This is a genomic window from Enterococcus sp. AAFC-DPL-5182, from assembly GCF_058216605.1.
In genome coordinates this window covers 173,015-288,357 of sequence record NZ_CM177101.1, presented here as the reverse complement: position 1 = coordinate 288,357, position 115,343 = coordinate 173,015, and the positions used below count along the sequence as shown (strand labels likewise).

The window sequence follows — 115,343 nt, the reverse complement described above, 5'->3', positions numbered from 1 at the left end:
TAAAATAGTTTTTATACTAGTTAAAATTAGGAATTCGACTACTTAAATCCATTCTTGTTTTTTTGTAAAACAAGAAAAACAAAGCATCCTGCTTATTTTACAGAGCCTAAACACCTTGTTGACGGCGTAGTTCGACGGCGGAAAAAAATAAAAAAAGCTGCCCTGATCAAATAGAACAGGGCCGCTTCTAAAACGATAAAAAAACGTACGTTATAAAAAAACAAAAAAAAACTTCTCCTTATATCGAATGAAATTAAAAATCAATAAGAATTATTATATTAATGCTAATTTATCTATTGCTAATCGCTGTTCTTCTAAGAATGAGTTTGTATACGTATCCAAAGTCATTTTGATTGATGAATGTCCTAATAACGAGCTGATTGCAGCGATATTAACCCCTAACTCAACACAACGAGTGGCAAAAGTATGACGTAGGGCATGAAAAGAGACATAATTTAACCCGAGCTTTCTCTTGATTCTCTCAAAGCGGTAGCTGACTGTTCTAGGTTCAACTGATTGTTCAGCATTCGTTATAACATAACTAGAGGTTGCTTGTTTTTTCCATTTCAGTAAGGCTTTTTTAATCTTTGCAGAAAGTGGAATAACTCGATTAGCGTTAATAGTCTTTGGTTCTGTTTCAACGATTTTCGTCCGTTGGCCTGTTGAATTAGGGAAAGTAATTCGTTGCTTGGTTCGTTGAACTCTTAAAACAGATGAATCAAAATCAATATCTTCCCATTTTAATGCGCAAATTTCACCAATACGCATCCCCGTTTCCAAAGCTAATAAAATAGGTAACCCTTTCACTGTCTTCATACTTTCAGTTTCCACTGCTTTTTGTTGTATACGCGTCAATGCTTTAACTTTCTTTTTATCAATTTTTGGTAGAATCGTCCGTTCACAAGGATTTAAGTAGATATATCCGCGCTCTTTAGCCGCTTCTAGACAGCTTTTTACAATTCGAAAAATAATATGAATAGAACTTGCTGCTAAATTTTCAGATAATCGTTTTACTAACTTATTAATATCATTAGCAGTAATTTTTTTCAGAGAGCACCGTTCTAAACTAGGGAAAACATATAATTGGAGCTTGTTGCTGTAACTAGCATGAGTACTTTCTTTTAAGGTAGGCGCCATGATATCTGTTAGCCAGATATTCGCCCAATCTCCAAAGGTTCCATAAAATTCTTTGATTGCTCCTGTATAAATGCTTGTTTTTTGTCCTTTTTTTTCAATTAATTGTTCTTTAACTGCTCGATATGAACGGGCGTAAATATAACCATAATGAATACTTCCATCTATTTTTCTTGCTTTGGGGTATCTACCTTCCCAACGTCCATCTTTTCGTTTATAAATATTCTCACCTTTAGCCAAAATAATCAAATCCTTCCTATATTATTGACGGCGAATATGACGGCGGTCAAAAACAACCGAACTGTCATTCAATCACTAATTTCATCTCAATTAAGTAAACTATTTCTTCAAAATTCTCATTTTTTTTAGTTTTTACCTTAAAAATTGAAAATTTTTATCGTTTTTTTCTTGTTTTTACTATTGATTTATCTTTTATAAACCCATAGAATAAATAGAGATATAGAATCATTAAGAATTCACCTACAAACATTTCTTGTTTTACAAAAAAACAAGAAATGTTTTTTATATCAATAACATATTTATAACTACTGAAATTTTATCAGTTTTATATTATTTTTGATACATAACTAGATAATCACTCCGATATATTCCATTAAAAAAACTTTTATGCCGACTATAAACTATTTATTGAGTCCATTTCTCTTTAGCGATTAAGAATTTTTTCAAAAAAAGGAACCTTTATAATTGTTAGTTTTCCGCTAACAATTATAAAGGTTCCTTTTTTAGTAGGTTCCATTTAATTTTATGATTTCTTGCTTATGTAACTCTTTTAATTTATCTGGTGCTATCACTTTCACACCATTGCCAAACATCATTAAAAAAGGCAAAATCGTTTTTTGCTGATTAGAATAAATTGTAACATCAACATGTGTGTCAGTCACTTGGATTTCATTTTCAGTATAGTAATCATAAAGTTTCCCTAAATCCTCCTTCCTAAATCGTAATTGAATCACCTCACCTTTCGGTTCAATGAGCCTTTGATTGGAGTATTTAGACCATTCAAATGTAGATTGTTGTATCGTGAGATCACGTATTCTGGTGATTTTGAAATAACGAAATGAAGATCGCTTCTCACAAAAAGAATAGATATACCAGCTACCATTCATCAGCATCATTTCATATGGATGAATCATTCGCTTGGTATGTTCACCTTTGTTGTCTACATAGTCGATTAATAATTTTTTGTTGTTTTTCAAGGCAAGATTAATGTGATTGATTTTCCCCTTAGTTTCTGCTTCTATTTCAGGTCGATGCATCGTTGGTGATTCAAATGAAAAATGAGTTTTTACTTGTTTTTCTTTGTTCTCTTTTCCTTGCATCAATTCAATTTTTTCTTTGATGGTATTTTGTTGATCAGCCATCCCAAACAACCCTTCTTTGATGTTGAGAGCAGTGAGGATAGCTTGCTTTTCTGCGCCACTATAAGTATGTGTTCGCAATTTGAAAGAACTGATTAAGGAAAAACCGCCATTACGACCTGAATGAGAAATAATTGGAAAGCCAGCTAATTCAATTGTTTCAATATCACGAAAAATCGTTCTTTTAGTCACTTCAAATCGTTGAGCTAATTGAGCAGTTGAAACAATTTCATTATCTAGAAGCAGAACAATGATAGCGAGTATTCGTTCGATTTTTTTCATACGTATCCCCCGTGTAGTTATTTCTATATGTTTATCAACAATTAAAAAAAGTGGTCAAGGCATAACTCTATGAGTCACATCCCAGCCACAAGGAATCCGAATAAATGGTGGTAGCAGAAGTAACTACTACATTACACTTCGATTACATTGTTGTAAATCACGAAAATTCTATGCTAAACAGTACAAGGTGTCTGGACGACACCTTGCTTCCCTTAACTTCTCAGTACTATAAAAAAACTAATCTCGATATCTAATTGCCAATCCTTTTAGGAAATTTCTTGCATAGCGATCGCCACATTCTTTGTAGTTTCGGTGACCTTCTTTTCTTAAAATGGCACTTAATTCACTATCTGAAGCGTAAACGCCCGCAAGTCTTAACACATCCAACATGTCATCACTTGTTAGGGTTAAAGCAATTTTTACTTTTTTAAGCAATACATTATTGACATTGCTTTGGCTAGTAATCAAAAATGTCGGCTTAGGTGTTACACCATTTTTCACAGGTGGTTTCCCTCTTTTATACGTAATCAAACCATTTAAAAAAGCTTCTAATGTACGATTATCGCAAACCGCATCCCGTGGTAGTTCATCTTCTTCATTTTGTTTTGTTAATAATACTCGTAACTCATCTCTTGTAATCTCTAAGTCGCCTAATTTAAATATTTTGATCATATCTGTATCTTTAATATCCAACGCATAGCGTAAGCGAATCAGTATATCATTATTATTCATCTTTCTCCTCCAGAAAACATATCATCATTTCTTTAGTATAAAGCTTTCTTTCTGAGAATGCATCAATTTGTTGTGATTTACTAGAATATTTAAACGGTGAGCTTCACTTAAGCGCCATGGTAAACCGCTTCAATATTGTACCCATCTGGATCAAGAATAAAGGCCGCATAATAATGAGCACCGTAATCTGGTCTAATTCCAGGTTTACCGTTGTCCGTTCCGCCAGCTTTTAGTGCAGCATTGTAGAAAGCTTCTACTTCTTCTTTTGATGCAGCACTAAAAGCAAAATGAATCAGTTGCGGCTCTCCTTCATTTATCCAAAAACTCCCAGCAGGATCTCCACTGATGATTTCCTTAGGGCCAAAGCTAACAGTAGTACCAAAGTCTAACTTCATTTCACTTCCTAATGGTGCTAAAACTTCTGTATAGAACTGTTTACTTCTTTCAATATCCCTTACATTTACTGAAAAATGATCCATCATACTTCTTCACCTTACCTTTTTTTATTTTTACTTTCTATAACTAATATACAAACGTACGTTCCCTTTGTCAATACGAACATAAAAAAAATGTTGAAAAGTAGCATTTTGCTCACTTCTCAACATTTCTCTATTTTTTATAGCGATTTATTTTACTGACACATTCTTATAGTAAGGAGCCCCAATTGCGCGGTAAACTAACCCTTCTACACGATCATTCACTAAGAATGCTTCTGACGCTTGGTACAATGGTGTCACTGGTGAGTTATCCATCAATACTTTTTGTGCGTCTAATAATGTATTCCAACGTTTTTCGTTTTCAGTCGCATACGTTGTTGCAGATTCTGTTAATAATTTATCGAATTCTTCATTGCTGAATTTACCGTAATTTTGTTCTCCACCTGTTCTAAACAGTTGTAAGAAGTCATATGGATCAGCATACGTTGCTGCCCAACCAGCTAAAACAACGTCAAAATCGCCTTTGCTCATTTGATCTAAACGGTTTTTAAATGGTACGCTTGAAATCGTTACTTTTAAGCCACTTAAATTTTCTGTCAACAGACCTTGAACATACTCAGATAACTTCTTCGCTGAATCGGTATCCGATGTTAACAACGTAATTGATGCTGAATCAACACCTAATTCTTTCTTGGCATCTTCCCAGAGTTTTTTTCCACCTTCGATATCAGTCTTCATCAAAACGCCTGCTTCTTCAGCGAAATCTTTCCCAGTTTCTTGGTTCGCAATTCCTTTAGGTACAAATGCTTCAATTGCCATTGAGCCATCTTTTAGAATATTTTTTGCGATTTGATCTGAATTGATCAATTTTGTGATTGCATTTCTTGCATTTTTATTCGCAAAGACTTTATTTTCCGTGTTGTATTGTAAATAAGATGTTGATGGATAAATACGCGTTACTAGTTCTGGATTTTCTTTTTCTTGATCAACATATTCACCTTTGATTGGCGCAATATCTGTTTCGCCAGCCTTAAACAAGTTGACATTTGTGCCGATTTCCTTACTTACTTGAACATTGACCTCGTCCAATTTAACTTTGTCGGCCGCTCTATATTTATCATTCTTCATATAATTCCATGTGATGCTAGTTCCATCCCAATCAGCAAGAGTAAAGGGACCATTATAGATCATGTTATCACTGTTTGTACCATAATCTTTGCCTTTTTCTTCAACAAATTTTTCATTCAATGGATAGAATGTTGGTTTTGCTAAAAGAGAAGATAAATATGGAATCGGGTATTCTAAATTGATTTCTAAAGTATGTTCATCCACTGCTTTGACGCCTAGATCAGCCGCTGGTTTTTCCCCTTTAGAAATAGCTTTGTAGTTTTCAAACCCATCAAACAAATACGCATATTCTGAACCCGTTTTTGGATCTACTGTACGTTTCCATGAATAAACAAAATCATTTGCCGTTACTGGATCCCCATTGCTCCATTTAGCATCATCACGTAATTCGATTGTGTATTTTTTCCCGTCATTCGTTGGTGCCACAACTTCTTTGGCAATCGCTGGTGCGGAAGTACTGTCATCCGCAAACTCATATAAGCCTTCCATTACTTGGCTGATTGCTGAGAAACTAACCACATCTGTTGCTTGTGAGATATCCATTGTCGGCAATTCTGCACTTTCCAATACTTTTAAAACTTGTTTTTTATCTCCAGATGCTTCTTCTTTTTTGCTTCCTGTACTACACGCAGCCAATGATACAACTAATGCACTTGCAGCGATTGTCGTTAACGCCCACTTTTTCATGTTCATTTTTGTGATTCCCCCAATTTCTTTTTTTTTATTAAAACCTTTCGATTGCAGCTTCCGTTAAATCATTAACGATAGCAACAGCTAATTGCCGTGCAGCTTGATAGTCCTCATAAGCAACATAACCATAATGGGTATGTGCATAACGAACTGGCACGCCAATCACAATGGCAGGTACCCCTTTATTCGTCAAGTTAATGATTGCGCCATTAGTTCCTCCGCCTTTTCTGACAGAACTTTGCATCGGTAACCCATATTTTTCGGCAGTTTCTTTAGCAAAACGTTGAAAGCGAGGATTAGTAATCATTGAAACATCAAAATTTCTCAGCATTGGTCCTCGTTTTAATCCTGACTGGATCATATATTCTTCTGAAAATGTATCATCCGCTGGACAGCCTTCAAACACAATTGCCAAATCTGGTTTAACGTTATTCATGGCCACTGTCGCGCCTCGCTCACCGACTTCTTCTTGAGCTGTCATTGTACCGATTAAATTGAATTCTGTCTCTTTTTCAGCCAATTCTTTGAGCGTTTCAAGTAAACATGCGCAGCCAATACGGCAGTCAAATGCTTTGCCCAACATCACGTCTGTTGCTTCTAGATACTCAAATGAAACATCTGGAATGACTGGGTCACCGATGGCAATATTTAATTTATCAATTACTTCTTCAGCACTCGTACACCCCACATCAATTACCATATCATCAATGGTTTGAACTTCTTTACGTTCGGCATCTGTCATAAAGTGTGGTGGTTTACTTGCAATGATCCCTGGAACTTCTTCACCCGTTTCAGTTTTGATACGTACACGATGAGCTGGAATTGTATTGGGTACCCAACCGCCCAACGGTAAAAAACGCAACGTTCCGTTTGGTTTGATTGCTTGAACGATAAAACCCACTTCATCACTGTGTGCATCAAATAAAATCGTTGGCTGCTCCGCTTTATGCTCGCCAACTTTCATATAAACATTACGAATATGGTCTTCCGTAACCTGAGCAAATGGTGCTGAAAATTCTTTGGCTATTGCCACAACATCGTCTTCAAAACCAGAAACACCCGATGCATTGGATAAACGTTCAATTAAATGTAAAGATTCTTTTTTGGTCATACCTATGATTGTCCTCCTGATAATTTTAGCTACTATAAGACAGATTGAACTGAAGAATACGTTAAGTCCAAATCAGTTGCAACCGCAGGATTCGTCATTGCACCGTTCAATGTATTAACACCTGCAAGTAATGCTGGATTTTGCTCTACAGCTTGTTCAAAGCCTTTGTTTGCCAGTTCCACTACGTATTGTAACGTCGCATTAGCTAAAGCAAATGTGGCTGTTTGCGGTACTGCTCCTGGCATATTGGCTACAGCGTAATGAACCACCCCATGTTTAACATACGTTGGATGTTGATGGGTAGTCACTTCATCGATGGTTTCAAAAATCCCACCCTGATCGATCGCAATATCAATGATCACCGAATGCTCAGGCATTGAAGCAACCATTTCTTCTGTTACTAAAACAGGAGCCTTACGTCCTGGAATCAAAACGGCACCTATCACAAGATCTGCATCTTTAACTGCTTCTTGAATATTGAAGTGATTTGAAACAAGCGTTTTAACAGCGCTGTTGAACTGATTATCGATTTCTTGGAGTTTCTTGATGTTTACATCTAGAATCGTAACATCTGCCCCCAGACCAAGTGCGATTTTCGCCGCGTTACAACCCGAAATCCCACCACCAATAATGGTTACTTTACCCTTTCTCACGCCTGGAACGCCGCCTAATAAAATACCTTTTCCTTCTGGGACTTTTTCTAAAAACTGAGCACCGATTTGTGCTGCTAAGCGTCCTGCAATTTCACTCATTGGTGCTAATAGCGGTAATTCTCCAGTTGCTAGTTGGACACTTTCATACGCAATCGTTTTCGTTTTTCTTTTCATTAACTCCTCAGCTAGTGGTTTATTGGCCGCTAAATGAAGATATGTGAATAAAACCAAATCTTCTCTTAAGTATTGATACTCTTCTTTTAATGGTTCTTTTACTTTTAACACTAATTCTTGCGCCCAAGCTTCTTCGGCTGTTTTAACGATCGTAGCACCAACCGCTACGTATTCTTCATCATGGATCGAAGCTCCTAGTCCGGCATTTGTTTCAACAAAAACTGTGTGACCATGTTTAATGAGATCCAAAACCCCTGAAGCAGGTAATGCTACTCGATTTTCGCCATTTTTGATTTCTTTTGGAATACCAATTTTCATTATTCAGGATCCTCTCTAACTCATTACTTATCATTTTATTTTATAAGCTACTTACTAGATTATAGTTTAATGAAAGTTCATCTGCAATACATAGAAAAAAATTTAATTTTCTCTTTCGTTTTTAATCCTTCTTTTACATAAAACGTCTGAAATAAATCAATTCAAGATTTATTTCAGACGTTATTTACTATTAGCCAACCTCAACTTTTGACCGCCAAGAGGTGCCGCAACGATCAACGATTTCATTCAACGTTTCAATATTTTCTTTTCCTTGTGTAGCAAACCAGTCACGCCCTGCCGCTTCACCTTTAGCAGCAAATGGCTTCACTCCTTCACGCCACGTTGCACGTCCGCATAAGACTCCACTAAATTTAGAGCCCGCTTCTTTCGCAAATTCTAATGTTTCTTGGAAGAGTTTTGTCGAAACACCCGCACTAAGAAAAATAAACGGCAGTTCTGTCAATTCACTTTGTTTTTTAAAATAACCTAAAGCTTCTTTTCTACTATAAACAACTTCATTTTCCGCAAAGCCTTCCACATAATTCATATTAACTGGTACTTCCATTTTTAAGACATCGATATGATATTGTGGTTTAGAAAATTCGATCATCGATTCCAAAACCTTGTGGGGTTTTACTCTGGCAAAAGAGGCCGAACTGGAGTCAGTAATCTCAGTGTCATAAGTCACGATTTCCACAAAGAGCGGAATATCTTCACCTAAACATTCGCTACCTAGCCGCTCAACAAAGACATGCTTTAAATGATTGATTGCTGCTGGTTCATCTGGATCATAGTACAATAAAAACTTAATTGCATCTGCTCCAGCTGCTTTTAAACGAGCTACTGACCAGTCTTCTAATAAATCCGGCATTCTACCTGGTGTTGAAGTGTCATAGCCAGTTTTTTCATAAGCTAATAATAATCCGCAATTTTTGTCTCGTACCTTTGTTGCTGGCAATCCGTATTCTGGATCAAGTAAAATTGCTGAAGCGTATGGTGTGAGTTCTTGTGAAGCAACTTTTTTAAAATCAACAATTTCTTCACCAGTGGCCATCGTACTAGCAGCTGCAATCATTTTTTTTAAAGAACCTCGTTGATCGATCGCTAATGCTTCGATCAACCCTTTTTCATTGGATAAACGATTTAGTGCATCCATTTTTGCTTGACTGATTTTGATCATGTTAATGGCTCCTTTGCTCTTTTTTGAGGAAAACCTCTCTTACTTTTGAGTATACTCGCTGGTATTTAGAAAGACAAAGAAGATGGTCTTTTAAAAGATAAAATAAAAGCAGGCTAAGAAAGTAAACCGCCTCCAGATAACCTAACTTTTTAGGGTCACTACAGCTAACATACTCAATTGCTTCCCTGAAATGAAGCAGTCCGATATCGATCGAATCGAAAAAGAAATCATCATCCAACGCTTATAGCAAAATAAAATAGACCGCACCTCTTGACCTGATACGCGTTTCATACTTTATAGTTGAAAAAAAGACAGGAGGAATCAATTTATGAGGAATGGGATGCTTGAATTGACAGATCGTTTGGGCTTAGATTATTACTTTGTTTCTTTATCAACTGAGAAAGACTCACTTGTCATCAGAAGCTTGAATAACTATTGCAAACCAATTGATAAAGCAGTAAAATTGGCTGAAATAGAAGAATTGACCTTTGGAGCAGAAGGTGAACTTGATTTTATCTGTTTTGATTATGAAGAAGAGCATTATCACTTTATCGATTATGGTAATCACTTGATGCCTTTTTTACGTGATATTTTGCGCCCATTAAGTGTTGGTTACTAGGTTTGAAAGGAGTCGCTTATGGCAAACATCCGTGACATTGCCAAATTATCTGGCTATTCTGTGGCGACGGTTTCCCGTGTGCTGAATGATCATCCTTATGTTTCTGAGGAAAAACGAACGAAAATTCTTAAAATCATGCATGAGCTTGATTATATACCAAATGCAAAAGCCAGAGAGTTGAGTCGCGGGAGATCCAAACATATTGCCGTTATGATTCCTTACGCTGACCATCCCTATTCTGATAAAATCGTCAGCGGTATCTTGAAAGCGGCTTTTAACGATGGTTACAAAGTAACATTACTGCCGACCAACTATGACCCTGAAGTTGAAAAGCATTATTTAGACGAGTTAGCTGCAAAAGCTTGGGATGGCATGATCATTACATCAAAAAAAGTTTCTTTTGAAGTTATTATGAGCTATCTGAAATATGCACCGATTGTTTGTTGTGAAGACACTGGCAATTTTCCGATTTCCTGTGTTTCGATCAAGCGTGAAGAATCTTATATTGATTTGTTTACTAAATTAAAAAAACAAGGCTATCATAACATCGGATTAACCGTTGGACGAACTGAAAAAGAGAGTGCCAGCACCGCTTTAGTTTTACAAACCTATAGCACGATCATTGGCTGTTTGGATGAATCACTGATCGTTAGAAACTGCCGCTCATACGAAGATGGTATAAAAGCAGGTAGTCATTTTGCAACATTGTCCGAGCTTGATGTGATCGTCACCAACGGAGATGATGTCGCTGCTGGAATTTTACAAATTATCTCCCAAGATCAAGTAATGGTGATCGGGGAAGAGAATCTGCTTTCCAGCAGACTGCTCCACTTTTCTACGATCGATCATCATATAGATCAATGTGGGGAAGCAGCTTTTCATCTACTTTTAGAGGAAAAAATTAGCACAAAAACAATTCCATACACGTTTATTGAACGAAACTAAATAAGGGTTATGCCACACAATTGATAAAATGTTGTGTGGCATAGCCCTTATTTTAATAGCCTATTACCTTTTTTTATGATAAGTTAGTGCTCTCTCAATACAAAACGCTAACTCATTGACTGGTAAATCTTTTTCAGGATCCAGCACAATCGCTCGATTTTTCGAAAACTCGAAAACATCACTAAACAACGCTCTAAATTCCTCCACTAATGTCGTTTGACAATGAAAGAACAGTGCTATGTTTTCAGAACCAAAACGATCGATACGAATCGGACTTCCTGATTTTGTTACTTTCGTTGCATAAGAAGGTTGATTCCATTTTAAGCTTTCTTCCAACTCACCTACTATTGCGATTTCGGAAGCTGTAGTAAAAATCAATTCTCTAAGTGCTAATAGTGGTTTGCGAAATCGTTCAGGATAATGCTCAAAAATAGCAGCCACATTTGTATCCGAAAATTCTTTCATTTTCCCCCTCTTTTATTGTCTTTTTCTCACTGATAGGAATCCATAATTCGCACTTATAGTTATCCGCTTCCATGTCACCCAATGGATACAACTCAATTCTTGGAATTCCAATATTTTCACACATTGCCTCATCTGCCCACGGCGAAAGTGTGCTGTGTTTTAATTGCATCAAAACATTCGGTTCAAACGGTTGATGTTCCTCAAGTGCTTTGACACCTGCTGAAATTGCGCCAATACATTCAATGATTGCCCATTTTGAAGCTGGAAAGTGGATCTCGGCTAAATCATTCAAAATAGCCTTATCCTGACTTGTCTTTGTACCGATCATGTAATTGAACTGCTGTTGGCTGTTATTACTATCAGAAACACCTAGTAATCCTTGAATCGTTCCATCTGTTACCGACATTAATCGATTGATTTTTTCTTCGGTCAAGCTCGACCAAAAACGTGATATTTCATAATAATTTTCGTCTTGCTCTATCTTGGTCATCTCTTGTTTGTGACCTGTGACGGTAAAGGCTTCTTTTTGTTCTACTTTATAATTCATAGAATCATCTCCATTCATGTGATGACTATAAATTACCATACAAATGATGACAACAATCTGTCATCATTTGTAACAATTTTCTATATTAACGACTCACATATCCCCTGAAGTGAAAACCTCAGACACATCATCGTCTTCCTCAAGCTTATCGATCAAAATCTGCAGTTGTTCTTGTTGATCCACGTCTAACTCGACTAATGTTTGAGGAATCATAGTTAATTCGGCTTGAGCTAAAGTGTAACCATCTTTTTCCAGTATATCTCGGACAGTGGTAAAGTCTTCTGGCGCCGTATAAATTTCAAATACGTCCTCTGATGTTTCTAGATCCTCCGCACCAGCTTCTAGTACATTTTCAAACATCGTATCTTCATCAACAGACAGACCTGCACGTTCAATTGCGATATAGCCTTTACGGTCGAACATATAACTAACGGAACCTGTTTCACCTAAAGAACCACCATTTCTAGTAAATGCAACTCTCACATTGGTTGCTGTCCGATTTCGGTTATCCGTTAATGCATAGACTAAAATTGCAACACCAGCAGGGCCGTATCCTTCATAAGTAATCTCATCGTAATGTTCATTTTCACCTGCGCTGCTAGCCTTTTTGATTGCTCGATCGATGTTGTCATTAGGCATATTAGCCGCTTTTGCTTTATCCATTACAAGTCTTAAAGCCGCATTTGTGGCTGGGTCTGCGCCCCCTGCTTTAGCTGCCATATAAATTTCTCTTGATAATTTCTGGAAAATCTTCCCTCGTTTTGCATCCTGCGCATTTTTTCGCCCTTGAATATTTTTCCACTTACTGTGACCTGCCATTGTTTATTCCTCCCCGTGTAATAACGTTTTACGAACCTGTCAATTAAGTTCAGTTACCTTCTATTTTACTATGCTTCTTAATAGTTGCAACCTTTACTCTTATTCTCGCTATTTGCTATACTGAACAAAACGAAAGTACTTCATTGAAAAGAGGGAAAAATAGTGAGCGTATTTTTAAAGAAACTGCAAAAACATCAAGATCAACTAAGTCGTTTAGAGCAGCAGGTTCTAGCCTATATTATTGAAAATCCAGAAGTAATTGCCCAAAGCCGCATTGATGAAGTGGCAAAAAAAGTCTATGTGTCAACTGCAACAATCAGCCGAACAAGTAAGGCACTCGGTTATTCTGGGTTTCAAGAGTTGAAATATACTTTGATCCATCATTTAGAAGAAGAGCAACGCCCGATTTACCAACCTTCTGCGAACTTCACTCAATTGGCTGAACGTGTTCAAAATGAGATCAGTGAAACATTACAGTTAGTGAAGCAAGAAAATCTAGAGTTGGGAGCAAAGTTGCTTGCAGAGAGTCAACGTGTAGAATTTTTTGGTGTCGGAAGCTCTTATTCCTGCTGTTTTGAAGCAGCACGAAAATTGACTTTCGCTGGCAGAATTGCGAATGCACGCGAAGATTGGGACGAATTACGGATCGTTGCCGAACATTTAACTGCATCTGACACAGCGATTCTTGTCAGTTACAGCGGTGAAACCATTCTTCCCCTTGAATATGTAGCTATTTTAAAAGAAAAAAAAGTGCCTATCATTGCAATCGTTGGTTCTAAAAATAGTCAACTTGAAGAATTAGCGACATTGGTCTTTCATGTCAAAGTGACGAATGGCTATTATGGGGAAATCGACATGAGTTCACGAATTCCTATGCATCTTGTATTAGAACTCTTGATCCTTCATTATATTGAAACCTATGTAGAAAAATGAAACCTCGTACATTTTTTGAAAGTCCTTCCAGCATTTATGAAAGCGCTTGTTTTCGTGTGTTTCCCCACGTAAACTAAAGCTATTGATAAAGAACTATCTAGCTTTTCTTATTCAAAGGAGGAATTACAGCGTGAAAAAGAAATTTAGTTTTTGGGAGTTTTTTCAAGGAATCGGGAAAACATTTATGTTGCCTGTAGCATTACTGGCTTTTATGGGGCTGATTTTAGGAATCGGCAGTTCATTTTCTAGTCCTTCAACCATCGAGATACTTCCTTTTTTAGATCAGCCTTGGCTGCAAGTTATTTTTCGATTTATGTCCACGGTTGGTGGTTTTGCTTTTACTTATTTACCATTATTATTTGCAATGGCGATCCCATTAGGCTTAGCTCGCAACGAAAAAGGAGTCGCAGCGTTTTCTGGTTTCGTCGGTTATGTTGTCATGAACTTATCTATTCATTTTTATTTGACTGAAACGGGTAAATTGGCTGATCCAGAGCACTTGCGTGAAGCGGGACAAGGAATGGTTTTAGGGATGCAGTCGATAGAAATGGGGGTACTTGGCGGAATTATTGTTGGAATCATTGTGTATTTATTACATAGTAAATTCTATACAATCCAGTTGCCGGATGCCTTTGCATTTTTTGGCGGTGCTCGATTTATTCCAATCATCACGTCTCTTGTTATGGCGATCATTGGTATCATAATCCCAGTTATTTGGCCATTGTTCGCACTAGGAATCAACAGTGTGGGGTTTGCGATTCAAAAATCAGGAATTTTCGGTCCCTTTTTATTCGGTGCGGGTGAGCGTTTATTACTCCCATTTGGTTTACATCATATCTTGGTTTCAATGATTCGTTTTACCGAAGCTGGCGGTACACAAATCGTAGACGGGCACAGCGTATCTGGAGCATTGAATATTTTTTATGCCCAACTACAAAGTGGTTCTCCTATCAGTCCGGCGGCCACGGCCTTTCTATCCCAAGGGAAAATGCCTACTTTCATGTTTGGACTTCCTGCAGCAGCTTTAGCGATGTATCGAACAGCATTACCTCAGAATCGCCATAAAATCAAAGGCCTTTTGATTTCTGGAGTCATTGCTACTTTTGTTACCGGCATTACGGAACCAATTGAATTCTTATTCTTGTTTATCGCCCCTGTTTTGTATGGCTTCCATGTCATCATGACAGGTTTAGGATTTATGCTCATGGCGTTACTTCAAGTAGTTATCGGCAATACTGACGGCGGTGTTCTGGACTTTTTAATTTTTGGTATTTTACAAGGAACCTATACAAAATGGTACTTCGTCTTGCTCGTTGGAGCGCTATGGTTCGTAGTCTATTATGTTGTTTTCAAGTTTGCGATTCAAAAATTCAACTTGAAAACACCTGGCCGAGAGTTAGTAACAGAAGATGTCTCTGAAAAAGAGCGAACTTATAAGAAAAAAGGCAATTACAATGGACCTTTGATCCTAGACGCATTAGGAGGACCTAAAAATATTGTTTCATTAGATAATTGTATTACCCGTCTACGCTTAGTTGTAGATGATATGACGATTGTAAGTGAACAGGAATTGAAAAATCAAGGTGCTATCGGTGTTATAAAATTAGATGCAAACAACCTTCAAGTCATTATTGGAACTCAAGTCGCCACAGTAAAAAATGAGCTTGAAAGTTTGATGGAATAGGAAGGAAATAAATGAAAGAAAAAATAGATTTTGATAAAATCGTGGAACGAACAGGGACTTTTTGTACCCAATGGGATTATATTGCCGATCGTTTTGGTCAAGCAGATTTACTACCGTTTACGGTCTCTGATACTGATTTTGCTGTTCCAAAAGAGATCCTAGAGACACTTCAAGAGCGAATCAGTCATCCTGTTTTTGGTTATACTCGTTGGAATCATAGTTCGTTTAAAGAAAGTATTCAAAAATGGTATCGCACAAGATTTGACTATCTGTTCAATCCTGAATGGATCATTTATAGTCCATCCGTTATTTATTCGATTTCAAAATTAATTGAACTAAAATCAGAGATTGGTGACCATATCGTAATTCAAACACCTGCCTACGACGCTTTTTTTAAGATGATTGAAGCGCACAATCGAACCTTAGTCGAAACAAACCTTTTGTATCAAAATAATCAATATACCATGGATTTCAATGATTTAGAACTCAAGCTGAAACATCCAGACTGCAAAATCTTTTTACTTTGTAGTCCTCATAACCCCACTGGTCGTGTTTGGACAAAGGAAGAATTAGCACAAATTATTTTTCTCTGCGAAAAATATAATGTTTTTCTAGTTTCTGATGAGATCCATATGGATATTTTACGTAATGGGCAGCAACATACACCTATTTTAAAAGATGCCAAAGATCCAAATAATCTAGCTTTGTGCACTTCAGCTAGTAAAACGTTCAATACTCCTGGACTAGTTGCTTCTTATTTGATGATTCCAGACTTTGAATTACGAGAAAAATTTTTGATGCTACTGAAAAATCGTGATGGCCTTTCTTCTACAAGCATCTTTGGTATGCTAAGTACGATCACAGCCTATAATCAATGCGGCGCTTGGCTGGATCAATTAAATGATTATGTAGATCAAAATGTTCAGCTGACAGAAACGTTCATTCAGGCATTTTTACCAGAATTAACAGTTGTTTCTTCACAAGCAACTTATTTACTTTGGATCGACTGTTCTCAATTACCTTTTTCAATGGAAGAAATCCAAAAAGCTCTCGTTTATCATGGAAAAGTAGCTATTATGTCTGGCGCAACTTATGGTCAATCCGGCACGTCATTTTTACGTTTAAATATTGGTTGCTCTAAGGATAAACTGCTTGAAGGGTTGAACCGTTTAAGGAAAAGTATTCTATTTTTAAAGACTAAATAAACAAAGCAGGTAAAACAACTGTAAAATAGGTTGTTTTACCTGCTTTGTTTGGATCACTCAATAATTTCTAGACGAATTTCAACGCCGCGCAATATCACCGTTTCACCCGTTTTAAAAGGGATCGTAGACTCTTCTTGATCTCCACTCAACAATTGTATATTGATGCATTCCGTGTCTGGAAAAATACGATACGCTAACATCCCCAAACCAGTAATCGTTGTAGTATCTCTTGTGTTATTTCTATTGATAGTCATAATTTCCATGATGAATCACTCCTTACTATAAGTATAGACGGCATTCTTTTAAATTTAGCTATCTTCTACATAAGAAATTTTTCATCTAACTAGAATAATGGCACTATATTATCTGGTAAATCACCTTTATCGATTTCTTCCCAATTCATAACGTTCTGACCTTTTACTGTTAATCTAAGAAATTTATCTGGTTTTAACTTTTTTCCAAATGAAATGTATTCTAGTTTTCGTTTTTCTCCTTTATCCGTATAACAAGTTTGAACATAGGCAAAATTTTCTATTTTGCTAACTGCATCTGGATAGGTATAATCATAGTTTTCAGTTGTTTTAGTATAAAGAGTTGCGGTTTTGACTAATGGATTAAAGTAATCGATCATCGCTGCAGCAGTAGATGTATTATTATAAGTATAAATTCTAAGTCCGATGATGCTGATTACTATAATAAACAGTATCATCAGTACTGATTTGCAGAAATGTTTCATTAGATGCCGCACACTCCTTCCTGGCTCATTTCGTCCTTCCTTATTATATTAGATTTTTTTATTCTGATTTTCATCCAGCTTGAGACTGATTTTTTGAATTAAATTATAAAAATAAATAGCAAAAGGTTCAGAGTAATCTCACCTTTTGCCATTTATTATAATTATCAACTTTTGTAGCGAAAAATTGAATGAACTTCGTTTTGTCGTTCTGTCTAATTTATTTTTTCCTCAATTTTTTGATGCCGATCACAAGTAAGCAAAGAAAAACTGCAGTAAGTGCCCCTATAGAATCTAGCATGACATCTTGAAATAGCGGAGTTCGCCCACCTGTCAACATTTGATGGTATTCATCCAAACCAGCATATCCTGTTGCTGTAAGCCACGCTACAACACCTATCAAAAGCGGTTGCTTGACTTTCATGTTCAACCCGATGAACCAACTACCGCCTAATAAAAAATAGGTGCCAAAATGAGCGCCTTTACGAATAAAGAATTCCACAAATTTTGCATATCCCTTCGCTTGGATACTTACCTCACTTCCAGCATAGCTAAATGAAATTCCTTTGAGTTGCTCTTCAAATGGATGGTTGCTCAATAGTTTATCTAGTAATCCAACCTGTGATTGTTGTTCATAGGTTTGAGAAGAACTATAAAATAAAATAGCCATAATCAAAAATGCCATAAATATATAAAAATTACTGTTTTTTAACTGCTTTTTCAATTCGTCACCTCATTCCATTTACTATAGTAGCCTTTTTCGGCGAAATAAACAATCGCTCAAACTTTTTTTCTTATGATATACTAGAAGAAATAGATTTAAGAAAGAAGGTATCGTACATGACTTATTCACTCGTTTGGGACTTAGATAGCATTTTCCCAGGAGGCAGTCACTCCGCAAAATTGGAACAACGATTAACAAAATTAAAAGATCAAAGCCGTGATTATCACCAATTGATCGAACAGTGGGCACCAGAAAATGATGCTGAATATCAAGAGTTACAAAAAATTATATCTTTGCAAGGAAACATCTCAAACGGATTTTCTCAATGTAGTAGCTTTATCACAGCACTATCATCTGCCGATACAAAAGATAAAAAAGCAAAAATTTTATCAGGTGACCTTTTCTCATTACTACCAGCGATCCAATTAGCAGAAACTATTTTCACAAAAAAATTGACAGAAATTTCCGACGAGCATTGGCAAACCTTAACAACTTTACCAGCATTTGAATCCATCGCTTTTCGTTTAAATGAAATCCGTCGTGACGGTATGCAACTATTATCTGAGCAAGAAGAAAATATCATCAATACATTGTCCTTGGACGGTCTTAACGCTTGGAGCAGTCACTATGATACGATTGTTGCTAGCATCACAATTCCATTTAAAGAAGGAGATCAAACAACAGATCTTTCAGCTGGACAAGCATTTAACCGAATGATGAGCGATCCTAGCTCAGATGTTCGTGCACAACTATTCAAAGAATGGGAAAAAGCTTGGAGTGAGAAAGCACCCTTGCTAGCGGATACTTTAAATCACTTGGACGGATTCCGCTTAAGTGACTATAAGCTTCATGGTGTCTCTGATTTCTTAGAAAAACCATTGAACTATAACCGTATGCAAAAAGAAACACTAGATGTTATGTGGGCAACGATCCAAAAGAACAAACAACCTTTTATTGATTTCTTGACACGTAAAGCTCAATTATTTGGAAAAGAGAAAATGGACTGGCAAGATCAAGATGCGCCGATCATTTTAGGCGATTTAAAGGAAAAATCTTACAGCTTTGACGAAGCAGCTGAATTTATTTTAGAAAACTTTGAAAAATTCAGTCCTAAAATGGCTACATTTGCTAAAGAAGCATTTGAAAAAAGCTGGATTGAAGCAGAAGATCGTCCAGATAAACGCCCAGGTGGATACTGCACAGAACTTCCTGAAACGGAAGAATCTAGAATTTTTATGACTTTTGGCAATTCAATCAATGAAGTAGCAACACTAGCTCACGAATTAGGCCATGCATTCCATAGTAGCGTGATGTGGGATCTTCCAGCACTTGATCGGGAATACGCGATGAACGTCGCAGAAACAGCTAGTACATTTGCAGAATTGATTGTCGCAGATGCAACCTTGAAAAAAGCAGAAACACCAGAGGAAAAAATTAATTTACTAGACACTAAAATGCAAAATGCCATTGCGATGTTTATGAATATCCATTCTCGTTTCATTTTTGAAAATAGCTTTTATGAAGCTCGTCAAAAAGGATTGCTTAGTGAAGACGAAATAACCGAGTTGATGCTTAACGCTCAAAAAGAAAGTTATCAAGATAGTTTAGGGACTTATCATCCTCATTTTTGGGCAAGTAAACTGCATTTCTTTATTGATGATGTGCCTTTTTATAATTTCCCTTACACATTTGGCTACTTGTTCAGTATGGGGATTTATGCCTATGCGAATAAACAAGGCAGTGATTTTGAAGATCAATACATTGCCTTACTTCGTGACACTGCATCAATGACTTCAGAAGACTTAGCTAAGAAACATCTTGATGTCGATTTAACCAAACCTGACTTCTGGCAAGCTGGGATCGATCAAGTCATCAAAGATGTAAATGAGTTTATGGAATTGACAGAAGAATATATTAAGTAACAATTTGAAGTTTCAACGAGAGATCCGTTGAAACTTCTTTTTTTGGTATATTTAACAAAAAAAAGAACCAGACAACTGTCTGATTCTTAAATTATTAGGTTAAATTTGATTACATACGTACAGCGAAGCTTGGTGTAAATGAACCAACGTTGCTGTATTCAACGCCTGTACTTTCATTACCAGCGTGGATATAACCGCCGCCACCTGTAGCAATCGCTACGTGGTAAGAAGCACCTGGGCTACCCCAGAAGTATAAGTCTCCAGCTTGAGCTTCCGCTACAGAAATACGTGTACCAGCACTTTCTTGTGCAACTGTATATCCACCGACATTACGGCCAGTTGAGTTCATAAATGCGTAGTAAACTAAACCTGAACAGTCAAAGCTGTTTGGACCTTTAGAACCCCAAACATATGGTTTACCAACTTGTGCCGCTGCGATAGAGATTGCAGATCCGCCAGTTGATGGTGGTAAAGATCCGCCACCGCCGCCACCTGGTGCAGGTGGTGTTACATTGTTACCTCCGCCATTATCTGGTGCAGGTGGTGTTACATCGTTACCTCCGCCATTATCTGGTGTAGGTGGTGTTACATCGTTACCTCCGCCAGTTTCTACTGAATTACCTGTTGTTGCTTCTTCAGTAGATGAAGTAGTTGTAGTGCTTGGTTTTGTAGCTTTAGCAGCTGCAGCTTCTTCAGCTGCTTTTTTAGCATTAGCAGCTACTACTTTTTCTTGTTCAGCAATACGAGCTTGTTCTGCGATCGCTGCTTCTTTTTCTTTCACTAATCCAGCTTTTTGATCTTCAGCAGTTGCTCTTTCAGCAGCTAATGATGTTTGTAATACATTCAAGTCTGCCTCTGCTTTTACAAGTTCGCCTTTTTGTGCTTCAAGTTCTACTTGGTTATCTTGTAATTCTTTTAATTTATCTTCGTTTTCAGTTTTCTTAGTTTCAACTGCTTTTTTATCTTCTTGTTGTTGTTTTACTAAATCATTGTTTGCATTAACAATCGTAGACATTGCAGTTACACGAGTAATGGCATCAGAAACTGATTTTGCATTCAATAATGCATCCATGTAGCTTGTGCTGTTACCGTTCACTTGAACGTCACGTGCTTGATTTTGGATAGCTACTTCACGTTTGTCGATACGTTTTGTTAATTGTTTGATTTCTTTTTCTAAGCTAGTAGAAGTTTTTCTTAATTTGCCTTGTTCAGCTAATAATGTATCTGCTTTTTCGTTGATAGAAGCTACTTGGCTTTGTACAGCAGCCACTTGGCTTTGAGCATCAGCTTCTTGAGATTTTAATCCTGAAATTGTTTGGTCTTTTTGTTGAATTTTCGAGTCCACTTCATCTGCTGATGAAATCAATGGCATTGCTACAGATGTAAGGGTTAATGAGCAAATCATTAGTAATGGTAATATACTTTTTTTCAAAATTCATTCCTCCGACTTTTTGCTTATAATAAATTCGTTCATTGTTTGAGTAATTTTCATTCTTATATTGACAACGAAATCATTGTATCATAATCACATGTCATACATATAAAATTAATGTTACAGGAGTATTTCATTTTTGATTGTTAAAAATGACAACTTAAAAATTTTTTTAAGCTCGTAACACTCCTATGAAATCAAGCTTTTCACCTTGTTTTCTATACTATGCTATTTGATTATAAAATGAGAAAAAACACAAACGCAGCACCAACTCTCTCACCATACGTCAATAAACGATAAATTACAAATAATCCCTACCCACAAAATCCAGTTGATTTCATGAGTAGGGATTTGATTATTCGCTTAAATTATCCTGGAAAGCGCCATACAACAGCTCTAAAGTTTGCTGCATATGGACTTGGTGTCCAACCTGTAGTTGTTGACACATAACCAGAACCTGCTGGATTATTTGACTCAACAATCTGAACAGAGCTACCGTTGACACCAACGACTAAGACAGTATGAACCCCATCTAACCAAGCATCAGGGCTAAGAGAATTTTCGTATTGTACGACATCTCCCACTTGAACATCAGACCAAGAGACTTGAACTGCTCCTGATTGTGTGTAGCCACTATGAGGACCTCCTGGTGAGAATCTAATACCTGCTGCATTTAACCAATTTTGTACAGCTACAATACACTCACCGCTTTGACCCCAACCTGTCGGGTTTGTTTGGCCGACAGCATTTAAAGCGATTTGTGCTGCTTTTTTCTTCGCTTCTGATACGCCGCCAGTACCGATACTGCTGCCACCACCAGTATTACCACTAGGTTTTTCAACTGGTTTTGGTGCTTCTGGTGTTGTATTAGTTGTACCATTTTCTTCTACAAGATTCGTTTGAACAAGTCCTGGGTTTGCAGCTTGTGCTTCTGCAAGTTTCTTAGCAGCTTCTGCTTCTGCTTTTCTTTGTGCTGCGGCTTGTTTCGCTTGCTTAGCTTGCTCTTCTTCTAATTTCTTTTGAGCTGCGGCTTTTTGTTCAACATACTCAGATTTTTTATTTTCTTCTGTTGAGCGCTGTGCTTCTAAATCATTTTTAGCAATTTCTAGTTCTAGCTTCAAAGTATCTAAAGACGCTTTTTTAGCATTCAGCTCTTTTGTAGATGTTTCTAAAACTGAGATTTGTGATTCTACAGTCTTTGTCTTTTTTTCTACATCTTTTTTATCAGACGTCTGTTGCTCTAATAAGTCATTGTTTGCATTTACTAATGTCGTGATCCCTTGAACTCTGCTGATTGCATCAGAGATAGATTCAGAATTGATGATCACGTCTAAATAGCTAGTACTTGTTCCACTTACTTGAACATCACGCGCTTGATTCCGCATTTGGACTTCTCTTTTTTGGATACGGACATTCAGATCAGAAATTTCGCCATATAACTTTGTGATTTCATCTTTAAGTGTTTTTTTCTTCGCTGTTAATTCATCGATTTTAGTTGCTGTAGCTAACATGTCTGACTCGATTGCTGATAATTTAGTAGCAGCTTCTGATTCTTTTGTTTTTAGTCCATTGATGATCTCATCTTGTTGTTCAATCTTGGTATCATAGTCATCTGCAACTGCAGCCGCAGGTAAAGCAACTGAGGTAAGCGTAATTGAACAAACCATCAATGCTGATAATATACTTTTTTTCACTCGTTTATTCCTCCGACATTTACGTTATGTATTTTATAAGTTCTAAGTATTGTTTCGTCTTCATTAAATTGGCAACGTGCTAATTGTAACATAGCAGTATGACATACAGATAAAAGAGATATTACAAAATTGTTTCATAAAACAGAATTAAATAACACCTAAAATCAATCAAAAGCCTAATTCCGCAGGCTTTTAAATAATATCAATTGTAATATTTCGTTCATTAGCCACATAAAAAGAGACTATTCATTAGCGAATAGTCTTTTTAATGGATAAGAAAAAATAACGAATATCAACATATTAAAAAGCAATGTTGGTCCTAAAACTTTCGTGATAAATAATAATGGTGCCACATTTGATATGTGAAAAATGATTTGCAGCCCCATCGCAATCAGCTCATATGTCGTCACAAAAATAATCATTCCAAAAAAAGCTGTGATTAAGTTTGTGTGAACCACTCGCTGGAAACGATACATCATCATAACAGTCGCTACTAATGCCACCGTATAAATCCCTATGATCCCAATATAATAACTATCGCTAACCATCCCTAAAACAAGTGCTGTGATCAGCAAATAACGTTTAGAGAGATTAGGAACTGCCATTAAAAATGCCAGTAATAAAAAATGAGCATTCGCAAAATAGATATTGTCCGTTATATTCCGCGCAGCTTGGGTCAGTTGACCATCGATCAGCATCAGTAAAAAGAAAACTACAGGCGCATAATATTTAACATTTTCTTTTCGGATCATGTGCATCTTACTCCCCCGCTCCAGCTAATCGCTTGATGATTGTCACGACGGGTATGTTATACATTTCAGCGTAAGGTTTGATATAAACTTCGCGATCTAAGCCATAACTATCTGGTTTAACTTTTTGAACCACACCGACCGGTAGATTCGCTGGAGAATTTTGGCCTAATCCAGATGTTTGAACAATATCGCCTTCTTTGATATCCATATCTCCTACCAATTGGCTGACGATCAATGTATTTTCTTTATCATCGTATTTTTTCAACAATCCATATGAATCACCTTTTTCAGAGTTGATTTGAACTGGAAAATGATTAGAATTTTGGTTCTTCGATGTTAATAGTTCGACTTTAGACGATGTTGCGTTCACCTCTACAACACGACCAATCAACCCTTTTTGAGCTAGAACTGCCATGTTGGGTTCGATACCGTCATTTGAGCCTCGATCAACAACTAGTAAATCTTGCCACATGTCAGGAGATCGAGTAACAACTGTTGCTGTCACTTTTTCATAATTGCCTAGTGTCTCATTCAGTGCTAGTTCTTTCTTCAATGCTTCATTTTCTTTTTTTAAGTTATCATTTTGGATAGAAAGTTCGCCATATCCATCGATTCTTTCTTTTAATCGTGCATTTTCATCGTAAGTGTTAAAAAGTGTGCTGATTGATGATACTCCGTTACTGATTGCTCTTCCCGGAAATGAAATAACTTTGTCAACAAAACCAACGCTATCATTGACTGCTGATTGACCAAGATTGGTTTTCCCGTTGTTTGCTCTATGAGCAGCGGTCAAACTAATGATCGTAACCACGATGATCACTATGATCAGCGTGATAATTATATTTTTATTTGGATTAAATTTTTTCACATCGACACCCCGACTAATCTTTAGACTGATAGCAATAATTTTACCACTAATTAGAGGTAAACAAAAGAGCTGTGGTGCGTCTTTACAATTTTTTATTAAATATCGTCATTTTAATGATCCTCCTTCTGCAAATAATCCTTTCGTCTATAGCTATATGGCCCTACAATTCAAAATAATACTATTCTGTATAGTAATGCTCCCAGAATTTAGTAATAATTGTTGACTAACTCCTTTTCCCATTATCCATTAGTAACGCTTTCGTTATGAACTTCATCTTGCATTCGTTGGAAAAATGAAGGTACATCATGCGATAAAATAAAACTAAAAACAGTATCAGTGAGCTAGTCTCACCGATACTGTTTCCAGAACTGTACATTCTCTAATTGAAATAGCTGTATACTTAATAGCCATTCAAAAAACTAGAACAGGCCTTTGAATTTTTGTGCAATAAATACAGCTAGTTTTTGTTAGTTATTGGCAATTTGATTAGTTAGTTTACTCCTTACTATCAAGGCTTTACTATCCGAAGCTAATAAGATAGTGAAGCGCTTTTTTTATTTCAAATTTACTTGTCTTGCCAAAAGAATAAATTATCTTTCATGTTTAATTTTTCTACAAGAATATTTTTACAAACTATGTTCATTAGCATAATTGATAAGTCGAGGGAGCATTGTACAAAATTTTCATTCTCTTCATATTTTTTTAAAGAAATATCTTGTCCATCATAGCCCAGTTGTCCTCCTCTCATTTCTTTTACGTTATCTATAGTTCTCCAATTAGCATCTGTTTCATAACTAACTTTATAACAAGAAATAAAGCTAATTTTCCAATAAGTTTTCTCATTATTTTCTATAAAAATATATACCTCATCTCCAAAATACCGTGTTTGAACATCTAATATTGACATATCCCAATACTCAGTATTATCAATCTCATTTTGTAATAATTCAATATCCATCATATACCTCCAAAATTATTTATTAGTCCAAGGAATATGTCCATCAGGGCTTTTTTTATCAACAATATTCCCTTTTATATCCAATGGTTTTTTATTCTCATCAAAAATATGCATATGTTCATAATTAGTGACTTTATCAGGTGGATCAATACGAACTCTAAAATTACCGTTTGCATCTTTTATATGAACTCGCCCATTATTTTCAAAAAATTGCCACTCTTTCGGTATACTATTTCTTAACTCATCTAATGACATATTATTAATTTCATTAGGCTTTAATTTATTAAGATTAGCCCCACCAACATTCTTATTCTCAAGCGTCTTCGTACCTTTATTCGTCGCCAATCGATAAGATGCAAAGTTAAACCCTAACATCTGTAACGCTTGCCCCAGCTCGTCTTCCGTCATAAATTTATAACCATCTTCAAGATACTGACCGGATGCCACTAACGCTCCTAAAACTGGATTGTACTTGTTCCCTATCTGTAAATCTTTCCCATTTCGAAAGGCTGCTTTTACCTTATCATCCCAATCCTGCTGAGAAATAAATTCAAACAAGTCCGACGGTATTTCTTTGCCATTCGCATTTAAATACTGGTAGATTTTTGGATTTTTAACACCTGCTCCATCTTTCGTTACTTTCCAAATGACCTTAGGTTTATCATCTTTATCATTATAAATCACCGCATAGATTTGATACTCTTCTAACTGTTTTTCCATCAATCGTTTGTCTCGGGTTGCCCAGCTGTTCTTGATCGTATTCGCCCAATCCATATTTTTTCCGCTTGGAATCGTAAATCGTCCTGTACTCGCATTCCACGATTTATTTGCTTGGGCTATTCCTTGCTCGATTGTTGCCTTTAAACCGGTGATCTCTGAAAAAATCGTTGGCGAACTGGCATGGAAAGCTTGTAATTTCTGGAGCTTCTTCTCTAATTCCTGTTTGGCTTCTAGATCTCGAGTCAAAGATTGCTGATTTTGATTCATCAATATTTGTTTGACTAGGCTAGGGACTGGAAAATGGCGCAATTCCCGCTGTAAGCTTTGAACCCGAGTAATGTTATTTCCCAGTTCTTCGATTTCCTTTTCCAATTCCTCAGATTTTAGGTCACCGCTGTCAACGTCTGTTGTATATTGTTCTGGAAATTTTTTACACGCCTCTTCTACCGCATCTGTTAACAGTATCCCACCTTGAGCTAAAGGAATCAAGACAGCTGAGTAAAAAGCTTTCGCTGAATCGCAGGAATACCTCATCATAGATTTGTTAAGGAACGAATATGGTAAAATAAAACGAAAAACAGCATCAGCAAGCAAATCTCACTAATACTGTTTCATTTATTGGCAACTTGATTATCGAGTGCATTCTTACTAGTCAAGGCTTTACTATCCGACGCCAATCAGATAGTGAAGTACCTTTTTATTTCATTGATTATTCAGGGTCTTGTTCTGTTGTTTTTTTCATGTAATCATGGTAAGGGTCTTCTATATTATCCCCTACCTCTTCAATGGTATCTTCTATTTCTTCAAGTATTTCTGAAGATATATTGGTATTGTCTTTAATAGATTCTTTCATTTTATTATAAGTCTTTTTCAATCCTAAATTTATTAGTAATGATGTTATTATATCTACATCATCATAATTTTCAGTATTCCATAAGCTACACAAAACATTATCTAGTTCACTTCTTAAAGGTTCTTTTAAATTTTCGTAAGTATCTCCTTGTCTCATCATCAATTCGTCTAAAATATCAAAAAATTCTTTCTTGGTTAATTTTTTATTTTTAAAATCTACGATAACTTGTTCAAATAATAAATACAATTTATCTGCAGACATCCATGGCATTTCAGAATAATCTTCTTTTTTCATGACTTTTTCCATTCTATTACCTCCCTTGAACTGGAACATGAACTTCATTTAAGTTTTGTTTTTTTGTCCATAGTCCCTCAACAGTTACTTGTTTATTTCCTATCTTAATTTGAGCAGTCCATCTTGAACCTGATGCTGAATTTGGAAACTTGGCTGCTGCAACAGGATCTGGCTCATGCCATCTAATAATAGCTTTCTGACCATCAGATAATTGAAATTCATATTTCGCACCATTTTTCATAGTATCTGTAGGCTTAAATGTATTTGAAGTTCCTTTTGGAACCATGTTTTGTAAATCTTTTAAGCTTATTTCTCCATTATCTAAAAGATTTTCAACTACTATTCTAGTTTGGTCTCTATTTAAAGTTTCTACAGAATGTTTCCCAATCTCTGTTCCAGCCCCACCAACATTCCTATTCTCAACCGTCTTCGTCCCTTTAGCTGTCGCTATCCGATAAGAAGCAAAGTTAAACCCTAACATCTGCAACGCCTGTCCTAACTCATCTTCTGTTAGAAATTTATAAGCATCTTCAATATATTGCCCTGATGCCACCAACGCTCCTAAAGCAGGATGGTACTTGTCACCGATTTGTAAATCTTTTCCTTTGCGAAAGGCGGCCTTTACCTTATCATCCCAATCATGCTGAGACATAAATTCAAACAAGTCTGATGCTAAGTCTTTGCCATTCGCATTTAAATACTGGTAGATTTTTGGATTTTTAACACCTGCTCCATCTTTCGTTACTTTCCAAATGACCTTAGGGTTGCCATCTTTATCATTATAAATCACCGCATAGATTTGATACTCTTTTAGCTGTTTTTCCATCAATCGTTTGTCTCGGGTTGCCCAACTGTTTTTGATTGTATTTGCCCAATCCATATTTTTTCCACTTGGAATCGTAAATTGTCCTGTACTCGCATTCCACGATTGATTCGCTTGGGCTATTCCTTGGTCGATTGTTGCTTTTAAACCGCTGATCTCTGAAAAAATCGTAGGTGAACTGGCGTGAAAAGCTTGTAATTTTTGGAGCTTCTTTTCTAATTTCCGTTTGGCTTCTAGGTCCCGATTCACAGATTGCTGATTTTGATGCATCAATAGTTGTTTGACTGGGCTAGGGACTGGAAAATGGCGTAATTCCCGCTGTAAGTTTTGAACCCGAGTAATATTATTTTCTAGCTCTTCGATTTCCTTTTCCAATTCCTCAGATTTCAGGTCACCGCTATCAACGTCTGTTGTATATTGTTCTGGAAATTTTTTACATGCCTCTTCCACTGCATCTGTTAATAGTATCCCACCTTGAGCTAAGGGAATCAAGACGGCTGAGTAAAAAGCTTTCGCTGAATCGTAGGAATCACTTTTCAAGACTGAATCTCCAACGAATTGTTGTAGAGCTTTTTCTAGCTGATTATAACCATTATGATGCTTGTTACTTAACGCACTGACACCTATCGCTTGGGAATTAGCTGACGAGAGGTACATATCAATACTGCTCATTGTTGATTGCCTCCTCGTCCACTTTATTTAATAATTGCTGCCGTCTATATTGTTCTTCTGACAGCTGATCATCCAACGCTTGGTTTTCTCGCTTCAACTCTTCCAACTTTTCTTCTAACTGATCGAATAATTGGCGCCGTTCATGATAAATTTCATCCTGCATTTGTTGGAACACTGGAGCGAAATCGTTGCGGTAAAAGGTGGCGTTGATTCCACTGTAAAGGGCATCGGAACGTTGAAAATGCTCATGATATAGTTCCATCGCTTGCTCCATACCGCGTTGTTGATTTTCATTTTCTTGTTGGCTTTCTTCTAATTGACGCATATTTCTAGTGGGCATTTCTAATTCTATTTCAATCATTTACTTCCCTCCGAAAGGGCCATCGGTAAATGGTAATGTTGGTTTTGAACCTCGATTTTTATCGGCACCAGCAATCATTGACGACTGTATTATTTTCCGAATCGCTGCATCTGCCGCTTCAAATTCATTCGCTACACTCTTCAAATTGTTGGATGCTAGCCCTACTGCATCGGCGATATCTGCAGCCGCGTTTTTCGCCAGCTGAATGGCTTCTTTTGCATTTGTATTACCAGCAACGGTTGTTTGATGATCTTCTTGAACCGCACTTGCATCTTTCAGTAAATCCATAGATAAAAAAATATCCGTCGCATACTGGTACGCAACCTGTTTATTACTACTGACTTCTCCAGAACCTTTCCCCATAAAACACCTCACTACATTTGTTTGATAATATAATCATAACAAATAGGCTAGTTCTTTTCTATAAAATTCAGAATAAATAGATCATTTGGATAACATTACTTTCTTTTAGACATAAAAAAACAAGTGCTTTTCAAATTTTTTTATGTTATTTTTTCTTATATATAGGGGGAGTTGTTTTTGATGTTATTTAATCGAGGTATGTAAGAATTCTCATTGCGAACGAACGTTTCTTTAGGTATAATAAATGCTATAGGATAGAAATAATTAACATCAAAATAAATAATAAATTGGCACTTTCTGGTACGGCTACCAACCGAACCAGTAAAGTATTGATTAAGCATCACAACCTGTTTAATTAGTTTGCCAATAGTGTAAGACGCTCTCTTATTTTTAGATTTTTTCGTATACCAGAAGTCTACTAACCTTCACATTCAAGAACGGAAAAAGGAAAAATAATGTTTCTTTGTCTTGCCTATTGTAGACGATTACAGGTAGATACTGTAGTCGTCTTTTTTATTGTTATCCTATAGAATTTGAGAAAAAGAATAAAAAAAATAGGCACTTCATACACTGGCACCAACCTGTGAATGAAGCCCTGAATAGACAGCACAACCTATCTATCCAAGTTGCCCAATTACTAGTACCGTAGCACTAGCTTCTTTATTGTACCTAATTTTTGTAAGAATTTCTAGACAGTTTTTGAAATTTTTCTAAATAGGAGAAAGAATCCTGCTACAGACTTGTGACCAGAGCCACGATAGAGACGGCAATCTCTATCGTTTTTCTTTTTCTCATTTAACGATCAACAGACAAAATACTATAAAAAAGGAGAAATTATTCATGAAAAATTCCGCACATTGTATCAAAGCCGTTCCTTATCAAGAAATCATCGATCTTCGTGACACATTAGAGCGATTAGCTTCTTGGCAAGAACCATTAACAACATTGGAAAACTATTTTAAGAATCCAACTACACCGATCAATAAAAAGCAAGTCGTCAAACAATATTATGCCTGTTCAAAGCTCTTTCAGACCTTTAACAAAGAGTTCGAGCTTTTACTGACCACTGCTGAAAAACAACTAAACGAGGTCAGTTGGAATCAAACGGCAGCTATTTCTACAAAAGTAACTTCCCCTAACTGATTTTCTACTCAGAACAAAAAAAAGCAGAGTAGGTGAAACACCTTGCTCTGCCTTATTTACGCTATAATTATTTTTCTTTGTTTTCTTCCGTCAATAAAGCCTTACGTGAAACATTTACACGACCTTGTTTGTCGATTTCAGTAACTTTTACAAGCACTTCATCGCCAAGTTTCACAACATCTTCAACGTTGTTTACACGTTCATTTGCTAATTGAGAAATATGAACAAGTCCGTCTTTACCTTTGATCAAGTTAACGAAAGCACCGAATTTTTCGATACGAACAACTTTACCAAGGTAAACTTGTCCAACTTCCACTTCTTTGGTTAATTCTTCGATGATCTTGATGGCTTTTTTGATCATATCTGCATCTGCTGAGGCAATACTTACATTACCTTCTTGATCGATATCGATTTTAACACCCGTTTCATCAATGATTCCATTGATCGTTTCTCCGCCTTTACCAATAACATCTTTGATTTTAGCTGGAGCGATTTGGATCATTTCGATCTTAGGTGCATATTTGCTTAACTCTGGACGAGGTTCAGCTAATGTTGAGGTTAATTCTGCAAGAATTTCCATACGCGCTTTTTTCGCTTGAGTTAATGCTTCTGTTAAGATTTGTTCTGTGATCCCTTGGATTTTGATATCCATTTGTAAAGCTGTAATTCCGTCTTTTGTACCAGCAACTTTAAAGTCCATGTCGCCTAAGTGATCTTCTAATCCTTGGATATCTGTTAAAATCGTATAGTTTTCGCCATCGCTGACAAGTCCCATCGCGATTCCGGCAACTGGTGATTTGATTGGCACACCAGCATCCATCAAGGCTAAGATACCCGCACAAATACTTGCTTGTGAAGAAGAACCATTTGATTCTAAAACTTCTGATACCACACGGATCATGTAAGGGAAATCAGCTTCACTTGGAATAACTTGTGCCATCGCACGTTCACCTAAAGCACCATGACCGATTTCACGACGACCTGGAGATCCTGCACGTCCTGTTGAACCAACAGAGAATTGCGGGAAGTTATAATGGTGGATGAAACGTTTGCTGTCTTCTACGCCTAAACCATCAATGATTTGGTGTTCACCCAGCGGTGCCAACGTTACTACAGATAAAGCTTGCGTTTGTCCACGAGTGAATAATCCTGAACCATGAACACGCGGTAAAATACCAACTTCTGAAGCTAATGGACGAATCTCATCCAATTTACGGCCGTCAGGGCGGATTTTATCGATTGTAATTAGTTCACGAACTACGTCTTTTTCTAAATCTTCAGCGATTTGTTTTACTTCTTTCGCTAATTGCGCTTCCTCTTCATGACCAGCAAATTTTTCAGCATACGCTTCTTTTACTTGATCTTTGATTGCATCAATATTGACTTCACGCGCTAATTTTTCTTCTGTCATAACGGCTTCTTTCATTGAAGCGTAGTATGCATCGAAGATTTCTTTTTTCAAATCAGCATCGACTTGCAATAATTTGATTTCCATTTTTTCTTTACCAACAGCGGCAACGATTTCTTCTTGGAACGCCACTAATTCTTTGATTGCGTCAAAACCGAATAGCAACGCACCAAGCATATCTTCTTCAGATACTTCTTTAGCACCACTTTCAACCATGTTGATGGCTTTTTTCGTTCCAGCAACAGTTAATTCGATATCTGTTTTTTCAGATTGTTCAACTGTTGGGTTTAGCACGTATTCGCCATCCACACGACCAACATCAACACCTGCGATTGGTCCATCAAATGGAATATCTGAAATTGCTAATGCTAAAGACGAGCCGAACATTGCCGCCATTTCTGGTGTACAATCTTGTTCAACGCTCATCACTGTATTTGTGATTTGAACTTCATTACGGAAACCTTCCGCAAACATTGGACGGATCGGACGGTCAATTAAACGAGCTGTTAACGTAGCGCGTTCACTTGGACGACCTTCGCGTTTGATAAATCCACCTGGGATTTTACCAACTGCATACATTTTTTCTTCATAGTTGACTGTTAATGGAAAGAAATCAAAATCTCTCGCATCTTTTGAAGCAACTGCTGCACTTAAGACAACTGTCTCTCCATAACGAACTAATACTGCGCCGTTTGCTTGTTTCGCTAATTGGCCGATTTCAACTTGTAAAGGACGTCCGCCCCAAGTTGTTTTGAACACTTGTTTTTCTGACATATTTCTCTTCTCCTTTGATTCTTCGGAAAAGTGAGACTACTACTAAACAAATGAAAAGATTCAAAAGAATTGAGTCCTTTTATTTGGTTAGTAGATTCATTCAAACTTTCCAAAGATGATAATTTTTTAGTATTTTAAGGATACTTGACCTTCGCTTTTAAATAAGCTAAAAAGCGAGGTTCATTTAAGAATCTCGCTTTTCATTGTTTGATTAACGACGTAATCCTAAACGTTGGATCAATTCGCGGTAACGTTGGATGTCAGTTTTACGTAAGTAAGCTAACAAGTTACGACGGTGTCCAATTTTTTTCATTAGTCCACGGTAAGAATGGTGATCTTTTTTGTGAACGCGAGCGTGTTCGTTCAAGTGGTTGATATCAGCAGTTAATACAGCGATCTGTACTTCTGGTGAACCAGTATCTCCTTCATGACGAGCGTATTCGCTAATGATTTCGTTTTTCTTTTCTTTTGACATTGCCATGTTTTTCACCTCTTCTTTAATAGTCATCTTCTTACTGAGTAATGCGTTGGTGATTCGCACAACCAAGTAAAAGACGGTATGTTTCCATACAGGTACACTTTACAGGAAAGTTCGTAAAAATGCAAGACCAAGCTGACTCACTCTCGTGTTTTTTGAACAATTTATCCCCATTTCTACTGGTTTTATGATAAACTGTATAGACGAATAAATACATTCATGAAAAGATCTCGTTTCTTACTGAAACTTATCAGACTTTTACATAATTAAAGGAGGAATTATCCCATGATCACCATGGAGGATATTATCCGTGAAGGAAACCCAACACTTAGAGAAGTAGCAAAAGAAGTTGCTGTGCCGCTCTCTGATGAAGATATTAAATTAGGCGTAGAAATGATGGAGTTCTTGCATAACAGCCAAGATCCTGTCAAAGCAGAAGAATTAGGACTACGAGGCGGTGTTGGTTTAGCCGCACCCCAATTAGATATTTCTAAACGTATCATCGCAGTCCATGTGCCAAGTGGTGATTTGGAAAATCCTGAGCCGACATTGAGCGCTGTGATGTATAATCCTAAAATTTTAAGTCATTCCGTTCAAGATGCTTGTCTTGGCGAGGGCGAAGGATGTTTATCCGTTGACCGTGAAGTGCCCGGTTATGTGGTACGTCATAATAAAATCACACTTTCTTATGTTGACGCCGCAGGTGAGAAGCAAAAAATCCGTTTAAAAAATTATGAAGCGATCGTCGTTCAACATGAGGTCGATCATTTAAATGGTGTAATGTTCTACGATCATATCAATGCAGAAAACCCATATGCGTTGAAAGACGGCGTTTTAGTGATCGAATAAAAAAAGTGATCTGCACAAGCTTAACGGCTTCGTTCAGATCACTTTTTTAGACTTAAATCGCCTTTAATTCTTTCAACGCTTTCCAGATACCATCATTATCATTGGTGTCTGTCACGATTTTTGCTTCTTTTTGAATATGAGGTAAGGCATTGCCCATCGCCACACCGATCCCAGCTTCTCTTAACATTTCACGATCGTTTTCACCATCTCCAAATGTAATGATATCTTCACGCGCAATTCCAACACGATCCGCTAAATTCAGCAAAGTTGCTGCTTTAGACCCATTATTAGGGACGATATCCACACTTTCAGAATGCCAACGGATAAAGCGGAATTTAGAGAACTCACGATCAAACATACCATCAGCCGATTCATCGTAGAATGCTAAAGCTTGATACACATCATTCTCTTTTTGGAAATTCAAATCATATTCTGGCGCTTCAAAATCAATAGAACCCATCGCTTCAACCATTTGCTTTCTGCGATGATGATTATTTTTCTTCACGTCATCCAAACCAACATAGGCTAGACCGATTTCTCTTTTTTCTACTTCTGAAGCAAAGCGATGCAATTCATTTTCATCCAATAAATTTTGATAGTATTGTTCATGATCTAAAAATGCTGCTGCTCCGTTACAGAGAACGTAATTAGAAAAATCTAAGTCCAAAATAATATCTTGTGCCATAAAGCGACTGCGGCCTGTTGCAATTGTTACAAGATGTCCTTGTTGTCTTAACATCTTTAATGCTTCTCGTGTGCTTTCCAACGGTTGTCTGTCGGTTCCAAGCAATGTTCCATCAATATCAAATGCAAAAAGTTTTCTTCTCATGGCGTAATAACTCGCTCGCTTTCTATGATTTTGGCAAATACTTACTGCCTTCTCTAACTGCTAATGGGCTTAATTCGGTCGTCTTGATCAAGGTTTGAACCCAATCTGGATCTGTTTTACTATATTGACGCAAGGACCAGCCAATTGCTTTTTGAATAAAGAACTCATCTGTAGTTTTATCATAAATAATGGCTTTTTTCAATAACGCAGTGTTTGTTTTTTCTTTATATAACAATTGCAAATTGAGTGCAATTCGTCTATGCCAGAAGTCCTCTTCTCCAAAAAACGCTTCAAATAACTGAGGCATTTCGTCTAGATGCTGGTGCCCCCAAAGCCCAAAAAACTTGCGCCAAGCATCGACACTATCCCACCAAGCTTTATTGATCACGAAAGGTTTGAAGCTTAGCATCTCTTCAAAAGAGAAGCGTTTTACATTAACTGTTGCCAAATCAATCGCCAAATACTGATATTCTCGCTCGGATTTATGATAGTAAAAATCAACTAACTCAAACAGCTCATCAAACGGTAGTTTTTTGCTGATTTTTAACAACTCTTTCTCGATCACTGCCCGTTCTGGTGCGGAAACCCCTGCAAAAGGAAATAAATTTTTCATGTAGGCTGCCATCTGTTCAGCTTTTTCTTTATTTTTCGGAAAAACAACTTCATTCATTCTCTTGCTCCTTTTCTCTTATTCTCTTCTATCTTACTTCAATAAACTATAGACAGCAAAAAAAGCTGAAACGGTCATTCCGCCTCAGCCTCTAAATTGATTAATCTACATAAGTTGTATCTGCATTATTCAGCCAAGCATAACCCAAACCAATCACTAAGCCACCACCGATAAAATTGCCGATAAGTGCAAAGAATAGATTGTGTGCTACGCTACTGACTGTCATTGCCGCCATTGTTCCGTGAGAAGCAAAGTAGGCTAAGCTAAAGGCAGGGAAGTTAGCGATAACGTGCTCGTAGCCTAAGAAAGCAAAGATAAAGATGATAAAAATAATTGCTGCAACCTTACCAGCATCATCTTTCATACGCATACTTACTAATACCGCCGTGTTTACTACGATATTGGCAAAAATACCTTCTACTAAAATTTGTGTTGTCGTTTTATTTAATTTTCCAGCGATCGAAGTGAAGAAGAAACTATCTGACGCTAAATCTTGATAAGGAACGGTCAAAGAAATCAAGTATCCGAAAAGAACACCACCGACTAAATTAAAGAAAATACATGCAAATAAAATTTTTGCCGCAAATGATAAGTTGATTTTTTTACGATAAACGCCGACCGTCATGTACAACATGTTTGATGTCCCTAACTCAGCATTCATATACAGAATCATAACAAGTGACCAGCTAAACATAAACGCATAAAGCATTTTGCCTAACCCATGTACAATGTCTTCACCTTTCATTGCAATTGCAAACGCAACGGCTGTTCCTAATGTTAAAAACATACAAGCCAGCATAGCACGAAAAGCATAACGCATAAAACTACTTTGGAATAAGTTCATTTTTTTACTGATTGATTTGTCGATCTGCTCAAATAATGGCGATACAGGTTTCATTGTGTTTCTCCTTTTCAATTTGTTTTCATCTAATATTTTCAAAAAACATCCTTTACCATTCTAAAGACCTGTAAGGGTTTTGTCTAGTGCTTTTTCACACAAAGTCACACTTTTTTTCACAGCATAACAAATGAACCCCCTTCATTTCGAGGAATCATTCAGCTTGGCTTTATTCATTTAAGTATATCACAATCTAGTTAATTTTCAGCTATTGCTCATCGTTGGCACCTCCCAGCATTGTAGAAATAGCCTTAAAAGAAGGATAAAATCAACCTGAAGTACGATGCATTTTATGGCTCACATGGTAAAATAATACTATCAGTATTTTGAACGTTTGATAAAAGGAGTTGTATGTGAAATGAAAGAAGAAAAATTTTGGTTGTTAGGTAAGCGCTATTTTACAGTGGGCGAGCATGCAAAAAGATATTTTATATCAGCTTTGAATAAAGGAGATGAGTCTGATGTCTAGATCTAGCCAAAACAATCACCCCTCATTGAATCAACAAATTATCAATCACTACCGATCGTTAAAAAGAAGAAATGAGATTGTAACAGTCATTTTATTGTGGGTCCTTCTATCTTGCGGCTTTTTTTTCAGCCTATTCTTTATAACGGATAATCATTATCCTGCGAAAATGGCATCTTACGATCAACAATTGCAAACCCTTAACCAAGAACGTGCAGATATTGAGTCTGGAAAAGTGGCAGAGGCAACAAAATCCTTTGATACTGTTTTACAAGATAGCTTAAATCATTTAAAAGAGTATCCTCAACAAGAAAACAATTATTCTGTTTCTATTGACGGAACAAATAGTAACTTAGTCATCAATAAAAATAATATTTTTGTCTCAGATAACGCGGCTATGTTAGACGGTCCAATGAAGAAAAAAATCTACGACCTGAATAAACAATTAGCTGCCAGTACGAACGGCGCTCAGCTAGAAGTCGTAACCGTCAGACGATTGCCAAATGGTGAAGATATCGAATCCTATGCGAATAAAATCTTTAACCAATTAGGAATTGGGAATAAAGAAGAAAACAATGGTGTCTTATATCTGATTGCATTAGATGATCGGGAGTTTCGATTAGAAGTCGGCTACGGATTGGAAGGCTTGATTCCTGATGGAACAGCAAACAACATCATTAACGATGATGACGTGGTCGATGCATTTAAAGACGAACGATATGCGGATGGAGTAAATCAAGTAGTTGAACAAGTTTTTTCATTGATGAACACCAAAACCGCTTTAGTGGATTCTAAAATCAATCAAGTCAAAGAACAACAACGTTCAGCTAACTTTTCCCATTGGGGCTTATTCAGTTTGCTACTGTTGCTTATAACACTAAGTTTATTTTTCATCATTAAATTGATTCGCGCAAAAGGCACTTTGAAACAAGCCTACAATGATTATCTAGAGCAAATGTCTGCTTACTCTAAATCAATCGATCCAAATGATCCTCAATTCTTGCAGAAAAAAATGAAACAAACAGATTTTTATTATATTCTATTAAGCGGAACTTTTTTGATTTTATCAAAAAGAAGTTTACGTCGGGCGATCACCAGAGGAAAATTATTAAAAAATCCAGCAGCTCAGCAAAAGGCATTTGGTCGGATTTTAATTGGTGATACCCTCTATTCTGGAAACGGCGATATCTTAACGACTGCTTATTTAGCTTCTAACTATAATTCTAGTAACTGGTCAGATAATGATTCATCTGGTAGTGGCGGAGGCTCATCTTGGGGTTCTTTCGGTGGTGGATCTTCTGGTGGCGGGGGCGCTTCTGGCGGTTGGTAGTTTATTAAGGGATAACCCAAGAAAAAGCTTGAGTTATCCCTTATTTTGCGCTATACTATGCTTTGTGTAAAATAATGCAGCAGAAAAATAATAGGCTCGTCAACAATTCATTGCCTTGATTGCTTCGGCTTTCAGGTTCAACTGCGTAACCCACGGCTGCAAAGGGCGAAGGTTGAAGAATGAACTGAACGAATATGAATTTTTCAGAAGATTATTTTACTCCAAAAAATTATTTTATTGGAGGAATTTTTAATGTCACGTTATACAGGACCATCATGGAAAATCTCTCGTCGTCTAGGTATCTCTCTATCAGGAACTGGTAAAGAACTAGCACGTCGCCCATACAAACCAGGACAACACGGACCAAACAGCCGTGGTAAAGTTTCTGAATACGGTATGCAATTAACTGAAAAACAAAAATTACGTCATATGTACGGTATGAACGAACGTCAATTCGTTAACTTGTTTATTAAAGCAAGCAAGATCAAAGAAGGTAAACACGGTGTTAACTTCATGATCTTACTAGAACAACGTTTAGATAACGTCGTTTACCGTTTAGGCCTTGCAACTACTCGTCGTCAAGCACGTCAATTAGTAAACCACGGTCATGTTACTGTAGATGGCAAACGCGTAGATATCCCTTCTTACCACGTTGAAGTTGGTCAAGTGATTTCTGTTCGTGAAAAATCTCAAAACGTAGTAACAATCAAAGAAGCTGTTGAAGCAACTGTTGGACGTCCAGCATTCGTAAGCTTTGACACTGAAAAATTAGAAGGTAGCTTCACTCGTTTACCAGAACGTGATGAGTTATACCCTGATATCGACGAAGCTCTTGTCGTTGAATACTACAACCAAAAACTTTAAGATTCGATTTGGAGAAAAGCGTTACAGCTTCTCATACTTTTTCGGATTTGCAGACCTTGCCCACTTTGTTGGGCAAGGTTTTTTTGTATAAAAAAACAAAGATGCTGTTCACTATCCACATCTTTGTTTTTAGTATTTATTTTTGTTTTTTCAAGACACCATCTTTCATCACAAAGACTTCGTCACAAAAATCAATCAAGCGTTGATCGTGCGTTACCATGATCGTTGCTTTATTTTTTTCTTTTGTTTCTCTTGCTAAAATTTTTACAACTTCAAATGCTCGATCCGAATCTAAACTTGCTGTAGGTTCATCCGCTAAGATAATGGATGGATCATTATATAACGCACGAGCAATAGCTACACGCTGACGCTCTCCTCCAGAAATTTCATCTGGATATTTTTTTTTCAATTTCTCAATTCCTAGCTCTGTTAATAACTGATTGACTTTATCCACATCAGTCTTTTCTTTTTTTACTTTATCCACTAATCGTAATTGCTTTTCCACAGTTAAGAACGGAACCAGATTCGATGCTTGCAAAATAAACCCAATTTCAGAAAAACGGATCGTTGACCGTTTTTTTTCATTTTCTTCACTAAATGCTTGATTATTTATTTTAATTTCACCATTGGTAGGGGTTTGTAAGCCACCAGCAAGAGTCAAAAAAGTACTCTTGCCTGACCCACTCGGACCAATCACAGCGACAAATTGACCTTTTTCCACAGAAAAGTTTGTGGGTTTTAATGCTTCAATTGTTGTATCTCCATCTAAAAATTGTTTATCCACAGATAAAAATTCGATTGCTTTCACTTTTTCTCCTCCTGTTCTAGCCAATGGCCTTTAATGGATCGATTTTAATAATTGTTCGAACTGAGAATAATGCCCCTAATACTGCAATAATTAACATTATTCCACCGATTGATAAGAAAAATAGCCAATTCGATTGAAACGGAACTGCTGTGGGCAATACTAAGGAAGTTCCCACAGTACCAAGTAATCCTAGTGTTATCCCCAAGACAGCTAAGATAAATGTTTGTAAAATTACAGACATTGCAATATACAAACCTGAAATACCTTGTGCTTTCATGATTCCAAAAATGGTTGTTTTTTGCATGGTCAACACATAAATAAATATACCTATAACAATTGCCGCAATCACAATCAAAAAGCCGATCATAAAGCCAAATGTCAGTACTTGTGCACTATATCCTGGTAGTTTATTGATAAAAGTTGCAATGTCATAACGAGTTAATCCGTCATCTTTTATTTGAACATTTTTAACCGAGCCCTCTTTAGCACGAAAAACGATTGCATTTACACGAGCATTTTCTGTCGTATCTGATTTTTCAAAGCGAATTTGTTGAAAAACACTTGTGGATACATATAACACTGGTGCAACATTAAACTTAGCATTTTCAGTAAAACCTACGACTTTAAGCTTTTTATCACTGCCAGCTAGCTTTATTGTATCCCCAATTTTGATATCATTTTCTTTTTTCAAGCTATTATCCGCAACTGTTTCATTTTCATTCGTAAAAGCTTTTCCTTCAACAATATTTGGCATCAAAAATTCATCTTTGTTAATCCCGAAAAAACTAGCATTGATTTTTTCAGCATTTTTTTGATCCAATTGAATCACAGCTGCAGTTTGCCCCAGTGAAGCCTTTTCTTGTGCTTCAACTTCATCAATTGACTTGATTGGTATCATCGACATGTTGATATTCGTATTTGATTCATCTGATAATAAAATCCCATCTGCTTGCCATTTATCCACAGCAGTTCGGTTATCTTCAGCCAAGCCATACGCTAAGCCTGTTAAAAAGAAAACTAAATAAGAAATCAAAAACATCACACTAATGATCAGTGCATAGCGTAACTTCGAGCGGGTTATTTCATTCCAAGCCAAAAACATAGTTCATCCTCCTCCTTATCAAACGATAAGTTCTGTAAAAAGTATAACAAAATTTAGAAATCACAACAAAATATCTGCTTTAAGAATGCTCTTAGTGATTAAATAATCCACAAAATCGTCTTATTTTCTTCTTATTTACTCGATTTATTCTGGTATACTTGTAAGAAATAACACGTAAAAAGGAGTTTATTTATGAAAAAGAAATATGGCACGTTTTATACATTAATACAGTTTGCAATGATTTTACTATTTGCACTTTTTTTAAGAACGTTTGTTTTAACACCTGTGGAAGTCGTTGGAATTTCGATGGAGCCTACGTATCATGAGTCGGATCGGTTGTGGCAAACCTCTTTAGTCAGCCCAAAACGATTTGATGTGGCAACATTTCCTAGTCCCAGAGATGGGAAACGAATTGTGAAGCGGGTTGTCGGAATGCCTGGTGATACTATTCGAATGGAAAATGATCAATTATATATCAATGACAAAAAATATGACGAACCTTATTTAGATGAATTTAAAGATGCTTTGACAGATGAAATGCCTTTAACTGCTGATTTTACTTTAGCCAATAGTGCAGCAGGTCCTGCTACTGTTGTTCCTGATGGGAAATATTTTGTATTAGGAGATAATCGGCGGAAAGCGGATGATAGCCGTTATTTTGGTTTTGTTGATGAGGACGCTATTGTGGGTGTTGTTTATTTTCGGTATTACCCACTGAATAAGATTGGTGTGCAATAAAAAATCAGGTAGTAGACTTCTCTCAATACAAAGTCACTACCTGATTTTTTATTGATGTTTAATTGCCAACTGATACAATGGCAATAATTCTTCATACGTCTTCAACATATATTCACGAGCCTTTTCAGGTTCATTCAACAAATCATCCGTCTTTCGAATAATTCGACCAATTTGAAATTCCCCTTTTTTCACATCACGGAAACGAATAAGGTGTTTCTCCAAATCCGCTTCATTCAACCGTTCGATCTCGGGTTGCGTATGATCGATCGACAGGTAAAAATCATCATCTAATTGCTCAAATAATACTTGATTCTCTAAAAAGGCTTGTGCGATTTCCTTTTCATTTTTAGGATTATCGATCAGTGATAACCACATAAAAAGATAGTCTGGCCAGATCCCTAGTTGAAAATGAGCTTCCATTTTATAGCCGCGTTTTTTCTGACTTAATGCCGACCAAGTGTTTTCAGGTGGATAAACGGTTCTACGACGATGTTGCGCAATATGAACAAAAAATTCTGTTTCTAGTTTCTCCCCTAATTGTTCAGCAAAATAATCATCTAACTCTTGAAATTTTGGTTGGATCGTTGAACGAATACCAGCCATTCTTGGGTCTAATCCTTCTATTGTAAAGACATCAAAATCTTTCTCAGTAAACATCAACATGTTGTTATTTCTCCTCTGAACTGTTCTATAGTTTAACGGTGTACTTTCTGCCATTCCTCTAACGTGATGCCAAGCATCGCATCTGTCACGACTTTTCCTTTCCACATACGAGCATTTGGAATTCTACCTTCTACTTTCATGCCGATTTTTTCCATTACTCGACCTGATTTAGGATTGTCAACATCATGGGTAGCAAAAATACGCATCAATTGTAATTCTTCAAAACCAAAACGCAAGATTTCACTAGCTGCTTCCGGCATGTAGCCTTTGCCCCAATAGTTTCGATTCAAGGCGTAGCCGATTTCTGCAATATTATGCTGATCTTCCACACGTAAATCGATCGTTCCGATCAGTTTGCCCGTTTCTTTTAATTCGACACCGTATTTTCCAAATGGTGCTGACATAAAGTAATTAGAAATACTGTCTTGTGTATCTTTCAAAGACTGATGGATTGGAAAAACATGGGTAACCGTCTCTTTATCAGACGCATATTCGTACATATCATTAGCATCACTTAGCGTTACAGGGCGCAGTTTTAAGCGATCCGTTTCTAAATATTGATTTTGTGCAAAAACTAAATTTCGATTGATAAGAATTTCCATAATTACACCTGCTTTTCATACTACTTTACAGAAATCCTCCCTCAGAGGCAAGGGGAAAATCGAAAAAATTTAAACTTCGTTCTTTATAGCTTCTTGGATAAAAGCTTTAACTTCTCCTTGCTTTCCTTCACTAAGGAGTTGAACAATTTTACTCCCAACGATTACACCAGCACAGCTTTTTCTAAAACGATCAACATGCTCTTTAGTAGACACACCAAATCCTGCTAGAACTGGCTTATCACTCACTTTTTGAATATAAGCTAAATGCTCATCTACTATCTCTTGATAGTTTCGCCCAACTCCCGTTACACCATTAACAGCTACTGCGTATATAAAGCCATCTCCAGCTGCAGCCAATTCTGAGATCCGTTCCTTCGGTGTAGTCAGAGCAATCAGCGGAATCAATGAAATATCACTCTCTTTTAGTAATGGTGTTAACAATTCTTGATGTTCATAAGGTAAATCCGGAATAATCAAACCTAAAACATTGGTTTCAGCTAACTCTTGAATAAACGTTTCTAAACCATAGCTAAAAACCGGATTGAAATACGTCATGAGCACTAAAGGCGTTGGGGTTTTGATTTGTTTTAACTGTTGGATTATCTTTCTTAATGTAACTTTATTTTCCAACGCTCTTAGACCAGCCGCTTGGATTACTGGACCATCTGCAACGGGGTCTGAAAAAGGAATCCCTAATTCGATTGCACTAGCTCCTGCATCCGTTAATAATTGGATTTCATCCGCTAATTGATCTAGACCTTGCGCTCCTGCCATGATATATGGAACAAAAATCGTTTCATTCGCTTGCTGTTTTGCCTTTAATTGTTTCGTTAGTGATTTCATTAGTTAGCCTCCTGTTCAAATAATTCTTTGATTTGCTGAACATCTTTATCACCACGACCTGAAAGACAAACGATGATTTGTTTATCTGGTCCAAGTTCTTTGGCTGCTTTTATAGCATGGCTAATAGCATGCGCACTTTCTAAGGCTGGTATGATTCCTTCTGTTTGGCATAAAATTTTAAAGGCATCCAACGCTTCTTGATCGGTCACGGACTCATAGCTTGCTCTTTGTATTTTATTTAAATGACAATGTTCTGGTCCAAGTCCTGGATAATCTAAGCCCGCTGAAATCGAGAAAGCTTCTAAAATTTGTCCGTCCTCATCTTGAAGCAGCTTCATCATCGCGCCATGAAGGACACCTGTTTTTCCTTTATTGATCGATGCAGCATGTGCGTCCGTCTCTAATCCCAAGCCAGCTGCCTCAACACCAATCAACGCAACATCATCATTGATAAACGGATAGAAAATCCCCATTGCATTACTTCCTCCGCCAACACATGCAACCACTGCATCAGGCAGTTTATTTTCTACTTCTAAAAATTGACGTCTCGCTTCAATTCCGATAATACTTTGGTAATCGCGCACAATTTCAGGAAACGGATGCGGACCTAAAACCGATCCCATCACGTAATGTGTATCTTCCACATTGGCAACCCAAAAACGTAGTGCTTCGTTAACTGCATCTTTTAATGTTTTACTCCCAGAAGTCACACTTTCGACTTTCGCCCCTAACAATTCCATCCGAAAGACATTCAATGATTGGCGAGATACATCGACTGCTCCCATGAAAATCGTACATTCCATTCCAAACAAAGCAGCCACTGTAGCTGTGGCTACACCATGTTGCCCTGCTCCTGTTTCAGCAACAACTTTTTTCTTGCCCATTTTTTTCGCTAATAAAATTTGTCCGATCGTGTTATTGATTTTGTGAGCGCCAGTATGGTTCAAGTCTTCTCGTTTGAGGTAAATCTTTGCGCCGCCCGCATAATCTGTCAGTCGCTCTGCAAGGTACAAAGGATTTTCTCGTCCAACAAATTGCTTCAAGTAGTAATTTAACTCATCTTGAAACACCTCATCTGCCTTCGATGCTTCATAAACTTCCTCTAATTCTTTAACGGCATACATCAATGTTTCTGGAACAAATTGTCCCCCGAAATCTCCGTAAAATCCTTGATTTGGTTGATTATACATAACTTTCCTCCTTGTAATTAAAGCTGAATGGGCTCGTTTAGGTTCGACAAGAAAATAGGAAAAATCGACTGTGACGCTTTCTGTCACTTTCTATTTTTATCTTTTTCTCGAGAACCTAGCCCATGAAGCTAGATAGTTTTTAAAGCTGAACGGGCTCGTTTAGCCTTGACTGAAAAATAGAAAAATATGTTTGTGACGACTTTTGTCGCAGGCATATTTTATCTTTTTTCCGAAAGGCTAGCCCGTGAAGCTAGATCGCTTTCTCTAGAAAAGCAATAATTTTTCTAGGGTCTTTTACGCCATTCGTCTCTACTCCACTTGACACGTCAACAGCATATGGATTAAATCGTTGTTTAGCTTGTTGGACGTTCTCCGTCGTCAGACCTCCTGCAATGATTATCTTCTTATTTTTGATGAAACTTGTATCTAGTTGACGCCAATCAAAAACTTGACCGTTACCACCAACAAACTCTTTAGGCGGTGCATCAAATAGTAGAAAATCCGTCTCTGGCTCTCGGTCAAGTGTTTCTTGTATTTCCTTAGTCACCGGTATTGCCCGAATCACTGGAACAGAAAACTTCTCCGTCGTTAACACCCCATGAATTTGCACCATATCCAGATTAGCTTGATGAATGATCGCCTCAACTTCCGAATGACTAGGTGAAACAAAAACTCCAACTTTTTTGACTCTTTTTGGTACATTTTTCGTGATCTCTTTTGCTTTTTCAGGCGTAATACGACGCTTACTTTCTGCAAAAACAAAACCAAGATAATCCGCACCAAAGTTGACTGCTAAATCAACATGTTCTTTGGTTTTCAAGCCGCAAATTTTCACTTTCATCGTGAGACCTGCAATTCTTTGGCTTTCTCTTTAGGATCATTTTCTTTCATCAATCCTTCACCAACTAAAACAGCTTGATAATTCTCTTTTACCAGTTTGACTTGTTCTGCATTTGAAAAACCTGATTCACTGATATAAATCGCATCTGTTTCTTGTTTTTCACCTAAAGTTTGGCTAACACCAAGTGAAACTTTAAATGTTTTCAAATTACGATTATTTACACCAATCAAACGCGCTGACAATTCTTCTGCGGTTATTAATTCCTGCTCATCATGAACTTCCACAAGGACTTCTAAACCGAGTGCTGTAGCTTTGGTATACAGTTCTGCTAACTTTTGTTTAGATAATGCCGCAACAATCAATAGTACGATTGTCGCTCCAGCATTTCTTGCCCGAATTAGTTGTTTTTCATCAATGATAAAATCCTTACATAAAACTGGAATGTTCACTTGTCCAGCAACTTGACGTAAGTCTTCAATCGATCCTTTGAAGAAATGCTCGTCTGTCAATACGGAAATAGCTGTAACGCCTGCCTGCTCATATGCTTTGGCCTGCTCGATGACATCCACTGACAAATTGATTGCACCTTTAGAAGGAGACGCGCGTTTAACTTCTCCGATAATATGCATTTTTTCAGGATTGTCTTTGACTTGTTGATAAAATGAATACGTTTCTCGCAGTGGTTGGACTATTTCTAAAGGCATCTCTTTTACCTCTTGTTGTTTTTCATTGATAATTTTTTTTAGAAAATCCATCTTATGCAACCTCCTTTTGTACTTGTATCAATTGTTCTAATTTATCTAAAGCTGCTCCACTTGCCACACAGTCTTTGGCTAATATAATTCCTTCTTGAATGGTTTCCACTTTGCCATTACTGAAAAATCCTAATCCAGCATTCAGTAAAACAGTATCCAAATAAGGGCTTTCTTGATTTTTCAAAACGGATAATAGTGTATCTGTATTTTGTGTTGCATTACCTCCACGAATAGCTTCTAAAGGCAGACGAGCAAAACCAAATTCTTCTGGTTCGATCGTATGCATCGTGATTTTTTTCTCTTCCAACAATGCAAAATGCGTCGTTCCTGCAAGAGATGCTTCATCCAATCCACCTGCCCCGTTTACAACTATTGCGCGGCTTCGGCCTAATTCACTCAAGGTTTTTGCCGTTTCTTCCAACAAATCTCGACGATATGTGCCCATTAATTGCGAGTTCAAGGATACAGGATTTGTTAATGGTCCGATTAAATTTAAAATGGTTGGTGTTCCTAATTCTTTGCGGACGTTCATGACATATTTCATTTTTGGATGCATCTGAGGAGCAAATAGAAACGCTAATCCTACTTCATTTAGTACAAAACTTGTTTTTTCAGGTGAAAGGCTGATATCTACACCTAAACATTCAAAGATATCTGCACTCCCTGATTTACTGGAAATACTGCGATTGCCGTGCTTCGCAATCGTTACACCACCAGCTGCTAAAACAAATGCTGCAGTTGTACTAATATTGAAACTACCTGATCGATCCCCGCCCGTCCCACAATTGTCCATTACATTTTCTTTTTGACAATCGATCATCACAGCTTTTCTCTGAATCGTATCAGCGATTCCCGCCATTTCTTCTGCTGTTTCACCTTTGCATTTTAGCGCTGTTAGAAAGGCCGCAATTTGGCTATCCGTTAATTGACCTTCAAAGATTTTTTCCGCAACTTGCGCGGCTTCGATCCGTGTGAGATGTTCATTACTATATACTTTTTCAAATAGTTCATGCATAGTATGTTTCCTCCATTAGTTGGATAAAATTTTTAATGATTGCTGCTCCGCTTGGTGTTCCAATTGATTCTGGATGAAATTGAAGCCCGAAGATCGGGTAGTCTTGATGCTCGATTGCCATGATTTCCTGATCATCTGTAGCTGTTGCTGTAATCAAAAATCCTTCAGGTATTGTTTTTGGATCAATGACCAGAGAATGATAACGCATCACAGAAGGTTCAGAACCCCTCTCTTTAAAAAGCTTGCTATCTTTATGCGTCGTAATGACTGACTGTTTACCATGTCGAATTTCTTTAGCTGTTATCACTTGTGCGCCAAATACTTCTCCGATTGTTTGATGGCCTAAACAAATCCCTAATAATGGTTTCTGTTGATAAAATTGCTGGATCACTTCTTTTACATGACCCGTTTCTGCTGGTGTTCCAGGCCCTGGTGAAATGACGATTGCATTCGCTTGTCTTGCTAATCGGAAAATATCAGCTGAATCATTACGAACGATTACTACGTCGTGATCCGCTCCAAGTAATTGAGCTAAATTATGTGTAAATGAATCATAATTATCAATCAATAAAATCATTGCCCCACCTCCAAAAGTGCTTTGGCTTTTTGTAACGTCTCTTCATATTCCTTTGTAGGATCAGAATCATAAACAATGCCTGCACCTGCTTGGACATATGCTTTATTTTTATGGATGACCATTGTTCGAATCGCGATAGCAAAATCCGCTTGGTCATTTTTCGATAAATAACCCACTGCACCAGCATAGATGTTTCGTTTGACTGGTTCGATTTCGTAAATACGCTGCATTGCTCGGATTTTCGGTGCACCGCTGACTGTTCCTGCAGGTAATGTTGATTTTAATGCATCCATTGCAGTCAATTCTTTTTTTAGTTTTCCAGTCACGACTGAAACTAGATGCATCACAAACCGATATTTCTCAACAATCATATAGACTGGCACTTCAACAGAACCAATGTCACTGACTTTTCCTACATCATTGCGTCCTAAATCGATCAACATCAAGTGTTCTGCACGTTCCTTTTCATCTGTGAGTAGTTCTTGTTCTAAGGTTGCATCTTGCTCCACTGTTTGTCCTCTTTTACGCGTTCCTGCAATTGGATTAGTTGTGACGAGTTGATTTTTCACGCTAACTAAACTTTCTGGCGAAGAACCGATAACGTAGGTTTCACCAAAATCTAGAAAATACAGGTAGGTTGAAGGATTAGTAACACGTAATCTGCGGTAATAATCAAACGGCTCTTCTTCAAAATCAGCTGTCAAACGTTGTGAAGGAACCATTTGAAATAGGTCTCCTTGTTTGATATAGCCTTTGATTTTGGTGACGGCTGCTTCAAAACTCGCTTGTGTGAAGTTGCTTTGATAATTTAAATTTTTTAAACGCAGCTCTTTTTGTTCTTCTTCACTTGGTATTTGTAGTTCTTTTATTTTTCGAGTGATTGCTTCTTTTAATACCACTTCACTTCGATTTGAATAGCTATCAGCTTCGACCAAAAAGATCTTTTCCCCAACATGATCAAAGATCAAGTAAGAGTCAAACAGATAAAAATGAATATCTGGAACATTCAACTCATCAAAAGGAGGCTTGCCTAAGTCTTCATAACAAGCAATCACATCATAGCCAACATAGCCGATTGCCCCACCTTGAAAGGGTAATTCTTCTGAAATTTCTTCTTTTTTCAAGACATGTTTTTCGATTTCTTTCAGTGGATCTTTTGCAGTGATTCTTTTTCCATCAATCGTTAGTTCGTGACCATAACAAGTGATTTCAGAAACCGCATCCCAGGCAATGATCGAATAGCGTCCTTTGCTCTTATCTCTGGGTATGCTTTCTAAAAGGCATTTGTTAGTTCCTTGAATTCTTAAAAAGGCGGATATCGCCGTTAGATAATCTGCTTGGATTTCTTTGATCAATTGCATGTGATTTCCTCTTTTCTAGTTTTTTTGTTTTAGGGTTGGATAGGAGCGAAACTTGGTGTAGTGATTCGCTAGTACGGTTACTTCTCTCCACTTGGGCGCCAAGTACTGTTCAGCATCTACTCTGGCATTACCAGTCGTAGTGATTCCTAGTACGGTTACTTCTCTCCCTTTGCTCGCCAAGTACTGTTCAGCATCTACTCTGGCATTACCAGTCGTAGTGATTCCTAGTACGGTTACTTCTCTCCCTTTGCTCGCCAAGTACTGTTCATCATCTACTCTGGCATTGCCAGTCGTAGTGATTCACAGCAAAAAGCCCTCACAAAACAGACTTCTATCTGTTTTGTGAGGGCGAATAATAGTATCCACGGTACCACCTCATTGAAAAAAATTCTTTTATCGTAACCTTAGAATCGCTGTTCACTATTGATCAGTTGGGATCAGAGCGTTTGGTGATTCCTAATATAGTTACTTCTCTCTCCTTAGCACACCTTTTACTGTAAACCACTTTTTTCATGCTTTACAATAAAATAAGCCCCCAAACCACACAAAATCTGTGGTTTGAGGGCGATAAATTCACGGTGCCACCTCAAGTTTGAAAGAAATTCTTTCCTCTTATCAGTCGTCTATCAACGACCTTACTCTATAACGGGAGTTCCCGAAAATGCCTACTAAGATTCAACATTTCGCTCGAAAGTCCATTCACAACCCATCCCTTACTGATTCGCAGTCCCATCAGCTCTCTGAAAAGTTCCAGTGTTGTTACTCCTCTTTCTCAAAGCTTTGCTATTGAGGACAATCATATTAGAAATCTCTAATTTTGTCAACTATTTTTTATATGGAAATCAATTTTTTCCTCAATCCTTTGATTTAACAGTGTTTTCTTTGATGATTTCTACAATCGTTTTTGACGCTAATTCCATTGCTTCAAGTGTGATAAACTCATACTGTCCATGAAAATTTTCGCCGCCTGTAAACAAATTAGGGGTTGGAATCCCCATAAATGAAATTTTTGAACCGTCCGTTCCACCGCGAAAAGGTTGAATATCTGCCTTAATGCCGAGATTTCCCATCGCTTTAACCGCAAGTTCTACAGGAGTCATATCCTTTTCAATGATCTCTTTCATGTTGTAATACTGATCTAGAAATTCAATTGTGATCCGCTCTTTATCAAAGGTTTCATTTAATTCACTAACGATTTTAGCAAGCTCTTGTTTTCTTTTTTCGAAAAGTTTCTTATCATGATCGCGAATAATATAGGTCAACTCAGCATGATCCAAACTTCCAACAAATTTTGTCAGTAAATAAAAACCTTCATAACCTCGTGTTTTTTCCGGCACTTCATCTTTTGGTAATTGCGCATCTATTTTTTCGCCCAATTTAATGGCATTGACCATCGTTCCATAAGCGGTTCCTGGATGAACACTGGTTCCTTCGATCGTGATCACCGCTTGCGCTGCATTGAACGTTTCGTATTCAAAGCAACCAACTCTTCCACTATCTATTGTATAGGCAAAATCCGCTGGAAAATTTGGTGCATCAAAACGATCAGCGCCACGTCCAATTTCTTCATCTGGTCCAAACGCAAGCAGGACTTTTCCATGAGGAATTTCAGGATGTGCCAATAAATATTCAACTGCATCTAAAATTTCTACGATTCCCGCTTTGTCATCCGCACCTAATAAAGTCGTACCATCTGTCGTGATCAAGGTTTGTCCGATATAATCTTTCAGATTGGGAAACTCTTCAACTTCCATGACGATTCCCAGATTTTTATTTAGTACAACATCTTGACCATCATAATTTAAAAAAACATTCGGTTGAATATTCTCAGCATTATAATCTGCCGTATCTAAATGAGCAATAAACCCAATCGTCGGTACCTTTTCTTTGGTTGTTGCGGGTAAAGCAGCGGTCAAAAAGCCATTTTTTTCATTGTACTGAATATCAGAAAGTCCAATTTCCACTAATTCTTTTTCAATGATTTTTGCAAATACTACTTGTCCTTGTGTTGTTGGAACGGTCTGACTAGCTGCATCAGAGCGTGTGTTGACTTTTACATAACGGATAAATCGTTCTAATAATTGACTCATTATTTACTCCTCCGTGAAACTGATTAATCTTCTAAATAGGCTGTTCTCAGATTGAAATAATCACCATATAAGTGATAGCTGATTCCTTTAATTTTTGGATTGATCAAGTAGTTAGATGCACTTTGATAAAGCGGTACTTGCGCTGCATCTTGATCTAGTAAAATATCTTCTGCTTCTTTGTAGTTATCAAATTGTTTACTTGGTTTATTGGCATTCACTGTACGTGCATCTGTGATCAATTTATCATAGTCAGTATTTTTATATGACCCATAATTATAAGCAGATTCTCCAGCGTATAAATTAAAGTAAGAATCTAAATCACTGCTACCTGCGATCCAACCAGATAACGATAGTTCATAGTCTTTATCTTTACGCGTTTGTAAAACATTATTTTTTGGTTGCGCATTGATTGTGATTTCGATACCTTTTAAGTTTTCTTGCAATTGACTTTGGACATATTCTGAGATTTTCTTTCCATTATCATCGTCAGAAACTAAAAGCGATAACTTGATTTTATCTCCTAGATCAGCTTTGGCTTTTTCCCACTCCGCTTGCGCTTTTTTCACATCATGAACTAAATGGTCACCACTAAATTTTCTAAAGTCTTCAGAAGTTTCAGGATTTTTGTACAGGTTACTTGGAATCAAGCCATTTAATGGTTTTGATCCATCATTTAGCACGTTTTTCGTTAAGGCATCTTTGTCGATCGCTTGGGCGATTGCTTTTCTAAGATGGATATTTGCTGGCGCTGTTCCTTCTTTTTTATTGAAATCTAAATAATAATTGGCGACGTCTGAATGTGTGACATAGCCAGCATCATCGCTGTATTGTTGGACATATTGACCACTGATCCGAACTAGATCCAACTCATTTGACTGGTATAAATTAATCCCTGTATTCTCTTCTTTGATTGTATTCACTTTGACTTCTTCTAGTTTTACTTTATCGGCATCATAATATTCAGAATTTTTCTTTAATGTCCATGTATCTGATGATGCATCCCAGTTAGTTAAGATAAACGGTCCACTATAAATCAAATGGTCGCTGTCTGTCGCATAGTCTTTCCCTTGTTTTTCAACATAAGCTTGTTTTTGCGGCGCTAACCAACCGATCGATACGACTGTTAAAAATGATGGCTGTGCCTGTTCTAATGTGACCTCAAATTCTTTATCACTTGGTGCTGCAAGACCAATCTCGTCAATAGTTTTCTCACCATTGCGGATGGCTTTGCTGTTTTTTACATTATCTAATAAATAAGCATTTGGTCCGATCGTTGCTGGTGTTACTAATTTTTTCCACGAATATAAGAAGTCTTGAGCTGTAATTGGTTCGCCGTTACTCCATTTTATGTTATCTTTTAATGTAAATTTATACGTTAAACCGTCTTCGCTGATTTCTGCTTTTTCTGCTAGTCCTGGAATTGGTGTACTGTCGTCATCAAAACGATACAATCCTTCAAAAAGATGTTGAACGATCGTGAATGTATTTTTATCCATCGTTTGGGTAGTATCTAAAGTTGAAAGTGGTGCTGGTGAGCTGATTTCGATTTTTTGACTTGTTGCGATTGTTCCTTCTTCACTCTTTGTTGTTTCTTTTTTGTCGTTGCCCCCGCATGCTGTTAATAATAATCCCGTTAATACTGCACTTACGACTAATAACTTTTTCTTCATTTTATTTCCCCCTTCAGTATCTGTATACATTAACTACTCCTACCTTTTTGTGCAGATGTCAGAAAAGCTGAGTATTGTTCATCATCGAATCACTTTGTTCTTCGTGTTTTACAACAATGAGATCGAAACGAAGGCCCGTGATTCACTAGTATGGTAACTTCTCTCTCGTTGGTCGCCAAGTATTGTTCATCATCTACTCTGGCAGAGCCAATCGTAGTGATTCACAACAAAAAACTCTCATCCTATAAAAGGACGAGAGTTTTATACTTTCGCGGTACCACCTTCAATTGACTTTATAAAAAGTCCACTCTTTCAGTACAACCATACTGAGGCGCTGTAACAGGCGCACCTGAATTGATCTCAATATATTCGATCAATTTGTTCAAAGGCCATTTTCTTTTCCATATTCACTGTCTCTTCCCACCATCCGAGACTCTCTTTGAGTTATCTGAAAAATACTTTCCTCATCTTCACATTTAATTTTAATAGATAATGTATTACAAGGATTGTAGCATAAAGAGAGAAGAAGCGTCAATATAGGTATTAAAATTTATTGATCAAGCACTATTCATTTTTCATTAGATAAAACCATTAGAATTTATGTATTTAACAAAAAATAAACCTACATTCAATTTTCTGTTAGATAATATGAATGTAGGTCTATTCTGTTATTTTTATTTCAACGCTTTTTGTACATCTTCAATCATCAAGTGTGTAGATTCTAATCCGCCACCACTTAAATACCAAACGTCAGGCTGTAAAGAAATGACTTTATCATTTTTACCAGCATTTGTTTGTTTTACTAATTCATTATTTTCTACATTATCATTTGTATCATCGCCACCGATAGCTTTTGTACGGTCAACAACAAATAAAATATCTGGATTTTTTTCTAATACATATTCATACGAAACGCTTTGACCATGAGTAGATGCTTCAATTGCATCATCTGCTTGTTTGAAGCCAAATGTGTCGTGAACGATTCCAAAACGAGAGCCTGTTCCATATGCAGAAAGTTGCCCTTCATTTACCAGAACTACTAAAGCTTTTTGATTACTTGCTTGTGCTTTTTCTTTAACATCTGTAATTTCTTTTTCTAAATCAGCGATTTTTGTTTTTGCCTCGTCTTTTTTATCAAAGATTTCAGCTAATGTTTCGATGTTTTTCTTTGTGGAATTCCATGTGTCTTTAGCATCCACTGATAGATAAATTGTTGGTGCGATTTTACTTAATTTATCTTGGAAGTCTTGTTGGCGTCCAGAAATAATGATCATGTCTGGTTTAAGTTGATTGATTTTTTCTAAATCAGGTTCTTTGATTCCACCTGCTGATTCTACTTTTTTATAGCTATCTAAATATTTAGGCAAGTTTTTTGTTGGTGCACCGATAACAGTTTCTCCAACACCTAGCGCATCCATTGTGTCTAGTGAACCATTATCAAATACAACAACTTTTTTAGGATTCTTAGGAACTTCTACTGAGCCATTTGAATCGTTTACTGTGATCGTTGTTGCTGCATCAGAACTTGATTCTTTTGAAGCTGAACCGTCTGTTGCTTTTTTCCCGTTGTTACCACATGCACCTAAAGTAAGAAGTGCAATCATTGATACTGTTGCAATTGCTAGGAATTTCTTTTTCATTTTATTTCCCCCAGTTTAATTAATGTTTTTACATTTTTTCTACAATAGATTAAAGTGTTTTTTCTATTAATTTTCTCAAAGGCTGAACAAACGTGTTACGCTTTTCTTTTGATCTAGCTTCGAGCGTTAGCTCTTTCGGCAAATAGACAAAATCATTTCAAAGGTAAATAACACCTTTGAATGATTTTCCTAATTGCCTTGACACACAACGAAAGAAATGAGTTGATGTAGAAAGGTACCTACTTGGTTGCTCAAGAGCTGAACAACGCTCTCCGCTTTTCTAATTAAAATACATACAAAATCGTTTTCCTTCAATTTCACAAATTCGGATGTTCATATCATAAAGCTTATTCAACACTTCTGATTGAATAATGTCATCTGTACTACCATGAGTAAATAACCGACCATCTTTCATTGCGACGATCTCATCTGCATAACTTGCTGCAAAATTGATATCATGTAACACGATAATGACAGTTTTACCAAATTCATCCACCAAACGACGTAACGTCTGCATCATTTGAACCGCAAAGTTCATATCTAAATTATTCAAAGGCTCATCCAGCAAAATATAATCTGTATCCTGCGCTAAAACCATGGCAATATACACTCGCTGTAATTGCCCACCTGACAATGTATCGATCAGTTCATCTGCTAAATCTAATAGTCCAAGATTTTCCATTGCTTCTTCGACTTTTTCATGATCTTCTTTTTTTAAACGCCCTTTACTATAAGGAAAACGCCCAAAATTAACTAGCTCTCGAACCGTAATTTTCAGATTGATACCATTCGTTTGTTTTAAAATCGATAGCTTTTTAGACAGTTCACTTTGTTTCCAAGTTTTTACTTCGTTATGATCTAAATAAATTTCACCCGTATCTTTTGGAATCAAGCGACTCATCATTGAAAGCAACGTACTTTTCCCTGCTCCATTCGGACCGATAAACGCAGTTAATTTTTGCTCTGTAATTGGCAATTGAACCTCTGAAACAACAATCTTTTCACCATATCTTTTTGAAACATTTTTGATTTCGATCATCTGCGCTGCTTCCTTTCACTAATAATCTTTCCGACAAAATAGACACCGCCGCCAAATTCGATCACAATACTTAACGTCGTATTCAACTGAAACACTTGCTCTACAAGAAACTGCCCAAATACTAGTAATAAGATCGATAATAAACTACCACCTAAAAATAACTCACGATGTCGATAGGTACCCATTAACTGATAGCTCATATTTGCCACAATGAATCCAAGAAAAGTTACAGGACCTACCAAAGCTGTCGAAAGCCCAATCAATCCACTAATGACCGTCAATAATACAAACTGAAACCTAGGAACATTGATCCCTAGACTAGTCGCTTGCTCATTTCCTAAATGCAACACATCCAGCGCATGACTTTTTATCCATAAGAAGCCTACCAAAAGTGTGATCAAAACACCTGCAATCACGAGATGCTGACTATTTACATTACCAAAACTGGCAAATAATTTCCCTTGCAATAAATCATATTCATTAGGATCCATTACAACTTGTAAAAAAGTACTGATACTATTGAAAAACGTTCCTAAAATAATTCCGATCATCAACAATAAAAAGAGATCATTACCGCCCTTTTTCAATAAGAAACGAGACAACATAGTACTCGCACTGACCATCAATAAAACATTCAAAAGAAATGTCGCGATTGTTTCATTCCCTAAAAGCTGCTGTCCTCCTAAAAAAAAGAACAGTACAGTTTGAATAAAAACATACAATGAATCCAAGCCTAAAATATTCGGCGTTAAAAAGTGGTTCTGCGTCATCGTCTGAAAACTAATCGTCGAAAACGTCGCAGCGATTCCAACGAAAGCAAAAGCTAATAACTTTTTCCCTCTAAGTTCTAAAGCAAAGGCCCAATTCCCATATGTCTTATAGGATAGATACAAAGCGCAGACTGCAATCACGGCTATCAACAATACAATAATTTTCACCGCGGATGACTGGAAGAATTTTTTCATGCTGTTTTCCTCCTCATCAGTAATGCGATAAAAATAAAACTACCTAAAACGCCTACTACGACGCTGACGGGCACCTCATAAGGTGCAATCACCACACGAGCTAACACATCACATGCTAGTAAAAAGATACTTCCGCCAACTGCTGTGATTGCCAAAGTGTTTTTCATATGATCGCCATAACGCATGGATACAAGATTAGGAACGATCACGCCTAAAAACGGAATATTTCCTACCATGATCAAGACGACCGCACTAGATAAAGCCACAATGCCTAAGCCAAATAGCTGAATACGCTGATAATTCAAGCCCAGATTTGTCGCCATATCTTCTCCCATGCCAACTACGGTAAAACGATACGCAAAAAGATATGTGATAATCAATAACGGAATCGTCAGATAAAGCAACTCGTAATTGCCTTTCATCACTGTAGAAAAATTTCCCTGCAGCCAAGAAGACATATTTTGAACTAATTGAAATTGATAGGCAAAAAATGTTGCCACTGAACCAATGATATTCCCAAACATCACGCCGATCAGCGGAATCATAACTTGATTTTTTGCAGGTAAAAAGCGTGTTAAATAAATAAAAACTAACGTCCCGCCAAAAGCAAACAAGAAGGCAATAAAGGATCTGAATAATAATGGCGCGCTAGGAAACAGGATCATGACAACTAAAATCCCCAAACGTGCACTATCCATCGTCCCTGCCGTACTAGGCGAAACAAATTTATTCTGTGTTAAATGCTGCATGATCAAACCAGAAATACTGATCGTACTTCCTGCAATCACTAAACTGATCGTTCGAGGCAGCCTTGTTGTTAACAAAACTAATTGTTGCTGTGAATCCCATTGAAATAATTGTGTCAGAGAGATATCTTTCACTCCGACAAAAATCGATGATACGATCAAAAGGAGTAAGAGAACAAATAGGCCTATTTTTTTCATATACTTGCTCCGTTTTTCTACTTGCTAGAATGAAATACCCAAAATTAAACTCAGCTTGCTTCGCTTTTCTTTTTATCTAGCTTTACAAACTACTTCCTCTGAAAAAAGATAAAACATACGCATGCCAGAGAATGGCACAAGATTTTTGTTCTACCCTTCTAATTGAGAATGATTTTCATTCTTACTTCTTAGTCTATGCGATGTTATGAATAAAAGCAATACTTTTTTCGCTTTTATCCATTCTCAATTAGCCAAGAAATACAGTTCTTCCAGGCGCTTCTCACTTGTTCTATGCTATAATTTGAAATAAGACTAGATGGAAGCAGGTTAGATAATTAATGGCACAAGATGACTTACAGAAACATTTAGATAATGCAATGTATGGCACCCCGCTACTAAAACCAGAAGAACAACGCAAGTATATGGGGACTTTCCGCGAGCGTTGTTACTTGACGATGACGATTACACAGATGAAAAATACAGAAGATAAAGCGAATTTCTTAAAAGAATTGGCAAAACATCCAGATGCTACTGTTTTGCTGAATGGGGCGATGGAAATGAGCTTACAGGCGGCTTATATCAAATTGATCAATGAACAACAATTATCCTTTACCGTGGTCAATGATTTTGTTGAAAATACACCGGATGCTTTGGGCTTAGTTTTCACAGCTAAAGAAGCCGTGAATGAAGAAATAATCGATATTGAACAAAAATATCCAAAACAAACTGCTGAAACTTCCGAAACAGAACAATCAAAGAAAAGTTTTTGGCATAAATTATTTCGTTCTTAAAAAAGAGGTTGGGACAGGAGTGTTTAATCCCGAGAAATAAGAAGGAATTCACGAAAATTGCTCTTCAAATTTTTGTGAATTTCAGCTTATTTCCGATAAGATTGCTTCTGCTCCCACCGTTTATCTGGATTCCATGTGAGTGGGATATGACTCGAAGAGTTATGTCCCACTCTTTTTTATCTATCTCTCGACCAACTGATAATATACCTTCGAGGTACGCCAATAAATCACAAAATAACCTAATGAAAAAATCAACACACACCCAACAGTTGTCACAAACAATAAATTAGCATTCATTAACCCAAATAGTACCATCAGCTTCTTAATGATCGGAAAGGCAAAACTTAAATGGATCACAGCAACAATAATCGGTAAAAAGAAAACCAATAAAATTTGATGCTGAATCGCTTTTTTTACCTCTCTATGGCTCAAACCAACTTTTTGCATGATCGTAAAACGTTCACGGTCATCGCTGCCTTCCGAAACTTGTTTATAATAAATAATCAGAGTTGTTGCCACTAAGAAGCTGACCCCAAAAATAATTCCTAAGAAGAAAAAACCGCCGTATAATGAACGCATTTCTTCTCGGTCTTTATCGATCGACGTTACTGACAACGAGCGTTCTAAATCCTCATCGCCATTTGCCGCTACAATCTCTTGAAATTTTCCTTGTAACGCATTCGATACTTTGATCCGTTTATCCAATGTACCTGATACTTCAAAACTTACTATAGAAGCAGGGGTTGGTACAAATTTGAAAACAGACTCTTTGAATTCATCTGCTATTTCAGTATAAAACGATGTTGTCGCTGTTTCATCTGGTATCACGAGAATAAGCGAACCTAAAACTGCGTCTTCTTCTTTCGGAGCAAATATAAATTGCTCTAGCGTTTTTTTCACTTGGAATTCTTTACTACCGATCGTGATACTTTTTTCTTTATAATTTCCAGTAACTGGGTAAACAAACACTTCGTTTTTCGCTAATGTCAATGTTTTATCTTCTAAACGATTGTATTCACTTAGTGCTAAAAAACGAATCCCAACGACTTTGTTATAATTTGAAAAAGCTTCTTTTAAAGGCTCAAATGAATCATCTTGTTGCTTCAGCGTAACTAAATTACCTGAAAGTGTTACGTATTTAACATCTTTAACTGCTGATCCTTGTTTTTTTACTTCTTCAAGGATGATTTTTTTGGTTTCTTCCATGGGTAAAGCCACTTCTACAGAATTTTCAAATGGATTTCTACTTTGGATGATTTTTTCCTGCCCAATATACAAGCAAACCGTAGAAGAAATTGTCACTAATGCCATCGTACATAAAATAGAAATCGTAGCCAAACCTGCGCCATTTTGTTTCATTCGAAAAATCATACTAGAGATCGAAATAAAGTTATCTGGCTGATAATAGAATTTTTTATTTTTCTTCAATACCTTTAATAAAGTGATACTACCTGCGATAAAAATACTGTATGTTCCAATGATCACTAAAACTACTGCAATAAAAAATTGTGTCAGTGCTTCTACTGGTGATGTGATCGTCACAGAAATACCATAGCCAATTCCCAAACAAATAATTCCCGCTACACTAAACAACCATTTAGACTTAGGTTCTTTCTCACCAGAACTTCCTTGCCCGAACAATTCGATCGGTTTGGTTTTTCTGACTTCCCACGTGTCATATAAAAACGTTACTAAAAAAACACCTATAAACAATAACGTGACTTGTCCTAGGGATTCAACAGAAAATGCATAGACAAAATCAGCACCAAAACCCGTTAGACGTTTTAAAATCAAAAACATCAACTTAGATAAAATAGCCCCCGCTAGTAACCCCACAAGCAACGTAATAGCTAACGTTATCAGATTTTCAAAAAACATCATCACAGTTAGATTCTTCTTATCCATCCCTAAAATATTGTACAGACCTAATTCTTTTTTACGACGTTTCATTAAGAAACTATGCGTATAAAATGTAAAAACTATCGTGAAAATCATAATAATTTTGTTCCCTAAGTCAAACATCACTTTCAATGACTCTGCCCCTTGCAAGTGATCCAACCCTTGATTATTCCTCATAATTTGCATGATCATGTTTAACACGACCGTAAAAATTGCCGCAAGACAAAATGGGAGGTATACCGCACGATTTTTCTTAATATTGCTATAAGCTAAACGTAGATATAACATAACCTAGACTCCTTTCGACAGCAAAGTCGTCATTGTTTTTGAAATATCACTCAATAGCTCATCTTGCGTTTTTAAACCACGGTACAGTTGATGAAAAACTTGACCATCTTTAATAAATAATATTCGATTGGCGTGACTGGCTGCTATTGCGCTATGTGTAACCATCACGATCGTTTGTTTTTGCTGATTGACTTCTTGAAATAACTCTAACAAATTTTCAGAACTTTTCGAGTCTAAAGCGCCTGTCGGTTCGTCTGCCAAAACTAACTGAGGTTTTGTGATCAGTGCCCGTACCGCAGCAACACGCTGCTTTTGCCCGCCAGAAATTTCATAAGGGTATTTTTCTAATAACTGGTCAATGCCTAACGTTTTTGCTAAAGGTTCGATTCTTCGAGTCATTTCTTTGATATCCATTTTAGATAAGACAAGTGGTAAAAAGATATTGTCTTTAACAGAAAAATTATCTAACAAATTAAAATCTTGAAAAACAAATCCTAGATTTTCTCGACGAAATGCAGCTAATTTCCCTTCTGGTATCTCTGTAATATTTTTGCCATTTAGCGTAACCGTTCCGTTAGTCGGCATATCCAATGTTGCTAAAATGTTCAACAATGTACTTTTACCTGAGCCAGATTCCCCCATGATCGCAATATATTCCCCTTCTTCTACTTGAAAAGAAGCGTCTTTTAATGCGGTCACTTGATTGCCGCTAAATCTTGTTTGATAGATTTTTTGAATATGATTTACTTCTAATATTGCCATTACAATCGCCCCTGCCTATAATTTATCTACTATTCACTATAAACAAAAGAGCAAGCAAAGAATACTTACACTTTGCTCGCTAACCTTACAATGAGGTAAGGATTGGCTATAAATAGTTCCGTCATTCGATATCAAATATCTTTTGAGTAAGGTTTAGACTAACTTTTGTGCCCATTCCTACCTCTGATATAAGAGCGATTTGATGACCTAATTTGATTAAAATTTCTTTACTCATAAACAAGCCCAATCCTGAAGCGTTTTGATATGTTCTCCCATTAAATCCCGTATAGCCGCGCTCAAATACCCGTACAGCATCTTCTGGTAAAATTCCGATGCCAGTATCTTCAATAATCAATTCAGGCTGTGGCTCCTCATTCATGTAAATCCTTATCCCACCTTGATTAGTATACTTGATTGCATTAAATAGCACTTGCTCAAGTACGAATTGCAGCCACTTTTTATCACTAATAATCGTTTGGTTCGTCGGGTCCAATGAAAATGTCAGATTTTTATGAATAAAAAAGACAGCATATTTTTTCACCGTATCTTTAACCAGTTGATCTAAGTCGATCTCTTCAAAAACAAAATCCGTCTCTGTATGATTCATCCGTAAATACTGCAACATCATATCCAAATATTGATCAACTTTAAACAGTTCTTGTTTTAAAATATCTTGATCCAATTGATTTTCCTGCATTTTTAAATTCAATACGGCTATCGGCGTTTTAATTTGATGACTCCACATACTATAATAATCCATCAGCTTCTGATTAGCCGCTTCAAGTCTCCCTACTTCTATCCGATATTCTTTGTCCAGTACCGTCACCAAACGTTCATATTCTTTATCCAATAAAGAATATCCGCTTTTTTTCTGAGAAGGATATAATTTAGGTGCTTGAATCCCTTCTTTCAATTGTCGATATTTCCTGAGATAAAAATAAAACTGCACCCCCATTGTCACAATAATCAATAAAATAGAAAAAAGAATCGCATCAGAATACGCAGAAAATGGAATCTCATAGAGAAAAAAGGTCAATGCGAATAGTCCGACGATACCTAGATACGTAATAAGCGCTAAACGCTTATCAAATATGTAGTAGAGAAATAGTTTCATACCGTTTATCCTCCCTTACCTAAACGATAACCTTTACCTTTTTCTGTATATATCTGTTGATCCAAACCAACCTCAGCTACTTTTTTTCTTAAGCGAGTCATATTGACTGACAATGTATTCACATCAATAAATTCTTCACTTTCCCATAATTTCTCCATGATTTTTTCTTTTGGTACTAATTTTTCAGGTTGCTGAAAAAGCATTCCTAAAATTTTAGATTCATTTATTGTAAGCGCGATTGTTTGCCCCTCAAATCCAACTTCAAATGCTTCTAAGTCTAAATTAAATCCTTTGTAGTTCAAACTGTGAGTTGTCGGCAACATATCACTTCGACGCAAAATTGCTTGGATTTTTGCAACTAATATTTGTAAATCAAATGGTTTGGCGATAAAGTCATCTGCCCCCATATTCATCGCCATTAAGATATTCATATTGTCATCAGCTGACGATAAAAAGACAATCGGTACCTCTGTTTGTTTTCTTAACTCACTACACCAATAAAACCCATTATACAAAGGTAGGGAAATATCCATCAAAACAAGGTCAGGTCGGTACTGTAACACATCCACCGCCACATTTTGAAAATCCCCAGCAACTCGAATATCGAATCCCCATTTTCTTAAAAAAGCAGCAACTGTTTCTGTAATTTGTACGTCATCTTCCACTATATAAATTTTTTTCATTGTGTCCTCCAATACTTCATAAGCGCAATATTGTGCAACTTCTTACAATCCTCTTTCTTTTATTGTGGGAATTAATTATGCATTTGTCAAATCATTTTTTAGAAAATAAAATAAGAGATCAAAAAGCAATTAGCCTTGATCTCTTATACTTAGAATTATTCAAATACCTCTGGATACAACATCTTAAGCACATCCATCGTCAAATGACGTCCCTTACCTGAATGCGGATAAGCATGCATATGCATCGCTGGATTAAAGTTCGCTTCTATAATTCCATACGTACGACTATTCTTCATTCCTTTGACCGATTTATCTGGAACGATCAAGTCGATCCCACAAATCTTTGCCCCTAAAGCTTGGACTGCTTCAATCGCAATTTGTTTATAACTGTCATCAAAATTATCCGTTACATCGATTGAATCGCCGCCCGTGCTGACGTTAGAATTTTCCCGCAAATAAACGATCTGGTCTTTTTCCGGCACAGAAGTTGTTAAGAGATTTTGCTCTTTTAGCATCAAACGCTCTACATCCCCCAATTGAATCAGTTCTAATGGTGAGCGATGGTGGGTTCCTCTTAAAGGATCAAGGTTCTTTTCTGCTACCAACGCTTCAACCGAACGAATCCCATCACCAACAACATTGGCCGGCACACGCAACATAATAGCACGTACTTGGTCGTCTAATACAAAGAAACGGTATTCTGTCCCTGGTAGGAATTCTTCGATCAACACAGCTGAATCTTCTTTAAAAGCTAATTTTAATGCTTCTGTGTAATCAGCTAATGAAGCTCCCTCTTTAAAAATCGTGATTCCTAAACCATAATTTGTTGATTTAGGTTTGATCACAAAGGCTTTTTCGGCGTATTTTACATACGCTTGTTCTGCTTGCTCTATCGCATCAAACTCATCTCCACCTGGTACGGTAAAGCCAGCTTCTGCCAAAACTTTTTTAGTGACGGTCTTATTCTCCATAATCAAAGGAACAATGTAGCTATCTTTACTCGTCATATTCGCATTTTTCACATATTCGATATGATCGTTGTGTTTGAGTTTTAAAAATTGTTCTGCTTCATCTAATAATTCAACTTCTACACCTTTTTGGATGACATCAAATAAAAATAACTGCGTCGATAACTCCATATTTCTAAAACCAGCTAATTGATACGGTCGTTCAAAAGCCATTCCTTGATATTCTTTTCCGAAAATAATCCCCAATTCTTGATTTGAATTGCTTTCAATGATCGTCCACATTTTTCCAGCAATCGTTAAATCGGGTGTTCTTAATTGCGCGCGATGGACTTCCAATGATTTTTTCGATCTAAATAAACCTAATGCTTCAATCATCTCATCCATTTCCGCAAAAATACGGTCACCTTCCGCTAAAAGCTTCACTTGGGAAAAAGGATGGCCTAAGGCTACTTGCTCATTTAAGAAGTCGCCTGTCGCTACCCAATCATTCGGCGCTTCTTTTTCATCCGTCCATAGTAAATACAACATAAACAAATGAATGAACTCAAGCGATTCTTCATCCACACCTAATGGCGCAAATGGATTTAAATCTAGATTTCTAAGTTCGATATAACGAATACCCGTTTTAGGTAAATCAGCCATTTGCTTGCCACCACGTAAACGAACAGCTGAATAAAATTCTTTTTCTTCAGATAATATGCCGTTTTCAACCATTCGGTGAATGTCATTGATATAGTGTTGCAATGATTCGTAAGAAACTTTAACGTCCTCATTATTTTTATAACCAAACGAACTGTTGCGTAAACTTCTAACAGGCTCTTTCGGACGCTCTTCTCGATCCGTAAAATAACCAGACTCACTAACAGGAGATGCACCAAATAGATACGTGATCAGCCATCGGTAACGTAAATAGTTCCGTGAGACTTTCATATATAAAATATTTTTGAACTCTTCAATCGTTTCATATTCTGTTTGTGCTGAGAAAAGCTGCTCTACTAATTCGATGTCGTATTCAAAATTAAAATGAATTCCACTGACCATCTGTTTACGTTTGCCATATTCTCTTGCTAAATAACGACGATACAAAATCCCTTCAAACTGGTCTAACTTAGCGATTTTGATCTCTTCATCTTTTAATGGCAATTTTGGCGGCATACTTAACGGCCAAAGCATCTCATGCTTATTCATCGAACGCAATGCTACATCATGAATCGCTGCAAGATAGCGCATCATTTCATGAATAGAATTAGCCACAGGTGTGATCAACTCCATTTGAGACTCACTAAAATCGGTTTGTATGTATGGATGATAAGAACGATTTCCTAAAACCTCAGGATGATCCGTTGTCGCCAATTGACCATCAAATGTCGTACGCTGGCTTTCTTTTTCTAATCCAAATCGCGCAGCCATTACATATGGGCGCGCATTTTTTTGCTGTAACAACTCTTTAAATTTCATACTGTCGCCTTTCTTCCCCGTTATTATTCCATTACTCATCATTATATAGAAAAAGAGAAGTAAAAAGAATATTTTAGCTTAAATTTTGTCAAAAAGAATATAAACTTTCTTAATTTGTCCAAACAGAGAGTGCCTCATACTTTTTTTATCTGCTCTCTCTTCTTTCAAGTCACTGAACTTCATTGTATACTAGAAAAAAAATGAAGGAGGACATCATGAATACTAAAGCTTTGATTGTCATCGATCTCCAAAACGGTCTAGAAAATGATGGAAGTGGTTTATTTAATCTCACTAATCTATTGATTGGTGTAAATCAACGCATTGCAGATTACCGCAAGCACCATCTACCCATTATATTTATCCAGCATGAAGATGTTGAGTTAGTTGTCGAAAGCCTCAAATGGCAGTTATTTGATCAACTAGATGCCAGGTCTTACGACTTTTATGTCAGGAAAACCCATGCTAATTCTTTTTTTCAAACGAATCTAAAAGAATGTTTAGATAAACTCTCCGTCACTGAACTTGAATTTTGTGGTGCTCAGACAGAATATTGTGTTGATACTACGATCCGTATGGCTCATGGTTTAGGTTATACTTGTTTCATGAAACGAGGTTTAAGCACAACACTAGACACTGATTTGCTCGATGCTAAAACAATCATCCAGCACCATGAACATTTATGGGATCAACGATTTTTAACCTTTATTTGATTAAATAGCTATTGTTTTTTTTGTTCCCTCTAATTTTACCATACTACTCAACTAAAAAATTAAAATTATCTCATGATATATTCTAGTCATTCGTGATAGTATAACTAGGGGATATTTGTTGAACTATTTTTCTTTTGCTCTTATTATTCGTTTAACGATGAAATACCCGATATTCTTTGACAATGGAGGAACGTTTTACATGAAATTTACGAAGAGACAAATCCAAGATACGTTATACGTGACGATTGGTTCTTTTATTTTAGCAGTATCGATCAATTCGATTTTACTGCCAAACAAGATCGTAGCTGGAGGCGCAAATGGTATCAGTGTGGTAATCAACTATTTGTTCGGCACCAACCCAGCTTTAGTTTTATATGCAATCAACTTACCGTTATTACTGCTTTGTTTTTTACTTTTAGGCAAAGAAGTTGGGATCAAAACAATTTATGGTAGTCTGATCTATCCGTTTTTTGTAGGGATTACAACTCATTTACCTGTACTGACCCATAATATTTTCCTCGCAACAATCTTCGGTGGTATTTTGACTGGGATTGGGTTAGGTCTAGAATTTAGAGGAAATGCTTCAACTGGCGGAACAGCGATTATTTCTCAAATCGTGAATAAGTACTTCAAAATTTCATTAGGTGTATCGATTTTATTTGTGGACGGTCTGGTGATTTTGTCAGCTCTATTTGTTTTCAATACAGATACAGTACTCTTTTCTCTGATTTGTTTATACCTTATTGGACGAGTGGTCGATATGGTTCAAGTTGGCTTTGTTCGTTCGAAAAATGTCATGATCATTTCACCGAAATATGCGGAAATCAAAGAGAAAATCTTAGTCGATATGGATAAAGGATTAACGATGGTTCCAATCGAAGGTGGCTATCAAAAAAATCCAAGCATGTTGATGATGACGGTTATTAGTGAAAAAGATTTTGCAAAGATCAAAGAGAATGTCTTGGCAATTGATGAAGAAGCGTTTATTGTGTCAATGAATGCGAGTGAAGTTTTTGGTAAAGGATTTAGTTTGAAGAAAATTGCTGAAGATTATGGGATCGAAGCGAATAATTTGTAATAGAAAAGCGAAACAAAACGTTTAGCTCTCATGAAAATTAGGAAATCTTTGGAAAGATGTTCTTTGTCTTTTCAGAGATTTGTCTATTTTACTTGAGGGCTGATTTGTGTAGCTAGATCAAAAAAGCGAAACAAAGCGTTCAACTCTCATCAAAATTAGGAAATCTTTGGAAAGATGTTCTTTGTCTTTTCAGAGATTTGTCTATTTTACTTGAGGGCTGATTTGTGTAGCTAGATCAAAAAAGCGAAACAAAGCGTTCAACTCTCATCAAAATTAGGAAATCTTTGGAAAGATGTTCTTTGTCTTTTCAGAGATTTGTCTATTTTACTTGAGGGCTGATTTGTGTAGCTAGATCAAAAAAGCGAAACAAAACGTTCAACTCTCATGAAAATCAGGAAAATAGTTTGGGAGCGCATCTTTTCCTCTATACAAAATCTTCTCTTAATGATATAATTAGTTTGCATACAAAAAACATAGAGTACACTAAACCCCAGGAGAGTGTGGTTCTCCTGGGGTTTTTCGTGGGCTAATGCCGCCATATTTTGTTTTACTTCTTCTTTTTGGTATTTAGCCAATACTCAAATAAAGAGATCAATACTCCTACAAGAAGTGGGCAAACAAATGCTAAAAACATAGAGCACACCTCCTTTCAGTCGTAAGACTGGCGGATAGGCGACATATTAAAATACGCTAGTTTGTTCCGATCACATTATTTTTTACTATTGAGCATTAGGTGCAGTCAGCCACTGACATTTCTCCCCTAATTCTAAATCTCCTTTTTTACCGAATATAATCGACTACTTGAAAAAGAAGCAAAAAAAATGATAGGTTAGATCAAGAAAAAGGCTGCAACTGATTTTATTAGAAAGTGAGCACTACACTTCTTCAATATTTTCCGTACATATAAAAATGAAGCTCCTTAAATCAAATAAAAAAAACAGCCTTTGAATAGTCATCTATTGACGTATTCAAAAGCTGTTTTTTAATTCAAGCTACGCTATAAACTCGCTTTTAATCTTCTTCTTTCAACAATCCTTTAAACAATCCAATCGCAAAATCATTTGCATCAAACGGCTCTAAATCATCAATGCCTTCACCCAGTCCCACTAGTTTTACTGGTAAGTGCAACTCATTACGAATGGCTAAAACGATCCCACCTTTTGCTGTCCCATCCAGTTTAGTTAAGACTAAACCTGTGACATCGGTTGTTTCTTTGAATTGCTTTGCTTGTGACATCGCATTTTGTCCTGTTGTAGCATCTACTACAAGCAAGACTTCATGCGGTGCATCTGGCAATTCACGCTGAATCACGCGCTTGATTTTTTCTAATTCGTTCATCAAATTGACTTTATTTTGTAAACGTCCTGCTGTGTCAACAAGTAAGATATCCGCATTCTCAGCTTTAGCACGGTCTACTGCATCAAAGACAACTGCCGCTGGATCACCACCTGCATTTCCTCGGACAACTTCTACCCCAGCACGTTCGCCCCAAACAACTAATTGATCGATGGCTCCTGCTCTAAAGGTATCTGCGGCTGCCATTAACACTTTTTTGCCGTCTTGTTTGAATTCATGCGCTAGTTTACCGATACTGGTTGTTTTACCTACTCCATTTACACCGACAAATAACATGACAGTTAATCCTTTTTCTTGAATATTCAGCGCATTATTTTCTTCAATACCTTCTGCTTCGTACAAATCAACCATTTTCTCGATAATCGTATTTTGAACAGCTGCTGGTTTTTTCACGTTGCGTAGTTTCACTTCTTGACGTAAGGATTCTGTGATTTTAATCGCTGTGTCAAAACCAACATCTGCACCAATCAAGGTTTCCTCTAATTCTTCAAAGAAATCCTCATCAACTGATCGGAAATTCGCGAATAATTCATTCAAGCGTTCACCGAACGTTTTGCGGGTTTTTTCTAAGCCCTTTTCATACTTTTCTTGGACGATGATTTCCTCTTCTTGTTCCTCAATAATTTCAGGATCAACCAGTTCTTCTGCTTGGGTAACAGGATTTACTGTAATCAGAGGGTCGATTTCTGGTTCTCGTTCTTTTTCAGGCTCTTCTGCTGCTTCAAAAGTCTCCTCTTGTACTTGCTCTAGTGATTCCGTATCAGCTTGTTTTTCTTCTGGCATCACTTCTTCTTGAACGGGCTCTATGACTTCTTCATCTGTCTTGATTTCAGCAGGTGGTGTTTCTTTTTCGTTCATAAAGGCTTTTTTTATTTTATCGAAAAATCCCATTTAATTCCCTCCTCTCAATGGTTCTAAAACAAATTTTTCAACGGCTTGTGCAACACCATCATTGTCGTTCGTATCCGTAATAACATCTGCCAAGTCTTTCACCTTAGTGACAGCATTTTCCATCGCTACACCAAGTCCTGCATATTCGATCATCGGCAGGTCATTTTCTTCATCACCGATCGTCATGATTTCTTCTTGTTTGATGCCTAAATCTCTGGCCAATAAAGAAATTCCATAGGCTTTTGTGATTCCTTTAGGCATAAATTCTAGTAAATTACTTCTCGTTTTGATGATTTCATAACGGTCGTAAAATGGCGTAGGTATCTTTTTGATTTGCTCATCTAGATACGTTTGTTCTACCGCAACAACTGCTTTATTGTAAATTTTATCAGCTGTCAATTGAGCTAATTCGTATGACTCATATGTCAGTAATTTATTTAGTTGACTATATAAAGATTCATGGTCCTGTGTCGTTGGCAGTTGCAAGACAAGTCCATCAGACAAAATATCCAGAGGTACATTTAACGATGTAGCCAGCTCAAATAAATCGTGGATATTTTCCAAAGGCATGGATGATTTTTCAATGATTTCACCTGTATCATTTTTTTGAACTAATCCGCCATTAAAGGTGATGCTGTAATCGCCGTTATCTCGCAAATTTAAAGCGTCTAAATAAATGCCGATAGCAGCTAACGGTCGACCTGTACAAATGACGATTTTAACACCTGCAGCTTTAGCTTGTGTTAAAGCTTCTTTATTTCTCGAAGAAATTTCCTTCTTACTATCTAGTAATGTGCCATCTAAATCGATAGCGACCAGTTTAATCAACCCAATTTTTCCTCCCATCCTATACAGCTAAGTTTCGGCAACGATTGCGCCGCCTTCTTTGACTTCTTCCAAACGAACAGAAACGATTTTCGACACACCGGATTCTTGCATTGTTACACCATATAAGACATCTGCCGCTTCCATTGTCCCTTTACGGTGAGTAACCACGATAAATTGCGTATCGTCTTCAAATTCACTTAAATAATGCCCAAAACGAGAAACGTTAGCGTCATCTAAAGCCGCTTCAACTTCATCCAAGACACAGAAAGGAACTGGTCTAACACGGATGATGGAGAATAATAACGCAATCGCTGTTAAAGCTCGCTCACCACCGGAAAGTAAGCTTAAGTTTTGTAATTTTTTACCTGGCGGCTGTGCTTCGATTTCTACCCCAGTATTCAGTAAATCTTCTGGATTTGTCAAAATCAGCTCTGCTCGACCACCACCAAACATATTTGGAAACACGACTTTAAACTGTGCTCGTATCGCTTCAAAGACTTCACTAAAGCGTGCTTTGACTTCTTCATCCATCTCACCCATTGTTTCGAACAACTGCTCTTTAGCGTCTAACAAGTCATCACGTTGAGACACTAAAAACTCATGGCGTTCATTCACTTGCTCGTATTGCTCGATGGCGTTGAGATTGACTGGACCTAAGCGTTCGATATCACGTTTCAAACGTTTCACTTCGATTTTTGCCTGCTCTTTGTCGATTGATAATTCATAATCTTCACTCGCGCGCTCGAAGGTCAAACTGTATTCTTCTTGCAGGTACTGCAACGAGTTATCTAGTTTGATTTCTGAACGGTTTTTCTCGACTTCGATTTTGGTTTGTTCCGTTAATAAATGTTGTTGTTGTTTATTCTCTTCAGCCAAACCTGTATCGATTCGATCGACTTGCTCTTGTAGTTGGTGACGAGCTGTTTTCGCTTCTTGAATGCTTATTTGAAGTTGCTCTTTTTTCTCTGCTAGTTGTTCTAATTGAACCGCTAAGCTCTCTTCTGTGACTTGATGATCTGTTGAATGATCATTCAATTGTTGTAATTGCTGGCGTAATGCTGTTTCCCTTGCTAGGAATTCATCTAGCTGGGTTTGTTTTTCTACTACTTGCTCTGTTAAATGAGCCAATTGTTCAGCAGCGACCGCTTGATCTGCCTGCACTTGGTTGAATCGTTCAAACGCTTCAGCTCTTAACGTTTCCATTTGGCTCGCTTCTTGATCAACTTGCTTCATTTCTTGATCCAAACGTTCTTTTGTCTGATTCAGCTCTTGTTGTTGTTCCGTTAGTTCTTCTTTTCTTGCTTGATACTCCGTTAAAAACTGATGCAGTTCACGCGCTTCAAACTCAAACAGTCTTTTTTCTTTAGTCAAACGAGTGATCGTTTCTTCTTGATTAGCAAGTTTATTTTGCAACTCTTGCTGTCTCAAGCGGCTCGTTTCACCAGTGGAACGTAATTGCTCAAGTTCTTCATTTAATGCTTTGACTTCATCTGTTAATTGTTGGACTTCTTTTTCATTAGCTGTTAATTGCTTTTCAACCCGTTCCATCTGTTCAGTCAACGTTTGAAGTTCTTGTGTTTGAGAGAATAAACTACCTTGGTTGCCTCGTTTATTGGCACCACCTGTCATCGATCCTCCTGAGTTCATAACATCACCCTCTAAAGAAACGACGCGGTATTGGTAGTTTACAGCCTTCGCTAACTGATTGGCACTTTCTAGTGTCTCCGCTAACAATGTTACCCCTAAAAGATTTTGGATCACGTTACTGACATCTGCAGAGAATTGGACTAACTCGCTGGCAATTCCCAAAAAACCTGGAATGTTGCTGACACGCTCACGCACGGCGCTTGAAACATTTCTTGGTTTGATCGTGGTCAATGGTAAAAAAGTTGCTCGACCGCTGTGTTGTTGTTTCAAGAATGTGATTCCAGCACGTCCGTCTTTTTCTGTTTCCACAACTACATGTTGTGCCGCACCACCCAAAGCTGTTTCGATTGCTACAGTATAATCTTTCGGCACATCGATCAATTCCGCAACTGCTCCAACGATTCCAGTTAATTGGTCTTTATGTTTTAAAACGGCTCGAACCCCTTGATAAAAGCCTGAATAATTCTCTTGGATTTCTTGTAAGCTTTTTTGGCGAGCTTTGGCCTGTTGAACTTGGTTCATGGCTTGATACATATTTTTTTGTTTCACAGCCAGCTGACCTTGCTTTTGATCTAGTTTATTTTTTAATTGAGTATACTGTTCTCTTTGATCTGTTAATGATTGATCCGATGCGGATAAATTGGCTTCCAACTCTTCTTTTTCGGCTAGAGCATCTGCCATTTGTTTTTCTAACGCTTCATGTTTTTGAATTGATTGTTGGTTTTTAGCCGTTTCTTGTTGATATTGACGTTCCAAATATTTTAAATCGTTGGTAGTATTAGCTTGTTCTTGCATTACTTCTACATATTGGCTACGTAACTCTTCTAATAGTTCTTTTGAGGACTTACTGTACTTTTCAACTTCTAGTTCTGAAACTTTGATTGCCTCAACTAGTGATTCACGCTGCGTTTTTTTCTCAGCAACTTTTGCTTGTAGATCTTGTACTTCTTCACGATAGCGAGTGATTTTTTCGGCATTTTCTGCTAATGACTGCTGATATTCGCTTGTTGTCTGCATCGTATGTTTTGAGCGCTCGACTAAAACATCTTTTTGTCCCTCAGTTTGTTTCAGCGCTTCTGTGATTTGGAGCAACTGTTGCTGCTCTGTTTCGATTTGTCCATCCAATTTATTTCGTTTACCACGCAATTGGAACAATTCATCCTCTGAATCACGGATTTTTTTACTTGCAGCAGCTAGTTTTTCTTCAATCTCAGCAAGTTCAGCAGTTTTTATTTTCCAAACTTCTTTTGCAGCTTCGATCTCAGTTACCGTTAAACTAACGTCGATTTCAGTCAAGCTTTCTTTAAGCTTCAAAAACTCCTTGGCCGCTTCGCTTTGTGCAGCTAGAGGAGTCAGTTGATCTTCTAATTCATAGATGATATCTTGCACACGACTTAAATTATCTTCTGTTTCAAATAGTTTTTGTTCTGCTTTTTTCTTGCGTTGTTTATACTTTAAAACACCTGCAGCTTCTTCAAAAATACCGCGACGGTCTTCAGGTTTACTATTAAAAATCGCTTCAACTTTCCCTTGAGAAATGATCGAAAATGATTCTTTCCCTAAACCAGAATCCATAAATAAATCGTGGATATCTTTCAAACGACAAGCTTGTTTATTGATATAGAAATCACTTTCCCCAGTTCGACGATAGCGACGTGTCACACTGATTTCAGTAAAATCTAACGGTAAAAAATGATCACTATTATCTAAGACAACCGTTACTTCGGCAATATTCAACGCTTTACGACCTTCAGAACCAGCGAAAATAATATCCGGCATTTTGCCTCCGCGGAGGCTTTTTGCCGATTGCTCGCCTAGGACCCAGCGAATCGCTTCGGTGATATTACTTTTTCCACTGCCATTTGGTCCAACGACAGCCGTCACACCATTTTCAAACTCTATAACGGTTCGATCCGCAAAGGATTTAAATCCTGCGATCTCAATTCGTTTTAAATACACGAATAAAACGGCTCCTTCCAAGCTTACTCAGGATTTTGTTTCAGCGCTTTTTCAGCGGCATCCTGTTCTGCTAATTTCTTCGATTTTCCTTGGCCTGTTCCGATCAACTTTTCATTGACGTAAACTTCAACGAAAAAGATTCGATCATGGGCAGGACCTTCCTCATTAACTAAACGGTAGTCAATATTGACATCCCCTTGGCGTTGCAAAACTTCTTGTAAATGTGTTTTGTGATCCATCTCATGTGAAAAAGCACCGGCATCGATTTTAGGAAAAATGACTTCTGCAATAAATTTTTTGACTGCATCCACTTTTTGATCTAAAAATAAAGCACCTAAAAATGCTTCAAATAAATCACAAAGTAACGCTGGACGTGTTCGGCCGCCAGAATTTTCTTCACCTTTGCCAAGAAGAATATATTGGTCAAAATGACATTCTTTCGCAAATTTGGATAAACTATCTTCGCGCACGATCGCTGCCCGCATTTTCGTCAGTTTGCCTTCCGGCATTTCTGGGAATTGTTTATACAAATATTGAGAAACCAATAATTCTAAAACGGCGTCTCCTAAAAATTCTAATCGTTCATTGTCAGATAGTTTCAAATAGCGATGCTCATTCACATAGGATGAATGGGTAAAAGCCTGTTCTAATAGGTTGACATCATGGAAAACAATGCCGTAACGTTCTTTTAATTCTGTAGTTAACTGATTGTCCATTTGCTACATTCCTTTAAGTTTATTTACAACCTTCTCTATTATACTTTTTTTTGCGGAATTTTTAAATGGTTAGGGAGGAATTGCACTAAAATCACTGCTTAATTCATAGTATTTGAAGGATTTCCTAATAATTTTTGTGTATTTTTATCATAAACAGCACATTTTCTAGTATTCATTTGGATTGAAAAGATAAAAAGCGTTCAAGATTGATAACAAATCTTGAACGCTTTTGCTTTATTTTGATTCAGAAAAGAATCGTTTGATCTCAACCATAGCCGCTTCCGGTGAATCTGATGCATGAATAATATTTTCATAGCTATTAGCACCATAATCTCCTCGAATCGTTCCCGGTTCAGCTTCTAAACAGTTTGTTGCACCAATCATTTTGCGAACAGTTTTAATGACGTTGGACCCTTCTAAAACAAGATAAACGACTTCTGATGAGGTCATATATGTCATCATGTCTTCAAAGAAATCAAATTTTTTAACATGAGCATAATGTTCTTCTGCTAGTTCTCTGGACATTTTTGCTACTTTTAATTGGCTTAATTTTAATTGCTTTTTCTCAAATCGTTGAAGAATTTCTCCAACTAATTTACGTGAAACGCCATCTGGCTTGATGATAACTAGTGTTTGTTCCATTTGATTTCTCTCCCTATTTTAAAAATGCGTTTTGAAAGCGCTTAACAAAAAGATTATCATTCTTCCAAATTTATGTCTAGGATACAAGTGACAAAAAAAGAAGGTTCTTTGTCACTGTTAGATATAAGTCTTTGAAGTAGTCAGTGTAGAGAGACTATTAGTCCACCTTTTTAAAATATACACATTCCAATTTTGTGGTATCTGTCAGTTCTTGGTTGTATTTTGATAAAAGATTCGCATAGTATTTCCAATGAATATCATACCAATTCTGGAAACTTTGATCTCCTTCTTTGATTGCAAAATCATTCGTTATCGAGGCAAAAGTAGTGATTGTTACCTCTTCCACTTTAACTTCACACACTTTTCTATTTTGACTATCTTGAATAATCCATTTGTCTCCCACTTTAGTTGATTCTTTTACTCCGATTTCTTGCAAATATAACAGTGAAGATGTTGCAACTTTTATCCCACTATCGACGAGATTTGCAAGTTGCTCCTGTTCATTTTCTTTTCACCAAATTTAATTACTTTGTGGCCCATTCTATCATTCTCCTTAATTTTCGTTATAATCGTTCTTGTACGCTAAAATATAAAAGCGAGTAGCTATGAACTCTACTTCATAACTACTCACTGTTTCCCTCTTACATATTATCTCAGCTAAAAATTATTCATCAAATAATGACTCTTTATTCTTCGCTATCATAGCGACGACAAATAATAAAATTCCCGATAAGACAAATACTGTTCTCACACCAAGATACTCTGAAACTAGTCCCATAGAGACCGAAGCCAAAGCAAATGTCCCCGTATAAAGTACATTCATCGAAGCATAAATCGAAGCAAGTTTATCTTTTGGAATCTTCTGTTGTATAGCAGTCGCTTGAGGAATATTTTTGATTTGAGAAAATATCCCAACAAAGACAGAACAAATCAAAATAAATATAGGATGCCACCCTGGAACAACAAAAAAGGTCACAATAGCACCAAACAACGAACCTGTAATAACTGCTTTTGATTTATTTTGATTGATCCAATTTGAATATCTCATCACAATAATACTTCCAAGCATAGCTCCCGCAAAGTAAGTGGCGTTTATGTACCCCCACCAACTTTCAGAAACGTGTAAAACTTCTTTCACGTAAACTAACACGATCGCTGAAACCCAAGCTGTATTCGCAATATTCTCGAGAATATCCATCCTAACAACCACACGAACAAGCGACTGCTCACGAATCCCTTGCCAACCTACAAGAAAATTTTCCCATTCATTTTTTTCTGATTCTACGCGTTTAGTAACTTTTGGCTGCAGCCATAAAATAATAGCCGAAATCGCAAATACTCCTACATCCAACCACAAAAGATTCATCACCGAAAAAATAATCAATAATGACGATCCGATCGCCCAACTACCTATACTGACAACTTGTAACATGGTATTAAAAATACTATTGGCTCGAATCAAATAATGCTCACTAACATAGTGCGGTATTAAAGCTGTACTAACTGGTTCAGCGCATCCGTCTAAAAAAGCAATCCCTGCAATAAATACGTATAAAATGGTTAAATCAAGATGCTCGACATTCAACTGTAAATAAGTCGCTAAACCCGCTAAAATAATTGTCTTAAACAATTGGCTTACCTGCAAAATTTTTGATAGCGATACACGCACCACGATCAATGGTGTCAACAAACCTGACAGAACCATACTCCCTGTGATAATGACGGGGACAGTTGATGCTGCTAATGCAGAATTCGTTAACGAAAAGACAGAGCTCACGATTGCAATCGTATAAATAGTATCACCAATATTAGAAATCATTTGACCTACAATAAGTTTGTTGAACGCTATATTTTTATTCATTTTTCTCACCTTCACTTAGAAGAAACGAAAATTTCGTTCTTCATTTTTTTCGTCCTTGACCAAGTGAAGTATTTTAAATATTCATAGGTGATTTCCTCCAGATCCCATAAAGATTAGCATACTCTTTCATTTCCACTAATTTTTTAACCATTTTCTCATACTATTACTTTTAGTTCAACCCTTCAACGCAAAAAGACACTTCCAAATACTAATGGAAGTGTCTTTTTTACTATCTTCTAGCCCAATAAATTAACGTTTTTCTGCTGTCAATTCAATATCATAGAAGTCTCTTGTTTCTTCATAATTCCAAGTAAATGATTTCACGCGATCATTAACTGGCATGATTTCGTTACGATATAATGTTGGAATAACTGGTGCTTGTTCAAACATATATTCTTGCCATGCATCGTATGCTTCTTTACGTTTTTTATCGTCAAATGACGCTTTTGAATCAATTGCTTTTAACAGTTTGTCATTTTCTTCTGAAGCAAAACGTGAGTAGTTGAATGCTGCGTTACGACTATATAATCCTGCTGGAGATGGCGCACTGTTGACACCCCAAGCAGCTTGGAATACGTCGATTTCTGGATCATCATTTTTGATTTTATCGTAGAATGCTTGGAAATCGATTAAACGGCCTGTTGCTAATTTCACATCTAAACCAATTTCTTTCCATTGTTGTAGATAGTAATCTGCTAAAGGTTGAGCTGTTTCGCCACCTGCCATTGAAGCAAAGTTGATGGTTAATTTTTCACCCTTAGGATTTTCTCTAAGGCCATCGCCATCTGTATCTTTATAACCAGCGTCATCTAAAATTTTCTTCGCTTTATCTAAATCATATTGATAGCCTTTAACATCTGTATTGTGCAATGTTTTGAAGATTGGTGGAATCAACGTTGTTGCACCAGTACGTAAGCCATTGTAGAATTTTTGTCCGATTGCATCATTATCCATCGCATAGCCCATTGCTTGACGTAATTTCACATCCGCCATTTTGGCATCTGGATTCATGATAACTTCGCCTTTTTCTTTATCAAATGTTCCTAATTTAAATCCAACATATGTGTATGCTAATTCTTCACGGCCTAACATTTGATAGTCTTCTGAATCTTTATAAGTTGGGAAGTTATCAGTTGGCATTGCGTAAACCATATCATATTTTTTCGCTTTCACTGCTTCAACGATTGAAGCAGTTGGCACGTTGGTAAATACAATTTTATCTAATTTAGGTTTTCCTTTGTAGTAATGTTCATTTGGTAAGTATTCCACAGATTCACCTGTTACGATTTTACTCATGTAGTAAGGACCGTATGTTACAGGATTTTTGCGGACTGCATCACTTTTTTCTTGGTCTTTGATTGGAATATCTTTAAAGATATGTTTCGGCATTGCACTTGTATAAACGCCACCGTCTAATTGCAGCATGCCTGGATTCATTTCTTTATAAGATACTTCGATTGTTTGATCATCTACTTTTTTGATACCTGAGATAGTGTCTGCTTTTCCATCATGGTACTCTTCCATTCCAACAATGTTAGTAAAGTTGTCATCATAGCGAATTCCTGTATAGTCTTTACTTCCAATCACTTCATATGGATAAATCAAATCATCAGCAGTTACAGGTTCACCATCTGACCATTTAATATTTTCTTTCAGAGTGATCGTTGCTTTTTTATTATCAACATCTAAATCTAACTTAGCAGCACCGTCATCTGTGATAACAAAATCTTCATCATAACTAAATAGTCCTTCATCAGAAGGTCTCATATAATGATAATCGTAAGCATCTTGATAGTATATTTTAGAAAATAATCCTTTAAACTGAGTATCTGACGCAACTGCAACTTCCAAAGTCCCGCCTTTGATTGCTTCTTTGTCATTTTTGACCTTCATTGTAAATTTACTGATATCCTCAGTTTCGACATTCTTGTTGCCTGAATCTGATTTCTTACCTCCACCGCACGCAGCTAATGTTACAGCTACCACTGCTGTTAATGTAATTAAACCCAAAAGTTTCTTGCTTTTCACACTACTTCCTCCTCTTCTTAACCTAAACGTTGTCTAGCATCTGCTGAACGTTTAAACGCTTGGCCAATATAATTTATACATAACATCATTACCAAAATCAGCACTGATGCAGGTACCCAGATCCATGTTTTATTTGCTAAAACATCGCCATTGCTGGCATATCCGATCAATGTTCCTAAACTCGGTACATTTGTCGGCAAACCAAATCCTAAGAAAGTCAATGTTGTTTCGATCCCGATATTTGCCGCAAAGTTGATCGTTAAGTTCGTGATGATCAATGAACTTAGATTTGGCATAATCTCTCGAAACATGATTTTAAAATCGCTTGTTCCTAGCGTCTTTGAAGCACTCACATAGTCTCTGCGAACCTCAGATAACGTTTTGCTTCTAAACAACCGCGCTTTTGCGACCCAGTAAAAAGCACTCATGATTCCCACGAAGGACCAAACGTTATAGTTAGGAATGATCGTAACAAATACAATGATGATCATCATGATCGGCAAAATCATGATAAAATCAACCACACGCATCACTGCATTATCAAACATTCCGCCATAATATCCTGAAACAATACCGATACCTACACCGATGATCGATGTTAGAATCGTGATCGCAAAACCGATCACAACAGAATTACGAGCACCAATGATCAATTGACCAAGCACATCACGTCCGCCTTCATCTGCTCCTAATATGAAATTTCCACCAGGCTCGGCATATTTATCTAAAATACTGACTGTCATTACTTTGTCTTGATCGGTCAATAAAGCACCGATAAAAACAACCAATAGAATGGCTACTAACAGTACAAGTGAGAAAATCGCTAATTTATCTTTTTTGAATTCTCTTGCGATCATTCGAAATCCCATTGGTGGGATTGTTTCTGGTACAGCAACTGCTGTGTTTTCTTTATTTTTATCCATCTCGTCTCTTCCTCTCCTTAAAATTGATTTTCTATTGAACCCGAATCCGCGGATCTACAAGACTCATCACGATATCTGAAATCAGATTTCCGACGAGTGTCGCAACTCCTAAAATCAATACTAAGGCGGTGATTACTGCGTAATCCCGTTGTCCGATCGAGTCGATAAATAATTTTCCAATTCCTGGATAACCAAAGATCTTTTCGATAACTACTGAACCACTGATCAGAGCTGTGATTTCGTAGCTAAGTTGAGAAACGATTGGTAAAGAGGCGTTTCTGAAAATATGTCTTGTATAGACTTTATTTGTCGGTACCCCTTTTGAACGAGCTGTCCGCACATAATCCAAGGATTGAGAATCAATCACTTCATTACGTAAATATTGAATCGTGATCGCCGTTCCTAAAAGTGCTTGAGACAATGCTGGTAAAATCAAATGATAGAACCGATCCCAAATATACGCACCCGTTCCAGGTTCAACACCACTGGAAATCGAACCAGTTGTTGGGAACCAATCTAAACGATAGCCGAAAACAAAAAGCATCACTAATGCAAAAATAAATGGTGGCACTGCAAAACTGAAAAAGTTATAAATCACCACAAATTTATCTAAAATGGAGTTTTGATAACGACCCGATAAAACACCTAATGGTAAAGCGATCGCATACATGATCACAACTGTTACTAAGGATAGCAGGATCGTATTCACTGCACGGCTTCCGATCAATGTTGAGACTGGTAATTTAAAGATAAAACTCTCCCCAAAATCACCATGGAAAACATTGACGATCCAACGGACATATTGTGTTGTCCACGGATCATTCAGCCCAGCTGATTCACGCATTTTTTCAATCACTGCTGGATCGGTATTGGGGTTGATCAAACCAGTAAAGGGATCACCCGGCATCATTTTGGCTAACATAAAAATCAGTACGCTTAAAATCAAGATTTGAGGGATCATAAAGAGTACACGTCGTAAAATCGTTTTCCACATTAGATCTCACCTCCATCTTTTAGCGCTACTTGATGTGTTTCACTAATTTTACGTAAATCATATACGCGACCATTTTGATCGTAATAATCTTTTTGATGCTCGATATATTCTTTTTCTACTTGACGACGTTGCGCTTTGTGTTCTTCGCGATTTGCAACATCGATTTTAGGGATTGCTGATAATAAGCGTTTTGTATAGATGTGTTGTGGATTTGTGTAAATGTCCTGACGTGTTCCAATCTCTACAAAACGACCTTTATACATAATTGCGATATTATCACACATATGCTTTACGACACCTAAATCATGTGAAATAAATAAGTAACTCAACCCATATTCTTCTTGGATATTTTTCATAAAATTCAACACTTGTGCTTGCACAGATAAATCCAACGCTGAAACTGGCTCGTCTGCAATAATCAACTTAGGGTTCGTTGCAACAGCCCTAGCAACACCTAAACGTTGACGTTGTCCGCCTGAGAATTCATGCGGATACTTGTACAATGCGTCTTCCGGCATTCCAACGATATCTAAAAGTCCTTTGACCTTTTTCTTTTCTTCTTGATCGCTCAACCGTTCAAAATTGCGAATTGGTTCAGCAATAATATCCAGCACACGTTTTTTAGGATTCAAGCTAGACATTGAATCTTGAAAAATCATTTGAACGTCTTTGTTGTATTTCATCGCTTTGCGATTGTGCGCTTTTGTCACATCTTTGTCCTGATATGAAATACTACCGCTCGTTACCTTTTCTAAACCGATGATTGCTTTTCCAGTGGTTGATTTTCCCGAACCTGACTCACCAACTAAACCGTATGTTTTGCCTTTTTCGATAATAAAATCAACACCATCAACCGCCAATACATGATCAGTTACTCTATTAAAGAAACCGCTACGGATAGGATAATGAACTTTCAAGTCTTTGATTTGAATGATTTCTGCCATTATACTTCCTCCCGATCGTCTCTAAAATGGAAATGCTGATAACACGTACAACGGACAAAATGCCCTTCTGACACTTCATGCAAAGTTGGCTCTGCTTCATGAGCATCTTCTGAAATCCAAGGAATTCTTGGCGCAAAACGGCATCCTTCTCTTGGTAATTTACTCAACGAAGGTACCACCCCTTCAATTACGTGCAACTGACTATCATCTGAATTTTCTTGTGGAATCGATTGTAATAATGAACGTGTGTATGGATGTTTGGGATTGTTAAACAATTCTTCAGCCGTTGCAACTTCAACAAATTGCCCTGCATACATCACCGCTACCTTATCCGCCATTTCAGCTACTACACCTAAATCATGAGTGATCAAAATAATTCCAGAACCTGTTTCTTCCTGTAAATCCTTTAATAAATCCAAAATCTGTGCTTGGATCGTTACGTCCAATGCTGTTGTTGGTTCATCAGCGATAATGATTGCTGGTTTGCATGCAATCGCGATTGCAATGATCACACGCTGACGCATTCCTCCAGATAACTCATGAGGATATTGTTTTCCTACTCGTTCAGGATTTGGTATTCCTACTTGAGTTAATAGTTCAATCACTCGCGCTTGTTTTTGCTCTGTGTTCATATCTGTATGATAGGTCAAGCTTTCTTTTATCTGCTCTTCAATTCGCATCAAAGGATTCAACGCCGACAATGGATCTTGGAAAATCATCCCGATATCGTTACCGCGTATTTTGTTATATAGTTCTTCATTAAATGTAGTCAAGTTCAAGTCTTTATAAATAATTTCTCCAGTTACACGGGTATTATTTGCATCATGTAACCCAATAATCGTTGTCGCTAAGGTACTTTTCCCACAACCAGACTCACCAACGATTGCCATGATTTCATTTTTTCCTAATTCAAAGGACACATCATCAACTGCATCATAGTACTCATCTTTAATACGAAAACCTGTGTGCAGATGTTGAACGTCTAATAATTGATTTCCATCACTCACTTTATACACTCCTCCACGCTAATTAAATCACTTATTACAATAAAAAATCTTATTAAAAAACCATATCTTTTTAAACTTTTTCGGTATATTCTCATTGTAATCATTTTTAAGCAATTGTATATAATATTTGTAAAAATTGCAACATTTTGGTAATGCAAAATCGGCTATATGGTAAAAAAAGTGGAACAAAACAGGGTTTGTTTTGTTCCACTTTTTTCATTTCAAATTATAAGTTATTCATAATATAATCTACAGCGGCACCAACTGTTTCAATTTGCTCTGCATCTTCATCAGAAATTTCTGTACCAAACTCATCTTCCAGCTCTAAAACAAATTCCATTACACTAATTGAATCTGCATTCAAGTCATCTTTAATGTTTAATTGATCTGTCACTTTCTCAGCTTCAATATCAAAGTGGTTTGAGATAATCTTCGCTACTTTTTCAAGTACTTCTTCACGAGTCAACTGTATTCACCTCCACTGCTTTTGAAAAGCGTTCATCATGATTGAGTTAAACGCTATGATACATTGTACTCACAATTGATTGATTTGTCCATCTTTTTTTGCAAAACTATTACAATACGGTTGCAAATAGGTTGCGAAAATAGCTATTCTTTTGTTTCATAATAACGAACAAGTTGAGGTACGACCTCTGTTTTTAACATTGTATGAATCTGACGAATCGTATAACGAACAGCCTCTGGTCCAGTTGATCCGTGAGTCTTGATGACTGGTGCTTTCAATCCAAACAGAACCGCTCCACCGTGCTTAGAGTAATCCATTTCATCTTTCATACCACGTAACGCATTTTTTAGAAGTAATGCGCCCATTTTGCCTTTAAATCCTTCTGCCAGAATCGAAGATTTTAACAGTCCCATCATATTCAAGGCTGTTCCTTCGATTGATTTTAAAACAGCATTCCCTGTGAAACCATCAGTCACAACAACATCGGCTGCTCCACTTAGTAAATCACGTGCTTCCACATTACCAATAAAGTGAATTCCTTCTTCTTCTGAAAGCAATTCAAACGCTTTTTTAGTCAGCTCGCTGCCTTTCGTTTCTTCAGAACCATTATTCAACAGCGCCACACGTGGCTTCGTGATATTTCTAACTTTTTCGGCATAAAAAGAACCTAGCACTGCGTATTGAACAAGATGCTCTGGTTTATTATCGGCATTCGCACCTAAATCCAACATATCAAACCCGCCATCTGGTTGACCAATCACTGGTAAAGTCGACATCAAACCCGGACGTTCAACGTTTTTGATACGCCCAACGATAAATAATCCTGCGGCTAATAACGCACCTGTGTTACCTGCAGAAAAAATTGCATCAGCTTCTCCATTTTTGACCGCTTGTGCTGCCAACACCATGGAAGCTGTCTTCTTACGACGAATCGCTTTTACTGGCTCATCATCACTATTGATTTTTTCATCCGTATGGATAATCGTAATATTCGTTTCATCTGTTACATATTTTTTAATTTCATCTTCTTTTCCATAAAGTAAAAACTCAATCTCAGGAAAATCCTGTTTGGCTAACATCACGCCTTCAACAATAGCCTGCGGCGCATGATCGCCACCCATTGCATCAACTGCAATCTTCATAACATAGTCCCTCCTAGGTAAATTACAATAAGTAGTATAACATATCGAAAAGCGGAACGAGCCGTTTAGACCTCGATCAAATTAGGAAAATGCTGGAAAGATGCTCTTTATCTTTTCAGCATTTTGTCTATTTGTTGAGAGGTCTGGCTCGTGTAGCTAGATCAGCGAAAAGCGGAACAAAGCGTTTAACTCTCATGAAACCGAGCCCTTTGTTTTTGACACTTAGAATTGATGAGATCGAAATGAAATATAGTAGGTACCTCTCTACATCAACTCAGTTCATTCCTTGAGAGTTGCTTCATACAGCTCCAAATCTTTTTTTAATCAAAAAATTGCTGCTCACCATCATTCGGCTTGATTTTATCAGCCACTCCACGATACTCTGGTAACACCCACCATTGTTCCTTTTTCCAAATATCGCTTGCTTCTTGACGAGCGACTTCAAGAATATTGAAATCTGTCACAATATCTCCGACAGCAAATTGCGGTACGCCAGATTGTCTAGCACCAAATACTTCTCCTGGTCCTCGTAATTCTAAATCCTTTTCGCTCAACACAAAACCATTATTGGTCTCGGTCATGATTTTCATCCGTTCTACGCCCATTTCATTTTTCGGGTTAGCAACTAAGATACAGTATGACGCATCTGAGCCACGGCCAACACGACCACGAAGCTGATGAAGTTGTGCCAATCCAAAACGATCCGCATCCATGATCAGCATAACCGTTGCATTTGGAACGTTGACCCCAACCTCAATTACTGTAGTAGAAACAAGAAGCTGCAAATTATTTTCTTTAAACTCCTGCATAATTTCTTCTTTTTCTTGATTCTTCATTTTCCCATGAAGTAATCCAACCTGATAAGTAGGATTGAAAAAAGCGGACATATGCTCAAAGATCTCTGTCGCATTTTTAACATCTAACGCTTCTGATTCTTCTATTAATGGACAAATCACATAGGCCTGATGACCACGGGCCAATTCTTTTTCCATCCACTCTAAAACAGTATCTAATTGAGGTGGTCGGATCCAACGTGTTTCTATCGGGATACGGCCAGCTGGCATTTCATCAATGATCGAAACATCCATTTCACCAAAAGCTGTAATCGCCAACGTTCTAGGAATAGGCGTCGCTGTCATAAATAAGACATCCGGTTTTAATCCTTTTTCTCTTAAGATTCGGCGTTGGTTCACACCAAATCGATGTTGTTCATCGGTGATTACCAAACCTAATCGATGGAATAAAACATCTTCTTGGATCAAAGCATGGGTGCCAATGATAATATCGATTTCACCTGTCGCTAATTGCTCAAGAATTTCTCGACGCTCTTTGGTCTTAGTCGACCCAGTAAGTAGCGCTGTACGAACTTCTAAAGGATCATATAGTTGTTGGAGGCTTTCCATATGTTGTTGCGCTAAAATCTCTGTGGGGACCATTAAGGCCCCTTGAAAGCCAGCGGTCATCGTTGCATAAAGAGCAATCGCCGCAACCACTGTCTTACCACTTCCAACATCCCCCTGTAACAAACGCTGCATATGGTTTGGACTCATTAAATCTCGACAAATTTCATTTGTTACTTTTTTTTGAGCTGCAGTCAGTTCAAAAGGAAGTTTTTGCGTAAATGATTTTAAACGATCCACATCATACTGAATCATCAACCCATTTTTTTCAGCTTTCTCTTGTCTCTTCAGGCCTTGCATTTTCAGTTGGAATAAGAAAAATTCTTCAAAAACAACACGCCGCTTCGCTTGATGACTTTCTTCTGGATTACTAGGAAAATGCATCGCAAGCATCGCTTTTTCTCTTGGCATCAAACGATATTTCTCCAAGAGATTTTCTGGTAGAATTTCAGGAATCAAATTCCCATATTTTTCAAACCCAGTACGAATCAGCTGAATCAAACTACTTTGTCGAACTTTTTTATTTACATGATAAATCGGAGCAAAATCTTCTCCATCGTTTTTTGCCGCTAGAATTTTCATGCCATTCAAGGATTTACGTTTAGCATCCCATTTTCCGTAAACAGCTATTTCTTCTGACATGACGATTTTATCTTTCAAATAGGGTTGGTTAAAGAAGGAAACATTGATCACCGCATGGTCTTGCATCATCCGAAACATCATTCGACTTTTTTTATAGCCATAGCGGCTCACAACTGGCTCAGATACAACTAAACCTTTTAACGTGACTTTCTCTTGATCTTGAATCTCATTTAATTCCTTTTCTTGGATATCATCATATCGAAAAGGATAGTAGGATAGCAAATCTTCAATCGTTTGAATACCTAGCTCTTTTAAGTTTTCCGCACGTTTTGGTCCAACTCCTGGCAAGACACCGATATCATCTGATAGGTTCACCACTGTTCCTCCTTTCATTAATAGATACGTGATTTACTCTCTATTTGTTTATTTTCTATAGAAAAAGCCAAACAACAAGTGTCTGGCTTTAGTAAGTCATTAATTATTCAGCTGAAAATAGATATGGATAAACAGGTTGTCCACCTTCGTGAAGTTCTGTTTCTAGATCTTCGTACTCAGCCGTCAAAGCTTCTACAAATTTTTCAGCTTCTTTCATTGTACCACCCTCGCCGACAATGATCGTTACGATTTCCGTATCTTCATCTATCATGCGTTTTAGTGTATCCAATGATGCTTTAAACATATCTGGTTCAGAAACGACGATTTTACCGTCGATCATTCCTAGATAGTCATCTTTTTTGATTTCGACATTATCGATCGTTGTGTCACGTACAGCTGTTGTTACCTGTCCACTGACAACACTTTCAATCATTTCTGTCATGGTTGTTTTATTTTCTTCAAGGGTTTGTTGATCATTGAATGCAAGCATCGCTGTCATTCCTTGAGAGATTGTTTTCGTTGGAACAACTGCTACTGGAATATCTGCTACTTCTGCTGCTTGATCCGCTGCCATGAAGATGTTTTTGTTGTTAGGTAAGATAATAACTTGATCCGCATTCACTTCTTTAACAGCTTTCAAGATATCTTCTGTACTTGGGTTCATTGTTTGACCACCGCTGATGATGTAGCTTGCACCAAGGCTACGGAATAATTCTTGGACGCCTTCTCCTGCTGCAATCGCAATCACAGCATAAGGAACACGTGCTTTTTGAGCAACTGCTGCTTGAGCGTCATGTTCAACCAATGTTTCATGCTGCAAACGCATGTTGTCGACTTTGATTTTCACTAATGAACCGAACTTTTGTCCGTAGTTCATCACTTCACCTGGATGTTCCGTATGCACGTGAACTTTAATGATTTCATCGTCATTTACAACAAGTAAAGAATCACCTAATTCATTTAAGTAGTTTCTAAATGTTTCATAATCGAAGTCGCTGTCCACAGTTGGACCTTCACCGATTTGAACCATGATTTCTGTACAATAACCAAATTTGATATCTTCAGTCGCTACATGTCCGCTAACACCGCGATGATGTTCAGCATTGACCATCTCGTCCATCTCACCTGGGCTTGGTTCATAGATTTCTGTTGCCAAGAATTCACCAGATAAAGCTTCTAAAAAGCCTTCATAGATAAATAACAAACCTTGACCACCACTATCGACCACGCCGACTTCTTTTAACACAGGTAAAAGATCAGGTGTTTTAGCTAGAGCACGTTTTGCTCCTTTAACAACTGCTTCCATCACTTCGATACAATCGTCTGTTTCTTTTGCCTTACGCTCACCAGAACGGGCAGCTTCTCTAGAAACAGTCAAAATTGTTCCTTCCACAGGCTTCATTACCGCTTTATAGGCAGTCTCTACACCATGAGTAAATGCTGCTGCTAAATCTTTTGCATTCAACGTCTCAACATCTGGAATTTGCTTAGAAAATCCGCGGAATAGTTGGGATAAGATAACGCCAGAGTTCCCTCTAGCCCCCATCAATAATCCTTTTGAAAGAATCGTTGTTAGTTCTCCGACTTTTTCAGAACGAGAATCGGCTACAGCCTTCGCTCCACTTGTCATAGATAAGTTCATATTGGTTCCTGTATCACCATCTGGTACAGGGAAAACATTCAATGAGTTGACATATTCTGCATTCACATGCAGACGACTCGCACCAGCCTGAACCATCTCTTGGAACTGACTTGCACTGATTTCTGTTACATTCACCTAAAAAATCCTCCTTTGAGATTCACTGCAAATAGATGAAATTCCATCTATTCAAACAGCTGGCTACCTAGTCAGGCAACACACGAACACCTTGTACAAATACGTTGACAGAATTAGCTGTCACACCTAGCAATGTTTCAAGATTATATTTTACTTTCTCTTGTACATTACGTGAAACTTCTGAAATTTTTGTTCCATAACTCACAATTGTATATACGTCGACCGCAACGCCGTTTTCTTCTTGACGAACGACAACGCCTTTAGAATAATTTTCTTTACGCAAAATGCCATTTAAATTATCTTTGATTTGGTTTTTACTAGCCATACCGACGATTCCATAGATATCCGTCGCAGCACCGCCAACGACCGTGGCAATAACCTCATTGGTAATCTCAATGGTGCCTGCTGGTGTTTTGATTTTTACAGCCATTGATGAAAGCCTCCTTAAAGAGCACAATTGCCCTATTTTCTTCTATAATATTTTAACATAGCCATACCTTAATGAAAAGGAACTTATCTAGATAATTATAGAGAGTCTCATCGAATTTACCAATAATTGTATAATTTACATCGTTTGAAGGGAAATGTCAAACAGATTTGAAAATCCTCTTGCAAAAAACTGCCTTCTGTGATAAATTAAGTTAGTATGAGCTGAAAACTATCGCTCCGAGATCAAAGCAAAGGAGGAAACTAAAAATGGCAAAAGTATGTTACTTTACTGGTCGTAAGACAAGCAGCGGCAATAACCGCTCACATGCAATGAACGCTACTAAACGTACTGTTAAACCTAACTTGCAAAAAGTTCGTGTATTAATAGACGGTAAACCTAAAAAAGTTTGGGTGTCAACTCGTGCTTTGAAATCTGGTAAAATCGAGCGTGTTTAATAGAACGTAATCAAAAAGCTGAACGGCATGCCGTTCAGCTTTTTTTATTTATCATCGCGACTTTGGATTACGGCAATCATGCCTGCATCAAACGAAAATCCAGCTGATTCACCAACAAATTCATTACTCGCATAAGAAATAGGAAGGCTAACATCGACATGATCCAACGTATATTTACTTTCTGTCAGTGTCAGGTTTTTGACCGGTATTAAACAGCAATAGGCTAAATAAGTCATTCCTATTTCTTTTGTCACACTATACTCTCCAGGAAGATAGTAGGAGACACTATTTTGGTGATCTTTTAATTTTATTTGGTGCGCAAAACTCTGAAAACGCGATTCAAGAGGGAGCCATAAATTTGCTAGAAAGTGATCCAAACGACCACCTGTTGCACCGATGATCGTAAATTCAGCTTCTGGAAACTTTTTAAGTGTATGAGCTAAAGCTAATTGGGTATCGGTATCATCTTTTTCTGCTTGTGCCTGCACAAGTTCTTTCGCCACCCTTTGAATAAGCTGTTGTTCATTCTCCGTTAAAGAATCAAAATCTCCTACCGCCAAATCCAACGACCAACCCTGCTCTACAATATACAAGCTTCCTCTATCGATGCCCACCAAATAATCAAACTCTTCCATGCCAAACTGCGGCCACTTATCAGGCGAACCACCTGCCACAAGAAGAATATTCATTAATCTAACACAGCTCTAAGTGCAGCGATGCGATCTTTAGGGCTTTCTGAATCATAGATATAAGAACCCGCCACAAAAACATTAGCACCTGCTTCTTTACAACGTTTGGCTGTCTCCGGTACAATACCACCATCTACTTCAATATCATACGTATACCCTTTGGATTCTTTCCACTCTTTTAATTGGGCAATCTTATCTAATGAACTTTCAATAAACGATTGTCCCCCAAATCCAGGATTCACTGTCATGATCAAAACTTGATCAACTAAATCCAACACATACTCGATGGCTGACAATGGTGTCCCTGGATTGATCACCACACCCGATTTCACACCAGACGCTTTGATCATTTGGACAGCACGATGGATATGCGGCGTTGACTCTGCATGAACCGTGATGATATCTGCTCCAGCTTTCGCAAATGCTTCAATATAATTTTCCGGCTGAACGATCATCAAGTGAACATCTAGAGGTAATTTTGTCACTGGTCGAATTGCCGAGACTACGTTAGGACCTAACGTAATATTAGGTACGAATTGACCATCCATCACATCCACATGAATATAGTCTGCCCCTAATTTTTCGACTAATTGAATATCTCTTTCTAAATTGGCAAAATCGGCACTTAAAATCGATGGTGCTAGTTTCATTAAAACCACTCCTTGAATTTTGTAGGTTCGTTCTTCAACGTTTCTTATTTTTTCTTATAAATCGGTCTACGGTTCTCTATTTCTAGTAAAAACTGCAGATAATTATCATAACGTGTTTGAGCGATCGTTCCTGCCTCTACACGTTTTTTCACTTCACAACCTGGTTCTTTGCGGTGCATGCATTCGCGAAACTTACATGAAACGGCAGCTTCTACAAATTCTGGAAATTGTTTCGGCAGATCAGTAGTTTCCATTTCTAAAAAGTCGATTGAGCTAAAGCCTGGTGTATCCGCGACTAAACCGTCATACAACGGCAACAGTTCCACATGGCGTGTGGTATGTTTCCCTCGGCCTAGTGATTCAGAAATTTCATCGGTCGCTAATTGTAGGTCTGGAGAGATTTTGTTTAGTAAGGTCGATTTACCCGCACCAGATTGACCCATGAAAACAGTCAAACATTCTGGAAAATACTGCTCTAAATTCCGAACAGCGCCTTCATCATTTGCTTTTGTCGCAGCAATCACAGGATAACCAATATCTCCATAGATCTTTTTGACATCTGCTACGCTGACAGCTTCCGTACCTTTCAGTAAATCAACTTTCGTCAAATAAATAATCGGTGCAATTTCTTTATCTTCTAACGTGACTAAAAAACGATCCAACAAATTATATGAAAAATTAGGTTCGATCATACTCATAACGACTACACCTTGATCCACATTTGCTACTGGAGGACGCACCAACTCATTGTGTCTAGGATAAACTTCAAGTAAATAGCCATCGGTTGGATTATCACTTTCAAACATAACTTCGTCACCGACTAGTGGGGTGATTTTTCGATTACGAAAATTCCCGCGGGCTCTTGTTTGAAATGTTGCGCCTTCTGCATAAATGTAGTAAAAACCACTTAATGCTTTTCTGATTTGACCTTTCAGAAATGCCACCTCCTCGTTTCTATTGGTTCCATTTTAACATAGGTTGAAGAAAAGCTAAATGCAGGGCTAGAGAAATCATTTTTTCACATAAAAAAAGTGATTAAGACAATGTCCATCTTAATCACTTATGTTACTTATTTAATTATTTTCATTACCTGTTGAATCGGTTGCACTTGAGAAGTTGACTGTTACGGAAGTCCCTTTTGCGACACTATCCCCAATGCTAGGCGACACACTAATGACTTTTCCTTTAGATGCATCTCCTGATCCTTGTACATACTTCAAGCCACTGCCTTCTATTTGGGACTTAGCCTCAGCTGAAGAAAGTCCTAGAATACTTGGAACACTCACGTTACTCGGCCCAGTACTAACTTTTAGCGTAATTTTACCATTTTTAAGATCAAAGGTCGCACCTGCCCCTGGATCTTGAGAAATAACCGTTCCTTTAGACAGATCACTAGCTTCATCTACTCTTGAGATTTGATTCTCCTTGATTCCTAAACTGACTAGAGCATTTACTGCATTATCATACGTATAACTTTCTGCATAACTCCCTAAAACAACTGTACTTGATTCAGAGCTCGTTGTCGTCGTTTTATCAGGCCCAGAACTTACCGTTAATGTGATCTTACCTTTTTTAGGATTAAATGGATTACCCGCTGCGGGATTTTGAGCAATAACCAAATCTTTCGCTACAGTATCACTTGGTTTATCTACTCTAGTTATTTGACTTTCTTTAATTCCATAACTTGCCAATTCATCTACAGCATTGTTATAACTGTATCCTAAACTTGCATAGTCAGCTAAATAAATATCAGCTGGTCCTTCACTAACAACCAACTCGATTTCATCTGTTTTCGGATCTACTTCAGAACCTTCTTTTGGTGTCTGACTGATGACTTTGTCTTCATCAACTTTAGAATCCGTTTCCTTCGTAATCTTGATCTGACTTTCTTTGAAACCTAATTCACCTAATTTTTCAATGGCATCTTTGTAACTTTCACCAGTCACCTTAGGTAATTTTATTTTTTTATTGCCAGTACTAATATATAACTCAATCTCACGATTTTTCTTTACTGTAGAACCTATCTCAGGATTTGTCTTGACTACTTTTCCTTCTTCGATGTTCTCACTTTGTACTTGTTTTACTTCGTTCTTTACTTTCAACCCAGCATCTTCTAATAAACTGCGCGCTTGTGCTTCAGTCTTGTCTTCCACGTTAGGAATCTTGACTTCACTACTGCCTCGCCCAGCAAAATAAAACAAACCGCCGATAATCAAAGCCAAAGCGAATAAAATCAGAAAAATAATCAAAGGCTTTTTCTTCTTTTTCTTCTTTGTTGCCTTTTCCTGATTTTCGATCTCTTCATGTTCATTTCGTTCTTCAGGCGGTGTTTCCATTGAATTAAAAGAAGATGGCATCGCCATTTCATCCGTGATTGGGGTTAAAATTTTCGTTTCACCCATCAATCCTGTTGGTTGCCATTTCGGCTCGTTCAAGCGATTCGCTGCTAATACCGTATATAAATCACGTGACATTTCTTCAGCAGTTTTATAGCGATCAGCTGGATCTTTAGCCGTTGCATGTAATACGACATTTTCCAACGACTGAGGAATATTAGGATCAAAGTTTTTGACTGACGGCATTTCTTCTTGGAAATGTTTCAAAGCAATTGTTACGGCTGATTCACCATCAAACGGCACATTTCCTGTCAACATTTCATATAAAATGATCCCAACTGCATAAACATCGGACTGATTAGTTGCCATACTGCCGCGAGCTTGCTCTGGAGATAAATAATGGACTGAGCCCAACATCGTATTTGTTTGGGTGATTGATGTTTCTGTCAACGCAATGGCTATCCCAAAATCAGTGATTTTAACAACGCCGCTTTCATCCATCAAAATATTTTGCGGTTTTAAGTCTCTATGAATGATTCTATGTTCGTGCGCTAATGAAACTGCTGATAAGATTTGTTCCATGATATCAACAATTTTTGCATATGGAATTGGGTACTGTGTCTGGATAAATCGTTTTAGATCCATTCCCTTCACATACTCCATCACTAAGTATTGTAGACCATCTTCTTCGCCTACATCATAGACACTGACGATATTTGGATGAACCAACTCAGTTGCGGCTAAGGCTTCTCGTTGAAAGCGACGGATTGCTGCTTGATCATTTTGGAAGTCAAAACGCAGTACTTTGACAGCAACATCACGATCTAAAATCAAATCATGTGCTAAAAATACATTTGCCATGCCACCACTGCCGATATTGCCAATAATATGATATCGACCATTTAATTTTCTGCCGATTTCGATCATTGGTTTTCCTCCTTCTGTTCGTCAAAATGGATCACTAAGACAGTAATGTTATCCGCGCCGCCTGCTTCATTGGCTGTCGCGATCAATGTTTCAACTTTTTGGTTTAATGGTTTTTCTGAAAGTAAGATAGTTAGAATATCCTCTTCCGACACCATATTCGTTAACCCGTCCGAACATAGTAATATATAATCATCCGGTACCAAAAGATGATTGGCTACATCAACTTCCACCATTCTGGGCATACCTAACGAACGTGTCAATACATTTTTTCTCGGGTGATTTGCAGCCATTTCACGTGTGATTTCACCAGATTTTACAAGTTCATTGACTAGAGAATGATCCTCTGTCAATTGACGTAATTGATTATTGCGTACTAAATAAGCTCGACTATCGCCAATATTAGCCAACACAAATGATTGCTCCAGTAATACCGCACTGACGATCGTAGTCCCCATACCTAAATATTCAGGTCGAGATTGTCCTTTTTCATAAATCATTTCATTTTCGTCTTGGATTTCTTTGATCAGCCACTGTGCTGCCTTTTCCGATGTATCGATATGACTTTCTTGCCAGCGCTCACCAAGATTATTGACTGCCATCTGACTTGCAACATCGCCAGCCTGATGACCGCCCATTCCATCTGCTAAAATAGCTAGAGAAACGCCCGATTGATTCTCAAATAGCCCAGCATAATCCTGGTTGGTATTGCGTTTCCGTCCGACATCTGATTGAAAATTGATTTCCACTATGCTTCACCTCGTTTAACAAACTTTCTGCATACAGCAAATAAAAAATCCATCCATCCCTAATTGATGCGGGTATAGTGTGAGCATTTGCTCATGTACAGAAGGCTCAACTGCCTCACTAACACTCACATCGATTTTTTTAAATTCTGGATGCTTTTGTAAAAATGCTGCCACAACTTCCTGATTTTCTTCTTCAGCAATTGTACATGTACTATAAACCATTATACCGCATTGTTTTAATGTTTTGGCAACACTTTCTAGAATTTCTAATTGGATTTTAGGTAATTGTTCAAAATCTTGCGCTGATTTATTGTATTTAACATCTGGTTTACGGCGCATCAAACCTAATCCTGAACAAGGCGCATCTACTAAAATACGATCAAAATATTCTGCTGGAAATTCTTCCCCTACTTTGCGTGCATCTAATTTCTCAGTATCAACAACCTCTTTTACGTGTAGACGTTCAGCGTTTTGTTTGATCAATTTAATTTTATGGTCATGAATATCCAAAGATTTTACCCGACCGCCTTGTGCAGCATCAAGAAATGTTGCAATATGGGTGGTTTTGCCACCAGGTGCCGCACAGGCATCTAAAACTACATGATTTTTTTCGATTTGCATTGCTGGCGCTACTAACATAGAGCTTTCATCCTGAATCGTCAGTTTACCTTCTGCAAATAAATAACTACCCGCTAAAAAACCTTTTTCAGCAACTACACCATATGGCGAAACTTGACTGGCAGATGCTTCAATGTGATCTTTTTGCAATTCTTCTAACGCATCAGCAACACTGATTTCACGGGTATCGACACGACCGCTAACATGACTTTTCTCAAAAAGAGAGAGACCTAATTTTCTTGTTTCATCCATTCCCATTTGTTTGATCAGTTTTTCTGTCAACCATTTTGGCATACTGATTTCCACTGACAAACGCTCAACAGGATCTTTGATACTCTCTAAACTAGGTACTCCTTCACGCTGAAAGGCGCGAAGCACGCCATTAACAAACTTACCGATTCCGACATTTCCTCTATGTTTACCAATTTCTACTGCTTCATTGATAATCGCATGGTCCGGTATTTTGTCTAAAAACACTAATTGATAAATCGATAAACTAAGTAAATTTTTCACCCAGCTGTCCACTTTTTTAGGATTTGTAATAAATGGCGTCAAATAATATTCTAGTAGCAACTTACGGCTGATTGTTCCATACACAAGTTCTGTGAATAAGCGACTGTCTTTTTCTCCCAAAGCAGACTTGTTGATCATTTCATTTAATAATAAATTTGAATACGCTCCGCCATTGTCTACACGCTCAATGGTTCTTAATGCAACGTAACGAACCGAACTCTTTACTCTTGCTGGTATTTTCTTTCCCATTTTGATTAGCCCACCTTATCTGATTCTGCAACTGCTTTACCGACACCATTTAAGAAATCTTGAATGAATAATTTCCCTTTGCCGGATGGCTGAATCGTATTTACAGCAAGAACAGTTCCTTCTCCGCAAGCGATCCATAGTTCTTTTTTGCTACGTTTAATAATGGTTCCAGGATCTGCCTTTGTTGTTTCATCTAAAGGTGTGACTTCCCATAACTTCCAATTGACATCCTGATATGTCGTGAACGCTGTCGGCCACGGACGCATGCCGCGCACTTGATTATCGACTTGTTCCGCTGTTTTATGCCAATCGATCCGTTCTTGTTCTCTCGTGATATTTGGAGAAAATGTCACATGATTTTCGTCTTGAGGAATCGGCGTGATTTCATTGGCTAAAAGTTTAGGCAACGTCTCTAACAGCAATTCCTTTCCTACTACACTTAGACGGTCAAACATTGTCCCTACATCATCAGATTTAGTGATTGGAATCGCCTTTTGAGAAAGAATATCTCCAGCGTCCATTTTCTTCACCATTTCCATGATTGTAACACCTGTTTCTTTTTCGCCTTCAATGATCGAATAATGAACAGGAGCACCGCCACGATGTTTTGGCAATAGAGAAGCATGGACATTGACTGCACCAAATTTTGGCGCATTTAAAATTTTCTCTGGTAAAAATTGACCGAAAGCAGCCGTTACAATAAGATCTGGCGCAAGCTCGATAATTTTGTCCATTTCAGGTGATCCTGAGATTTTTTCTGGCTGTAAAACAAGTAAGCTATGCTTGACTGCAGCTTCTTTCACAGGTGTTGGTGTGATTACTTTTTTTCGTCCTACTGGGCGATCTGGTTGGGTGACTACCGCTTGGATTTCATAGCCATTTTCTATTAGTCCTTCTAAGATAGGTACTGAAAAAGCTGGCGTTCCCATAAAAATTAGTTTAGTCATCTAAATGTTCCTCCATATATGCATCTAAATCTTCTGGTTTGATCGGTTCAATGATTTTATCGATAAATAACTCACCATTCAGATGATCGATTTCATGTTGAAACGCTCTGGCAAGGTAGCCATAAGCAGTTACTTCAATCTCGTCTCCTTCACGATCAAAATAACGAACGGTCACTTCATCTGCTCGTTCAACAGTGCCATATGTTTCTGGGATGCTCAAGCAACCTTCAACATCGATATCTGTGCCTTTTCGCTCGATGATTTCCGGATTGATCAGTTCAAACAAACCTGTTTCTTCATCCACTTCGATTACTGCAAGCTGAAGATTTTTACCAATTTGTGGTGCCGCTAGACCGATTCCGTCATGAGCAACCATTGTTTCGTACATATCTTCTAAAAGTGCGATTGTTTCATCCGTAATCATCGTTACTGGTTTTGCTTTTTGTTTTAGACGTTCATTAGGGTGTATCACTATAGGATAGCGCATAGGGTTTCCTTTCTTTTGATCAAGCATTCTCTCACTATGATGCTTGATATAACTAAGAGCTTATATAAAATTCATTGGCTCAGCATCGATCGATAATTTCAATCCGTGCGCTGTTGCTCTTTGAGTGTCAGTCAGTATTTTTTTCAAGATATTTTGTAGATTCGGTTCATTTTTGTACTTAATGATTACTTGATAGAAGTATCGATTATTGACGCGCATGATAGCGTTAGGCGTTGGTCCAAGCAAGATACTTTGGTCAGATAATCCTTCTTTCAGTTCTTTGACTATTTCAAACATTTGTTTAGCCGCTTGATTTTCTTCTGGGTGACTTGCAGTAATTTGCACCGTAAAATAAAAAGGCGGATAGTCGCCCCGATGGCGGACGTACATTTCTTTTTGGTAAAAGTCCTCATAATCTTGAGCCTTGGCTAATTGAATCGCATAGTGCTCAGGATTAAAGGATTGAATAATTACTTCTCCAGGCTTTTCCGCTCGACCTGCTCGACCACTAACTTGTGTCAACAACTGAAATGTTCGTTCACTTGAGCGAAAGTCCGGCAGGTTAAGTGCAGTATCAGCGTTTAATACTCCAACTAATGTTACGTTAGGGAAATCTAATCCTTTAGCGATCATTTGTGTCCCTAATAAAATATCTGCTTCATGGTTGCCGAATGCTGTTAAGATTTTCTCATGAGCGCCTTTTCGTCTAGTTGTATCAACATCCATCCGTAAAACACGACTTTCAGGGAACAACGCTTTGAGTTCTTCTTCTACTTTTTGAGTTCCCGTGCCATAATATCGAATTTTATCGCCACCACAGTTTGGACAATGGTATGGGATTCGCTCTTCATGACCACAATAATGACATTTCATCGTTTTTGTATCCATGTGCAGGGTCAAAGAAATATCACAGTTTGGGCAAGGTAAAACATAACCGCAATCCCGACACATCACAAACGAAGAATAGCCTCGACGATTTAGTAATAATACGCTTTGTTCCTTTTTAGCTAAGCGATCTTGAATTTTTTCTTGAAGGGCCAGCGAAAAGGATGACGTATTTTTATTTTGAATTTCTTCACGCATGTCTACTACATCGATTGTCGGCAATGTCGCTGTTTGATTGGCTCTTTTCGATAGCACTAGTCGTTCATACACATTTTTTTGTGCACGAGCTCGGGTTTCCAATGAAGGTGTCGCACTGCCTAAAACTACTGGACAATGGTGATAGTCTCCTCGCCAAATAGCTAAATCACGTGCATGATAACGCGGCGTTTCTTCTTGCTTGTAGCTGGCTTCATGCTCCTCATCAATGATCACAACACCAAGATTTTCTAAAGGAGCAAAAATAGCAGAACGTACCCCGACTACGACTTGTGCTTCACCACGTTCGATTTTCCGCCATTCATCATATTTCTCACCTTGAGACAGCGCACTATGCATTACTGCTACTTGCTCCCCAAAACGACTCTTGAAACGATGAACCATTTGTGGTGTCAATGAGATTTCCGGTACTAGCATCATCGCTGTTTTCCCTTGATTCAATACTTCAGCAATCACTTGAAGATACACTTCAGTTTTTCCACTGCCTGTGATTCCTTCTAGTAAATACGTTTGGCTTTTCCCTTGATTCATTGATCCCAGAATTTTATCCACGGCATTTTGTTGTTCATCATTTAAAGCTAGTGCTGTAGTTTGTTCAAACGTATGATCTGCAAATGGATCACGATAGGCTTCAGCTTCGATAAATGTCAGCCATTGTCTGTTTGCTCCATCATTTAAAACAGCTGTACTAAAACCTAACTCTTTCATCTCTTTGACTGTGGTCATTTTTTCTAAGCCTAATTGCTGTAAATAGTTGATCAACTGTTCTTTCTTTTGTGATCCTTTTCTAAGCTCTAATCGCGCTTCTTCTAATTGTTCAAACTCTTTCAGAGCTTGGATGTAGCGGATCGTCTTTACTCTATTTCGCGTATTGACTTCATAACGAATATCGACTTTTTGCTGTTTTCTAAGCTGCATCAATTGGGGTAAGATATTCCGTGCTAAAGCATCGTCCCACGCAATTTCATCTAGTCCATAGAACAATTCATCTTGCATGTTTCCTTCTAATTCATCTGTTAAGTATATGTATTTGCTATAATCTGCACGCATTACGCTAGGCAACATGGTTTGTAAGCAGGTGATTTTAAAGGCAAATGTTTTTTCCTTCATATAGTCAGCTAGTTCTAAGAGTTCTGTATTGAGTACTGGCTTTAAGTCTAAAACTGAAAGAATTTCCTTCCATTCAAACTTTTGTGCTGCAATCACATCGTCAGAAACTTCATCTATTGCTAAAACAAAGCCTTGCAGATGTCGATTTCCATTTCCAAAAGGAACTTCCACCCGCATGCCCACTGTTAATTGTTGTTCTAAGTTAAAAGGAATCAAATAAGTAAACGGTTGGTCTGTCTGCATCGTTGGTACATCCACAATCACTTGTGCCGCTTTTCTCATAAACATTCCTCCATTCTATAATTGTAGTGTTGATTTTCTGTCAGAGCTAAACGGATTCGTTCAGCTTTGCTTTGAAACACAGCGAATCTATGAGCTGATGTTGAAAAGTACAAGAGTTTCGAAGAAAGTGTTGATCCATTCCTTTGATCTAGCTTCTCGAACCATCTCTTCGGAAAAAAGATGGAATCTGCTCGTGCTAAAAAGCAGCACAATCATATTCCCCTATTTTTCTGTCAGAGCTAAACGGGTTCGTTCAGCTTTTCTTTGCCTATTGTACTAAAGAATCAGGCATTTGTCTTGTTCCTCTGATTTCTGTTACTAAAAATTAAAGGCCTCAGTCGAGGTTTATTTTTAAAACACATAAAAACTGAGATGAAAGCTATTTATAGTTTCATCCCAGTTCTGTATTATTTTATAAACTTTTTTCTTCACGGATGCGATTTTCAAGTTCTTTTTGCTCTTGTTCACGTCTCATTTTTTGTTCTTCTTTTGCCATACGCATTCTTTCACGTTTTTCTTCTGGGCGAGGGTCATTGATCACTGTTGCAGCATCGATTTCTTCTAATGCTTGACCTACGCTTTTTACAGATTCAAAACTTTCTAGTGTTGGTTGTGCACCTTCATCTAGTTCATGAGCACGTTTGCTTGCTAGGATCACAAGTGAATATTTTGATGGTACTTCTTTTAATAATGAGTCAATAGATGGTTTTAGCATCATAAGGCTACATCTCCTTCAACATTTTAATATATTTGCCAATTACTCGATCAACGCGAAAATGTTCACTCGCGATAATTTCTTTGATTCGCTTCACTGCTAGCGGCACTTCATCGTTCACTACAGCATAATCATATAATGCCATCATTTCGATTTCTTCGCGAGCCACACGCATTCTTTCTTCAATCACATCGTGATCATCAGTCCCACGACCAACAATTCTTGATTTTAGCTCTGCTAAATCCGGCGGTGTTAGAAAAATAAAGACACCATCTGGTACTTGTTCTTTCACTTGTTCAGCACCTTGGACTTCGATTTCTAGAAAGACATCTTTTCCTTCATCAAGCGTTTGATTAACATAAGAAAGTGGCGTTCCATAATAATTCCCGACATACTGTGCATATTCCAGCATTTCACCAGCTTCAATCATTGCTTCAAATTCTTCTTTTGTGCGGAAATAGTAATCCACTCCTTCTACTTCTCCTTCCCGCATCTTACGGGTAGTCATAGAAATTGAGTACTGAAAATCATTCTCTTCACTATCAAAAATTGCTTTTCGCACTGTTCCCTTACCAACTCCAGAAGGACCCGATAGTACAATTAATAATCCACGCTCTGACATGATGACTTCCTTTCATTAAAAGCTGAACCGGCTTGTTTAGCCTTGACAAAAAAATAGGAAAAAATAAAATCGGTGTTCCTTACTACAATTATTTTTCATTTTTTTCCAAGTTGTTAGCCTGTAAAGCTGGATAATTTAAAAGTTGAACAAGCGTGTTTGCTCATACAACTATATTTTAATAAAGTATTAGTTCTATAATGCACTTTTTTTCAGTAATTTTCAAGGCTTTACCACATAATATTTTCGAAAAAGGCACATACCATTTTAATTCTAACATCTAGCAAACTAATCTTGTATTTATAAAGCTGACTTTAAGCCCCTTTCAATAAATTTATCAAAAAAAGTATACAACACCCCCGTTTTTCAAGTAGAATAAAGTTATTACACATTTTCACAATAAAATAACTAACCTGTTTAATGAAGTGAAAGTACTAAAAATGAAGGGATTTAACTCAATGTTCACTAAAAAAACACTTTTTAAAACGACTAGTTGCTTTTTAATAATGGCTTGTTTTTTACTCGGAAGTTTTACTCAAAAAAGCTATGCAGAAGAAGATTTGATGGATTTTGCTGAAAAATCAGGTTTTCCAGTCAAAGAAAATTATCGACCTAAGGCTTCAATCGTAATTGATGCTGATTCAGGTCAGATTTTGTGGGAAGATCAACCTGATTTATCTTGGAGCCCTGCAAGTATTGCTAAAGTCATGACGATGTATCTAGCTTTAGAAGCAATGGAACAAGGGAAATTTAACTTAGATACGACAGTCACTGCAACTGAGAAATATGTAGGTATTTCTCAACTCTACGCATTAAGCAATAATAAAATTTCCTTGGGCGTTGACTACCCTGTCCGGGATTTATTTTCAATGGTTGCCGTGCCTTCCTCAAATGTGGCTACACTGATGCTGGCTAATTTAGTTTCTGATAACGATGAGGCTGGGTTTATTCGTAAAATGAATGAGAAAGCAGCAGAGTTAGGCATGACAAACACAACTTATTTTAATTGCAGCGGAGCTCAAATTAGTGCCTTTGATGGATTATATCAAGCAGAAGGAATTGATCCAAATGGCGATAATAAATCAACGGCTAGAGACTTAGCGATTTTAACCTACAATTTACTAAAAAAATATCCTGATGTATTACAATTCACGAGCAAGCCTGTAGTTACAACGATGGAAAACACACCTTACGCTGAGACTTTTGAGACATATAATTACTCATTACCTGGCGCAAAATATGGCTATGACGGAGTAGATGGATTAAAAACTGGATCAAGTCCAACTGGTGGTTTCAATTATATTGCGACGGCTAAAAAAGGAGATATTCGTCTGATTGAAGTTGTGTTAGGCGTTGGGGATTGGTCGGATCAAGAAGGGGAGTATGAGCGACATTTAGCTGGTAATGCCATTTTAGATCACGCCTTTTCTACTTATGAATATAAAAAAATATTGTCCAAAGGATCAAATAAGATCAACAAAAAAGAAGTAAACTTGGAACAAGATTTTTACGGTTTTGTGAAAAAAGATACCCAGCCTAGTTTCAAATTGGTCGATGGTCAACTATCGTTAACGAATAATTATGGACAAGTTTCACCTAACATCCCTGTTCACAGCGTTCGTTATCAAGAATCGACATCACCTGCTGATGACAAACCATCTGCTAAACATGAAAAAAAGAATAGCTCTGCTCCTTCAAAGACTAATAAAACGGAATATAATTACTTAGTCAGCGCCATATTAGCTATCTTAGGTGTACTCCTACTTGTTTTTTCAAGAGTGTTTAGAAAACGAATTGCTGGGGTCAGAAGAGGTAGTCGTTAAATGGCTACACCAACGACGAGATTTTTATTTATTTTAGGAGCGCTTTTGCTACTTTCAGCGATTGGTGTACTACTTTTTTTATAAAATATAGAATAGAATGTTTATTCAGATTTTAAGGGACTGATATATAACTCAGCAAGTTATATATCAGTCCCTCTTTTTTATTATAGTATTTCTTAAAATCCCATATTGGATAACGTATTCACAACACCCATAATCTCATCATGGCGTTTGATTTTTTTATCCACTGGACCATCTACTTCTTCAATATCCACACGAACAACAAAACGACGGTTCAATGTCACAAAGGCCTCTTCATTTACACGAATATTTAAAACATCTTTTGTAAATGACACACAGGCATCTTCCCAAACATCAAATGGTTCTTTATCAGAAATAATTTCTCTTTTTACCACGGATTTTCCGCTTAATTCATGGAACGTTACATCATAATAATTTGACATAAAAATTCACCTCTTTGCTTTCTTCTCTTTAATTATAGCTTTAAAAAATAGAATCACAAACTATTTTCTATTATTCGACATTTTGAATTTGTTCACGTATTTTTTCGAGGATCGTTTTCATCTGAACAACGATGTTTTTGATTTCGATCGAGCTAGATTTAGAGCCAATCGTATTTACTTCACGATTCATCTCCTGAATTAAAAAATCTAGTTCCCGACCAACTGGTTCTGACTGAATTAATAATTCCTGCAATTTATCTACATGAATCACTAAGCGATCCAATTCTTCATGGATATCCCCTTTTTCCAGTAGAATTGCCATCTCGGTCAGCAGGCGTGTTTCATCAACTTGACCGCCTAACCAATCATTCAATCTTGCTTCAAATTTTTCCCGGTAATCTTTCTCATAGATCTCGACAAAGCCAGTCAGCTCGTTCACTAAATCAGTAAAATCTTGACTATATACGGTCAATACTTGTTGAATTTTTCGACCTTCCTGTAAACGGCTGGCATCGATTCGCTCGACTGCTTTTTTCACAGATTCTAATATTAACAAACCAAAAGTTTCATCTGCTTCCTGCTTTTCTGTGACTTCAACATAATCTGAGTTGTTAAGTAGTTGATTGATATTTTGCGCAGGATCAAATTCAGCTTGGGGATAATTAGCGGTTAATTCCTGCCGAACTTCTCCCAACAATTGATGAATCAAATCCCAGTGGATCAACACTTCTTTATTGCCACTGCCCGTTTGTTTAATATTAATGTACGCTTCGATTCGCCCGCGTTGTAATGTTTCTTTCATCAATTGGCGAATAGCCATTTCATGAGGATTGACCTCTTTTGGCATCCGTAATTGAATATCTAAAAAACGCTGATTGACACTTTTGATTTCTACATCGATTTGATACGTGTCATTTAAAAATGTTTCTTTTCCAAAACCAGTCATACTTTTCATTGACAGGGTGTCCTTTCTACATCGATTTTATTGCTTTAGATAAGATTTCAAATTCTTCATTTGTTAAGGTAATGCCTTTGCCCATTTTTTCATGGTCAACAGACCAGTCTCTCAAATCAAATTTTGGTGGACGCCCATTCCAACTAACTAAATTAAATTCTTTACGCCAACCTCTCCCATTATCTGATAAAACTGCGATCTCTTCTACGATTTCATATGAAAATTCTTGTGCCATTATTGATCCACTCCTTGTTGTATAAATTCATTTGTAATACTTGAACTGGTAATTTGTCCAATAAAAAAGCCAAACGTTGTATTTTTTCTTTTTCATCTACATTTAGTAAATTGCTCATTAATGATAACTGTTGTTTATCCGAAAGTAAAAAGTAATCTTCATAGTATTTCATCAGCCATTCTTGAACAGAAATCATTCCAACGCTATCCGCAAAATCCGTCTTCATTTCACTTTGCTGCAGTAGTTCTACTATCTCTTGGATCGTATATAACTTTGAAGCAGAAATTTCCTGCCCCTTAGCTAACAGCTCCAATAAAACCAATCCGACATTTTCAGTATACACCCTGTCTTTATAAACTTTACGCAATTTTTTACAGATTTTATTTTGTTGAGAGATAGAATCCCATAATTTTATTTTATACGTATCATCAACAAAGGAAAAAAAAGCTTGTTGAAACACGGTCAAACTACTTATCGTTTCATCAAATGTATACCAGTATCCAAGATATTTCCCACTAACAGCCTTTAGTGTCTCCAAGTACCCTAATTGAATATTTTTCGTTGAACGAGCACCGTCGAATAAAAGAACAGCTCCCATTGACCATGGTGTTTGTAAAGTCAGACGACTAACTGTTTGGGGGATTTTCACTGGCTTTGTGATCCCTGGACCTTTCACATCTACAATAATGCATTCCGTCGCCCCATTTTGTAACGCGATATCAACAGGGATATTATTTCGATAACCACCGTCAACATAATATTTATCCGCAATTTTTGTTGCTGCCATCGCTGGAAAAAAGGAAGCAGAAGCAAGCAACCAACTCTGCCATTGATTCATCTGACACGCATTAAAATGAATGTCTTTCTCCTGCATATTTGGCAATTCAGTGGTAACCAAATAAAAATCTGTAGTGACCTGTTTCATTTTTTCTTGTGAAAATGTGTCTCTGATCAACTTTTGCAGTGGTTTTGTCGATACCCCATTTGACTGGATTGCACTGAATGTAAAAGAGCCAATTTGACTCATCAGCCCTCCAAAAGTATCGCTAGGTGTCACGACTGTTGGAAAAGATAGAATTTGTTGCGTATCGATTGTTTCCCACATATTTTTAGCTGCTTCAAAATCATTTTGTAAAATCAGGGCTCCGTTCAATGCACCTACTGATGTACCCGTTATAATTTTAATTGGGATCATCAACTCTTTCAATGCTTGCCACACCCCAACTTGATAAGCACCTCTTGCTCCACCACCGCCTAAAACCAATCCAGTATGATACATTAGTTCTTTGACTGCTACTCTATTATTTTCCATCAAATACCCATGTTTCAAAAATACTTCTTGTAAATGCAGGGTGAGCGCTCTTGGAAAACGAACAGTAATTTCTGCTTGAAATGTTTGTCTAAAAAATCGATCAATGGCTAAAAAGAGCGATGACCAGCTTAATTGGATCGTTTCTGGAATCAATAAATTAGTTATTTTCCCTGCTTCAACTACCATAAATAAATACGGGCTCTTCCCTTGATAAATGACATACGCGGTCCCGCTATTATCCCTTACTTTTTTCCTAAATACTTGTCTTGCTAAAGTATGGGCATCATAAAAAGGGAGTAACTGAACACTTTTAGCAAGTTGCTCAGTAAAATTAGGCCACTCTGAAGCAACCATTTGTTCACTTCTCACTCCAAACACCTCCATCGTCTAAAGTATACCAAAATTAACCAAAAATTACTTTTTATTAAAAAAAGGCAAAAAAGGTACATTTCCCTTCGCTTTTCACGTAAAATAAAATTGTTAGACTTTTTATATAAATACATAATTGTTGGTAAAAAAGGAGAATATTATGGGGATAATAGGGATTGATTTGGGAACATCAAATAGTTTAGTCTCGTTTTGGGATGGGGAATCTGTTCAATTGATCAACAATCAATTTGGTCAGATACTGACACCATCAGTTGTTGGTGTGGATGATAATGGGGATATTTTAATTGGCGCAATTGCGAAAGAACGGCTGATCAGTCATCCTCAGTTGACAGCAGCAACGTTTAAACGATTTATGGGAACTGATAAACAATATGACTTAGGCGGACAGTCCTTCACATCAGTCGAGCTGTCTTCTTTGGTATTACGTAGTTTAAAAGAAGATGCTGAATTTTTTTTGAAGCAGCCGTGTAGTGAAGTTGTGATCAGTGTACCTGCTTATTTTAATAATATCCAACGGGAAGCAACTGTAGAAGCTGCTAAACTAGCTGGATTAACCGTACAAAATCTCATCAGTGAGCCTACAGCTGCCGCAATGGCCTATGGGTTTCATAAAGAAGCTGATCAATCGATTTTAGTCGTAGATTTAGGTGGCGGAACATTTGATGTCTCGTTATTAGAGATGTTTGATGGCGTGATGCAAGTAGAAGCGATTTCTGGTGATAATCATTTGGGTGGTGAAGACTTCACTCATGTGATCGTTAGAGACTGTTTAAGCACTCTCGATTTAAGCGGTACTGTTTTATCTGCAACAACACAATCCGTTTTATATCAAAAAGCTGAGTTACTAAAACACACATTGACAATACAAGAATCCAGTTCATTTGAGTTTGAGTGGGAAGACAATGTGCATTCTTATCAACTGTCACAAAAACGCTATAAGGAACTTTGTGAACCACTATTGGCGAAAATGCGGCAGCCGATCGGGCGTGTTTTAAATGATGGTCAGATCAGCATCCAAGAAATTGATCAAGTGATTTTAATTGGCGGTGCTACAAAAAATCCGATCGTCCGTAACTATTTTGCTCGTTTGCTAAAAACCATACCTTATACACAAATCAATCCAGATGAAGCCGTTGGTCATGGTGCTGGTATTCAAGCTGCTTTAAAGCAGGATCGATCTATGGTCAGTGAAATGATTCTAACGGATGTCTGTGCGCATACTTTAGGCGTTGATTCTGTTAGCCAAACAAGTACAGGCTACATCGACGGTGTTTTTTCGCCTATTATCGAACGTAATACCACGATTCCTGTTAGTAAAATGAAAACTTTTTACACACTAAGAGACAATCAAGAATATGTTACATTTTCCATTTATCAAGGCGAAAATCCAATGGCAAAAGATAATTTAAAAATCGGTGAATTAGAGATAAAAATTCCAAAAGGACCTGAAAACACTCCCATCGATTGTCGTTTTACGTATGACTCTAACGGGCTTTTAGAAGTCCTTGTCACGGATACGAGCGGTCGGTCCAAGCAACTGATCATTGAAAGTTCACCTGGTAAATTGACATCAAAACAAATGCAGGAAAGTTTAGCAAAGCTCGCGGCGTTAAAAGTCCATCCACGAGACCGTGCTGAAAACCGTTTATTACTTGCTCGTCTAGAAAGACTATATGCGGAAACAACTGGTTTACAGCGCGAACAAGTCCAAGCACTACTCTTTCATTTTAGAAGTGTCTTAGAAAAACAGGAAGAAATCTTGACCAAACGAACAGCTGCTGAATTAACACAACAGCTAGAAGAACTTGAAAAAGGATTATGGCTATGAATCCTTGGAAAATCCTAGAGATTACGCCAACTTCTGATAAAAAAATGATCAAGCGCGCTTACGCCGCAAAACTGAAAACGATGATTCCTGATGAACAGCCTGAAGAATTTCAGTGCTTAAAAACAGCCTTTGATTTAGCGTTGACTTTATCAAAAAACGATAGTTTAATAGAAGATGATCTTTTTACCTCAATTGCTGCAACAACCGAAATTGCTGAGGAATTTTCTCAACCTTCCGATGATTATCCCCATCATGGGCAGTCAAGCTTTCCTGCTTTCCAGCCATTAGAGGGGTTCTCTGATCAGTTACAAAAAATCATCGACGAGGAGAACTATTTTGAAAATGTATCTGTCTGGGAAGCGCTACTGGCATCGATCGACAGTTGGTCAATTGATGAATATATGCAAAACACCTATACGATCCAATTATTTTTAGTGGAAAATTATCCCTGTCTTGCTAGAGAAATCATTCGCTTTTTATTTCAGACGTTTGACTTAACAGAACTAACTGATCATATCGGCCAAGAACGGTTTGTTTCAACTCACTTTCTTGAGCTGAAAAAAGTGATCTACAACGTTCCACCCTTCTCGTTTCAAATAGCAGAGAACATTCCTGCTAACTCGAGGAAAAAATATTTTCATTTACGCTATGAGATTTATCAAATAATTGCTAATAAGCAAAGCTATATAACAAGTATTGATGATAAAATCAGAAATTGCGCCGAAATTTTTGCTGAGGATAGCGAACTTTGGAATCTACAAATGATCGATTTACTGGATAAGACAAATGGCTTTTTAGAAAATGAAGACGCGCTAAAGCAATATAAGTTCTTGCTAAATCGAACACAAACAATGAACAGCAGTCCAACAACTATTTTTTTAAATAGATATTTCATGTTATTAACTGAAACACAAACAGATGACACGATTTTCAATTGGAATAAAGAGCAGCTCACTATACCAGAAGAATTATTTCTTCTTATTCTCGGCTGTATATTCTTTAAAAAAAGCCAGTATGTCCCTGCCTTCAATCTTTGGAAGCAACTAAATATTTCCAGAAAAATCGCCCTGCAAGAACAATTTAAAGTAATTTTGCCGCACTTATCTAAAGATCAAAAAGTGGACTATCGATTGATCGAAAAAGAAGTTCGGAGAGTCTTAGAACCTAAAACAGAAATGACTGTATCGTTTAAAAAAGGCTTTATGTTTTTATTTTGTAGTTTGTTAGTTCTACTATTTATGGTCCAAATTCCCTCTAGACCTCAGACTCCTAGAAGGATTGGTAGAACGCCAGAAGAACTTGTGAAAGCTTATAGAGAAAAGCATTCAAACCAGCAAAAAGCTGAAGAAATTGAAGCAAAAGAAGCATCTGACTCAGAACTTTATGGTGATAGTTTAGAAGAGCGTTTCGTTCATTACTTTTACGCTTCTGATGATCCTAAAGGGAAGCAATTGTTTATCGATAGAAATGTCAATGATGTGCAATTGAAAAAACTATTAAGCTACTACGTAGACCAAGATACCCATAAATATAGCGACAGTTCTGGTTTCAAGTTTAAATCCAACACTGTAAGTGACCCTAACAGCAAAAAGACTGCCGTCTATTATAAAGAAGAGTTATTATGCATTCTGGAATCAGGTGCGTTTACCCTTACCCTTGAAAATGTTTATGGAAATCAATGGCATCTACTTTCAGATATCAAATTTAAACAATTACTTAACACAATAGAAATCAATCCAGAAAGTTCCACAACTATTTTTCTAAAAAAATTCCTATTTTCTGACAACAAACAAGAAAATCTGTTAGAATACACTGACTACCTTTCAGAAAATATGAAAATAATTTTAGAGAATAAATTAAATGAACCCATTTCTGACAATTTACGAAAAGGATTTCTATATCTTGTACGTGAACCCAAATTAAAATTTATTGTCTCTGATCAAAATCAAGAAAATGAGGAGAAATTGATTCTCACTTTCGATGAACTAGGAAGGTTAGATCACGTTTTCGGACCAAATTGGGAAGAAGTGGATGAAGAAATGATTCATTACTCTAACAGAGAAGCTTTTAAAAATATTCCTACTTTATTAGAAGAACCTGATTAATTACAAAGGATGTTTATATGAAGAAAAGAAACGTTTTACTGAAAATCTGCTCGCTACTATTGTTTTTAGGTTATTTTTCCGGTCTATTCACAGCCTCAAGCGCTTATGCTCAAGAAGATATCTTGACGATTACACAAAATGCAGGCTATCAAACAAATGAATTTTACAAACCTAAAGCATCGATCGTTATCGAAGCTCAAACGGGGCAAGTTCTTTGGGAAGATAATCCTGATTTAAAATGGAACCCTGCCAGTATCGCTAAATTGATGTCTGTCTACCTTGTTTTTGAAGCAATGGAGCAAGGCAAATTCACTTTAGATACAACCGTTAAAGCAACAGATAATGACCAAGCTATTTCACAAATTTATGAATTAAGTAATAATACGATTGTTTCCGGTGTAGATTATCCTGTTCGGGATTTGTTATATGCAACGCTGGTTCAATCATCAAATGTTGCAACCGTGATGTTGGCAAATCTAGTGACAGCGAATGATGAAGCAAAATTTATCCATATGATGAACGATAAAGCAAAAGAACTCGGCATGACTAATTCGACATTTTATAATTGTAGTGGTGCCGAAACAGGGTCTTTCAATGGTTATTACAAACCTGAAGGAATCGACCAAAATGCAGATAACGTGACGACTGCGCGCGATTTAGCTATTTTATCTTATCATTTATTAAAAAATTATCCAGATACTGTGACCTTTACAAGTCCGACCCAAATCACGATCATGGAAAATACGCCTTATGCTGAAGTTTTAGAAAACCATAACTATTCTTTACCAGGTCTTGCTTACGGTTATGAAGGCGCAGATGGCTTAAAAACAGGTTCAAGCCCAACAGGTGGTTTTAATTACGCCGCAACGGCTAAGCGAGAAGACACACGTTTGATCGAGATTGTTTTAGGTGTTGGTAACTGGGAGGATCAAGAAGGTGAGTTACAGCGTCACGCTTTTGGTAATGCAATTTTTGACCGAGCTTTCGCCACTTATGAATATAAAAAACTACTTTCTAAAGGAAATAACACAGTCAACCAAGAAGAAATTATTTTAGATCAAGATTTTTATGGTGTACTTCAGCGAAATACCGAACCAGCCTTTAATTTATCTGCTGATAAATTAACAGTTGAAACTGGACTTACTTCAGTCTCACCAACAATCAAGGCACCAAGCTCCAATTTCAAGTATGCAAAAAAATTAAAAGCATTACAAAATTCAACTCTTTTGAAAAACGTAAAGAAAAAAAATGGCTTATCTACCTTTTTCGTTAATGGCTTACTGATTATTCTAGGTCTCTTATTTATGGCATTAGCAAAACTATTTAGAAAAGAACCTATTGAAGCTAGCAGCTCCAAAAAATTCAGTCCCATATTTGCTTTAGGTATCCTATTTATTCTTGCAGGAGTCGTTTTAAGTATCTATACCGTAGTCGTTGGTCCTTGGATTTAGACAAAATAACAGCCACCCTATGAGTTTATCTCATTAGGTGGCTGTTATTTACTTATTCAAAAGAAATAGCGAAGGATCTCTCCTTCGCTATTTCTATCTTCACCAACATGACTTGGCAAAGAATATACTTTTTATAAGTTTCACACAAATTTGGGTAAGAAAGTTGGGTATTAGTAGTTATTTATCAGGGAATTATTTGTTTTTCTTTAATTGTTTGATTTCTTTTTCGATTTGATCGATTTGTTTGCCTAAAGCTTTTTGTTCGTTTTTATCACGTGATACTTTTTTCTTGTTGATCAATTCTTGTTTTTCTTGAATCAACGCATTGATTTTAGCTGTATTGTCTTCAACTGGTGTAGATGGTGCAGTTGTGCTTCCAGTTGAACCACCTGTTGAGCTACCATTTTTCAATGCTTGGATTTCACGTTCGATTTCGCCGATACGAATACCTAAAGCTTTTTGTTCGTTTTTATCACGTGATACTTTTTTCTTGTTGATCAACTCTTGTTTTTCTTGGATCAACGCATTGATTTTTGATGCTGTATCTTCTCCTGGTGTTGTCGGTGTTGTTGTGTTTCCTGTCGAACCACTTGTCCCGCCATTTTTCAACGCTTGGATTTCACGTTCGATTTCACCGATACGAATGCCTAATGCTTGTTGCTCTTGCCAGTTTGTGCTAACTTTTTTCTTGTTGATCAATTCTTGTTTTTCTTGGATCAACGCATTGATTTTTGACGCTGTATCTTCTCCTGGTGTTGTTGGCGTTGTCGGTGTTGTTGTATTTCCAGTTGAACCGCCTTTTTTCAATACTTGGATTTCACGTTCAATTTCACCAATGCGGATTCCTAATGCTTTTTGCTCTTGCCAGTTTGTACTAACTTTTTTCTTGTTGATCAACTCTTGTTTTTCTTGAATCAACGCATTGATTTTTGCAGTGTTATCTACAAGTTGTGCTGAGTTTGCATGTGCTTGAGTAGCAGTTGCTAAAAATCCTGATCCTCCGATTGATAAAGCTAAACCAGCAACTACTGCACCTTTTACAAATTTGTTCATTATAAATTCCTCCAATTTTTTTTGTTCGAATACTACTGTTCATATGATAATAGTTCCGATACACAGATTATACCCACAGATTTAAAAAAAGTAAACTATTATTTTATAAATAGTAGTATCAAAATTTTTTATAAGTATCGAAAAAAATGAAAAAAGCTTATGTATCAGTAGTTATAGCGCTTATTTTTATGGAGAATTAATTTTTCTAAAATAAAAAAACTAGTTTTTTTTCTTGAAATCAAGTAGAAAAACTAGTTTTGGCTATTAATTATTTTAATTGATTATTACATTGAACCTTTAAAAACACTTGCATTTTTTACAAAATAATCGACTCCTGAATAAATTGTAAATAGTAAGCAGACGTACAGCATGATTTGATCTAATGGAAAACCAATTGCTGCAAACGGAATATTATTGATGAATAATAATATAATAGCAACCATCTGTGTTGCTGTTTTTACTTTCCCCGGCCAAGCAGCAGCCATCACTTCGCCGCCTTCAACTAGTAACAAACGCAATCCAGTAACTGCTAACTCTCTACAAACAATGATCGCTACTACCCAAGTAGGCGCTTTTTGTTGTCCTACTAAAACGATAAAAGCAGTCATTACTAGCATTTTATCTGCTAATGGATCTGCAAATTTTCCAAAGTTGGTAACTAACCCTCGTGCTCGAGCAATTTTTCCATCTAGCCAATCAGTGATACTCGCTACCGCAAAGATGATTGCTCCAACTAACTGAGTAACTGCTAATGATGTGCCAGCTACTGTGATTGTCCCCCAATCCATAGGAATACTGACGACAGCGATAAAAATTGGAATCATAAATATTCGAATAACTGTTAATTTATTTGGTAAGTTCAATGCTTGTTGCCCCTCTCTTTTCTACCTTATTTTACGTTATCTCATAGAAGGTGTCACGGAAAAAGACACATTTTTAATTCTAAAGAGAGCCGTTTACATATATTGGATCACACTCTCAATAAATGAGCGAGAAAAATGCTTACAACGGTCGGCATCCCATCGCAAACTTTTCTCGCCCATCTTTCTATGAAAAATTATTTTTTCTATTGTGGTTGTTGAAATTCTTGTGATTGTTCTAGTTGTTGCGTTTGTGCATAAGCTAAATTCATATTGATATTTCTTGGCCCAATTCCTGCATTATTCGGATTAAACTCTGCTTTTTGACCATCTAATTTGAATTCCATATACTCAGATGCACCTAAACTTATGACCAATTGAGCTGTTCCTGCTGGTACCTCAACAGTTTTTGGCTGTCCAGGTTGAATTGTTTCTTGGTAAAAGTACCCATTATCATTGTTAGCTGCGGTCGCAATATACACACCGACCCAACAAGGTCCTGTCACAGCAGTAAACTCTAACTTGGCTGGCGTTGCAACATTAACAGC

105 protein-coding genes, 2 pseudogenes and 2 other annotated features (1 of these 109 cut by a window edge) are annotated in these 115,343 nt (G+C 37.2%); of the genes and pseudogenes, 19 read left to right on the top strand and 88 right to left on the bottom strand.

Annotated elements, in window-relative coordinates; genetic code table 11:
* Positions 1–273 precede the first annotated feature (273 nt).
* The 8 genes from AC4BB7_RS01340 to lacD form a co-directional block, all read right to left on the bottom strand.
* Positions 274–1,374, bottom strand: a complete 1,101-nt coding sequence (locus AC4BB7_RS01340; protein ID WP_490484135.1) for a tyrosine-type recombinase/integrase — start codon at positions 1,372–1,374, stop codon at positions 274–276.
* A gap of 503 nt (positions 1,375–1,877) precedes the next feature.
* Complete coding sequence (locus tag AC4BB7_RS01335) at positions 1,878–2,795, bottom strand: helix-turn-helix transcriptional regulator (RefSeq protein WP_490484134.1); 918 nt, start codon at positions 2,793–2,795, stop codon at positions 1,878–1,880.
* Positions 2,796–3,032: 237 nt separating this feature from the next.
* Positions 3,033–3,527 carry a YehS family protein gene (locus AC4BB7_RS01330; protein WP_086315236.1) on the bottom strand — a complete coding sequence of 165 codons (495 nt, stop codon included), beginning with the start codon at positions 3,525–3,527 and terminating at the stop codon, positions 3,033–3,035.
* A gap of 107 nt (positions 3,528–3,634) precedes the next feature.
* Positions 3,635–4,009, bottom strand: coding sequence for a VOC family protein (locus AC4BB7_RS01325; protein ID WP_490484133.1), 375 nt, complete (start codon positions 4,007–4,009; stop codon positions 3,635–3,637).
* A gap of 144 nt (positions 4,010–4,153) precedes the next feature.
* Positions 4,154–5,785: a peptide ABC transporter substrate-binding protein gene (locus AC4BB7_RS01320; protein WP_490484132.1), complete on the bottom strand. Its 1,632-nt coding sequence runs from the start codon at positions 5,783–5,785 to the stop codon at positions 4,154–4,156.
* Between the two features lie 31 nt (positions 5,786–5,816).
* Positions 5,817–6,893 (bottom strand): M42 family metallopeptidase, encoded by a 1,077-nt coding sequence (locus AC4BB7_RS01315; RefSeq protein ID WP_086315233.1) that lies wholly within the window; start codon positions 6,891–6,893, stop codon positions 5,817–5,819.
* Positions 6,894–6,925: 32 nt separating this feature from the next.
* Positions 6,926–8,038, bottom strand: a complete 1,113-nt coding sequence (ald, locus tag AC4BB7_RS01310) for an alanine dehydrogenase (RefSeq protein ID WP_086315232.1) — start codon at positions 8,036–8,038, stop codon at positions 6,926–6,928.
* A gap of 190 nt (positions 8,039–8,228) precedes the next feature.
* Positions 8,229–9,218, bottom strand: a complete 990-nt coding sequence (gene lacD / locus AC4BB7_RS01305) for a tagatose-bisphosphate aldolase (RefSeq protein ID WP_490484131.1) — start codon at positions 9,216–9,218, stop codon at positions 8,229–8,231.
* Between the two features lie 328 nt (positions 9,219–9,546).
* Here lacD and AC4BB7_RS01300 point away from each other — a divergent pair, with 328 nt between their 5' ends.
* A complete protein-coding gene (locus tag AC4BB7_RS01300) occupies positions 9,547–9,837 on the top strand; it encodes a hypothetical protein (protein ID WP_490484130.1) in 291 nt (96 codons plus the stop codon).
* Between the two features lie 18 nt (positions 9,838–9,855).
* Positions 9,856–10,782 (top strand): LacI family DNA-binding transcriptional regulator, encoded by a 927-nt coding sequence (locus AC4BB7_RS01295; protein ID WP_490484129.1) that lies wholly within the window; start codon positions 9,856–9,858, stop codon positions 10,780–10,782.
* Positions 10,783–10,845: 63 nt separating this feature from the next.
* Here the strand turns inward: AC4BB7_RS01295 and AC4BB7_RS01290 are convergent, their stop codons facing one another.
* From AC4BB7_RS01290 to AC4BB7_RS01280, 3 genes are all read right to left on the bottom strand, one after another.
* Positions 10,846–11,247 (bottom strand): DUF1801 domain-containing protein, encoded by a 402-nt coding sequence (locus AC4BB7_RS01290; RefSeq protein ID WP_490484128.1) that lies wholly within the window; start codon positions 11,245–11,247, stop codon positions 10,846–10,848.
* Positions 11,207–11,794 carry a GyrI-like domain-containing protein gene (locus tag AC4BB7_RS01285; protein WP_490484127.1) on the bottom strand — a complete coding sequence of 196 codons (588 nt, stop codon included), beginning with the start codon at positions 11,792–11,794 and terminating at the stop codon, positions 11,207–11,209. Before AC4BB7_RS01285 ends, AC4BB7_RS01290 begins: the two co-directional genes overlap by 41 nt.
* Positions 11,795–11,887: 93 nt before the next feature.
* Positions 11,888–12,613, bottom strand: a complete 726-nt coding sequence (locus tag AC4BB7_RS01280) for a YebC/PmpR family DNA-binding transcriptional regulator (protein WP_490484126.1) — start codon at positions 12,611–12,613, stop codon at positions 11,888–11,890.
* Between the two features lie 162 nt (positions 12,614–12,775).
* Here AC4BB7_RS01280 and AC4BB7_RS01275 point away from each other — a divergent pair, with 162 nt between their 5' ends.
* From AC4BB7_RS01275 to AC4BB7_RS01265, 3 genes are all read left to right on the top strand, one after another.
* Entirely contained in the window at positions 12,776–13,546 is a 771-nt protein-coding gene (locus tag AC4BB7_RS01275) for a MurR/RpiR family transcriptional regulator (protein ID WP_490484125.1), read from the top strand.
* 184 nt (positions 13,547–13,730) lie between these two features.
* On the top strand, positions 13,731–15,230 hold the full coding sequence (gene malX / locus AC4BB7_RS01270) for a maltose/glucose-specific PTS transporter subunit IIBC (protein ID WP_490485108.1): 1,500 nt from the start codon (positions 13,731–13,733) through the stop codon (positions 15,228–15,230).
* Between the two features lie 11 nt (positions 15,231–15,241).
* Positions 15,242–16,435, top strand: a complete 1,194-nt coding sequence (locus AC4BB7_RS01265; RefSeq protein ID WP_490484124.1) for a MalY/PatB family protein — start codon at positions 15,242–15,244, stop codon at positions 16,433–16,435.
* Between the two features lie 53 nt (positions 16,436–16,488).
* Here AC4BB7_RS01265 and AC4BB7_RS01260 read toward each other — a convergent pair whose 3' ends face one another.
* From AC4BB7_RS01260 to AC4BB7_RS01250, 3 genes are all read right to left on the bottom strand, one after another.
* Positions 16,489–16,698 carry a hypothetical protein gene (locus AC4BB7_RS01260; protein WP_490484123.1) on the bottom strand — a complete coding sequence of 70 codons (210 nt, stop codon included), beginning with the start codon at positions 16,696–16,698 and terminating at the stop codon, positions 16,489–16,491.
* Between the two features lie 80 nt (positions 16,699–16,778).
* Positions 16,779–17,171, bottom strand: a complete 393-nt coding sequence (locus tag AC4BB7_RS01255) for a YxeA family protein (protein WP_490484122.1) — start codon at positions 17,169–17,171, stop codon at positions 16,779–16,781.
* A gap of 217 nt (positions 17,172–17,388) precedes the next feature.
* On the bottom strand, positions 17,389–17,892 hold the full coding sequence (locus AC4BB7_RS01250) for a VanZ family protein (protein WP_086315214.1): 504 nt from the start codon (positions 17,890–17,892) through the stop codon (positions 17,389–17,391).
* A 116-nt stretch (positions 17,893–18,008) separates the two neighbouring features.
* Here AC4BB7_RS01250 and AC4BB7_RS01245 point away from each other — a divergent pair, with 116 nt between their 5' ends.
* Positions 18,009–19,814 carry a M3 family oligoendopeptidase gene (locus AC4BB7_RS01245; protein WP_490484121.1) on the top strand — a complete coding sequence of 602 codons (1,806 nt, stop codon included), beginning with the start codon at positions 18,009–18,011 and terminating at the stop codon, positions 19,812–19,814.
* A gap of 109 nt (positions 19,815–19,923) precedes the next feature.
* Here AC4BB7_RS01245 and AC4BB7_RS01240 read toward each other — a convergent pair whose 3' ends face one another.
* From AC4BB7_RS01240 to AC4BB7_RS01195, 10 genes are all read right to left on the bottom strand, one after another.
* Complete coding sequence (locus tag AC4BB7_RS01240) at positions 19,924–21,246, bottom strand: coiled-coil domain-containing protein (protein ID WP_490484120.1); 1,323 nt, start codon at positions 21,244–21,246, stop codon at positions 19,924–19,926.
* Between the two features lie 368 nt (positions 21,247–21,614).
* A complete protein-coding gene (locus AC4BB7_RS01235) occupies positions 21,615–22,940 on the bottom strand; it encodes a coiled-coil domain-containing protein (RefSeq protein WP_086315211.1) in 1,326 nt (441 codons plus the stop codon).
* A 242-nt stretch (positions 22,941–23,182) separates the two neighbouring features.
* Positions 23,183–23,692: a rod shape-determining protein MreD gene (gene mreD / locus AC4BB7_RS01230; RefSeq protein WP_086315705.1), complete on the bottom strand. Its 510-nt coding sequence runs from the start codon at positions 23,690–23,692 to the stop codon at positions 23,183–23,185.
* Between the two features lie 7 nt (positions 23,693–23,699).
* On the bottom strand, positions 23,700–24,560 hold the full coding sequence (gene mreC, locus AC4BB7_RS01225; RefSeq protein ID WP_170923040.1) for a rod shape-determining protein MreC: 861 nt from the start codon (positions 24,558–24,560) through the stop codon (positions 23,700–23,702).
* Between the two features lie 565 nt (positions 24,561–25,125).
* Entirely contained in the window at positions 25,126–25,518 is a 393-nt protein-coding gene (locus tag AC4BB7_RS01220; protein ID WP_490484119.1) for a hypothetical protein, read from the bottom strand.
* Between the two features lie 15 nt (positions 25,519–25,533).
* A complete protein-coding gene (locus tag AC4BB7_RS01215) occupies positions 25,534–26,775 on the bottom strand; it encodes a hypothetical protein (RefSeq protein WP_490484118.1) in 1,242 nt (413 codons plus the stop codon).
* A gap of 172 nt (positions 26,776–26,947) precedes the next feature.
* Complete coding sequence (locus AC4BB7_RS01210) at positions 26,948–27,397, bottom strand: hypothetical protein (RefSeq protein WP_490484117.1); 450 nt, start codon at positions 27,395–27,397, stop codon at positions 26,948–26,950.
* A gap of 4 nt (positions 27,398–27,401) precedes the next feature.
* Complete coding sequence (locus tag AC4BB7_RS01205; RefSeq protein ID WP_490484116.1) at positions 27,402–28,880, bottom strand: hypothetical protein; 1,479 nt, start codon at positions 28,878–28,880, stop codon at positions 27,402–27,404.
* Entirely contained in the window at positions 28,867–29,241 is a 375-nt protein-coding gene (locus tag AC4BB7_RS01200) for a DUF3958 family protein (RefSeq protein ID WP_490484115.1), read from the bottom strand. The genes AC4BB7_RS01205 and AC4BB7_RS01200 overlap by 14 nt, the downstream gene beginning before the upstream one ends.
* Positions 29,242–29,604 (bottom strand): TIGR04197 family type VII secretion effector, encoded by a 363-nt coding sequence (locus AC4BB7_RS01195; protein WP_490484114.1) that lies wholly within the window; start codon positions 29,602–29,604, stop codon positions 29,242–29,244.
* 840 nt (positions 29,605–30,444) lie between these two features.
* Here AC4BB7_RS01195 and AC4BB7_RS01190 point away from each other — a divergent pair.
* Positions 30,445–30,747 carry a hypothetical protein gene (locus AC4BB7_RS01190; RefSeq protein ID WP_490484113.1) on the top strand — a complete coding sequence of 101 codons (303 nt, stop codon included), beginning with the start codon at positions 30,445–30,447 and terminating at the stop codon, positions 30,745–30,747.
* Between the two features lie 67 nt (positions 30,748–30,814).
* Here the strand turns inward: AC4BB7_RS01190 and pnp are convergent, their stop codons facing one another.
* Together pnp and rpsO are read right to left on the bottom strand one after the other, a co-directional pair.
* On the bottom strand, positions 30,815–32,929 hold the full coding sequence (gene pnp / locus AC4BB7_RS01185) for a polyribonucleotide nucleotidyltransferase (RefSeq protein WP_086315201.1): 2,115 nt from the start codon (positions 32,927–32,929) through the stop codon (positions 30,815–30,817).
* A 211-nt stretch (positions 32,930–33,140) separates the two neighbouring features.
* Positions 33,141–33,410, bottom strand: coding sequence for a 30S ribosomal protein S15 (rpsO, locus tag AC4BB7_RS01180; protein ID WP_010761818.1), 270 nt, complete (start codon positions 33,408–33,410; stop codon positions 33,141–33,143).
* Positions 33,411–33,692: 282 nt separating this feature from the next.
* On the opposite strand from rpsO, the gene def (AC4BB7_RS01175) reads away from it, so the two are divergent.
* Positions 33,693–34,256 carry a peptide deformylase gene (def, locus tag AC4BB7_RS01175; protein ID WP_490484112.1) on the top strand — a complete coding sequence of 188 codons (564 nt, stop codon included), beginning with the start codon at positions 33,693–33,695 and terminating at the stop codon, positions 34,254–34,256.
* A 52-nt stretch (positions 34,257–34,308) separates the two neighbouring features.
* Here def (AC4BB7_RS01175) and AC4BB7_RS01170 read toward each other — a convergent pair whose 3' ends face one another.
* From AC4BB7_RS01170 to AC4BB7_RS01160, 3 genes are all read right to left on the bottom strand, one after another.
* On the bottom strand, positions 34,309–35,085 hold the full coding sequence (locus tag AC4BB7_RS01170) for a Cof-type HAD-IIB family hydrolase (RefSeq protein WP_086315199.1): 777 nt from the start codon (positions 35,083–35,085) through the stop codon (positions 34,309–34,311).
* A 22-nt stretch (positions 35,086–35,107) separates the two neighbouring features.
* The gene (locus tag AC4BB7_RS01165) at positions 35,108–35,755 is read right to left on the bottom strand and encodes a DNA alkylation repair protein (RefSeq protein ID WP_086315198.1); all 648 of its coding nucleotides are present in this window, start codon (positions 35,753–35,755) and stop codon (positions 35,108–35,110) included.
* 100 nt (positions 35,756–35,855) lie between these two features.
* Entirely contained in the window at positions 35,856–36,653 is a 798-nt protein-coding gene (locus AC4BB7_RS01160; protein WP_086315197.1) for a formate/nitrite transporter family protein, read from the bottom strand.
* A 461-nt stretch (positions 36,654–37,114) separates the two neighbouring features.
* Here AC4BB7_RS01160 and AC4BB7_RS01155 point away from each other — a divergent pair, with 461 nt between their 5' ends.
* Positions 37,115–38,449, top strand: a complete 1,335-nt coding sequence (locus AC4BB7_RS01155; RefSeq protein ID WP_490484111.1) for a TPM domain-containing protein — start codon at positions 37,115–37,117, stop codon at positions 38,447–38,449.
* 252 nt (positions 38,450–38,701) lie between these two features.
* Complete coding sequence (gene rpsD / locus AC4BB7_RS01150; RefSeq protein WP_025870165.1) at positions 38,702–39,313, top strand: 30S ribosomal protein S4; 612 nt, start codon at positions 38,702–38,704, stop codon at positions 39,311–39,313.
* Positions 39,314–39,449: 136 nt separating this feature from the next.
* On the opposite strand, the gene AC4BB7_RS01145 is transcribed toward rpsD, so the two are convergent.
* Positions 39,450–40,121 carry an ABC transporter ATP-binding protein gene (locus AC4BB7_RS01145; protein WP_086315195.1) on the bottom strand — a complete coding sequence of 224 codons (672 nt, stop codon included), beginning with the start codon at positions 40,119–40,121 and terminating at the stop codon, positions 39,450–39,452.
* Between the two features lie 16 nt (positions 40,122–40,137).
* Positions 40,138–41,223 carry an ABC transporter permease gene (locus AC4BB7_RS01140; RefSeq protein ID WP_490484110.1) on the bottom strand — a complete coding sequence of 362 codons (1,086 nt, stop codon included), beginning with the start codon at positions 41,221–41,223 and terminating at the stop codon, positions 40,138–40,140.
* A gap of 192 nt (positions 41,224–41,415) precedes the next feature.
* Between AC4BB7_RS01140 and lepB the strand changes: the two genes are divergently transcribed.
* On the top strand, positions 41,416–41,961 hold the full coding sequence (gene lepB / locus AC4BB7_RS01135) for a signal peptidase I (RefSeq protein WP_490484109.1): 546 nt from the start codon (positions 41,416–41,418) through the stop codon (positions 41,959–41,961).
* 48 nt (positions 41,962–42,009) lie between these two features.
* On the opposite strand, the gene AC4BB7_RS01130 is transcribed toward lepB, so the two are convergent.
* The 16 genes from AC4BB7_RS01130 to fitA form a co-directional block, all read right to left on the bottom strand.
* Positions 42,010–42,624 (bottom strand): DUF1054 domain-containing protein, encoded by a 615-nt coding sequence (locus tag AC4BB7_RS01130; protein ID WP_490484108.1) that lies wholly within the window; start codon positions 42,622–42,624, stop codon positions 42,010–42,012.
* Positions 42,625–42,656: 32 nt separating this feature from the next.
* Positions 42,657–43,226, bottom strand: coding sequence for a GNAT family N-acetyltransferase (locus AC4BB7_RS01125; protein ID WP_490484107.1), 570 nt, complete (start codon positions 43,224–43,226; stop codon positions 42,657–42,659).
* A 69-nt stretch (positions 43,227–43,295) separates the two neighbouring features.
* Complete coding sequence (trpA, locus tag AC4BB7_RS01120) at positions 43,296–44,069, bottom strand: tryptophan synthase subunit alpha (RefSeq protein WP_490484106.1); 774 nt, start codon at positions 44,067–44,069, stop codon at positions 43,296–43,298.
* Complete coding sequence (trpB, locus tag AC4BB7_RS01115; protein ID WP_490484105.1) at positions 44,069–45,259, bottom strand: tryptophan synthase subunit beta; 1,191 nt, start codon at positions 45,257–45,259, stop codon at positions 44,069–44,071. The genes trpA and trpB overlap by 1 nt, the downstream gene beginning before the upstream one ends.
* 250 nt (positions 45,260–45,509) lie before the next feature.
* Positions 45,510–46,100 carry a phosphoribosylanthranilate isomerase gene (locus tag AC4BB7_RS01110; protein ID WP_490484104.1) on the bottom strand — a complete coding sequence of 197 codons (591 nt, stop codon included), beginning with the start codon at positions 46,098–46,100 and terminating at the stop codon, positions 45,510–45,512.
* Positions 46,097–46,855 (bottom strand): indole-3-glycerol phosphate synthase TrpC, encoded by a 759-nt coding sequence (trpC, locus tag AC4BB7_RS01105; RefSeq protein WP_490484103.1) that lies wholly within the window; start codon positions 46,853–46,855, stop codon positions 46,097–46,099. Before trpC ends, AC4BB7_RS01110 begins: the two co-directional genes overlap by 4 nt.
* 1 nt (position 46,856) lies before the next feature.
* Positions 46,857–47,870, bottom strand: a complete 1,014-nt coding sequence (gene trpD, locus AC4BB7_RS01100; RefSeq protein WP_490484102.1) for an anthranilate phosphoribosyltransferase — start codon at positions 47,868–47,870, stop codon at positions 46,857–46,859.
* Positions 47,863–48,447: an anthranilate synthase component II gene (locus tag AC4BB7_RS01095; protein WP_490484101.1), complete on the bottom strand. Its 585-nt coding sequence runs from the start codon at positions 48,445–48,447 to the stop codon at positions 47,863–47,865. Before AC4BB7_RS01095 ends, trpD begins: the two co-directional genes overlap by 8 nt.
* Positions 48,444–49,808 (bottom strand): anthranilate synthase component I, encoded by a 1,365-nt coding sequence (trpE, locus tag AC4BB7_RS01090; RefSeq protein ID WP_490484100.1) that lies wholly within the window; start codon positions 49,806–49,808, stop codon positions 48,444–48,446. Before trpE ends, AC4BB7_RS01095 begins: the two co-directional genes overlap by 4 nt.
* A gap of 15 nt (positions 49,809–49,823) precedes the next feature.
* Positions 49,824–50,066, bottom strand: a complete 243-nt coding sequence (locus AC4BB7_RS01085; RefSeq protein WP_490484099.1) for a hypothetical protein — start codon at positions 50,064–50,066, stop codon at positions 49,824–49,826.
* Between the two features lie 299 nt (positions 50,067–50,365).
* Positions 50,366–50,593 (bottom strand) — a binding site (T-box leader).
* Between the two features lie 69 nt (positions 50,594–50,662).
* The gene (pepT, locus tag AC4BB7_RS01080; RefSeq protein WP_490484098.1) at positions 50,663–51,898 is read right to left on the bottom strand and encodes a peptidase T; all 1,236 of its coding nucleotides are present in this window, start codon (positions 51,896–51,898) and stop codon (positions 50,663–50,665) included.
* 23 nt (positions 51,899–51,921) lie between these two features.
* Positions 51,922–53,568, bottom strand: a complete 1,647-nt coding sequence (locus AC4BB7_RS01075; RefSeq protein ID WP_490484097.1) for a peptide ABC transporter substrate-binding protein — start codon at positions 53,566–53,568, stop codon at positions 51,922–51,924.
* Between the two features lie 245 nt (positions 53,569–53,813).
* Positions 53,814–54,048: a binding site (T-box leader), on the bottom strand.
* A 194-nt stretch (positions 54,049–54,242) separates the two neighbouring features.
* On the bottom strand, positions 54,243–55,208 hold the full coding sequence (gene fitD / locus AC4BB7_RS01070; protein WP_086315181.1) for an iron chelate ABC transporter substrate-binding protein FitD: 966 nt from the start codon (positions 55,206–55,208) through the stop codon (positions 54,243–54,245).
* Between the two features lie 280 nt (positions 55,209–55,488).
* Positions 55,489–56,247 carry an iron chelate ABC transporter ATP-binding protein FitD gene (gene fitC / locus AC4BB7_RS01065; protein ID WP_069639184.1) on the bottom strand — a complete coding sequence of 253 codons (759 nt, stop codon included), beginning with the start codon at positions 56,245–56,247 and terminating at the stop codon, positions 55,489–55,491.
* Complete coding sequence (gene fitB, locus AC4BB7_RS01060; RefSeq protein WP_490484096.1) at positions 56,244–57,212, bottom strand: iron chelate uptake ABC transporter family permease subunit FitB; 969 nt, start codon at positions 57,210–57,212, stop codon at positions 56,244–56,246. Before fitB ends, fitC begins: the two co-directional genes overlap by 4 nt.
* The gene (gene fitA / locus AC4BB7_RS01055) at positions 57,209–58,156 is read right to left on the bottom strand and encodes an iron chelate ABC transporter permease FitA (RefSeq protein ID WP_086315179.1); all 948 of its coding nucleotides are present in this window, start codon (positions 58,154–58,156) and stop codon (positions 57,209–57,211) included. Before fitA ends, fitB begins: the two co-directional genes overlap by 4 nt.
* Before the next feature lie 338 nt (positions 58,157–58,494).
* Here fitA and AC4BB7_RS01050 point away from each other — a divergent pair, with 338 nt between their 5' ends.
* A complete protein-coding gene (locus AC4BB7_RS01050; RefSeq protein ID WP_086315177.1) occupies positions 58,495–58,947 on the top strand; it encodes a YueI family protein in 453 nt (150 codons plus the stop codon).
* A 180-nt stretch (positions 58,948–59,127) separates the two neighbouring features.
* On the opposite strand, the gene AC4BB7_RS01045 is transcribed toward AC4BB7_RS01050, so the two are convergent.
* From AC4BB7_RS01045 to gshAB, 5 genes are all read right to left on the bottom strand, one after another.
* Positions 59,128–61,134 carry an ABC transporter permease gene (locus AC4BB7_RS01045; RefSeq protein WP_490484095.1) on the bottom strand — a complete coding sequence of 669 codons (2,007 nt, stop codon included), beginning with the start codon at positions 61,132–61,134 and terminating at the stop codon, positions 59,128–59,130.
* A gap of 3 nt (positions 61,135–61,137) precedes the next feature.
* Positions 61,138–61,896 (bottom strand): ABC transporter ATP-binding protein, encoded by a 759-nt coding sequence (locus tag AC4BB7_RS01040; RefSeq protein ID WP_490484094.1) that lies wholly within the window; start codon positions 61,894–61,896, stop codon positions 61,138–61,140.
* A 121-nt stretch (positions 61,897–62,017) separates the two neighbouring features.
* Complete coding sequence (locus tag AC4BB7_RS01035; RefSeq protein ID WP_490484093.1) at positions 62,018–63,010, bottom strand: sensor histidine kinase; 993 nt, start codon at positions 63,008–63,010, stop codon at positions 62,018–62,020.
* A gap of 5 nt (positions 63,011–63,015) precedes the next feature.
* Positions 63,016–63,693 (bottom strand): response regulator transcription factor, encoded by a 678-nt coding sequence (locus AC4BB7_RS01030; RefSeq protein WP_490484092.1) that lies wholly within the window; start codon positions 63,691–63,693, stop codon positions 63,016–63,018.
* A 155-nt stretch (positions 63,694–63,848) separates the two neighbouring features.
* The gene (gene gshAB, locus AC4BB7_RS01025; RefSeq protein ID WP_490484091.1) at positions 63,849–66,119 is read right to left on the bottom strand and encodes a bifunctional glutamate--cysteine ligase/glutathione synthetase; all 2,271 of its coding nucleotides are present in this window, start codon (positions 66,117–66,119) and stop codon (positions 63,849–63,851) included.
* A gap of 215 nt (positions 66,120–66,334) precedes the next feature.
* On the opposite strand from gshAB, the gene AC4BB7_RS01020 reads away from it, so the two are divergent.
* Both AC4BB7_RS01020 and AC4BB7_RS01015 read left to right on the top strand, forming a co-directional pair.
* Positions 66,335–66,829, top strand: coding sequence for a cysteine hydrolase family protein (locus AC4BB7_RS01020; RefSeq protein WP_490484090.1), 495 nt, complete (start codon positions 66,335–66,337; stop codon positions 66,827–66,829).
* Positions 66,830–67,028: 199 nt separating this feature from the next.
* The gene (locus AC4BB7_RS01015; RefSeq protein ID WP_490484089.1) at positions 67,029–67,907 is read left to right on the top strand and encodes a YitT family protein; all 879 of its coding nucleotides are present in this window, start codon (positions 67,029–67,031) and stop codon (positions 67,905–67,907) included.
* 547 nt (positions 67,908–68,454) lie between these two features.
* Here the strand turns inward: AC4BB7_RS01015 and AC4BB7_RS01010 are convergent.
* The 18 genes and pseudogenes from AC4BB7_RS01010 to AC4BB7_RS00925 all read right to left on the bottom strand — a co-directional run bounded on the left by AC4BB7_RS01010 (position 68,455) and on the right by AC4BB7_RS00925 (position 89,875).
* Complete coding sequence (locus AC4BB7_RS01010; protein WP_139844076.1) at positions 68,455–68,541, bottom strand: type I toxin-antitoxin system Fst family toxin; 87 nt, start codon at positions 68,539–68,541, stop codon at positions 68,455–68,457.
* Positions 68,542–68,918: 377 nt separating this feature from the next.
* Positions 68,919–70,154 carry a signal recognition particle-docking protein FtsY gene (ftsY, locus tag AC4BB7_RS01005; RefSeq protein WP_086315153.1) on the bottom strand — a complete coding sequence of 412 codons (1,236 nt, stop codon included), beginning with the start codon at positions 70,152–70,154 and terminating at the stop codon, positions 68,919–68,921.
* Positions 70,155–70,982, bottom strand: coding sequence for a Cof-type HAD-IIB family hydrolase (locus AC4BB7_RS01000; protein WP_490484088.1), 828 nt, complete (start codon positions 70,980–70,982; stop codon positions 70,155–70,157).
* Positions 70,983–71,009: 27 nt separating this feature from the next.
* Positions 71,010–74,588, bottom strand: coding sequence for a chromosome segregation protein SMC (smc, locus tag AC4BB7_RS00995; RefSeq protein WP_490484087.1), 3,579 nt, complete (start codon positions 74,586–74,588; stop codon positions 71,010–71,012).
* Between the two features lie 23 nt (positions 74,589–74,611).
* A complete protein-coding gene (gene rnc / locus AC4BB7_RS00990) occupies positions 74,612–75,304 on the bottom strand; it encodes a ribonuclease III (protein ID WP_010770450.1) in 693 nt (230 codons plus the stop codon).
* A gap of 234 nt (positions 75,305–75,538) precedes the next feature.
* Positions 75,539–75,946: a nucleoside-diphosphate kinase gene (gene ndk / locus AC4BB7_RS00985; protein ID WP_490484086.1), complete on the bottom strand. Its 408-nt coding sequence runs from the start codon at positions 75,944–75,946 to the stop codon at positions 75,539–75,541.
* A gap of 157 nt (positions 75,947–76,103) precedes the next feature.
* Positions 76,104–76,436, bottom strand: a pseudogene (locus AC4BB7_RS00980) (ASCH domain-containing protein); the annotation flags it as partial.
* A 174-nt stretch (positions 76,437–76,610) separates the two neighbouring features.
* A complete protein-coding gene (locus AC4BB7_RS00975) occupies positions 76,611–77,807 on the bottom strand; it encodes an MFS transporter (RefSeq protein ID WP_490484085.1) in 1,197 nt (398 codons plus the stop codon).
* Between the two features lie 249 nt (positions 77,808–78,056).
* On the bottom strand, positions 78,057–79,835 hold the full coding sequence (locus AC4BB7_RS00970) for an oligopeptide ABC transporter substrate-binding protein (RefSeq protein ID WP_086315141.1): 1,779 nt from the start codon (positions 79,833–79,835) through the stop codon (positions 78,057–78,059).
* A 17-nt stretch (positions 79,836–79,852) separates the two neighbouring features.
* On the bottom strand, positions 79,853–80,758 hold the full coding sequence (locus AC4BB7_RS00965) for an ABC transporter permease (RefSeq protein WP_490484084.1): 906 nt from the start codon (positions 80,756–80,758) through the stop codon (positions 79,853–79,855).
* A 31-nt stretch (positions 80,759–80,789) separates the two neighbouring features.
* Positions 80,790–81,752 (bottom strand): oligopeptide ABC transporter permease, encoded by a 963-nt coding sequence (gene opp4B, locus AC4BB7_RS00960; RefSeq protein WP_010770444.1) that lies wholly within the window; start codon positions 81,750–81,752, stop codon positions 80,790–80,792.
* Positions 81,752–82,696: an ATP-binding cassette domain-containing protein gene (locus AC4BB7_RS00955; RefSeq protein WP_086315098.1), complete on the bottom strand. Its 945-nt coding sequence runs from the start codon at positions 82,694–82,696 to the stop codon at positions 81,752–81,754. The genes opp4B and AC4BB7_RS00955 overlap by 1 nt, the downstream gene beginning before the upstream one ends.
* The gene (locus AC4BB7_RS00950; protein WP_490484083.1) at positions 82,696–83,703 is read right to left on the bottom strand and encodes an ABC transporter ATP-binding protein; all 1,008 of its coding nucleotides are present in this window, start codon (positions 83,701–83,703) and stop codon (positions 82,696–82,698) included. Before AC4BB7_RS00950 ends, AC4BB7_RS00955 begins: the two co-directional genes overlap by 1 nt.
* Positions 83,704–83,929: 226 nt before the next feature.
* Complete coding sequence (gene acpP, locus AC4BB7_RS00945; RefSeq protein WP_010761893.1) at positions 83,930–84,169, bottom strand: acyl carrier protein; 240 nt, start codon at positions 84,167–84,169, stop codon at positions 83,930–83,932.
* 143 nt (positions 84,170–84,312) lie between these two features.
* Positions 84,313–85,311 (bottom strand): phosphate acyltransferase PlsX, encoded by a 999-nt coding sequence (plsX, locus tag AC4BB7_RS00940; RefSeq protein WP_086315094.1) that lies wholly within the window; start codon positions 85,309–85,311, stop codon positions 84,313–84,315.
* 320 nt (positions 85,312–85,631) lie between these two features.
* Positions 85,632–87,686: an ATP-dependent DNA helicase RecG gene (gene recG / locus AC4BB7_RS00935; RefSeq protein WP_422392078.1), complete on the bottom strand. Its 2,055-nt coding sequence runs from the start codon at positions 87,684–87,686 to the stop codon at positions 85,632–85,634.
* Positions 87,687–87,771: 85 nt separating this feature from the next.
* The gene (locus AC4BB7_RS00930; protein WP_086315089.1) at positions 87,772–89,445 is read right to left on the bottom strand and encodes a DAK2 domain-containing protein; all 1,674 of its coding nucleotides are present in this window, start codon (positions 89,443–89,445) and stop codon (positions 87,772–87,774) included.
* Positions 89,446–89,512: 67 nt separating this feature from the next.
* The gene (locus AC4BB7_RS00925; RefSeq protein WP_010761897.1) at positions 89,513–89,875 is read right to left on the bottom strand and encodes an Asp23/Gls24 family envelope stress response protein; all 363 of its coding nucleotides are present in this window, start codon (positions 89,873–89,875) and stop codon (positions 89,513–89,515) included.
* Positions 89,876–90,141: 266 nt separating this feature from the next.
* Here AC4BB7_RS00925 and rpmB point away from each other — a divergent pair, with 266 nt between their 5' ends.
* Complete coding sequence (gene rpmB, locus AC4BB7_RS00920; RefSeq protein ID WP_010761898.1) at positions 90,142–90,330, top strand: 50S ribosomal protein L28; 189 nt, start codon at positions 90,142–90,144, stop codon at positions 90,328–90,330.
* A 44-nt stretch (positions 90,331–90,374) separates the two neighbouring features.
* Here the strand turns inward: rpmB and AC4BB7_RS00915 are convergent, their stop codons facing one another.
* The 11 genes from AC4BB7_RS00915 to gmk form a co-directional block, all read right to left on the bottom strand.
* A complete protein-coding gene (locus AC4BB7_RS00915; protein WP_490484082.1) occupies positions 90,375–91,019 on the bottom strand; it encodes a thiamine diphosphokinase in 645 nt (214 codons plus the stop codon).
* Positions 91,019–91,669 (bottom strand): ribulose-phosphate 3-epimerase, encoded by a 651-nt coding sequence (rpe, locus tag AC4BB7_RS00910; RefSeq protein WP_086315085.1) that lies wholly within the window; start codon positions 91,667–91,669, stop codon positions 91,019–91,021. Before rpe ends, AC4BB7_RS00915 begins: the two co-directional genes overlap by 1 nt.
* A gap of 44 nt (positions 91,670–91,713) precedes the next feature.
* Positions 91,714–92,613, bottom strand: a complete 900-nt coding sequence (gene rsgA / locus AC4BB7_RS00905) for a ribosome small subunit-dependent GTPase A (RefSeq protein ID WP_490484081.1) — start codon at positions 92,611–92,613, stop codon at positions 91,714–91,716.
* Positions 92,614–92,742: 129 nt separating this feature from the next.
* Positions 92,743–94,932, bottom strand: coding sequence for a Stk1 family PASTA domain-containing Ser/Thr kinase (pknB, locus tag AC4BB7_RS00900; protein ID WP_490484080.1), 2,190 nt, complete (start codon positions 94,930–94,932; stop codon positions 92,743–92,745).
* Complete coding sequence (locus tag AC4BB7_RS00895) at positions 94,929–95,678, bottom strand: Stp1/IreP family PP2C-type Ser/Thr phosphatase (protein WP_086315080.1); 750 nt, start codon at positions 95,676–95,678, stop codon at positions 94,929–94,931. Before AC4BB7_RS00895 ends, pknB begins: the two co-directional genes overlap by 4 nt.
* A 15-nt stretch (positions 95,679–95,693) precedes the next feature.
* The gene (gene rsmB, locus AC4BB7_RS00890) at positions 95,694–97,058 is read right to left on the bottom strand and encodes a 16S rRNA (cytosine(967)-C(5))-methyltransferase RsmB (RefSeq protein WP_490484079.1); all 1,365 of its coding nucleotides are present in this window, start codon (positions 97,056–97,058) and stop codon (positions 95,694–95,696) included.
* Positions 97,059–97,063: 5 nt separating this feature from the next.
* Positions 97,064–98,005, bottom strand: coding sequence for a methionyl-tRNA formyltransferase (gene fmt / locus AC4BB7_RS00885; protein ID WP_490484078.1), 942 nt, complete (start codon positions 98,003–98,005; stop codon positions 97,064–97,066).
* Positions 97,998–98,492 carry a peptide deformylase gene (gene def / locus AC4BB7_RS00880; RefSeq protein ID WP_086315074.1) on the bottom strand — a complete coding sequence of 165 codons (495 nt, stop codon included), beginning with the start codon at positions 98,490–98,492 and terminating at the stop codon, positions 97,998–98,000. Before def (AC4BB7_RS00880) ends, fmt begins: the two co-directional genes overlap by 8 nt.
* A gap of 60 nt (positions 98,493–98,552) precedes the next feature.
* Positions 98,553–100,985, bottom strand: coding sequence for a primosomal protein N' (gene priA, locus AC4BB7_RS00875; protein WP_490484077.1), 2,433 nt, complete (start codon positions 100,983–100,985; stop codon positions 98,553–98,555).
* A gap of 412 nt (positions 100,986–101,397) precedes the next feature.
* Positions 101,398–101,703, bottom strand: a complete 306-nt coding sequence (gene rpoZ, locus AC4BB7_RS00870; protein ID WP_010770429.1) for a DNA-directed RNA polymerase subunit omega — start codon at positions 101,701–101,703, stop codon at positions 101,398–101,400.
* Between the two features lie 4 nt (positions 101,704–101,707).
* The gene (gene gmk / locus AC4BB7_RS00865) at positions 101,708–102,322 is read right to left on the bottom strand and encodes a guanylate kinase (protein ID WP_490484076.1); all 615 of its coding nucleotides are present in this window, start codon (positions 102,320–102,322) and stop codon (positions 101,708–101,710) included.
* A gap of 455 nt (positions 102,323–102,777) precedes the next feature.
* Between gmk and AC4BB7_RS00860 the strand changes: the two are divergent.
* Positions 102,778–104,226 (top strand): annotated as a pseudogene (locus AC4BB7_RS00860) (DUF1958 domain-containing protein).
* 92 nt (positions 104,227–104,318) lie between these two features.
* Here AC4BB7_RS00860 and AC4BB7_RS00855 read toward each other — a convergent pair.
* The 4 genes from AC4BB7_RS00855 to AC4BB7_RS00840 all read right to left on the bottom strand — a co-directional run bounded on the left by AC4BB7_RS00855 (position 104,319) and on the right by AC4BB7_RS00840 (position 107,477).
* A complete protein-coding gene (locus tag AC4BB7_RS00855; protein WP_086315067.1) occupies positions 104,319–104,606 on the bottom strand; it encodes a hypothetical protein in 288 nt (95 codons plus the stop codon).
* 70 nt (positions 104,607–104,676) lie between these two features.
* On the bottom strand, positions 104,677–105,561 hold the full coding sequence (locus AC4BB7_RS00850) for a YicC/YloC family endoribonuclease (protein WP_490484075.1): 885 nt from the start codon (positions 105,559–105,561) through the stop codon (positions 104,677–104,679).
* A gap of 16 nt (positions 105,562–105,577) precedes the next feature.
* Positions 105,578–105,796: a YdbC family protein gene (locus tag AC4BB7_RS00845; RefSeq protein WP_086315064.1), complete on the bottom strand. Its 219-nt coding sequence runs from the start codon at positions 105,794–105,796 to the stop codon at positions 105,578–105,580.
* A complete protein-coding gene (locus tag AC4BB7_RS00840) occupies positions 105,774–107,477 on the bottom strand; it encodes a patatin-like phospholipase family protein (RefSeq protein ID WP_490484074.1) in 1,704 nt (567 codons plus the stop codon). The genes AC4BB7_RS00845 and AC4BB7_RS00840 overlap by 23 nt, the downstream gene beginning before the upstream one ends.
* A 160-nt stretch (positions 107,478–107,637) precedes the next feature.
* On the opposite strand from AC4BB7_RS00840, the gene AC4BB7_RS00835 reads away from it, so the two are divergent.
* From AC4BB7_RS00835 to AC4BB7_RS00825, 3 genes are read left to right on the top strand one after another with little or no spacing between them, the layout of a single operon-like run.
* Positions 107,638–109,326 carry an Hsp70 family protein gene (locus AC4BB7_RS00835; protein WP_490484073.1) on the top strand — a complete coding sequence of 563 codons (1,689 nt, stop codon included), beginning with the start codon at positions 107,638–107,640 and terminating at the stop codon, positions 109,324–109,326.
* Entirely contained in the window at positions 109,323–111,431 is a 2,109-nt protein-coding gene (locus tag AC4BB7_RS00830) for a hypothetical protein (RefSeq protein WP_490484072.1), read from the top strand. The genes AC4BB7_RS00835 and AC4BB7_RS00830 overlap by 4 nt, the downstream gene beginning before the upstream one ends.
* 17 nt (positions 111,432–111,448) lie before the next feature.
* Positions 111,449–112,882, top strand: a complete 1,434-nt coding sequence (locus AC4BB7_RS00825; RefSeq protein ID WP_086315058.1) for a DUF1958 domain-containing protein — start codon at positions 111,449–111,451, stop codon at positions 112,880–112,882.
* Positions 112,883–113,074: 192 nt separating this feature from the next.
* On the opposite strand, the gene AC4BB7_RS00820 is transcribed toward AC4BB7_RS00825, so the two are convergent.
* From AC4BB7_RS00820 to AC4BB7_RS00810, 3 genes are all read right to left on the bottom strand, one after another.
* The gene (locus tag AC4BB7_RS00820) at positions 113,075–113,935 is read right to left on the bottom strand and encodes a hypothetical protein (protein ID WP_490484071.1); all 861 of its coding nucleotides are present in this window, start codon (positions 113,933–113,935) and stop codon (positions 113,075–113,077) included.
* 284 nt (positions 113,936–114,219) lie between these two features.
* Entirely contained in the window at positions 114,220–114,798 is a 579-nt protein-coding gene (gene pgsA, locus AC4BB7_RS00815; RefSeq protein WP_086315055.1) for a CDP-diacylglycerol--glycerol-3-phosphate 3-phosphatidyltransferase, read from the bottom strand.
* A 203-nt stretch (positions 114,799–115,001) separates the two neighbouring features.
* On the bottom strand, positions 115,002–115,343 hold the 3' end of the coding sequence (locus AC4BB7_RS00810; protein ID WP_490484070.1) for a helix-turn-helix domain-containing protein. It continues 591 nt past the right edge of the window; 342 of the gene's 933 nt are visible here — the last part of the coding sequence; its start codon lies off the right edge, out of view; the stop codon is at positions 115,002–115,004.

What these genes read in the sequence shown, in the direction of transcription:
- rnc (WP_010770450.1), bottom strand. Translation starts at nt 75,304, where the DNA reads ATGGACAATCAGTTAACTACAGAATTAAAAGAACGTTACGGCATTGTT.
- AC4BB7_RS01315 (WP_086315233.1), bottom strand. Translation starts at nt 6,893, where the DNA reads ATGACCAAAAAAGAATCTTTACATTTAATTGAACGTTTATCCAATGCA.
- rpsD (WP_025870165.1), top strand. Translation starts at nt 38,702, where the DNA reads ATGTCACGTTATACAGGACCATCATGGAAAATCTCTCGTCGTCTAGGT.
- rpmB (WP_010761898.1), top strand. Translation starts at nt 90,142, where the DNA reads ATGGCAAAAGTATGTTACTTTACTGGTCGTAAGACAAGCAGCGGCAAT.
- AC4BB7_RS00925 (WP_010761897.1), bottom strand. Translation starts at nt 89,875, where the DNA reads ATGGCTGTAAAAATCAAAACACCAGCAGGCACCATTGAGATTACCAAT.
- AC4BB7_RS01155 (WP_490484111.1), top strand. Translation starts at nt 37,115, where the DNA reads ATGTCTAGATCTAGCCAAAACAATCACCCCTCATTGAATCAACAAATT.
- lepB (WP_490484109.1), top strand. Translation starts at nt 41,416, where the DNA reads ATGAAAAAGAAATATGGCACGTTTTATACATTAATACAGTTTGCAATG.
- AC4BB7_RS01220 (WP_490484119.1), bottom strand. Translation starts at nt 25,518, where the DNA reads ATGGATATTGAATTATTACAAAATGAGATTGATAATACTGAGTATTGG.
- trpE (WP_490484100.1), bottom strand. Translation starts at nt 49,808, where the DNA reads ATGCAATTGATCAAAGAAATCCAAGCAGATTATCTAACGGCGATATCC.
- AC4BB7_RS01170 (WP_086315199.1), bottom strand. Translation starts at nt 35,085, where the DNA reads ATGAGAAGAAAACTTTTTGCATTTGATATTGATGGAACATTGCTTGGA.
- fitA (WP_086315179.1), bottom strand. Translation starts at nt 58,156, where the DNA reads ATGAAAAAAATAGGCCTATTTGTTCTCTTACTCCTTTTGATCGTATCA.
- AC4BB7_RS00975 (WP_490484085.1), bottom strand. Translation starts at nt 77,807, where the DNA reads ATGAATAAAAATATAGCGTTCAACAAACTTATTGTAGGTCAAATGATT.
- trpD (WP_490484102.1), bottom strand. Translation starts at nt 47,870, where the DNA reads ATGCATGAACTATTTGAAAAAGTATATAGTAATGAACATCTCACACGG.
- AC4BB7_RS01330 (WP_086315236.1), bottom strand. Translation starts at nt 3,527, where the DNA reads ATGAATAATAATGATATACTGATTCGCTTACGCTATGCGTTGGATATT.
- AC4BB7_RS01320 (WP_490484132.1), bottom strand. Translation starts at nt 5,785, where the DNA reads ATGAACATGAAAAAGTGGGCGTTAACGACAATCGCTGCAAGTGCATTA.
- AC4BB7_RS01035 (WP_490484093.1), bottom strand. Translation starts at nt 63,010, where the DNA reads ATGAAACTATTTCTCTACTACATATTTGATAAGCGTTTAGCGCTTATT.
- trpB (WP_490484105.1), bottom strand. Translation starts at nt 45,259, where the DNA reads ATGTATAATCAACCAAATCAAGGATTTTACGGAGATTTCGGGGGACAA.
- AC4BB7_RS01190 (WP_490484113.1), top strand. Translation starts at nt 30,445, where the DNA reads ATGAAAAATTCCGCACATTGTATCAAAGCCGTTCCTTATCAAGAAATC.
- trpC (WP_490484103.1), bottom strand. Translation starts at nt 46,855, where the DNA reads ATGGATTTTCTAAAAAAAATTATCAATGAAAAACAACAAGAGGTAAAA.
- AC4BB7_RS01195 (WP_490484114.1), bottom strand. Translation starts at nt 29,604, where the DNA reads ATGGGGAAAGGTTCTGGAGAAGTCAGTAGTAATAAACAGGTTGCGTAC.
- AC4BB7_RS01030 (WP_490484092.1), bottom strand. Translation starts at nt 63,693, where the DNA reads ATGAAAAAAATTTATATAGTGGAAGATGACGTACAAATTACAGAAACA.
- rpoZ (WP_010770429.1), bottom strand. Translation starts at nt 101,703, where the DNA reads ATGATGCTAAAACCATCTATTGACTCATTATTAAAAGAAGTACCATCA.
- AC4BB7_RS01210 (WP_490484117.1), bottom strand. Translation starts at nt 27,397, where the DNA reads ATGGAAAAAGTCATGAAAAAAGAAGATTATTCTGAAATGCCATGGATG.
- AC4BB7_RS01205 (WP_490484116.1), bottom strand. Translation starts at nt 28,880, where the DNA reads ATGAGCAGTATTGATATGTACCTCTCGTCAGCTAATTCCCAAGCGATA.
- gshAB (WP_490484091.1), bottom strand. Translation starts at nt 66,119, where the DNA reads ATGAAATTTAAAGAGTTGTTACAGCAAAAAAATGCGCGCCCATATGTA.
- fitC (WP_069639184.1), bottom strand. Translation starts at nt 56,247, where the DNA reads ATGATCGAAATCAAAAATGTTTCAAAAAGATATGGTGAAAAGATTGTT.
- AC4BB7_RS00825 (WP_086315058.1), top strand. Translation starts at nt 111,449, where the DNA reads ATGAAGAAAAGAAACGTTTTACTGAAAATCTGCTCGCTACTATTGTTT.
- priA (WP_490484077.1), bottom strand. Translation starts at nt 100,985, where the DNA reads ATGAGAAAAGCGGCACAAGTGATTGTGGATGTACCAACGATGCAGACA.
- def (WP_490484112.1), top strand. Translation starts at nt 33,693, where the DNA reads ATGATCACCATGGAGGATATTATCCGTGAAGGAAACCCAACACTTAGA.
- AC4BB7_RS01160 (WP_086315197.1), bottom strand. Translation starts at nt 36,653, where the DNA reads ATGAAACCTGTATCGCCATTATTTGAGCAGATCGACAAATCAATCAGT.
- AC4BB7_RS01280 (WP_490484126.1), bottom strand. Translation starts at nt 12,613, where the DNA reads ATGGCAGGTCACAGTAAGTGGAAAAATATTCAAGGGCGAAAAAATGCG.
- def (WP_086315074.1), bottom strand. Translation starts at nt 98,492, where the DNA reads ATGCGCTATCCTATAGTGATACACCCTAATGAACGTCTAAAACAAAAA.
- rpe (WP_086315085.1), bottom strand. Translation starts at nt 91,669, where the DNA reads ATGAAACTAGCACCATCGATTTTAAGTGCCGATTTTGCCAATTTAGAA.
- gmk (WP_490484076.1), bottom strand. Translation starts at nt 102,322, where the DNA reads ATGTCAGAGCGTGGATTATTAATTGTACTATCGGGTCCTTCTGGAGTT.
- trpA (WP_490484106.1), bottom strand. Translation starts at nt 44,069, where the DNA reads ATGAAATCACTAACGAAACAATTAAAGGCAAAACAGCAAGCGAATGAA.
- AC4BB7_RS01040 (WP_490484094.1), bottom strand. Translation starts at nt 61,896, where the DNA reads ATGGCAATATTAGAAGTAAATCATATTCAAAAAATCTATCAAACAAGA.
- malX (WP_490485108.1), top strand. Translation starts at nt 13,731, where the DNA reads ATGTTGCCTGTAGCATTACTGGCTTTTATGGGGCTGATTTTAGGAATC.
- pepT (WP_490484098.1), bottom strand. Translation starts at nt 51,898, where the DNA reads ATGAGTCAATTATTAGAACGATTTATCCGTTATGTAAAAGTCAACACA.
- mreD (WP_086315705.1), bottom strand. Translation starts at nt 23,692, where the DNA reads ATGATCCGAAAAGAAAATGTTAAATATTATGCGCCTGTAGTTTTCTTT.
- ald (WP_086315232.1), bottom strand. Translation starts at nt 8,038, where the DNA reads ATGAAAATTGGTATTCCAAAAGAAATCAAAAATGGCGAAAATCGAGTA.
- AC4BB7_RS01020 (WP_490484090.1), top strand. Translation starts at nt 66,335, where the DNA reads ATGAATACTAAAGCTTTGATTGTCATCGATCTCCAAAACGGTCTAGAA.
- AC4BB7_RS01200 (WP_490484115.1), bottom strand. Translation starts at nt 29,241, where the DNA reads ATGATTGAAATAGAATTAGAAATGCCCACTAGAAATATGCGTCAATTA.
- AC4BB7_RS01260 (WP_490484123.1), bottom strand. Translation starts at nt 16,698, where the DNA reads ATGGAAATTATGACTATCAATAGAAATAACACAAGAGATACTACAACG.
- AC4BB7_RS01050 (WP_086315177.1), top strand. Translation starts at nt 58,495, where the DNA reads ATGGCACAAGATGACTTACAGAAACATTTAGATAATGCAATGTATGGC.
- AC4BB7_RS01010 (WP_139844076.1), bottom strand. Translation starts at nt 68,541, where the DNA reads ATGTTTTTAGCATTTGTTTGCCCACTTCTTGTAGGAGTATTGATCTCT.
- AC4BB7_RS01165 (WP_086315198.1), bottom strand. Translation starts at nt 35,755, where the DNA reads ATGAATGAAGTTGTTTTTCCGAAAAATAAAGAAAAAGCTGAACAGATG.
- AC4BB7_RS01290 (WP_490484128.1), bottom strand. Translation starts at nt 11,247, where the DNA reads ATGAAAGAATTTTCGGATACAAATGTGGCTGCTATTTTTGAGCATTAT.
- ndk (WP_490484086.1), bottom strand. Translation starts at nt 75,946, where the DNA reads ATGGAACAAACACTAGTTATCATCAAGCCAGATGGCGTTTCACGTAAA.
- plsX (WP_086315094.1), bottom strand. Translation starts at nt 85,311, where the DNA reads ATGAAGATTGCAGTTGATGCAATGGGTGGCGATCATGCGCCGCAGGCT.
- AC4BB7_RS01265 (WP_490484124.1), top strand. Translation starts at nt 15,242, where the DNA reads ATGAAAGAAAAAATAGATTTTGATAAAATCGTGGAACGAACAGGGACT.
- rsmB (WP_490484079.1), bottom strand. Translation starts at nt 97,058, where the DNA reads ATGGGAAAGAAAATACCAGCAAGAGTAAAGAGTTCGGTTCGTTACGTT.
- AC4BB7_RS00830 (WP_490484072.1), top strand. Translation starts at nt 109,323, where the DNA reads ATGAATCCTTGGAAAATCCTAGAGATTACGCCAACTTCTGATAAAAAA.
- AC4BB7_RS01335 (WP_490484134.1), bottom strand. Translation starts at nt 2,795, where the DNA reads ATGAAAAAAATCGAACGAATACTCGCTATCATTGTTCTGCTTCTAGAT.
- rpsO (WP_010761818.1), bottom strand. Translation starts at nt 33,410, where the DNA reads ATGGCAATGTCAAAAGAAAAGAAAAACGAAATCATTAGCGAATACGCT.
- AC4BB7_RS00855 (WP_086315067.1), bottom strand. Translation starts at nt 104,606, where the DNA reads ATGTCAAATTATTATGATGTAACGTTCCATGAATTAAGCGGAAAATCC.
- fitD (WP_086315181.1), bottom strand. Translation starts at nt 55,208, where the DNA reads ATGAAAAAGAAATTCCTAGCAATTGCAACAGTATCAATGATTGCACTT.
- pknB (WP_490484080.1), bottom strand. Translation starts at nt 94,932, where the DNA reads ATGATCGAAATCGGCAGAAAATTAAATGGTCGATATCATATTATTGGC.
- AC4BB7_RS01295 (WP_490484129.1), top strand. Translation starts at nt 9,856, where the DNA reads ATGGCAAACATCCGTGACATTGCCAAATTATCTGGCTATTCTGTGGCG.
- AC4BB7_RS00955 (WP_086315098.1), bottom strand. Translation starts at nt 82,696, where the DNA reads ATGGCAGAAATCATTCAAATCAAAGACTTGAAAGTTCATTATCCTATC.
- AC4BB7_RS00845 (WP_086315064.1), bottom strand. Translation starts at nt 105,796, where the DNA reads ATGGCACAAGAATTTTCATATGAAATCGTAGAAGAGATCGCAGTTTTA.
- AC4BB7_RS00835 (WP_490484073.1), top strand. Translation starts at nt 107,638, where the DNA reads ATGGGGATAATAGGGATTGATTTGGGAACATCAAATAGTTTAGTCTCG.
- pnp (WP_086315201.1), bottom strand. Translation starts at nt 32,929, where the DNA reads ATGTCAGAAAAACAAGTGTTCAAAACAACTTGGGGCGGACGTCCTTTA.
- fitB (WP_490484096.1), bottom strand. Translation starts at nt 57,212, where the DNA reads ATGAAAAAATTCTTCCAGTCATCCGCGGTGAAAATTATTGTATTGTTG.
- AC4BB7_RS01125 (WP_490484107.1), bottom strand. Translation starts at nt 43,226, where the DNA reads ATGGAAATTCTTATCAATCGAAATTTAGTTTTTGCACAAAATCAATAT.
- AC4BB7_RS01130 (WP_490484108.1), bottom strand. Translation starts at nt 42,624, where the DNA reads ATGTTGATGTTTACTGAGAAAGATTTTGATGTCTTTACAATAGAAGGA.
- AC4BB7_RS00915 (WP_490484082.1), bottom strand. Translation starts at nt 91,019, where the DNA reads ATGAATATTCTTCTTGTGGCAGGTGGTTCGCCTGATAAGTGGCCGCAG.
- AC4BB7_RS01300 (WP_490484130.1), top strand. Translation starts at nt 9,547, where the DNA reads ATGAGGAATGGGATGCTTGAATTGACAGATCGTTTGGGCTTAGATTAT.
- ftsY (WP_086315153.1), bottom strand. Translation starts at nt 70,154, where the DNA reads ATGGGATTTTTCGATAAAATAAAAAAAGCCTTTATGAACGAAAAAGAA.
- opp4B (WP_010770444.1), bottom strand. Translation starts at nt 81,752, where the DNA reads ATGTGGAAAACGATTTTACGACGTGTACTCTTTATGATCCCTCAAATC.
- AC4BB7_RS00850 (WP_490484075.1), bottom strand. Translation starts at nt 105,561, where the DNA reads ATGAAAAGTATGACTGGTTTTGGAAAAGAAACATTTTTAAATGACACG.
- AC4BB7_RS01215 (WP_490484118.1), bottom strand. Translation starts at nt 26,775, where the DNA reads ATGATGAGGTATTCCTGCGATTCAGCGAAAGCTTTTTACTCAGCTGTC.
- AC4BB7_RS01140 (WP_490484110.1), bottom strand. Translation starts at nt 41,223, where the DNA reads ATGTTTTTGGCTTGGAATGAAATAACCCGCTCGAAGTTACGCTATGCA.
- fmt (WP_490484078.1), bottom strand. Translation starts at nt 98,005, where the DNA reads ATGACTAAACTAATTTTTATGGGAACGCCAGCTTTTTCAGTACCTATC.
- AC4BB7_RS01285 (WP_490484127.1), bottom strand. Translation starts at nt 11,794, where the DNA reads ATGAATTATAAAGTAGAACAAAAAGAAGCCTTTACCGTCACAGGTCAC.
- AC4BB7_RS01075 (WP_490484097.1), bottom strand. Translation starts at nt 53,568, where the DNA reads ATGAAGAAAAAGTTATTAGTCGTAAGTGCAGTATTAACGGGATTATTA.
- recG (WP_422392078.1), bottom strand. Translation starts at nt 87,686, where the DNA reads ATGAAAGGAGGAACAGTGGTGAACCTATCAGATGATATCGGTGTCTTG.
- AC4BB7_RS00820 (WP_490484071.1), bottom strand. Translation starts at nt 113,935, where the DNA reads ATGAACAAATTTGTAAAAGGTGCAGTAGTTGCTGGTTTAGCTTTATCA.
- AC4BB7_RS00965 (WP_490484084.1), bottom strand. Translation starts at nt 80,758, where the DNA reads ATGGATAAAAATAAAGAAAACACAGCAGTTGCTGTACCAGAAACAATC.
- AC4BB7_RS01045 (WP_490484095.1), bottom strand. Translation starts at nt 61,134, where the DNA reads ATGTTATATCTACGTTTAGCTTATAGCAATATTAAGAAAAATCGTGCG.
- AC4BB7_RS01095 (WP_490484101.1), bottom strand. Translation starts at nt 48,447, where the DNA reads ATGATTTTATTGATTGATAATTATGATTCATTTACACATAATTTAGCT.
- lacD (WP_490484131.1), bottom strand. Translation starts at nt 9,218, where the DNA reads ATGATCAAAATCAGTCAAGCAAAAATGGATGCACTAAATCGTTTATCC.
- AC4BB7_RS01325 (WP_490484133.1), bottom strand. Translation starts at nt 4,009, where the DNA reads ATGATGGATCATTTTTCAGTAAATGTAAGGGATATTGAAAGAAGTAAA.
- AC4BB7_RS01015 (WP_490484089.1), top strand. Translation starts at nt 67,029, where the DNA reads ATGAAATTTACGAAGAGACAAATCCAAGATACGTTATACGTGACGATT.
- AC4BB7_RS01255 (WP_490484122.1), bottom strand. Translation starts at nt 17,171, where the DNA reads ATGAAACATTTCTGCAAATCAGTACTGATGATACTGTTTATTATAGTA.
- AC4BB7_RS01245 (WP_490484121.1), top strand. Translation starts at nt 18,009, where the DNA reads ATGACTTATTCACTCGTTTGGGACTTAGATAGCATTTTCCCAGGAGGC.
- AC4BB7_RS01110 (WP_490484104.1), bottom strand. Translation starts at nt 46,100, where the DNA reads ATGAAAGTGAAAATTTGCGGCTTGAAAACCAAAGAACATGTTGATTTA.